A 111,466-nucleotide genomic window follows, 5' to 3' on the forward strand; every position below is an offset into this window, starting at 1 on the left:
CAGCACCAGGTGCACGATGTTCTCGGCCATGTCGTGCTCACCGTAGGTGATGAAGATCTTGGTGCCAAAGACCTTGTAGCTGCCGTCGGGCTGCGGCTCGGCGCGCGAGCGCACCAGCGCCAGGTCGGAGCCGGCCTGCGGCTCGGTCAGGTTCATGGTGCCGGTCCACTGGCCAGAGATGAGCTTTTCCAGGTAGGTGGCCTTGAGCGCATCGCTGCCGGCGGTCAGCAGCGCCTCGATGGCGCCATCGGTCAGCAGCGGGCACAGCGCGAAGCTGAGGTTGGCGCTGTTGAGGATTTCCTGGCAGGCCGCGCCAATGGTCTTGGGCAGGCCCTGGCCGCCGAATTCGGCATCGTGCTGCAGGCCCTGCCAGCCACCCTCGGCGTACTGCGCGAAGGCCTGCTTGAAGCCCGGCGAGGTGGTGACCTGACCATCCTTCCAGCTCGAAGGCTGGGTGTCGCCCACGACGTTCAGCGGGGCCACGACGTCCTCATTGAACTTGGCGCATTCCTGCAGCACGGCCTGGGCCGTGTCCAGGCCGGCTTCCTCGAAGCCGGGCAGCTGGGCCACGGCCTCGATGTTGGCCAGGTGCTCGATGTTGAACAGCAAATCTTTGACTGGGGCTTTGTAGCTCATGGAAATACCTCGACGGCAGGGCGCGGCACGCACTGCGGCCGCGCCTCACATGGAAAGAAAAGAAAAAATGGCATCGCCAGGGATGCCATTCATTGGGTTTGGGCGGCTGGCCTGCATCCTGGGGCCCGCCATGGCAAGGCCCTGCCAGAGCCGCCCGCACCCGGGAGGATTACAGCTTCTCGATCAGCTCGGGCACGGCGGTGAACAAATCGCCCACCAGGCCGTAATCGGCCACGGAGAAGATCGGCGCTTCCTCGTCCTTGTTCACGGCGACGATGACCTTGGAGTCCTTCATGCCAGCCAAGTGCTGGATGGCGCCGCTGATGCCCAGCGCGATGTACAGCTCGGGCGCGACGATCTTGCCGGTCTGGCCGACCTGCAGGTCGTTGGGCGCGTAGCCGGCATCGACTGCGGCGCGGCTGGCGCCGATGGCTGCGCCCAGCTTGTCGGCCAGCGGGGTGATGACTTCCTTGAACTTCTCCTCGCTGCCCAGCGCGCGGCCGCCGGAGACGATGATCTTGGCTGCCGTCAGATCGGGGCGGTCGCTCTTGCTCACTTCGCGGCTGACGAAGCGGCTCTTGCCCGAGTCGGCCACGGCGGCGACGCTGTCCACTGCGGCAGAGCCGCCGCTGGCGGCCGCGGCGTCAAAGCCGGTGGCGCGCACGGTGATGACCTTCTTGGCATCGCCGCTTTGCACGGTGGCGATGGCGTTGCCGGCGTAGATCGGGCGCTCGAAGGTGTCGGCGCTGACGACCTTGGTGATGTCGGAGATCTGCGCCACGTCCAGCTTGGCGGCCACGCGCGGCGCGGCGTTCTTGCCGCTGGAGGTGGCAGGAAACAGGATGTGGCTGTAGGCATCGGCCACGGCCAACACCTGCGCGGCCAGGTTTTCGGCCAGGCCATTTTCCAGCGCTGCGCCGTCGGCGTGCAGCACCTTGCTCACGCCGGCGATCTGCGCGGCGGCCTTGGCGGCCTCGCCCGCGTTGTGGCCAGCGACCAGCACATGCACCTCACCGCCGATGGCGGCGGCCGCAGCGACGGTGTTGAGCGTTGCCGCCTTCAGGCTGGCGTTGTCGTGTTCGGCAATTACGAGTGTCGTCATGGTGTCTTGTCTCCCGTCGATCAGATGACCTTGGCTTCGTTCTTGAGCTTGTCGACCAGCGTGGCCACGTCCGGCACTTTGATGCCGGCGCTGCGCTTGGGCGGCTCACTGACCTTGAGGGTCTTCAGGCGCGGCGCCACATCCACGCCCAGGTCGGCGGGCTTGATGGTCTCCAGCGGCTTTTTCTTGGCCTTCATGATGTTGGGCAGCGTCACGTAGCGCGGCTCGTTCAGGCGCAGGTCGGTGGTGACCACCGCCGGCAGGTTCACGGCAACGGTCTCCAGGCCGCTGTCGACCTCGCGGGTGACGGTGGCCTTGCCATCGGCCAGCTCGACCTTGGAGGCGAAGGTCGCCTGCGGCAGATCGGCCAGCGCGGCCAGCATTTGGCCAGTCTGGTTGGAGTCGTCATCGATGGCCTGCTTGCCCATGATGACCAGGCCCGGCTGCTCCTTGTCCACCAGCGCCTTGAGCAGCTTGGCCACGGCCAGCGGCTGCACCTCGTCGGCGGTCTCGACCAGAATGGCGCGATCAGCGCCAATGGCCAGGGCCGTGCGCAGGGTTTCCTGCGCCTGGGTCACGCCGATGGAAACGGCGACGACCTCGCTGACAGCGCCTTTTTCCTTCAGGCGCACGGCCTCTTCCACTGCGATTTCATCGAAGGGGTTCATGCTGTGCTTGACATTGGCAATGTCCACACCGCTGTTGTCGGACTTCACGCGCACCTTGATGTCTTTATCGACCACGCGCTTGACGGGTACCAGGACCTTGGTCATTTCGTTGTCTCTCCTAATGGGGAAGCCCTGCCTTGGCGAGAGGATTTCGGCTTCAGGTTTTGAAAAATCGCAACGCGAGGCATTCTAGGGCCTGTTCGCGGCTGCGCCGGCCAAACGCGCCGCTGGCTGCGGCGCGATCGTGAAAAGGCTTTTGAAGCCTCTGCCTTCACAAGTCCTGCCAGCGCGGCGGGCGCTTTTGCGCGAAAGCCTGCGCGCCCTCTTGCGCGGCCGCGTCCATCATGTTGATGGCCATGGTCTGGGCGGCAAGCTGGTAGGCCGCCTCCAGCCCCATTTCCTGCTGGGCGTAGAGCAGCTCCTTGCCGCGCGCGATGGAGATGCGCGGCTTGGCGACGATGGCATCGACCAGGGCCTGCACCGCTGCATCGAGCTGCTCGGCCGGCACGACGCGGTTGAGCAGCCCGGCCTGCAGAGCCTGCTGCGCCGAGAGGAATTCGCCCGTGAGCAGCATTTCCATGGCTTTCTTCAGCGGCACGTTGCGCACCAGCGGCACGCTGGGCGTGGAGCAAAACAGGCCGTACTGGATGCCGCTGACGGCAAAGCGCGCGCTGTCGCTGGCCACGGCCAGATCGCACTGCGCCACCAGCTGGCAGCCGGCGGCCGTGGCAATGCCATCGACCTTGGCGATGACCGGCACCGGCAGGCGGTGGATGGCCAGCATGAAGCGACTGCACTGCGCAAACAGCGCCTGGTACCAGGCCAGCTGCGGGTGGGCGGCCATGTCCTTGAGGTTGTGACCGGCGCAAAAGGCCTTGCCGTTGCCGGCGATGACCACGGCGCGCAGCTGCGCATCTGCGGCCAACGTCTGAAACTGTGCGATCAGCGCCTCCAGCATCTGGCCGCCCAGCGCGTTGAAACGGCCCGGGTCGTTGAGCGTGAGCTGCACCACGCCATGGGGCTGGCGCTCGACCAGCAGCAAGTCCTCTGAAGCCATGCGGTCCTCTCCTTCCATGCGCGCGCCGTCCTGACTACAGCCCGGCCAGCACGCGCACGTGCGCCTCGACGCAGCGCGCCAGCGCATCGGGCACGTAGCCGCCCTCCAGGCTGGAGACGATGCGCCCCTTGGCGTGGCGCTGGGCCACTTCGACGAGCTTTTGCGTGATCCAGCTGTAATCGCTCTCGTTGAGCATCAGCTGGCCCATGTCGTCCTCGTGGTGGGCGTCAAAGCCGGCGCTGATGAACACCATCTCGGGCTGGAAGGCCTCCAGCCGCGGCAGCCACAGCATGTCGATGATCTCGCGCACGTCCATGCCCTTGGTGTAGGCCGGCACGGGCACGTTGAGCATGTTCTCGCCCTTGGCCGTCTCGCCGCTGTGCGGGTAGAACGGGTGCTGAAAAAAGCCCACCATCAGGGCCTTGGGCTCCCTGGCCAGGATGTCCTCGGTGCCGTTGCCATGGTGCACGTCGAAATCCACCACCGCCACGCGCTTGAGCTGGCAGCGGTGCAGCGCGTACATCGCGCCCACGGCCACGTTGTTGAAAAAGCAAAAGCCCATGGCCTTGTCGTGCTCGGCATGGTGGCCGGGCGGGCGCACGGCGCAAAAGGCGTTGTTCAGCTTGCCCTCGACCACCAGCTCGGTGGCGGCCACCACCGCGCCGGCTGCGCGCAGCGCCGCATTCCAGGTGTGGGGGCAGAGCATGGTGTCCGTGTCGATCTGCGAGTAGCCGTCGCCGCCGGCCAGCAGCTCTTCCTGCATCAGCAGATCCAGCCCGCGCATGGCCGCCACGTGCATGCGGCTGTGCGCCAGCTCCAGGTCGTAGATGGATGCCTTGGGCGCATCGTGGCGCTGCAGCGCATCGAGCACGCCGCTCATCAGCAGCCGGTCCTCGATGGCGTCCAGCCGGGCCGCGCATTCCGGGTGCACCGGCCCCATGTCGTGCAACCAGCAATCGCGGTGGGTGAAATATCCTGTGGCCATTGCATTGTCTCCGCTGTTTCTTTTGTTTACCATCGTGCGCTTTGATGACAAATCGCCGCCGCACCGGGATGCGGCGGCGGCCCTGTCGCAAGCCCCCTGCCCCATCCGATGGCGCACTTACTTTAACGTCAAAAATGCCCTACCAAGACCAAGTCGCCGCCGTGCTGGAGCAGCTCAACACGCTCATCGTCGGCAAGCCTGCCCAGGTGCTCGATGGCGTGACCTGCCTGCTGGCCGGCGGGCACCTGCTGATCGAGGACGTGCCCGGCGTGGGCAAGACCACGCTGGCACACGGCCTGGCCGGCAGCTTCGGCCTGCAGTTCGCGCGCGTGCAGTTCACCGCCGACCTGATGCCCAGCGACCTGACCGGCGTCTCGGTCTATGACCGCGCGCAGGAGGGCTTTGTCTTCCACCCGGGGCCGATCTTTTCGCAAATCCTGCTGGCCGATGAAATCAACCGCGCCAGCCCAAAGTCGCAAAGCGCGCTGCTCGAAGCCATGGAGGAGCAGCAGGTCTCTGCCGAAGGCGCCACCCGGCCCCTGCCCCAGCCCTTCTTCGTCATCGCCACGCAAAACCCGCGCGAGCAGCTGGGCACCTACCCGCTGCCCGAGTCGCAGCTGGACCGCTTTCTGATGCGCATCTCGCTGGGCTACCCCGACCGCCAGGCCGAGCGCCAGCTGCTGCAGGCCAATGGCCACCGCCAGCAGGTGCGCCAGCTGCGCCCGCTGGTGGATGCGCAGGACCTGCTGGCCATGCAGCAGGCCGTGCTGCAGGTGCATGCCGCCCCGGCGCTGCTGGACTATGTGCTGGATCTGGTCGAGGCCAGCCGCTCGGGGCAATGGTTCGTGCAGGGGCTGAGCCCGCGCGCGGCCATTGCCCTGCTGCGCGTGGCCAAGGCCCGCGCCTGGATCCTGGGGCATGCGCACGTCTCGCCCGACGACGTGCAGGCCACGCTGGTGCAGACCATTGCGCACCGCCTGGTGCCCGTCTCGCAGGCCGGTCGCAGCGCCGCCGAGCAAGTGCAGGCCATGCTGCAGGCCGTGCCGTTGCGTTAAGGCCTGCGATGCCCGCGCCACGCCTGCTGCCCGGCTCGCTGCGCCAGCGCCTTAACGCCTGGATCGAGCGCCGCCTGCCGCGCACGATGCACTGGCAGCTCTCGCAGCGCAACCTGTACGTGCTGCCCAGCGGCGCCGGCTGGATGCTGGGCCTGACGGCCGCGCTGCTGCTGATTGCCGCCATCAACTACCAGATCAACCTGGGCTTTTTGTTCACCTTCATGCTCGCGGGCGTGGGCTTTGTCAGCGTGCTGGTGGCGCATGGCAATCTGCGCGGCCTGCAACTGCACTGCCAGGAGCCCCCGCCCTGGTTTGCGCACCAGCCCGCGCGCCTGCCGCTGGTGCTGCAGCACCCGGGCAAGGGCACGCGCTTTGCGATCGCGCTGCACGCGCAAGGCCAGCCCGAGGACCACGCCAGCGTGGTGGACGTGCCCGCCGGGCAGCCACTGGCCGTGCCGCTGAGCCTGCCGCCGCTGCCGCGCGGGCAGCACCCCTGCCCGGCGCTGAGCATCCAGACGCGCTACCCCATCGGCGCCTTCCGGGTCTGGTCGATCTGGCGCCCTGCCGCCAGCTTGCTGGTCTATCCCGCGCCCGAGCCCAACGCCCCGGCGCTGCCGGCGCAGCACAGCGCCGGGCAGGCAGGCCTGGCCTCGGCGCGCACGCCCTCGTTCGAGATGGAGGGCTTTCGCAGCTACCAGCGCGGCGACCCGATCAAATCCATCCTGTGGAAGAAAACCGCCACGGCCCTGGCCACCGGCAGCGGTGACTGGGTGCGCCGCGACCAGACCGAGCAGCAGGCCAGCCAGCTGTGGCTGGACCACGCCGCCACCGGCCTGCAGCAGCCCGAGGCCATCCTCAGCCGCCTGTGCGCCTGGGTGCTGGCCGCCCATGCGCAGCAGCTCGTCTACGGCCTGCGCCTGCCGCAGCAGCAAATCCCGCCGGGCCAGGGCCCGCAGCACATGCACCAGTGCCTCAAGGCGCTGGCGCTGAGTTGAACGCCGCCCGCGGGCGCCGCCGCGCCAGGCCCGCATCCGGAACGACACGATGAAGCACCGCCTCTCCCGCTGGCTCGACGCCCAGCCCCGCCAGACGCGCGACACCCTGTTCCTGCTGGCCGTGCTCAGCCTGCTGGCGCTGCAAATGGCGCGCGCGCTGCCCACCTGGGCCGGCGTGTTCGCGCTGGGCCTGCTGGCCTGGCGCTTTGCCCTGGCGCTGCGCCAGCGCCCCCTGCCCAAGCGCTGGCAGCTGGCGCTGCTGCTGGCCCTGGCGCTGCTGGGCGCGGGCTGGGAAGTGCTCACGCAGCAGTCAATCTCTGGCGCGGCGCTAACGCTGCTGCTCACGCTGCTGGCCCTGAAAACGCTGGAGATGCACACCCGGCGCGACGCCCTGGTGCTGTTCTTCCTGGGTTTTTTCTGCATCGTCACCACGTTCTTGTTCAACCAGACCCTGCCCGTGGCCCTGTTGATGGTGCTGGTGTTCTGGGGCCTGCTGACGGCGCTGGTCAACGCCCACAAGCCCGTGGGCCGGCCGCCGCTGCGCGATGCGGCGCGCAGCGCGGCGCTGCTGGTGCTCATCGGCCTGCCGCTGATTGGCACGCTGTATGTGCTGTTTCCGCGCTTTGCGCCGCTGTGGGGCATCCCCAATGCACCCGGCCAGGGCCGCACCGGGCTGTCCGAATCCATGCAGGTGGGCACCATCAGCCAGCTGGCGCAAAGCCGCGAAATCGCATTGCGGCTGCGCTTTGCGCCCGGCTCGCCCATCCCCAGCCAGGGGCAGATGTACTTTCGCGGCCCGGTGCTCTCGCACTTGCAGGGCCGCCACTGGACGGCGCGCGGCGACCTGCCCGTGCAACCCCAGGCCGAGCCGGGCACGGCCTACAACCCCTTCGAGCCCACCGGCCAGGCCGTGCGCTACGAGACCGTGCTGGAACCGCACGGCCAGCGCTGGCTGCTGCCGCTGGAATGGCTGCCCCAAGTCCAGCCACAGGCTGGCGGGCTGCGCAGCGCCCTGAGCCACGAGCTGGTCTGGAACAGCCATCGCCCGCTCAACAGCGCCACGCGCTACCAGGCCAGCAGCCATCTGGGCGGGCAGTTCGCGCGGCTGGCCAAGCCCAGCCAACTGCACCAGTACCTGCAACTGCCGCAGGATGGCAACCCGCGCACGCGCGCCTGGGCCGCGCAGCTGCGCCAGCAGCACCCGCGCCATGCGGGCCCCGCGCAGACGCTGGCGGTCGATCAGGCCCTCATCGCGCAGGTGCTGCAGCAGCTGCGGCAAGAGCAGTTCCACTACACCCTGCAGCCGCCGCTGTACGGCCAGGACACGGCCGACGAGTTCTGGTTCGTGCACCGCCGCGGCTTTTGCGAGCACATCGCCTCGGCCTTCGCCATCCTGATGCGCGCGGCCGACATCCCGGCGCGCATCGTTACCGGCTACCAGGGCGGCGAGCCCAACCCCATCGACGGCGTCTGGACCGTGCGCCAGTCCGACGCCCACGCCTGGGTCGAGGTCTGGCTGCCCGAGCAGGGCTGGACGCGCATCGACCCCACCGGCGCCATCGCGCCCGAGCGCATTGAGCTGTCGCAGTCGCAGGCCCTGGACAGCGCCGGCGCCGACGAGCGCGCGCGCGGCTTTGGCGCCGGCGCGCGCTGGCTGCTGCGCCTGCAGGCCCTGGGCGATGCCATCGACTACCGCTGGACGCAATGGGTGCTCAACTACGACCAAGGCCGCCAGCAATCGCTGCTGCAAACCCTGGGCCTGCAACGGCTGAATTGGTCGCAACTGGCCTTGCTCACCGTCGTCCTGGTGCTGGCCATCGGCCTGGGCTACCTGGGCCTGCCGCAACTGCTGCGCAGGCGGCAAGACCCCTGGCAGCGCCTGATGGCGCAAACCCGCCAACGCCTGGCCCAGGCCGGGCTGCACCTGCCCGAGCACCTGCCGCCGCGCCGCATGGCCCAGCAAATGCAGGAATTTTTTGGCGCCCAGGACACTGCCGATGCCGCACAATGGCTGCTGCTGATGGATGCGCAGCGCTATGCTGCCCAACCTCCGGCGTCCCTGGCCGAACTGGAACGCCGCTGGCGCCAGCTGCGCTGGCCCGCCCCGCCCCCACCGTGATTGCCCCCATCCCCGTGTCTGCTCCCTTGCCTGCCCGACTTCGCGCCCCCGCATTGCCTGCCCGCGCCCGCTGGCGCCATGCGCTGGCCTGCACCGCCCTGGCCTGCCTCACATGGCTGGGCGCAGCAGGCGCGCCAGCCCAGGCCCAGGGCGCAGCGCAAGACAGCGCCTGGGCCACGCAGCTGCACGACCTGGCCGGCAGCTTTGCCGCCGATCAGGACATCTCCGCCGAATGGGCCTGGAAGGTGCTCTCGCAGGCGCGGCACAACGGCCGCGTCAAGCGGCTCATGACGCCCTCCACCCCCAAAGCCCCCACAGTGCGCGATTGGCAGGCCTACCGCGAGCGCCTGCTCACCGCTGCGCGCATCGAGGCTGGCGTGGCCTTCTGGCGCCGCCACCAGCGGCAGCTGCAAGAGATCGAGGCTCGCAGCGGCGTGCCCGCCAGCGTCATCGTCGGCATCATCGGCATCGAAACCACCTACGGCCAGAACATGGGCAGCATCCGCGTGCTCGACGCCCTGGCCACACTGGCCTTCGACTACCCCAGCAGCCACCCGCGCGCGCTGGAGCGCGGCCAGTTCTTCCGCAAGGAGCTGGAGCAATTCCTGCGCCTGTGCCACGGCAACGACCTGGACCCGCTGACCCTGCAGGGCAGCTTCGCCGGCGCCATGGGCGTGCCGCAGTTCATGCCCTCGAGCTGGCTGCTCTACGGCCGCGACGGCAACGAGGACGGCGCGGTCGATCTGATCGGCAGCCCGCAGGACGCCATCGCCTCAGTCGCCAACTACCTGCTGGCCCACGGCTGGCGCGCGCATCAGCCAGCCTATCTGGGCGTGGCCCTGCAGGCCCGGCCCGAGCAGCTGCGCGCCCTGCTCGCGCCCGACATCCTGCCCACCTTCGACCAGGCCACGCTGCAGCAGCTGGGCGCGCTGCCGCTGCCCGCGGGCACGCAGTACGACGGCCTGATGGCGCTGGTCGAGCTGAAAAACGGCGCCCGCCCGCCCGAATACATCCTGGGCACGGAAAACTTCTACGCCATCACGCGCTACAACCAGTCCAGCTACTACGCCCTGGCCGTGCTGCAACTGGGCGAGGCCGTGCAGCAGCGCATGCAACAGCTGCAACCTCAGCGCCCGCCCGCCCCCAAGGCGAAGCCCTGAGTACCTGTTCGCGCCGCGCTCACCCCCAGGATCGGACCACTTGCTGCGCCCGTAGAACTTTCAACCTATCCCAGCCTGGGGCGCACGCCAGCCACAGCGAATGTGCATACAGGCCGTGACGCTTTGCGGCCGCCCGCATGGCTGCGGCACACACAGCGCCCGCCTTTACCAGATCAGGGGCGGTTTTCGGCCAAAATAGCGCATTTGCCCGTTTTTCGGGCGATTCTGGCTGTGCCCGGCCCGGGCCATGCCCGCTGCGCCCTTCATGGAGAGACCAGGTGATTGTTTTCAAAGCCCCTCAGGACAAGGTACTGTCGGTCCTGCAATCCATTGCCGGCATCGTCGAGCGCAGGCACACCCTGCCAATCCTGGCCAATGTGCTGCTGCGCAAGAATGGCAACACCCTGCAGCTGACCACCAGCGATCTGGAGGTGCAGATCCGCACCACGGCCGACCTGGGCGGTGATGCCGCAGCCGATTTCGCCACCACCATCGGCGCGCGCAAGCTCATCGAGATTCTGCGCACCTTCCAGCCCGATCAGGTCGTGACGCTGGAGGCCTCGCAGGATCGCTTCATTCTCAAGGGCGGCAAGAGCCGCTTCACGCTGCAATCGCTGCCGGCCAGCGACTTCCCGCTGGTGCAAGAGTCGCCCAACTTCGGCCCGGCGTTTTCCATCCCGCAGGCGGTGCTCAAGAACCTGCTGGGCCAGGTGTCCTTTGCCATGGCGGTGCAGGACATTCGCTACTACCTCAACGGCATTTTGTTCGTGGCCGAGGGCCGCACGCTCAGCCTGGTGGCCACCGACGGCCACCGCCTGGCTTTTGCCAGCGCCACGCTGGACACCGACGTGCCCAAGCAAGAAGTCATCCTGCCGCGCAAGACCGTGCTGGAGCTGCAACGCCTGCTGCGCGACGTCAAGGCCCCGGCCGCCCCGGCGGGCGAGGGCAAGGACGATGCCGGCCCGATGATCCAATTCCAGTTCGCCAACAACCAGGCCAAGCTCAGCTTCAACGGGCTGGAGTTCGTCACCAAGCTGGTCGAGGGCAAGTTCCCGGACTACAACCGCGTCATCCCCGTGGGCTACGGCAATGTCGTCACGCTGGGGCGCCAGGCCCTGCAGGCCAGCCTGCAGCGCATGACCATCATGACCAGCGACAAGTTCAAGGGCGTACGCCTGAACTTCGAGCCCGGCATGCTGCGCATCAGCTCGGCCAACGCCGAGCAGGAGGAGGCGCAGGACGAGCTGGAAATCGACTACGGCGGAGGCAAGGTCGAGTCCGGCTTCAACGTCAGCTACCTGCTGGACGTGCTCTCCAACATGCAGCAGGACATGGTCAGCATCGCCTTCGAGGACGGCAACAGCTCGGCGCTCATCAGTATCCCGGGCGATGCCAACTTCAAGTACGTGGTGATGCCGATGCGCATTTGAGGGCTTGTGCAAGCCACCGCCACATTGCTGCTGCACCACACCCATGGTGCAGCAGGCGTTTTGGGCCCACCGCCGCGTGCCTGCCGCCAGAGAAAGGAATTTTCATGACCGACGCCAAGCGCCCCGATCCCGCCGACACACTCGAAGGCGTGCTGCCCCCGGCCCCGCCCTCGGACTACGACGCCGGCGCGATCCAGATCCTCGAAGGGCTGGAGGCCGTGCGCAAGCGCCCGGGCATGTACATCGGCGACACCTCCGATGGCACCGGCCTGCACCACCTGGTGTTCGAGGTGGTGGACAACTCCATCGACGAGGCCCTGGCGGGCCACTGCGACGACATCCTCATCACCATCCACGGCGATGGCTCGCTGAGCGTGCAGGACAACGGCCGCGGCATCCCCACGGCCATCAAGATGGACGACAAGCACGAGCCCAAGCGCTCGGCCACCGAGATCGCGCTGACCGAGCTGCACGCCGGCGGCAAGTTCAACCAGAACAGCTACAAGGTCTCCGGCGGCCTGCACGGCGTGGGCGTGAGCTGCGTGAACGCGCTGTCCTCCTCGCTGACCGTCACCGTGTGCCGCGAGGGCCTGCAGCACGAGCTGACGTTCTCGCGCGGCAAGCTGCTCGATCGCCAGATCGAAGTCGTCGATGGCGTGCCCGTTTCGCCCATGCGCATCATCGGCCCGGCCGAGCAGCGCGGCACGCGCGTGCACTTTTTGCCCGACACCGACATCTTTCAGCAGAACAACGAATTCCAGTACGAAGTGCTGGCCAAGCGCCTGCGCGAGCTGAGCTTTCTGAACAACGGCGTGCGCATCCGCCTGCTGGACGAGCGCACCGGCCAGGAGGACGACTTCGCCGGCAGCGGCGGCGTGCAGGGCTTTGTGGAGTTCATCAGCAAAGGCAAGCAGGTGCTGCACCCCACCACCTTCTACGCCAGCGGCAGCCGCCCGGCCGACAGCTACGGCGGCATCCCCGGCACGGAAATCGGCGTGGAAGTGGCCATGCAGTGGAACAGCAGCTACAACGAAACCGTGCTGTGCTTCACCAACAACATCCCGCAGCGTGACGGCGGCACGCACCTGACGGGCCTGCGCGCGGCCATGACCCGCGTCATCAACAAATACATCGAGGAAAACGGCCTGGCCAAGAAGGACAAGGTCGAAGTCAGCGGCGAGGACATGCGCGAGGGCCTGTGCTGCGTGCTCTCGGTCAAGGTGCCTGAGCCCAAGTTCAGCAGCCAGACCAAGGACAAGCTCGTCTCCAGCGAAGTGCGCGCCCCGGTGGAAGACATCGTGGCCCGCGCGCTGACCGACTTCCTGCTGGAAAAACCGAACGACGCCAAGCTCATCTGCGGCAAGATCGTCGAGGCCGCCAAGGCCCGCGAAGCCGCGCGCAAGGCCCGCGAGATGACGCGCCGCAAGGGCGTGCTCGACGGCATGGGCCTGCCGGGCAAGCTGGCCGATTGCCAGGAGAAAGACCCCGCCCTGTGCGAGATCTACATCGTCGAGGGCGACAGCGCTGGCGGCAGCGCCAAGCAAGGGCGCGACCGCAAGTTCCAGGCCATCCTGCCGCTGCGCGGCAAGATCCTCAACGTCGAGAAAGCGCGCTACGAAAAGCTGCTCTCCAGCAACGAAATCCTCACCCTCATCACCGCCCTGGGCACCGGCATTGGCCGCACCGTGGGCGATGACGGCAAGAGCGGCGCCGACGACTTCGACGCCGCCAAGCTGCGCTACCACCGCATCATCATCATGACCGATGCCGACGTGGACGGCGCGCACATCCGCACCCTGCTGCTGACCTTCTTCTACCGCCAGATGCCCGAGCTGGTCGAGCGCGGCCACATCTACATCGCCCAGCCGCCGCTGTACAAAGTCAAGGCCGGCAAGGAGGAGCTCTACCTCAAGGACGCCCAGGCGCTGGACCAGTTCCTCACCCGCATCGCGCTGCGCGACGCGCGCATCCTGCCGCGCGAAGGCGCCCAGCCCATCGAGGGCGAAGCGCTGGAAAAACTGGCCGCCACCTACCAGAAAGCCCAGGGCGCCATCCTGCGCCTGTCCACCTACATGGACGGCCAGGCCCTGCAAGCCCTGGCCGACGGCGTGCCGCTGCGCGCCGACACCTTGGAGGACATGCAGCACACCGCCGCCGCGCTGCAACAGCATTTGAGCGATCGCACCCGCGTCACCGAGCAGGCGCAGGTCGAGGCCCTGATCGACCCGCGCACCGAAAAACCCGTGCTGCGCATCAGCCGCCGCCACCACGGCAACATCAAAAGCAGCCTCATCCCGCAGGACTTTGCCAAAAGCGCCGACTACCACACCCTGGCCCAGGCCGCCCAGGCCCTCAGCGGCATGCTGGGCGAAGGCGCCAAGGTGCAACGCGGCGAGGGCGAGCGCATGAAAGAGCAGGAGGTGACCAGCTTCCACCAGGCCATGCAATGGCTGCTGGCCGAGGCCGAGCGCACCACCAGCCGCCAGCGCTACAAGGGCCTGGGCGAAATGAACGCCGAGCAGCTCTGGGAAACCACCATGGACCCGGCCGTGCGCCGCCTGCTGCGCGTGCAAATCCAGGACGCCATCGAGGCCGACCGCATCTTCACCATGCTCATGGGCGACGAGGTGGAGCCGCGCCGCGACTTCATCGAAGCCAACGCCCTGCGCGCGGCCAATATCGACGTGTGATCGGCTCAAGCACCGCCAGCTGGCTCCTGACCGGTGCGGTGGATGCGGTATTGCGCCAGTGGCCTGCCGTGTTGCAGGTGCTCGTCGACGATGTGGGCGATGGCGTCCTCGTCCAGGCGGCCGTACCAGATGCCCTCCGGGTAGACGATCATCAGCGGGCCGTGGTTGCAGGGGTATTGGCAGCTGGTTTGCAGCGCCATGACGCCGCGCTGCAGCTTGCCGCAGGCGCGCAGTCGCTCGGTCAGCTGCGGCCACAGCGCCGCCGCGCCCAGTGCGGTGCAGCGTGGGCCCAGGCACAGCAGCGCGTGGCGTTGGTGCGGCGGGATGGTGGACCAGGCCGCCGGGTCGTGCTGCCAGCGCTCGGGCGTGGTCTGGGTCACGTCGGGCAGGGCCTGGGCCTGGGCGATCTGGCGCGCCAGCAGCTCAGGCAAGGCCGCTTGCTGCCAGATGCCGGGCGCAAAGACGATGGGCGGCAACGCCGCCAGGGCCTCTGACTCACTGGCCTGCTGGTGGCGCCAGCGCTGGGCGACTTTTTCCAGCCAGCGCAGCAAGGCGTTCTCGCCCGGCAGAAAGAGCGGCTGCACGATGATCTGGCGGCAGGGCAGGCATTGCCCCAGCGCTTCGGGCAGCGAGGGGCTGGCGCGGTCGGCAAAGGCGATGACGATGCGGGCCTCGGGCAGCAGCGCACGCAGTGGTTCGGCCAGGGCCTGGAGTTGCTCGCGCGCGGCCGCGCCGCTGCCGCCGCGGCCGAGCACGATGACGCCCAGCGGGCGCGGGTCATGGTCATGGCTGGCAGCGCAGGCAACGCGGGCATGGCTGGCGGCCTGCGGCTCAGCATCGATCGGGGGCATGGGCGGGCGGTTCTGTTCGGTCATCGGATGGGGCGCCAGGCAGGGCGCCTGGCAAGGCACCTGGCAAGTCATCGGGCAGGAATTCGATCAGCGGCTTGCCGGTGCGCGGGTTGGGCCGCACCTGGGCGGGCACGCCATAGACGCGGGCGATGGTGGCCGCGTCCAGCACCTCGGCCGGCCGGCCCTGGGCGGCGATGGCGCCGCCTTGCAGCAGGTAGATGCGGTCGCAGTAGTGCGCGGCCAGTTGCAGGTCGTGCAGCGCAGCCAGGGTGCTCAGCCGCAGGCTGCGCAGCAGGTTCATGAGCTCGAACTGGTGGCGCACGTCCAGGTGGTTGGTGGGCTCGTCCAGCACCAGCAGGCGCGGTTGCTGGGCCAGCGCGCGCGCCAGCAGCACGCGCTGCTGCTCGCCGCCGGAGAGGGTGTCAAAGCGCCGCTGCGCCAGTGCCTGGGCGCCCACGCGCGCCAGAGCCTGGGCCACGATGTGCAGGTCCTGGGCGCTGTCGCGCGCCAGCGGGCGCTGGTGCGGGATGCGGCCCATGAGCACCACTTCGTGCACGCTCAGCGCAAAGGGCGGGCTGCCCTGCTGGGCCAGCACGGCCATGGCCTGGGCGGCGCGGCGCGGCGTTTGCTGCCACAGGTCACTGCCGTCCAGCAGCACCTGGCCGCGGCTGGGCGGCAGGGTGCGGTAGATCATGCGCAGCAGCGTGGATTTGCCGCTGCCGTTGGGGCCGAGCAAGCCGACCATCTCGCCGCTATGCACCTGCAGGCTGACCTCGCGCACGATGTGGCGCGCGGCGGCCTGCCAGCTCAGGCGCTGCGCGCTCAGCTCCATGGCGCCCCCTGTGCGCGGCGGCCATCGCGCTGCAGCATCCAGACGAAGAAGGGCCCGCCCAGCAGCGCGGTGATGACGCCGGCGGGCACTTCGGTGGGCGCAAAGGCCAGCCGCGCAAAAGCATCGACCCAGATGAGAAACAACGCGCCCAGCAGCGCCGCCACGGGCAGCACGCGGCGGTGCTCGGCGCCCACGAGCATGCGCGTGATGTGCGGCACGACCAGGCCGACGAAGCCGATCGGGCCGCTGACGGCCACCATCACGCCGGTCAGCAGCGAGACGGCCACGAACAGCCGACGCCGCAGCGCCGTGGTGTCGATGCCCAGCGTGGCCGCGGTTTCGTCGCCGGTGAGCAAGGCGTTCAAGGCCTTGGCCTGCAGCGCCAGCCACAGCGTGCCCAGCAGCAGCACCAGGCTGGGCAGGCCCAGCTCGTGCCATTGCGTGCCCGCCAGGCTGCCCAGCGTCCAGGCCATGACGGCGCCGGCCAGGTCGCGCTGGTCGGAGGTGAGCACGATCAGGCTGCTCAGGCCGGCCAGGCAGTAGCCGATGGCCACGCCGCCGAGCACCAGCCGCGTGGCCGAGAGCCGCCCTTGGGCATGGGCCAGCGCGTACACAGCCACGCAGGCGGCCAGCGCGCCGCCAAAGGCGCCCAGCGGCAGCGCCAGGCCACCGGCTGCGCCCAGCAGGCCCAGCGCCAGCACGCCCACTGCGCCCAGCGAAGCGCCCGAGGACACGCCCAGCAGATAAGGGTCGGCCAGAGGGTTGCGCACCATGGCCTGCATGCTCACGCCGACCACGGCCAGCCCGGCGCCGACCACGCCGGCCAGCAGCACGCGCGGCATGCGCAGCTGCCAGACGATTTGCCGCTGCGCCTCGCTCCAGGCGCCGCGCGGCAGCTGCAGGCCCAGCGCGCGGCCTGTTTCGTGCGCGGCGATGGCCCAGGCATCGGGCGCGGCAATGGGCACCGGGCCGAGCGTGACGGCCAGCGTCAGCGAGACGGGCAGCAGCGCGGCCAGCAACAGCAACCAGCTGCTCCAGGCGCGGGGGCGCAGGCGGTGCAAAGCCATGGCCATCAAGGCCCAAACCGCTGGGGGTGCAGCGCCTGGGCCAGGGTGCGCACGCGCGCGACGTTGCGCGGCCCGGGCGTGGCCTCGGCGTAGTCGAGCACGATGAAGCGTTTGTGGCGGATGGCCGTGACGTGCTGCAGCTCGGGCTTGGCCAGCAGAAAGTCGATCTTGCCCTGGGCGTCGGGCTGGTCGTAGTCGATGACGACGATCCAGTCCGGGTTGCGCTGCACCACGTCCTCCCAGTTGGCCTTGGGCCAGTTGGCCGGGATGTCGGCAAACAGGTTGCGCCCGCCGGCGGCCTCGATCATGGCCTGGGGCATGCCGTAGCGGCCGGCGGTCTGCGGCACGTCCTGGCCGCTGTCGTAGACGAACACCAGCGGGCGCTGCGCCACGCCCTGCACGGCCGCGACGGTGGCGGCCAGCTCCTGGCGCTGGGCCTGCACCAGCGCCTGGGCCTGGGCCTCGATGCGGAAGATGCGCCCCAGGTTGAGCATGTCGGCAAAGGTGTCCTCCAGCGAGACGCGCTCGCGCGCGACCTTGCGGATGCACGATTCGGTGAGCACGTAGCTGGCAATGTCCAGCTCGGCCAGCAGCTGCGGCGTGACGCCGCCATCGCGAAAGCCGTAGCTCCAGCCGCCGAAGACGAAGTCGGCCTCGGAGGCGACGATGCGCTCCAGGTTCATGCCGCGCGGCGAGAGGTTGGGCACCTGCGCCAGCGCGGCCTGGAACTGGGGCGCCACGCGCTTGCTGTCGCGCAGGCCGCTGTAGCCCACCAGGCGGTCGCCCAGGCCGAGGAACAAAAACATCTCGGTGAGGTTGACGTCGTGCGTCACCGCGCGCTGCGGCACCTTGTCGTAGGTCACGCTCTGGCCGCAGACCGGCACGGTCACTGGCGCCACGGCCGTGGGCGGCTCGGCGCTGGCTTGCGCGCCAGCCGGCGCGCTGGCCTGCACCTTGCTCTGCTCTTTTGCCTGTGCTGGCCCCTGCGCTGGCCCCTGCGCCGCGCCGTCTGGCTGCTGGCCGCAAGCGGCCAGCGCCAGCGCGCCCAGCAGCGCCAGGGTGCGCGCGGCGCGCCGGGCGCACCCTGGCCTGGGTTTTGCAGCCGAAGGCGACATCAGAACATCCATTCGGCCGTCAGATCGAAGCGGCGCGCGCCGCCGAGGAGGGCCTGCGAGCCGGAGATGGCGCGGTTGGTGTACTGCTTGTCGGCCAGGTTGCGCGCCTGCAGGCGCACGGTTGCGCCGGGCCGCAGTTGCCAGGCCAGCGCGGCATCCCAGACGGTGTGGCCGGGCGTGCGCACGGTGTTGGTGTTGTTGGCAAAGCGCGCGCCCACGTAGCGCGCCCCCAGCGAGAGCTGCCACTGCCCATGCCACTGGCCCAGCCGCAGGTGGCTCCAGAGGTTGGCGTTCTGGCGCGGCACGTTGGCCGGTTGATTGCCGCTGAGGTCAGCGCCGTTGGAGGCCCGCAGCTCGTCAAAGCGCGCGTCCACCCAGGCCCAGTTGCCCTCGAGCTGCCAGCGCGGGTGCGGCCGCAGCACGGCCTGCAGCTCCAGGCCCTTGGCGCTTTGCCGCCCGCCCTGCACCGACAGGCGCGGGTTGTCGGCATCGCGCGTGATGATGTCCTTCTTCTGGATGCGGTAGGCCGCCGCCGTCCACTCGCCCAGGCCCTGGCCGAATTGCTGCTTCAGGCCCACCTCCAGTTGGCGCGCCGTGCTGAGCTTGAAGTCGCGACTGGCCAGGTTCAGCGTCAGCATGCTGGTGATGGGGTCGTGCCCCTGCGAGAACTGGCCGTACAGGCTGGCGCCGGCGCCAAGCTGGTGCGTCAGGCCCAGGCGCCAAGCCGTGCCGCCCAGGGTCTTGTCAAACGGCGTGCCGCGCACGCGCTCATAGCGCGAATAGCGCGAGACGTCGCGGCGCAGCCCGGCCAGCACCAGCCAGCGCGGCTGCACCTGCCAGGCGTCCTCCAGGTAGAAGGCATGGGCCGTGGTGCGGGTGTCGAACTTGGGCAGCGTGGGGTCGGGGCTGTGCCACAAGCCATGTTGCGGCCAGCGGGCCGGCACCGTGGAACTGCCGCCATAGGGCGCGTTGTTGGTGTGCGTGAAGTCGGTGCGCGAAACCTCCCAGCCGGCCACGGCGCGGTGCGCGCCCAGCTCCAGAACGGCCTCCAGGCGGTTGCCCAGCTGGCCCATGTCGTGGCCGATTTCCAGGTAACTGCTGCGCGCCACCGTGTCCGTCTGCGGCTCGTAGCGGTAGCTCTCGATGTTCTTCCAGTGGCGGTGCGCGCTGAAGCGGTACAGCTCGTTGCGCAGCGTCAGCCAGTCCTGGGCCTGCCACTGCGCACGGGCGCGCAGGCGGCGGTCCTCGTAGCGCACGATGCTGTCCTCGCTGTTGTAGTTGCGCTGCTCCAGGCCCGGAACGATGCGCCCATCGTGCACCGGGCTGCCGAAGTAGCGCTCGGGCTTGTCCATGCTCAGATCGGCCAGCAAATCGACCTGCCAACGCGCATCGGGCTGCCAGCGCAGCGCGCTCATCAGCTTGCCGCCGCTGCTGCGGCCCAGCTCGCGCTGGCCCGTGGCGCGGTGGCCGTACACATCCAGGCGGTAGCTGAACTGCTCGCCCACCGGGCCGGTGGCGCCCAGGCCGGCGCGCACCGCGCCATGCTGGCCCGCGCCCAGCAGCAGCTCCTGGCCGGGCGTGCGGCTGGGCTGCTTGCGCACCGCGTTGATCGTGCCGCCCACGGTGCCGCCGCCATAGACGGTGGCGGCCGGGCCGCGCAGCACCTCGATGCGCTCATAGCCCCAGCTGTCGCTGGGATAAGTCACCGTGCCCGCCGCCACGCCCAGGCGCAAGCCATCCTCGGCCAGGCCCACGCTGTTGACGCCGCTGAAGCCGCGCGTGGTGAAGGCCATGCCGCCATTGCCCGGCGCGCCCTGCGGCGTCATGCCCGGCGTGCGCGCCACGATGTCGGCCAGCGCATGGTCGCCGCGCTGGCGCCAGGTTTGCTCATCCTGCGAAGCCAGGCTGGCAGGCAGCTGCTGGGCGTTCAGGCCCGTGCGGCTGCCCGATTGCGACGGCTGGGCCAGGCCCAAAGCGCTGGCGGGCGGCTGGGCCTGCACCTCGACGGTGGGCAAGGCCTGCTGCGCCCAGGCCGCGCAACAGGCGCTGCCCAGCACGGCGGCTGCGGCCAGACGCGCGCGCGCAGGCGCAAAGCGCCCCCCAAGGGTTGGCCAGAGAAAGAGAAGGGAAAACGGTGTGTGAGTGCGATCGATCATGACAAAGCCAGAGCAGACCGCCTGCCTCGCATGCCGCACGCCGACAGGCGCTGCCGCGACCGCCACCGGGCCAAAGGGCGCATGCACGCGCGCCACTGGCCGCCGCCTGGCTGGCCGCCCTTGCACAGGGCCTGTCTGAGCGCCTCGGCTGCATCCCCGCAGACGGTGGTTGGGCGCAATGCCCTGCGCCATCCCAAGGGTGGGCTGCGCGGGGCGCTTGGGAGCCTGTTCAAAGCCTCTACACGGCGGCCAAGAGAGCGGATTTGGGCGGTCTGCGGCCGTGGCAAAGCCTCGCCATAGCAAGGGCTATGGCTGTGTTTTGCGCCTTGCAGCCCATTCCAAACCGCTTCTTGCACGCTCGCGCGAGACTTTGAACAGGTTCTCACAGGCCGGTATCCGGGCTTGCAAGCGTGCGCCCCCTGCATGCACGGCACACAGGGGGCGCATTGCCTGGGCCTGGCCTTCCCAACGCCTTCGCGCACCGCAGAATGCGGCCACGTGGGGCGCCAGTGGCTGGCCCGCCCATCCTTGTTGGCAAGGGCGGCGGGCCGCGGCAACCGTGGCGGGCCTTTCAGGCCAGCCACGGATTTTCAAAATCAGGCAATGGCAGGCAAGCCAGAGCGCTTGGCGCAGCCAAGGCAGAGGGCTTGCCCACGGTCACTTGCTGACCGTTGCGGGGGCAGCCAGGGATTCGCACCCTGTTCCCGTTTAACCGGCGCGCTCACGCGCGCCGGCACCTGCTGGATTTGCCCTGCCATGCAGGGCGGGCGCGAGTATAGCCGCAGCGCCTGCTTGGCCCAGCCGCGCGCGCCCTATGAAACGCGGCCAGGGCCTGCTCAAAATCTTGGCTCAAGCCGCGCAAAGGCTGTGAACAGACCCTCAGAACTGCGCCAGCAGGTCGGACCAATCGGCCCGGCGGCCGGCATTGAGAAAGCGCTGCGGGTCTTGCTGCTGGCCGTTGTGCAGCACCTCGAAATGCAGGTGCGCGCCGGTGGAGCGCCCGGTGCTGCCGACCTCGGCGATGGTCTCGCCACGGCGCACCACGTCGCCGCGCTGCGCCAGCAATTTGGAGGCGTGGGCATAGCGGGTCACCAGGCCGTTGCCGTGGTCGATCTCCAGCAGGTTGCCGTAGGCGTGGTGGTATTCGTGCGTGATGACGATGCCGCCTGCGGCGGCCAGGATCGGCGTGCCGGTCGGGGCCTGGAAATCCAGCCCCATGTGCTGGGCCTTGCGCCCGTTGAAGGGGTCGATGCGCAGGCCAAAGCCCGAGCCCACCACGCGCCCGGGCACCGGCGCCTGGGTGGGGATCATGCGCTGGGCCAGATAGCGGGAAAAGAGCTGCGCCTCCACCGCCGTGAGGAAATCGGCCTGCGCCGTCAGGCGGGTGTCGAGCAGCTGCAGCAGCTGGCGCAGCTCCTGGGCCTGCAGCGGCACATCGCCCACCAGCGGGCCGCCCGCGCCGCCATCGAAAGCGCCCAGCAGCGCCGCCGGCTCGGCCGGCCCAGGCGCGGGCAGGCCGGCCAAGTCGGCCACGCGCTCGGACAGCCCCTGCAACTGCAGCAGCCTGGCCTGCATCTGGCCCAGCTGGCGCGCCATGTCGTCGATGTTCTGGCGCATCAGCGCCCGCTCGGCGGCAAAGGCCTCGCTGGCCTGGCTGGCCACGCCGAGGAAGCGGTCGATGCTGCCGGCCTGCTCGCGCCAGCTGCCTTTGTGCAGCTGATGCTGCAGCAGCAACAGGCCCGCAGCCCCGGCCAGCAGCAACGCGGCCAGGCCCAGCGCCAGCGCGGTCAGCGAGAAATTCAGGCAGTAGCTGCGCCGCAAACGGGCGTCGGTAATAATCAATTGCATGGGTGCAAACCGCCAAAAAACAAGCCGAGCCAAGCCGCAGCGCCTGGCTGCGGCGCGCCTGCCCGGCAAGCAAGGAAATTACGAAAACGGGGGCGGCCATGCCTGAGCAGACCGCCCGCCCAGGGCCTCGCGCCCTGCCCCCCCGGCATGAAGCCCAGGCCGCAGGCCAGCGCGTGGCGGGCACGCACATTGGCGCCCTGGTGCAGCGCTCACCGCTGCTGGCGCAATTGACGCAGCAGGCCGAGCTGTCACGTCGCCTGCTGCAATGCATTGCGCCCCATCTGCCCGCGCCGCTGCGCGCCGCCGTGCAGGCGGGGCCGGTGCTGGGCCAGGAATGGTGCCTGATTGTGCCAAACCCGGCCGCCGCCGCCAAATTGCGCCACCTCAGCCCGCTGTTGCTCGACGCGCTGGCCCAGCCAGGGCCAGCCTTGCAGGAGGGCATGCCCCGCATCGAGAAAATCCGCGTGCGCGTCAGCAAATTGCCCGCACCCGATGCGGCCGCCGGGCCTGGGCAGCCGGTGTGAACAGGTTCTCAGGCAGAGCTTTCTGCGCCCTGCTCCTCTTGCGCCCAGTGCACTTGCACGTATTGCTCCAGCCAATCATGCAGCGGCTGCAGCCATTGCCTGGCCCAGCTTTCAAAGGCGCCGCTGGCCTGCAGCGCGGCAAAGTCGGGCCAGACGCGGGCCAGGGCCGGCTGGCGTTGGGCCGAGCCGGTGCGCTGGTGGCCGCCGTCGTAGGCCTGGCGGGCGGCGCTGCGCGCGGCGCGCTGGGCTTCGGGCTCGGGCGCTGACTGGCTTTGGGCCTTGTGCAGCGCATTCCACCAGGCCAGGGCGGTATCGAAATCCAGCGGCAGGGGCTGCGGCCCCGCCAGGGCTTGCGCGGCCATGGCCAGCACGTCGTTCAGCCAGGCCTGGGCCTGGCCGGCGGGGATGGGGGCGATGTCCAGCACGCCATCCAGCGCCAGCACCCGCATGGCCGGGCCGCGCCCGCCTGCCTTGGCATCGGTTGAATCGCCTGGGGCGCTCGCGCCGGGCGCATCGGGCGCACAGGCGGCCAACAGGCACGATTGCAGCCAGGGCCGCAGCAGGAGGTGCAGGAGCAGGTCGCCCGATGAGGTTTGCAGCTGGCCGGGCTGCACGTGCAGCACCAGCGCATCGCCAGCGGCATTGCGGCGCCAGGGCGGTGCCCAGTCCTCGATCCAGGGCTGCTGCTGCGGCTGTGCTGGCCCGGCTGGCTCGGGCGGCCAGCGCAGGCGCGGCGCCGGGGTCTGGGCCTGGGGCCAGTCGCGCACGCTGGCTTGCCAGGCCTGCAGCAGCCATTGCCATTGCGCCAGCCATTGCTGTTGCAGTTGCTCGGCCCAGGCGCCCAGCGGCATGTCGCCCTGGCGCTGGATGCGCTCCAACTCGTGCAGCAGCGCCTGCTGCAGTGCCTCGGGCTGGGGGGGCGGGGCCTGCTCGATCAGGGGCCGCAGCCGCTGCAGCAGGTGCTCGAAGATGTGCCAGCGCTGCAGGCCGTCGATGGCCAGCGGCTCGCAATCGTCGGCCCGTTCGTCCAGCGGCGCAAAGCGGGTTTGCAGCCGGATGGCAAACCACTGCGGCACGGGGTGTCGCCAGATGGCCGCCAGCTCGGCCACCGACCAGGGGCGCGCAGTGACTGCCGGCGTGGCGACCGGCGCTGTGATCGGCGCTGTAGTCGGCGCAGCAGGCGGGCCGCCCTGGGCTTGCAGCAGGCGCAGGCCCAGGTCCTCGGCCTGCGGCTGCGCTGCGGGCTGGGGGTGCCATTCCCAGGCCCAGCTGGGCAGCGGCTGATCGGCCTGGGCCTGGGACTGGGGCTGAGGCTGGTCTTGCGCCTGGCTGGGGGGTGGCTGCAGAAAGTAGCGCGGGTTGAAGGGCTGCAGCGGGTGTTCGGTGGTGCGCTCGGCCACGGCCTGGGCGCTCCAGCGGGCGCTGAGGTAGTCGCGCAGCTGCGCCACCAGCACCGAGGGCGGGCGCGGGGTGTTGTCGCGCACGCTTTTGCCGACCCAGCTGATGAGCAGTTGCTGGCGCGCCGAGAGCAGCGCCTCCAGCATGAGCTGGCGATCGTCCTGCGTGCGGCTGCGGTCGCCCGGGCGCTGCTGGCCGGGCAGGCGCATCAGGTCCATGGCGTTGGGCGTGGCGCGGCGCGGGTACACGCCTTCGTCCATGCCCAGCAGGCAGACGATGCGAAACGGGATGGCGCGCATGGGCAGCAGGGTGCAGAAGGTCACGCCGCCGGCGTGAAAGCGCTGCTGCGGCTCGGGCCCCTGCAGCCGCGCCAGCCAGGCGTGGCGCGCCACGGGCAGCGCCAGCGGCTGTTCGCAGCCGGCCTGCAGGCAGGCGTCCAGCCATTGCTGCAGCGCCTGCTCCAGCAGTTGCAGCGCGGCCTGGTCGGCTTCGCTGGCGGGCTGGAAGAAGTCGGCCAGCAGCGCGCGCCAGCGCTGGCCCCATTGCAGCGGCGTGGCGCTGTGGCCCAGTTCATGCTGCCAGTGCTGCAGGCGCTGCACCAGATGGGCCAGCGCGCCCACGTGGCCGGCGGCCAGGCCGCCGATTTCCTCATAGGGCGCAAGGCCCCCCCAGCCTTGCTGGCTGGCATAGCCCAGCAGCATGCGCTGCAGGCCAAACCAGGCGCTGTTTTGCACGCCCATGTGCGCCAGCCCGAGCTGCTGGCGGTGTGCCCCGTCCAGCCCCCAGCGGATGCCGCTGCCCTGCATCCAGGCCTGCAGCGTGGCCACGCCTTCATCGTCCAGGCCCAGACGCTGCGCCACGGCCGGCACGGCCAGCAGGTCGCTGAGCTGCGACAGGCTCGCGCGCTGCTGCGGCAGTTGCGACAGCCACTCTACGGCCTGCACCAGCGGGCTGACGGCCTGCGCGCCCAGGTCGGCAATGGCAAAGGGGATGTGGCGCGCATCCTGCGGGCCGTATTGGCCGAATACGGCGCGGATCAGGGGCGCGTACTGGGCGATGTCGGGCACCATGACGACGATCTCGCGCGGCGCCACGGGCGGTTGGCCCTGGCCGGCGGCATCCGGCACATCGCCCGGTGCCGCGCCGCCGGGCAGCATGAGTTCGAGCAAATGGGTGTGCAGGGCCTCCAGCTCGCGCACCGGGCTGTGCGCGATCTGAAAGCAGATGCTGCGGTCCTGCGGCGCCAGCGCCGCAGTGCGCAGCGGCTCGCTCAATGGCAGCAGGTCGCGGATGTGCTCTTGCACCTGGCGCAGCATGCTGGGGGCGGCTTCTGTGCCAACCTCTGCTCCAACCTCTGCGCCAGCTTCGGTATCGGCCTCGGTGTCGTAGAGGTCGATGCGCGGCAGGCCCTGGCCCTGCTGCTGCGCCAGGGCCTGCTGTTCGTAGTGTTCGAGCAGGCGCACGAAATCGCGCACCTGCCGGCCCCAGGTGGTCAGCAACGGGTTGGCATGGGCGTGCATGGCGCTGAGCTCAATGGCCGCCAGTTGCTGCTCTGGCCTGCGCTGGTCTGCCCTCTGGCGCAGCAGGCGGGCAAACAGCTCGCGCCCTGGCACGGCATCGCTCCAGTACATCTGGCAGGGGTTGGGCACGGCCAGCAGCACCTGGGCATGCCGGCCCAGGGCGGTGAGCAGCTCCAGCACTGGCACATGCAGGTGCGATGCGCCAAAGAGCATGATGCGGCGCGGCAGCGGCTGGGCCGGGCTGCCCTGCGCCAATTGCGCCAGCGCGCGCTGGTGCAGGCGCGGGCGGATGACCTGCTGCTGGGCCGCATCCAGGCTGTGCAGCAGCGCGTGCCACAGCGCTGCTTGCCAACGCTGCGCGGGCGGCAGCGGCTGCTGGGCCTGGCCGCCCAGGAAGGGGGCCAGCTGCTCGCGCCCCTGGGCCCAGTCCTGCAGCCAATCGGGCCGGTAGACCTGGTACTGGTCGAACAAATCGGCAATGCGCAAGGCCAGCTGGTACAGCGCGTGCTGGGCCAGCTCCGGCGCGGGCGGCGCGGCAAGGCCACCATCGTCGCCCTCCTGCGCCTGGCCGGCCAGCGCCCGCTGCGCGGCCTGCAGGCTTTGGCGCAGCGGCTGCCAGATCGGCTCGTCGGCGGGCTCGGCAAGGGGTTCGGCGGGGGGCTCGGCATGCGGCGCGCACGCCTGGCCCAGCAGCGCCGGCAGGATGCGCATCAGCCGCCAGAGCATGTCGGCCTTGTCCAGCGGCGTGTGCTGCGGCACCTGCTGCGGGCCCAGGATGCGCCGGTACATGCGCCAGGCAAAGCGGCTGGGCAGCTCCATCTGCACGGCGGCGCTGATGCCCAGCTCGCGCGCCAGCGCCATCTTCAGCCATTCGCCCATGCCCTGGCTTTGCACCAGCACCACCTCCTGCTCCAGCGCCTGCAGCGGATGCTGGCGCATCCAGGCCGCCAGGGCCTGGGCCAGCGCCTCGGTGCGGTTGCTGTGCAGGCTGACGATGCCGGGGGCGATGGGTGCGGTGGAGTCGGAGCTTTGGAGCACGGGCAGGCGGGGCAGGAAGAGGGCCGTCGGGGCAATGGGCGCGAATGATGGGCGCGAATATATCGGGGAACGGCCTGGCCGCGCGGCATGGCCTTCAGACCCAGCGCTGCCGCCCCCGTGGGCGGGCGGTGCGGGCCGCTATCATGGCGGCCCTTTGCGTGTGCCGCACCTGCGGCCACGCCTTTGTTGCCAAAACCTGCCCCATGTCTGCTGGACTCAATCTTGCCCAAACCCAGGCCGTGCACCACATCCACGGGCCTTCGCTGGTGCTGGCCGGCGCGGGCTCGGGCAAGACGCGCGTCATCACGCACAAGATCGCCCACCTGATCCAAAGCGGGCTGGCGCCCAGCCGCATTGCCGCCATCACCTTCACCAACAAGGCCGCCGCCGAGATGCGCGAGCGCGCCCGTGGCCTGATCGGCAAGGCCGCGCGCGAGGTGCTGATCTGCACCTTCCACGCGCTGGGCGTGCGCATGGTGCGCGAGGACGGCGCGCTGCTGGGGCTCAAGCCGCAGTTCAGCATCCTCGACAGCGACGACGTGCTGTCCATCCTCAAGGAATGCGGCGGCACCACCGACAGCGCGCTGGCGCGCCAGTGGCAATGGACCATCAGCCGCTGGAAGAACGAGGGCCTGAACGCCGAGCAGGCCCAGCAGGCCGCGCAGGACGAGGCCGAGAAAGTGGCCGCCGCCGTCATGGCGCGCTACCAGGAGCGCCTGAGCGCCTACCAGAGCGTGGACTTTGACGACCTGGTGGGCCTGCCGCTGGCGCTGCTGCGCCAGCACCCGCAAGTGCGCGAGAAATGGCAGACGCGCCTGGGCCACGTGCTGGTGGACGAATACCAGGACACCAACGCCACGCAGTACGAGCTGCTCAAGCTGCTGGTGGGCCAGCGCGGGCACTTCACCGCCGTGGGCGACGACGACCAGTCCATCTACGGCTGGCGCGGCGCCACGCTGGAGAATCTGAAGAAACTGCCGGTGGACTTTCCCGCGCTGTGCGTCATCAAGCTGGAGCAGAACTACCGCTCCACCAGCGCCATCCTGCGCGCGGCCAACCACGTCATCGGCCCCAACCCCAAGCTGTTTCCCAAGACGCTGTACTCCGAGCTGGGCGAGGGCGAACCCGTGCGCGTGATCGACTGCGACTCCGAGGAGCACGAGGCCGAGCGCATCGTCGCGCGGCTGCAAAGCCTGCGCGCGGCCAACCCCCTGCCCGAGTGGCGCGACTTCGCCATCCTCTACCGCGCCAACCACCAGGCCAAGCCGCTGGAGAAGGCGCTGCGCAAGGCCAGCATCCCCTACAAGGTCTCGGGCGGCACCAGCTTTTTCGACCGCGCCGAAATCAAGGACCTGTGCGCCTGGTTCCGGCTCTGGAGCAACGAGGACGACGACCCGGCCTTCGTGCGCGCCATCACCGCGCCGCGCCGCGGCATCGGCCACCAAAGCCTGGCGCAGCTGGGCGAGTTCGCCGGGCAGATCAAGACCAGCCTGCACGAGGCGCTGTTCAACCCCATGCTGCCCGCGCGCATCAGCGCGCGCGCGCTGGGCGGCCTGCAGGAGTTCGGCCGCCAGCTCGGCGAGCTGCAATACCGCGCGCGCCACGCCGTCGGGCGCGAGGCCGCGCGCCAGTTCCTGCGCGACTGGCTGGAGGAAATCCGCTTCGAGAACTACCTGCTGGACCAATCCGACACCCCCGCCGCCGCCGCCAGCCGCTGGGCCAATGTGCAGGAATTTTGCGACTGGATGGCCCAGCGCGCCGGCGGCGAGCTGGACGCGCCGGACATGGCCAGCGGCGCTGGCGGCCTGGCCAGCCCGGCCAAAAGCCTGCTCGAAGTGGCCCAGACCATCGCCCTGCTCTCGACCCTGACCGAGCAGGAAAAGGAGCAAAACGTCGTCACCCTCTCCACGCTGCACGCCGCCAAGGGCCTGGAGTGGCCGCACGTGGTCATGGCCGGCGTCAACGAAGGCGTGCTGCCCTTCCAGCAAGGCGAGGACAGCCCCGCCGACCCGCGCCGCCTGGAAGAAGAGCGCCGCCTGATGTACGTGGGCATCACCCGCGCGCAGCGCACCCTGGCCGTGAGCTGGGCGCGGCGGCGCAAGAAAGGGCGCGACTGGGTGCCCGCCCAGCCCAGCCGCTTCATCGCCGAGATGCAGCTCGAGCCCGGCACCGCCCGCGAAGACCCGCGCGCCAAGCTGCGCGCGCTGCGCGAGGAGTTCGCCCGCAAGGCTGCCGCCCCCAAGTAAGCGGCCGATCTGCCCTCGCGCAGAGACCGCAAACAGCTTCCTACAATCGCGCCCATGCCGCCCGCCGCCCCGCCATCGCCCGCCACCACAGCTACGCCAAGCACCAACGCCAGCCGCATCTGGGCCCTGGTGCCCAGCGCCGGCATCGGCCAGCGCGCCAGCGCCGGCGCCCCGGGCCAGACGCCACATGCCGCGCCGCAGGCCAAGCAATACCGCCGCCTGCTGGGCCAAAGCCTGCTGGCGCACACGCTGCAGGCCCTGCTGCAGGTGCCCGCCATCGAGCGCATTGCCGTGGTCATCGCGCCGGGCGATACGCAGTTTGAGCAACTGTCCGAGCACGCCCTGCCGCGCGTGCAGGCCCATGCCGTGGGCGGCGCCAGCCGCGCCGAATCGGTGCGCAACGGCCTGGCCGTGCTGCAACAGGCCTACGGCGCGCAGCCGCAGGACTGGGTGCTGGTGCACGATGCGGCGCGCTGCCTGCTCACGCCCGCGCTGGTGCAGCGCCTGCTCGATGCCTGCCTGGGCGATGCCGTCGGCGGCCTGCTGGCCCTGCCGCTGCCCGATACCCTCAAGCAACAGGCCCAGGCGCCAGCCGACATGGCCCAGGCCGGCGCAGCGCGCAGCGCGCAGACCGTGCCGCGCAGCGGCAAATGGCTGGCGCAGACGCCGCAGCTGTTTCGCCTGCAACTGCTCGGCCAGGCGCTGGCGCGCCCCGATCTGGACGCCATCACCGACGAGGCCAGCGCCATCGAGGCCCTGGGCCAGCAGCCGCTGCTGGTGCCCTCCAGCGCGCACAACATCAAGATCACCTACCCCGAGGACTTTGCCCTGGCCGAGGCCCTGCTGCGCGCGCGCCAGCAAGAGCAGGCCGGCCCCGCCGCGATCACAGCGACCACAACGATCGCCGCGCCCGCCGCACCCGCCGCCGTGCAGCCCTAGCCGCCCAAGCCGTCAGCCAGCCCCCCGCACCCTGCCCATGAACGCCCCATCCACGCCCACCGCCAGCCCCGCCAACAGCGCCGACAACACCAACGCCGCCAACGCCACGCCTGCGCCCTTGCCGCCGGCCCTGCCCGCCTTGCGCATCGGCCAGGGCTGGGACACCCACGCCCTGGTGCCGGGCCGCGCGCTGATCCTCGGCGGCGTGCCCATCGCCCACAGCAAGGGCCTGCTGGGCCACTCCGACGCGGACGTGCTGCTGCACGCGCTGACCGACGCGCTGCTGGGCGGCGCGGGCCTGGGCGACATCGGCCGGCACTTCCCGGACACCGACCCGGCCTTCCGCGGCGCGGACTCGACCGTGTTGCTGCAAGAGGCCTACCGCCGCGTGCAGCAGCAGGGCTGGCGCATCGTCAACATCGACAGCACCATCATCGCCCAGGCCCCCAAGCTGGCGCCGCACATCGAGGCCATGCGCCAGCACATCGCCGCCGCGCTGGGCCTGCAGGCGGCGCAGGTCAACATCAAGGCCAAGACGGCCGAGAAGCTCGGCCCCGTGGGCCAGGGCCAGGCCATGCAGGCCCAGGCGGTGGTGCTGCTGGCCGCGGCGGCGGCCTGAAGCGGGCAGCGGGCACCGAAGGCGCTGTCATCATGCTCGGCCACATTGCCCCGGTCTTTCTCATCCTGGCGCTGGGCGTGCTGCTGCGGCGGCTGCCGCAAACGCCGGCGGCGCTGTTTCCGGCGCTGGAGTGGTTCAGCTTTTACGTGGCCTTCCCGGCGCTGCTGCTATTGCGCACCGCACAGCTGGAGCTGCACTGGCAGGCCGTGCAACAGCTGGCGCTGCTGGTGCTGGGCCCCAGCGCGCTGGTGCTGCTGCTGTGCCTGCTGGGCCTGCGCCTGGCGCGGCAACTGCCCGATGCGGCGCGCTCCTCGGTGGTGCAGGGCGCCATCCGGCCCAGCACCTATTTCGGCCTGGCGGTGGCGGGCTTCGTCTTCCCGGCCGATGTGGCCGCGCTGGTGATGCTGGCGCTGGCCATCGCGCTGCCCGCCGTGAATGTGGTGGCCATCGTCGCGCTGACCTGGTGGAGCGGGCAGCGCACCACGGCCCGGCGCATTGCCGCCGGCCTGCTGCGCAACCCCATCATCCTGGCCACGCTGGCCGGCCTGCTCTACAACGCCGGCGGCTGGCCACTGCCACAGGCAGCGGCCCAGACCTTGCTGTTTCTGGGCAATGCCGCCATGGCGCTGGGGCTGGTGTGCGTGGGCGGCGGGCTGGACTTTCGCCTGCAGGGCGCACGGCCCTGGGCCGTGGCCAGCACCAACATGGCCAAGCTGCTGGCGCTGCCGGCCATCACCTGGCTGGCCTGCCAGGCCCTGCAGGCCAGCGCCGCCAGCACACTGGCGGCGTGCTTTTACGCGGCGCTGCCCACGGCCCCCAATGCCTACATCATGGCGCGGCAAATGGGCGGCGATGCGCGCCTGATGGCCACGCTCATCACCACGCAAACCCTGCTGGCCCTGATCAGCCTGCCGCTGTGGCTGGCCTGGCTGCAGGGCCCCGGCCAGTGATAAGCTGGCCCGCCCACGGCCCTGGCATTGCGCCCTGGCCGTCACTTGATGGATTGACGGAGAACCGCACCCATGTACCGTTTCATTGCCCGCTCCAGCGCCCCGCTGCAGTATCTGGACGCCGATGCCAAGCGCCTGCTGAAGATCATCGGCAAGGACGATGCCGCCACCGGCATCATCACGCTGGCGCAGATCCCCGCCGCCCAGCAGGCCATCGAGCGCGCCATCGCCCAGGAGGAAGCCGCCGGCAGCGACGCGCCCCAGGCCGAGCAGGCAGCGCCCGCGCCCGATGACGAGCAGCCGCAAGACCGCGTGGCGCTGCGCCACCGCGCCCTGCCGCTGCTGCAACTGCTGGCCGCCGCCGCCAGCGCGCAAGAGGATGTGATCTGGGAGCATTGAGCGTCTGCGCACGCCCCGCGCCTGTGCCCCCCACGCTTGTGCGGGGGATACGATCCACAAGCTCAGGCCGCCGCCGCTGCGGCCTGCAGGCTGACCACGTACAGCCTGCGCTTGGCCCGGGTGGCGGCGATGTAGAGGCGCCGCTGGCGGTCCTCCATGCCTTCCTGGTTGGCCGGCACCTCGCCCGAATCGACGATCACCACCAGCTCGAACTCCAGCCCGGCACAGGCCTGCAGGCTCATGAGCTTGACCGTATCGGCCGCTGGGTCGAACTCGCCCGTGCCGCGGCGCATCTGGTGCGGGATGTGCTGGTAGCGCAGCGCGCCGTGGCACACATCGAGCTGGAAGCGGTTGTCGCACAGCACCGCCATCTGCCCCCAGGCGATGCCCGCCTCGCGGCGCGCCTGCAGCAGCAGCTCGGCCGCCTTGCGCCCCTGGGCGCGCAGGCTGGGGGCCGGGAACAACAGCACCGAATCGCCCGAGCGCCCGCTGCTGCGCGGCTTCAGGCGCGGAATGCCCTGCGGCCCGGCCTCAATGGGCGCGGCCAGCGTGCCGGCCATGTGCAGCGCGGCATTGAAAATGGGCTCGGGGTTGCGCTGGTTCAGCGTCAGCTGCTGCACCTGGCGCGCCTCGATGCCATGCAGGTGCAGCTGCACCAGCCCGGTGCGCTTGCGCTTGAGGATGCTTTGCGTGTCGTCGAAATACAGCACCAGGTGATTGGTCGCCGGCGTGGGCAGATGCGTGAGCACGCTCAGCCAGCTGGCCGGAAAATCGTGCGCCTCATCGACCAGCACCGCCGCATACTGCCCAGCCGGAATGGCGCCATTGGAGAGCGCGCGCAGCACGCGCTCGACGATGTTCTTGATCTGCGCCGAGGCCGGCATGCTGCGCGGCGGCAGCTCCAGGTGATAGGCAATCAGCTGCTCGCGGCACCAGCGGTGGAAATGCCGCACCACCACCTGCTGCGGCGACAGGCCCTGGCGCATGAGCTCATACTGCAGCCAGACTGCCAGCGGCTCGTTGTAGCACAGCACCAGGATCGGCTCATGGATGCCACGCGCCGCGTACTGCTGCACCAGATAGCCCAGGTGGGCGCGCAACATGCTGGTCTTGCCCGAGCCGGCCACGCCATGCACGATGTGGTGGCCCGCATCCGGGCCGCTGGCATCGGGCATGTCCTGCAGCAGCGACGGGCTTTGCGATGCGAGCGAATCCAGCGCCGCGCCGGCATGCTGCCTGCGCGGCGCCTGCGCCTTGCGCAACCAGGCAGGCAGCAAGGCCAGCGGGCCGGGGCGCGGCAGCCTGGCCATCGCCCGCCCCAGCAAGGACACGGGCCCTTTGGACACGGGCCCTTGGCCGTCCTCATCATCGGGCGGAGAAACCGGTGTCATGGCCAGAGTCGAACAAAGTGCGTGGGGACAAACGAAAAGCGGCACAAGCGCCGCAATGTGAGTGGGGGAGTTCGCAAACGGTGCAAAGCCCAGGGCCTGCGTATTTTATGGAAGCGATGCCAGGCCAGGCATGGCCCGTGCGCGGCTGGCCCTACCCATGCCAGGGGCTGCCCCCTTGACGCGCAGCGCCGCAGCCGCATTCAGTGCACCCACACCGCCGCACAGGCAAAGAAAAAGCCCACATGCGTGGCATGTGGGCTTGTGGTTTGGTGCCGGTTGTCGGATTCGAACTGACGACCTACCGCTTACAAGGCGGGTGCTCTACCAGCTGAGCTAAACCGGCCAAGCGCGCATTGTAGCGTGCTTTTTTGCGCAGCTGGCCACGCCGCCGCCTGCCGCCGGATCAGCGCCGGCGGCGTTTGCTTTGCTGGCGTTGCTGCTCGGCCTGTTCCTTGCGCAGCTGGCGCTCGGCGTCCAGGCGCTCGCCCGTGGCCTGCCAGGCTTGGAATTCGGCGGGCGTCTCGATGGTCACGCGGCCGATGGCGCCGCTGCGAAAGTCCTGCAGGATGATTTCGGCCGTTTTCTGCGCGTTGACGCGCCCGCCGGGCAGCAAGGCGCCGCGCTGGCGGCCGATGGCCTCCAACAGCGCGTGGTCGGGCAGCTGGGCCAGCGCATCGGCGCTGGGCGCAACGGCGTAGCGCGCCAGCAGCAGCGCGGCGTAATGGCGTTGCAGGTAGGCCAGCAGCTCCAGCGCCACCAGCTCATCGTCAAAGGCGTTGCGCCCAATGGAGCCGGCCGCCGCCAGGTTGTAGCCGCTTTGCGCCACGATGATGCGCGGCCACAGCACGCCAGGGGTGTCGAACAGGTAAAAGCCGTCTTGCAGGGCAAAGCGCTGCTCGCGCCGCGTCACGCCCGGCTCGTTGGCGGCCTTGGCCGCGCGCTTGCCCACCATGGTGTTGATGAGCGTGGATTTGCCCACGTTGGGGATGCCGCAAATCAGCACGCGCATGGGCTTGTCCATGCTGCCGCGCCCAGGCGCCAGCGCCTGGCAGGCCTCAATCAGCGCGCGCGCCGGCGCGCTGTGGTGGCTGTCCATGGCCACGGCGCGGGTCTGCTGTTGCTGGCCATACCACTGCAGCCATTGCTGCGTGCGCTCAGGGTCGGCCAGGTCGGCCTTGTTGAGCACTTTGAGGTTGGGCTTGTGCTGCAGCAGCTCGCGCAGCATGGGGTTGGCGCTGGAGGCCGGCAGCCGCGCATCGACCATCTCGATGACCACGTCGATGGTCTTGACCCGCTCGCCAATGGCCTTACGGGTCAGGTGCATGTGGCCGGGAAACCATTGGATGCTCATGGGCGCTCGCTGCTGCAACAGGTGGTGTGGGGTGGACGGCGCGCGGGCTCAATGCCGCGCCGCGCGCGCCGCCAGGGCCTTCTGCACTTCCACCTCGCCTTGCTCATGGCCGCCGCTGGGCACGCGCTCGCCGGCGCGCTCGAGCACCTGCGCCAGGCGCTGGGCCAGCTGGCTATCCACGTCCTCGCCCAGGCCGAGGTGGATGCCCTGCGTGAGGGTGATGTGCGCCGCCTCGAAGCTGCCTGCGCCGGCGCACAGGATGGCGCGCGTGGGCGCATCCTCGTGCGCCAGCACCAGCATGGCCGGCACCACGGCCTCGGGGCTGAGCTGGGCCAGCACGTCCTCGGGCAGCAGGCCGGCCGTCATGCGCGTGGCTGCCGTGGGCGCCAGCGCATTGACCCGGATGCCGTGCTTGGCCCCTTCCAGCGCCAGGGTTTGCATCAGCCCGACTTGCGCCAGCTTGGCCGCGCCGTAGTTGGACTGGCCGAAGTTGCCATACAGCCCGGTGGAGGAGGTCGTCATCACGATGCGACCATATTGCTGCGCCACCATGTGCGGCCAGACGGCCTTGGCGCAGTGCACCGCGCCCATCAAATGCACGTCCAGCACCAGCCGGAAGTCGGCCAGGTCCATCTTGGCAAAGGTCTTGTCGCGCAAAATGCCGGCGTTGTTGACCAGCACATCGACACGGCCCCAGGCCTGCATGGCCTGCTCCACCATGGCCTGCACGGCCTCGAAATCCGTCACGGAGGCGCCATTGGCCAGCGCCTGCCCGCCTGCGGCGACGATCTCATCGACCACCTGCTGCGCGGCCGAGCCGCTGCCGCCCACGCCATGCACGTCACCGCCCAGGTCGTTGACCAGCACCTTGGCGCCACGCCGCGCCAGCGCCAGCGCATGCGCACGCCCCAGGCCGCCACCCGCGCCCGTCACAATCGCCACGCGCCCTGCAAAATCCAATGCCATTGCTGTTCCTTCGTCCGTATCATTCAGCGCCTGAGTGCCTGAAATTCAGTGCCTGAGCGCCAGAGAGGCCTGCTCAAAGGCCCTGAATCAAAACGGGCGCGATCATACCCACAACCACTGCCATTGCCATGTCCGACCACGCCGCTGCGCCCCCGCCCGAAGACGCCCCTGCCGCCATCCTGCCTGCGGCCAGCATGATCGTGCTGCGCCCCGGGCCTGGCGGCGGTTTCGAGGTGCTGCTGACCGAGCGCGCCGCCGGGGTGCGCAACTTTGCCGGCGCGCTGGTGTTCCCCGGCGGCAAGGTGGAGCCGGGCGACGAGGCCATTGCCGAGCACAGCGGCTTTGCCGCGCACTGGCCCGAACTGGCGCCGCGCCTGCCGGGCGGCGACCGCGATGCCACGCACATCGCCCGGCTGTACGGCGCGGCACTGCGCGAGACGCTGGAGGAAGTGGGCCTGCTGCACACCCCGGCGGCCCAGCCTGCCAGCGCCCAGGCCGTGGCCAGCGCCCGCCAGGCCCTGGCCCAGGGCATGGCCTGGCGCGAGGCGCTGGCGCAGCACGGCCTGCAGGCCTGCGTGCGGGATCTGCAGCCGCTCTCGCGTTGGATCACTCCCACCACGCCCAACATGAGCCTCAAGCGCTTTGACACCTGGTTTTTCATCGCCGAGCTGATGCCCGGCCAAAGCCCCGAAGCCGATGGCCACGAGGCCCAGAGCCTGCACTGGGCCACGCCGGGCGATTTTCTGCAGCGCCACCAGCGGCGTGAAATCCTGCTGGCCCCGCCGCAGATCATGACCCTGGCCCACCTGGGCCGCTTTGCCAGCGCGGCCGATCTGCTGGCCTATGCGCGGGCGCAAACGCCTTATTGCATCGCCCCCGTCAGCGTGGACGAGGCCGGCCAGCGCATGATCTGCCTGCCGGGCGACCCGCTGCACCCCCAGCGGCAGCGCCAAATGCCCGGCACCACCCGCCTGGTGCTGCGGGGCCGGCATTTTGAGCCGCTGAGCGAATTCGACGTGGCCTGAGCCGCACAGCCCTTGCGGCGCGCAGTGGTTCTTCGGCTTGGCCTGTGGCGTCAGGCTAGGGCAGGTCAGGGGCATCGGCCGCCGCCGCGCCGCCATCCTGCCGATCCAGCACGTCGATGGCCGCGCGCAGGCGCTGCCAGGCCAGGGTTTGCTGCTCATGCAAGGCATTCCACAGCGTGTCCTCGGCCATCACGCTGTGCTCGCCCGGCGTTTCCAGCCGCAAGCTGGCGCCGCCCTCCATGGCGTTGACGCCGCGCATGTAGTCGCCGTTGAAATAAAAATCCGCCAGCGCCCGCATGATCTGCTCGCCGCGTTGCCAATCGGCCTGCGCCGCCTGCAGCCGCGGCAGCAGCTGCGTCCATTCACGAAACAGGGCTTGCGCCTGGTCGATGCGCGCCTGCAGCGCGCTGAGCTCGGCAGCGTCAAGGCCGCCGGGCAAATGGGACAAGCGGGGCGAGGGGATGTCGGTCATGGCAGTTTCGGCAAAGGCTGTGGCCCCGGGCATTGCCCGAGTGCAGGGCGGCAGCGATCAGGCCGCACTTGGGCGCTGAATGTACACGGCGCAACGCGCCCCCGCGCGGCCCCCCCGGCCCGATCAGGCAAAAAAAAAGCCCACCGCAATGCATGCGGTGGGCTGCACCATGGCTGGCGCGGCTGGCGGGGATCGAACCCACGACCCTTGGCTTCGGAGGCCAATACTCTATCCACTGAGCTACAGCCGCACGGGCATTTTTGACAATGCCACGCTTGTGCTTCTCCTCCTGCGAGGGGGTGAGATGCTCTTTTGACAAAAGCATCCCGGGAGGTTGAAAGCGCTTCTCTGCAAAGCGGGCGATTATGGCACGACTGGCGCGCAGCGCCGCCTGTGCCAGCGCCCGCGCCAGGCAGGCCGAATATAATGATTGGTTGTTATTGATAACCTTCTGTTGCTGGCCAGGAGGCAGGCTGCATGCAGCCCCGCCCCTTCGCGGCCGCGCGCAGCGACACACTCTCAGCCTGGCCTGCTATGACATTGGGACAGATTTTGCTGGCCACGCTGTTGGCTGGCGTGGGCAGCGTATGGCTTGCGGCCCTGTTGATCCGGCTGGGCGTCATGGCCCAGGGCGCGCGCGTACAAGGCCACCATTTGCTGAGTTTTGCCGCCGGCTCGCTGCTGGCCACGGCCTTCGTGCATCTGCTGCCCGAGGCCATGGAAAGCCCATCGGCCGATTTGCACACCTTGTTCACGGTACTGCTGCTCGGGCTGGTGGCATTCTTCCTGCTGGACAAGGCCGAGCTCTGGCACCACGGGCACGAGCACCACGCCCACGCCGGGCACCACACCGGGCACCACGCCGGGCATGAGGCCCACCCCCCCCATTCTTCGCATTCGCATCCACACCCGCCGCCCGGGGCCGCACGCCAGCGCCAGCCCGGCGGCTGGTCGATCCTGGCTGGCGACAGCGTGCATTGCTTTGGCGATGGGGTGCTGATCGCCTCGGCCTTTCTGGTCGATTGGCGCGTGGGCCTGCTGGCGGCCTTTTCGGTGCTGGCGCACGAGGTGCCGCACCACATTGGCGATCTGATCGTGCTGGCCGAGCACAGCGAAGGCCCGGCGGCGCAGCGCCAGCAGGCCGCGCGCACCAAGGTCTCCGTCGCCGGCGCCATGACGGCCCTGGGCGGCCTGCTGGGCTATTGGCTGCTGGGGCAGCTCGATGCGCAATGGCTGCCCTATCTGCTGGTGGTGGCGGCCAGCAGCTTCATTTACGTGGCCCTGGCCGATCTGGTGCCGCAATTGCAGCTGCAGCTGACGGCGCGGCAGACGACGCTGCAGGTCAGCTGGCTGCTGGCGGGCATGCTGCTGGTGGCCGTGGTCAGCCACGTGCTGCATGCCGGGCATGAGCATGGCGCACATGGCCGACACGATCACGCCGGCCACCGCCACGCGCACGAAGAGCCGCCCGCCGAGCTGGGCAGCTTTCGCCAGCACCCGCTGCACCTCGATCGCCTGCGCCCGCCGCCGGGCTCGAAGTAGGCCAAGCGGGTAGACTTCGCACTTTTGTTTTGTGCGCCGCAGGCGCCCTTCGCACACGCTGCGCCGTGCGCCCTGGGCGCGCTGCGCGGGCCCCGTATTGCACTCAGGTCTTGCCATGTCCATCCCCTCGCTGAACGAACCCACCTTGCTGCCCAACCTCGTGCAGGCCATCAACTGGAACCGCGTGCAGGACGAGAAGGATCTGGAGGTCTGGAATCGCCTGACCTCCAACTTCTGGCTGCCCGAGAAGGTGCCACTGTCCAACGACATTCCATCCTGGGCCACGCTGTCGCCGCAGGAGCAGCAGCTGACCATCCGCGTGTTCACCGGGCTGACGCTGCTCGATACGGTGCAGAACACGGTCGGGGCGCTGAGCCTGATTCCTGACGCCGTCACGCCGCACGAGGAGGCGGTCTACACCAACATCAGCTTCATGGAGGCCGTGCACGCCAAGTCCTACAGCTCGATCTTCTCGACGCTGTGCTCGATGAGCGACGTGGACGAGGCCTTCCGCTGGAGCCTGGAGAACGAATACCTGCAAAAAAAGGCCAAGATCGTCATCGGCCACTACCGTGGCGACGACCCGCTGATGCGCAAGGTCGCCAGCGTGTTCCTGGAGTCCTTTTTGTTCTACAGCGGCTTTTACCTGCCGATGTACTGGAGCAGCCGCGCCAAGCTCACCAACACGGCCGACCTGATCCGCCTGATCATCCGCGACGAGGCCGTGCACGGCTACTACATCGGCTACAAATTCCAGCAAGGCTATGCCCAGGCTGGCGCGGCGCGCCAGCAGGAGGTCAAGGACTATGCCTATGAGCTGCTGCACGACCTGTACGACAACGAGGTCAAGTACACCGAGGACCTGTACGACGGCGTGGGCTGGACCGAGGACGTGAAGAAATTCCTGCACTACAACGCCAACAAGGCGCTGATGAACCTGGGCTTTGAGGCGCTGTTTCCCAGCAGCATGACCGACGTGAACCCGGCCATCATGGCCAGCCTGAACCCCGGCTCGGACGAAAACCACGACTTCTTCAGCGGCAGCGGCTCCAGCTACGTGATGGGCAAGGCCGAGGCCACCGAGGACGACGACTGGGCCTTTTGACTGGGCCTTCTGAACGACTGCGCTTTTTGATCCACCCCGCCAGCGCCCCGCCATGAACGACCACAGCACGCACGAACTCATGCAGACCATCGGCGCCCAGGCGCGCCGCGCCAGCGCCCGCATGGCCACCGCCAGCGCCCGCGACAAGGCCCTGGCCCTGCAGACCCTGGCCGACCTGCTGCGCCAGCAGGCGCCGGCCCTGCTGGCGGCCAACGAGCAGGACGTGCAGCGCGCGCGCGGCAACGGCCTGGCCGGGCCGCTGCTCGATCGCCTGACGCTCAGCGACAGCATCATCGCCACGGCCGCGCAGGGCTGCGAGCAACTGGCGGCCATGCCCGAGCTGATCGGCGAGATCACCGGCCTGCGCCAACAGCCCAGCGGCATCCGCGTGGGTCAGATGCGCGTGCCCCTGGGCGTGTTCGGCATGATTTATGAAAGCCGCCCCAACGTCACCATCGAGGCCGCCAGCCTGGCCATCAAAAGCGGCAATGCCTGCATTCTGCGCGGCGGCTCCGAGGCCATCGACTCCAACAAGGCCCTGGCCGCGCTGGTGCGCCAGGCCCTGGCTGCCGCCGGCCTGCCCGAGGACGGCGTGCAGCTGGTGCCCACCACGGACCGCGCCGCCGTGGGCGCGCTCATCACCATGGCGCAGTTCGTCGACGTCATCATCCCGCGCGGCGGTCGGGGTCTGATCGAGCGCATCAGCGCCGAGGCGCGCGTGCCGGTCATCAAGCACCTGGACGGCATCTGCCACACCTACGTCGATGACCCCTGCGACATCGAGCAGGCCGTGCGCGTGGCCGACAACGCCAAGACGCAGAAATACAGCCCCTGCAACGCCACCGAAACCCTGCTGGTGGCGCGCGGCGTGGCGCAGGAGTTTCTGCCGCGCATCGCCGCCGTCTATGCCGCCAAGGGCGTGCAAATGCGCGTCACGCCCGAGGCCGAGCCCCTGGTGCGGCAGGCCGCGCCGGCGGCCCAGGTGGCGCCGGCCAGCGAGGCCGACTGGCGCACCGAGCACCTGGCGCCCATCATCGGCATCAAGATCGTCGCCGGGCTGGACGAGGCCATCGCCCACATCAACGAATACGGCAGCCACCACACCGACGCCATCCTCACGCGCGACCATGTGCACGCGCAGCGCTTTCTGCGCGAGGTCGATTCGGCCAGCGTCATCGTCAACGCCAGCACGCGCTTTGCCGATGGCTTCGAGTTCGGCCTGGGCGCCGAAATCGGCATCAGCACCGACAAATTCCACGCCCGCGGCCCGGTCGGCGTCGAGGGGCTGACCTCGCTCAAATACGTGGTGCTGGGCGCTGGCGAAATCCGCCAGTAGCCGCCCGCCAACCCGCCAACCGACCTGTGCCAGGGGTCGCCACGCCAGCCGCGGCGGCCCCGGCGAGGCGCCTCACAGGTTCTAAAATTCGCCCATGCTGAAAATCAAACAAGAACTGCTGGCCGGCCTGGCCCAGGCACTGGCCGAGCTGGCGCCGGACGCGGCCGTCCAACCCAGCTTCGAACAACCCCGCCAGCCCGAGCACGGCGACCTGGCCATCACCGCGGCCATGCAACTGGCCAAACCCCTGAAGCAAAACCCGCGCGCCCTGGGCGAGCAGCTCAAGGCCGCGCTGCAGGCCCAGCCGGCCTACCAGCAATGGGTCGAGAGCCTGGAGCTGGCCGGGCCGGGCTTTCTGAACCTGCGCCTGAAGCCTGCGGCCAAGCAAGCCATCGTGCGCGAAGTGCTGGAAGCTGGCGATGCCTTTGGCCTGCAGCCTGCAGCGGCCGGCCAGGCCGAGAAAGTCGTGGTCGAATTCGTCAGCGCCAACCCCACCGGCCCGCTGCATGTGGGCCACGGCCGCCAGGCAGCGCTGGGCGATGCCATTTGCAACCTGCTGGCCAGCCAGGGTTGGGACGTCACGCGCGAGTTCTATTACAACGACGCCGGCGTGCAGATCGACACCCTGACCCAGAGCGTGCAACTGCGCGCCCAGGGCATCAAGCCGGGCGACGCCGCCTGGCCCGAAGCCGCCTACAACGGCGACTACATCCAGGACATCGCCGACGACTTTCTGGCCCAAAAAACCGTCCGCGCCGACGACCGCGAATTCACCGCCAACGGCAACCCGCAGGACGCGGGCAACGTGCGCCAGTTCGCCGTGGCCTATCTGCGCAACGAGCAGGACAAGGACTTGCAGGCCTTCCGCCTGAAGTTCGACCACTACTACCTGGAAAGCAGCCTGTACGCCGACGGCCGCGTGGCGCGCACCGTGCAGCGCCTGATCGACCAAGGCCACACCTATGAAGAAGGCGGCGCGCTGTGGCTGCGCACCACCGATTTCGGTGACGACAAAGACCGCGTCATGCGCAAGCAGGACGGCGGCTACACCTACTTCGTGCCCGACGTGGCCTACCACCAGGCCAAGTGGGAGCGCGGTTTCAGCAAAGCCATCAACATCCAGGGCACCGACCACCACGGCACCATCGCCCGCGTGCGCGCCGGCCTGCAAGGGCTAGAGGCCGGTATCCCCAAAGGCTACCCCGACTACGTGCTGCACACCATGGTGCGCGTGGTGCGCGGTGGCGAGGAGGTCAAGATCAGCAAGCGCGCCGGCAGCTACGTCACGCTGCGCGACCTGATCGAGTGGACCAGCGCCGATGCCGTGCGCTTCTTCCTGCTCAGCCGCAAGCCCGACACCGAATACACCTTCGACGTCGACCTGGCCGTGCAGCAAAACAACGACAACCCGGTGTACTACGTGCAGTACGCGCACGCGCGCATCTGCTCCGTGCTGCAGGCCTGGGGCGGCGACGCGGCCACGCTGGCCCAGGCCGATCTGGCCCCGCTGGACACCCCAGCTGCCCAGGCGCTGATGCTGCAGCTGGCCAAATACCCCGACATGCTCACCTCCGCCGCGCGCGGCTTTGCGCCGCACGACGTCAGCTTCTACCTGCGCGAGCTGGCCGCCAGCTACCACAGCTACTACGACGCCGAGCGCATCCTGGTCGATGACCAAGCAGTTAAACTGGCCCGCCTGGCGCTGATCGCCGCCACCGCCCAAGTGCTGCGCAACGGCCTGGGCATGCTGGGCGTAAGCGCCCCGCAGCGCATGTGATTCAGCCCATGTGATTTAGGGCCCACCTGACACACAACGGCGTCAACTCCACTTGCACAGCTATGGCTATGGCAAACACCCCCCTGCGGCACGGCGGCCGCACCCCACAGCGCGGCGGCACCATCGCCGGGATCCTCATCGGCCTGCTCATCGGCTTTGCCATCGCCATTGCCGTGGCGCTGATGGTCTCGAAAATGCCGGTGCCCTTCATCAACACCCAGGCCAACACCCGCCCCTCCTCGCTGGACGCGACCGAGCAGGAACGCAACCGCAGCTGGAACCCCAACGCCTCGCTGGCCGGCAGCCGCCCCAGCGGCGGCAGCTCGCCGCCAACGCAGGCCCCATCGCGCACCCTGCCCCCGCCACCGCGCGAGGAAATCAAACCCCCGGTGGAGCCAGAGCCGCCCTCTGAAGTCGTGGCCGTCGCCCCCGTGGCCCAGCCCGGCGCCGACCCCCTGGGCGAACTGGCCGCCCGCGTCGGCAGCCGCCCAGCCCCGGCCACAGCACAGCCCGCGCCAGCGCCTGCCACGGCTGCCCCTGCGGCAGACAGCTACCAATACTTCGTACAGGCTGGCGCATTCCGCGCCCAGGCCGACGCCGACGCCCAACGCGCCCGCCTGGCCATGAACGGCTGGGACGCGCGCATCACCAGCCGCGAAAGCCAGGGCCAGACCATCTACCGCGTGCGCGTAGGCCCCTTCGGCAAAAGCCAGGACGCCGCCAACATCAAGCGCCAATTCGACCAACAAGGCATCGACGCCGCCGTAGTGCGCCAGCCGCGTTGAAGGCCCTGATTCAACGTCTCGGCACAAGCTATAACGCGAGCGGGCTCTGCTGTGCTTGGTATCGGCTTACCTGCGCGCCAGCGGCCCGCGCTTCAGCCATGCGCCGCATCCGGCTGGCCTGCGCCTTGCACGATGCGCGCAAACCACTCCTCCAGCGTGAACACGCGCTGCACGTCCACCAGCTCGCCCCCGGCCTGCGCAATGCCATCGAGCAACTGCGGCACCTGGCTCTTGCCCACTTGCGCCTGCCAGATGCCGGGGCCGCTGGCAACAAAGCCCTCCAGCGGGCGCTCGCCGCTGTAGCGCACCACCATGTCGCCGTGGGTCAGCAACTCCGTCATGGGGGTGTCCGCCCGCAGGCGGCCCTGGTGAATCAGCAAAATGCGGCTGGCCAGCCGCTCCACGTCGTTGAGGATGTGCGAGCAAAAGAACAGCGTGCCGCCGCGCTGGCGGTAGGCGTTCACCTCATCGGCCACCAGCTTGCGGCCCACCGGGTCCAGGCCCGACATGGGCTCGTCCAGCACCAGCAGGCGCGGCTCCAGCGCCAGCGCGTGCGCCAGCGCGGTGCGCTGCGTCATGCCTTTGGAGAGGTTGCGCACCCGCTTGTGCGCCGCGTAGCCAATGCCCATGCGCTCGAGCCACTGCATGGCGCGCGCCTGGGCGGCCGCGCCGCGCAGGCCCAGGTGAATGCCCAGGCCCATGCTCACCACCTCCAGCGGGGTCAGGTAGTCGTACAGATACGGGTTTTCCGGCACGTAGCCCACGCCCCGGCGCGCGCGCTCGTCGGCGGCCGGGCGGCCCATGAGCGTGATGCGGCCCTGGTCGGGGCGCAGCATGCCCATCAGCATCTTCATGCTGGTGCTCTTGCCCGCTCCGTTGGGGCCGACGAAGCCAATGGCCTCGCCAGGCTGCACGGCAAAGCCGATGTCCTGCACCGCCTGCACGGGCCGACCCTTGAGCCGGAAGCTCTTGCTCACGCCATCGAACTCAACCAGTGCGCTCACTTCTTGTCCTCCCCGCCGTTCTTCATGCCGGCTGCCCCATGCGCGGCGCCTGCCAGTTGCGGCACGCCTTGCGCATCCAGTTCATAGCCCATGCCCAGCGGATCGCGCGGCAGGGCCGTCAGCAAGCCCCCGCCTAGCAGCTGTTCCAGCTGCGCAGGCGGCATGCCATGCCGCTGGCGGTAGGCGCTGACCGCCTGCCGCAAGGCCTGCAGGCCACGCAGGCGCTCAATGCGTGCGTCCATCAGGCGCAGGCTGCGCTCGTCGCTGGTGATGGTTTTGAGCCGCTCAATCATCTCAATGCCCTGCGCCGGGTCGTCCCCGCGCTCCAGCCACTTGGCCGCCATGGCACGCAGGGCCGAGGCGTTGGGTTCGCCTGTACGAAGGGCCGCGCGCTCGGCCCACTGCGCGGCCTGGGCGTAGTCACGCTCGAAATAGCTGGTGTTGAAGGCATAGAAAAACGCCGGCCACATGTCCCAGGGCCGGGCATCGGCCGCGCGGCGCAGCACCACTTGCGCTTGTTCCGTGTAACCCTGCCAGGGCAGCAGCGCGGCGGCCATGTAGTAGTTGTCTTCATGGCGCGGGTTCATCAACGAAGCATCTTCGGCCAGCGCGGCCTGCACGCGCAGTGTTTCGTGGTCGGTCACTTCAGTGCCCACAGTGATGCTGCGTATCACGGCCAAGTCGGCCGCCAGGTGGCGGTCGCCCCCGGCTTGCAGCACTTGCAGCAGCACGGGCATGCGCACGCGCAGGCCTTCGGCCATTTGCGCGCGGGGCCGAGCCTCCAGCTGGCGCAGGGCCAACGCGTACACCGCCACGGCCAGCGCGGCCACGGCCAGCGTCATCCAGCGGCGTCGGCTCATAGCAGCTCGCGCCGCGCCAGCTTTCGGCCGGCCAAGGCCAGCAGGGCAGCGCCATAGGCGGCGGCCATCAGCACGGCCCAGCCAATCATCGGCCAGTCGGGCGGCAGGCCGTACAGGGCCAGGTCTCGCCAGTCCAGGCGCGACAAATCGGGCAGCACCCACTTGCCAGCTTGAATCACCGGCAGCAGCCAGCGTACTTGGTCAGGGTCGGCGTTTTGTGAGTGCAGCAGAAAATCCAGCGTGATGCCCAGCGAGCGCGCCGCCAGCGCGAACAGGCAGCCCATGATGAGCGGCAGAAAAGGCGTGGTCGATAGGCTGCACAGCCACAGCGCGAACGCAGTGATGACCAGCAAATCCAGCCACAGCCCCGCCAACGTCAGCACGTAGGGCCAGCCCAGGGCCACAGGCGTGGGTTGCGCATAGGTGCTCGGCAGCACGTGCATCACCACACCCAACGCACCGCCTAGAATCAGCACGCCCAGCGCCAGCAGCGCGGCCACGGCAGCAAAGCGGCTGAGCAGGTAGGCCTCGCGCGAGATGGGGTAGGCCAGCACGAAGTACAGCGACTTGCGCTCCATGTCCTTGCCCAGCAGCTCCTGCACCCAGAACAAGGCCATCAGCATCAGCACCAGGCGCGTGCCGGACAGGCCCACGTCCAGCGCCACCGTGGCGGGTTGGCGGGCCGAGAAATTGGCCGCCAGCCATGCAGCCAGCAGCACCAGCGCGGCCATCACCAGCAGCCAGCGCACACTGTGTGCACGCATGCCCGACAGCCAAGCAGAGTAAACAAGTTTCCACATAGAGTTAAATTATGCGTGGGAAACACGTTCACGACACGCCGCACAAACTACAGCACCGCGTCTACACGGCAGGCGTTTGAAGCACACGCCTGACAAGGTTGCAGGCTATTCGGCACAGTTTCCGCTGCGAGCCTTATTTGACTGCATTGGCTGAGGCCAACGTCAGAAAGGCGCGGGCATCGGATGTTGCCACACGATCGGCTGCCTTGCGCTGGTACTCGCTGTACTGCGGAATGGCAATGGCCGCCAAAATACCAATGATGGCCACCACGACCATCAGCTCGATCAGGGTAAAGCCGCTTTGTTGCACTCGCATGGCGAAAACTTTCGTATCGGTGGTCGTAGAGATAACAAACAAGGAAGGCGCAAACTACTAGCGTTTCGCACTCAGAAGCAGCGCACCCACCCTCTGCCTAGCCCGCACACAGCCTAAGAGAATAGCAATCTGTAGACTCCGCGCAGTCGGGCTACAGCAACCAAATCAGCGAACGACTAGTCAGAAGCCGCTGTGGCTGACACCCAATAAGAACACAACAATCTGCTCAGGCATTTGCAAAAAAACGCACCCCTTACGGGGTGCGCTAGCCTTAAAAACACCCCCGGCTTGAAGCCCGGGACGCAAGCGGCGTGATCAACGACCGCAGGCGTTAGGTTTTGTCATGTCAGGGTCAGCCGTGGTGGGCGCGGTGGTGCCTGTGGTAGGGTCACCACACTGAGCCACACGACCGCCTTCGCTAAAACCGGTGTAGTTGTTGCGCCCCTTCTTGTTGGAAGTAGCCACTGCCACGGCCGTGTCGGTCTGAATCCACTTCAAGTGGACGTTGGCAGACACCGGCGATTCGAAGCCACTTTGCATGTAGCAAGTGCTATCAGCAGCAGGCTTAGCGTAAACATGCTTGTCACCGTTTGCGCCAGCCTCAGTTGCGCCGCTTCCCACTGCGCAATCAGCAAAAGCACCCATGGAGAAAGCGGAAGCCACAGCAGCCAAGGCGAGTTTAGTAGTGAGTTTCATGGTAAAGATTCCTTTTCAATGATCAACGAGAAGAGTGGCAGACCGATTACTTATTAGAGTTGGCCATAGCCGAGGTCAGGAAGTTCTTAGCGTCAGCTTGCGCTGCGCGATCATGACCCTTCTTCTGATACTCGCTGTATTGGGGAATGGCGATAGCAGCCAGAATACCAATGATGGCAACCACGACCATCAGTTCGATCAGAGTAAAACCCTTTTGCAGAGATGCTTTCATATATCTTGCTCCTATGGAAAACTGAATATTGAACCCCTCGTTCAACGCCGATGATGGATGCAAGCGGCGTGCCAGGGTGTGGCACCCCAGGGAAAGCCCTGATTTGTCAGTTTTCTGTCAGAGCATTGACACATGTGGCAAGGGTTGCTTGCAATTTGTGTCGCTCGCTGACGATTTGAGCTGGCGAGACAAATTTTGTCGGTTTGTAGATGAGAAAAAGCGGCATGCCTGATCTGACATGCCGCTTTCTGATAGGTGGGATATATATGGATATGGCGAGTAGGGGGCTGTAGATGTCAATCTCGCTGCCTCGGCCTGGCAGAGCGTTGTGGGTTCAGGGTGAGTTCAAGATGCCGGAGGCAGCAAACGGAACACCATCTCAATGGCAGCCATGCGGATGCGGTCGCCGTCCTTGAGCTGGATGGGCTTGTTGGCGCCAATGGGCTGGTCGTTGACGAAGGCTTCTTGCGCGCCTTCGAGCTTGGTCAGGGTGTAGTGGTTGGGCCGGTGCGTGAAGGACAGCACGCCCACGGCGGGCGAACCGATGGTGGTGACGATTTTGTTGAGCATCAGGCGGCGGCCGGCGTTGACGCCAGTGGCGATGTCGATGGCCGCTGGCAGGCTGCGCGCTATGAGGGCCGATGCGGGCTGGGTTTCCTCGAAGTGGTTGGCCGTCAGCGTGGGGGTGATGCTCTGGCCCGTGCCCCAGCTGTCTTCCATCTGCAGTTGCACGCTGATGCGGTAGGGGCCGATGACGATGCGGTCACCCAACTGCAGATCCTGGCGCACCTTGGCAGTGATGGGGTCGCCATTGACGTAGGTGCCGTTGGTGCTGCCCACGTCCTCGATGTCCAGTTGCGCGCCATTGATGCGCACGATGGCGTGCTTGCCACTGACGGTGGAGTCTTCCAGCACCAGGTCGTTGTGCTGGCGGCGGCCGATGTGTGTCAGCGGGGCGACCAGGGCGTGCTCTCGCATCACCTGGTCTTCCTTGGTGACGATGAGCTTGTAGGCCATGGGGGAGAGCGCAGAGGTAAGCCGTTTCACACGTGGGCCTCGTAATCAAAGAGAGAGGATTGCAACCGCATGCCACCGGATAAAGCGGGTGCCGCTGCAGCGGGCCTGCACCTTGGGTGTCGGTACCAGCCATGTAGCTGCATCATAGCGGAAGTTGCTCGCTTGCTGTTTTCTGCATAAGCCAAAAAGCCTTGCTGGATAAGGGCTTGCGCGCATTTTGCGGGTGCACATGTTGCTTTCGTGCCGAAGGTTCTGGGTGCTGCAGCGACAATTCAAGAAACATTTGATTGATATTTACCCGATTCAAATCTGGGGGCATTGATGCCGCGTCTGGGCATATAGACATGCAAACTGACCAAAAAATTAGCTCATTTTCAGGATCGCTCCTCTACACTGGCGAGCCATTGGCACACACCCATTTTTGTTTCGTCCGTTTACGCAAAGGAATCACACCATGAACGCAAGTACCGCCAATTCAGAGAAGGCCAAGGCGCTGCAGGCGGCGCTGGCGCAGATCGAAAAGCAGTTCGGCAAGGGCACCATCATGCGCCTGGGCGAGGAAGAAGCCGCGCAGGACATTCAGGTTGTCTCCACCGGCTCGCTGGGCCTGGATGTGGCGCTAGGCGTGGGCGGGCTGCCGCGCGGGCGCGTGATCGAGATTTACGGGCCCGAGTCCTCGGGCAAGACCACGCTGACGCTGCAGGTCATTGCGGAGATGCAAAAGCTCGGCGGCACCTGCGCCTTCGTCGATGCCGAGCACGCGCTGGATGTGCAGTACGCGGGCAAGCTGGGCGTGCAGGTCAAGGATTTGCTCATTTCCCAGCCGGACACGGGCGAGCAGGCGCTGGAGGTGGTGGACAGCCTGGTGCGCTCGGGCGCGGTCGATCTGGTGGTGGTCGATTCGGTGGCCGCGCTGACGCCCAGGGCCGAGATTGAGGGCGACATGGGCGATGCGCTGCCGGGCCTGCAGGCGCGGCTGATGAGCCAGGCGCTGCGCAAGCTCACGGCCACCATCAAGAAGACCAATTGCATGGTGATTTTCATCAACCAGATCCGCATGAAGATCGGCGTGATGTTCGGCAGCCCCGAGACCACCACCGGCGGCAATGCGCTGAAGTTCTACGCCAGCGTGCGCCTGGACATCCGCCGCACCGGCGCCATCAAGAAGGGCGATGAGGTCATCGGCAACGAAACCAAGGTCAAGGTGGTGAAGAACAAGGTCTCGCCGCCGTTCAAGACGGCGCAGTTCGACATCATGTTCGGCAGCGGCATCTCGCGCGAGGGCGAGATCATCGACATGGGCGTGCTGGGCCGCATCGTGGACAAATCCGGCGCCTGGTATTCCTACAACGGCGAGAAGATCGGCCAGGGGCGCGACAACGCCAAAGCCTTCCTGAAAGAGAACCCGGAGCTGGCGCGCGAGATCGAGAACAAGATCCGAGGCAATCTGGGCGTCGTGGCGGCCAACATGGGCACGGCCGAGCTGCCCGATGGCGTGGACGAAGACGGCGTGCTGCAGGACGAGTGATGCCCAAGCCCACGACGCGGCGCGCCACGCAAGGCCCAGCGGCCCAGCCCAGGCCCGTGGCCGACTGGCTGCACCAGGCCGAGCCCGACGCGCGTGCGCCGCAGTCGCCTGAGGCCGCAGCGCCGCAGCGCACCGCACGCAACGCAAGCGCAGCCAACGCCGAAGCCAGGCCTGCCATGGCCCAGGCCGCGCCCGCCGAAGCCAGCCCCACAGACGGCCGAGCCAAACGGCGCACTGCGCCGTCGCTGGGCGCACGCGCCTTGCGCGCCCTGGCGCGGCGCGAATACGGCACGCAAGAGCTGCGCCGCAAGCTGGCCCCCCATGCCGAGCACGCCGCAGAGCTCGATGCGCTGCTGCAATCGCTGCAGGCCAAGGGTTTGCTCAGCGATGCGCGCGCGGCGGCCTCCATGGCGCGGCAAAAGGCATCGCGCTATGGCAGCGCCCGCATTCAGCGCGATCTGCTGGCCAAGGGCCTGGAGCGGGAGCTGGTGCAAAGCACGCTGGCGGATTTGCAACAGGATGAATGGCAGCGCGCGCAGGCCATCTGGCAGGCCAGATTCGGCGCACAGGACATGAGCGCGCTGGATGCGCCGCAGCGCCAGAAGCTGCGCGCCAAGCAGGCCCGCTTCATGCTGGCGCGGGGTTTTCCCATGGACATGGTGCGCAAGCTGCTGGATCGGCACGATTCAGGCCAGTTCCAATAGCCACTGCCGTACACTGCGCAGCAGCCGCTGCGAGAAGGTCTGCACGAATCGCAGCGGCCGACTTCAACACAACTTGCACCGAGGGGACTTTCCATGCGCACTCGCCTTTTTCCCATCGCCCTGGCATTGGCCGCGGCCGCTGCTGCCACTGCCTGCGGCGAAAAAAATGCCATGCCCGCAGAATGCCAGGCCTATCTGGACAAAACCCAGGCCTGCATGGGCAAGCTCGGCAATGACCCGCAACTGGCCGCGATGCAAAAGCAACTGCAGCAGCAAATGGAAGAGCAGAAAAAACAGCTCAATGAAGAGCTCAAGAAGATGAGCAAGAAGGAGCTGGAGAACATGCGCCAGTCCTGCCAACAGCTCAACAGCCAGCTCAGCACCATGTTCAACCAGCTCGGTTGCTGAGAACCTGCCCTGAGCACCTGCCCTGAAAACCCGTTCTGGGCACGTCAGACCCACACAAACCCAAGCCCGGCATGAACGCGATGCCGGGCTTTTTTTCAGGGCCAGCGCCTGCTCACGCCCTCGGCGCGGTAAAGCGCTGCACGATGACTTCGTTGAAGAAGCGTCGATCCAGCCACAGCCAGACCAGAATCGGCACCAGGGTGGGCACGATCAGGGTGCCCAGCTGGAAGCCGTACACAATGGCCTCGACCTGCCAGGGGCTCACGCGCAGCAGTGCGTAGTCGATCTGCGCGGCCACGATGATCTCCTTGAGGATGTAGAACACCACCGTGAAGGCCTGGAACGGCAACAGCAGGCAATAGCCCGCCAGGGCCTTGCGCCACAGCCCGGGCTGGCGCGCGGCCAGCAGCAAAGCCAGAAAAATGGCCAGGCCATAGGCATAGCGCGAGGGGTCGGCCTCCAGCAAAACCTGCGCGTGGCGGCCCTGCGATTCGGGCACAGGCACGGCAATGCCGGTCTCCACCAGCACATGCCCTGCCCCGCCATCGCCTTGCTCGGCCTGGGCATGGCCGATGACCTGCGCCTTGCTCACCCAGACCGGCGCGCCCAGCTCCAGGGCCGTGGCGGCCATGAGGCTGACGGGGTAGGACGTCCAGGGTTTGACGAACATCCACACGGCGATGAGCACGGCCATCCAGGCAAATGCCTTGGCCGCAAACACGGGCATGCGCACCGGCTTGCTGCGCACCGCTGGCTGGGCCGCAGGCGGCGCAATTGCAGGCGCCGGCGCGACTGCCGCAGCGGGCGCTGGCGGCCGGGCCGGGCGCGCCGAGCGCTCGGGCAAGGTGGCTGCCGAGGAGGTGGAAATCTGCGTGGCCGCTGGCGCTGACGCAGCGGCCGCTGGCGGGGGCGGGGGTGTGGTGGTCTCAGGCATGGACGAGCTCACCGGGGTTGCCGCCGCCGCCCGGCGGCGGGGTGGTGCTGCCCACGTCATCGCCGGCATCATCCGCCGGGCGCTGCAGGCTGCGCACCCACAGCAGCCAGACGATGAGCACGTCGATCATGATCAGCGCCTGCCACAGGTACTCGTGCGCGAACTTGAACACCGCCTCATCCCACTGCCCCAGGTAGAACAGGCTGATGACGCGCACCACATTGACCGCCTGAACGGCCACAAAGCCCAGCACGATGCCCACCAGCTTGGCGCGCCAGCTCGAAGGGTAGGCCATGATGGCGGAGAACAGCACGATGCAGGCCTCAACGCCGTTGCAGCCAGGCTCGATGGAAACGCCAAAGCCTGTGCTGGGGTTCCACAGCACCTTGCCGGAGGCCATGGCGGTGGCGTCGAAGGTCGTGACCAGGTAGGCGCACATCTGCGCCAGCAGCGAAGTCCAGGGCAAAACCACGGTCTGCTGCACGCTGTTGAGCATGTTCAGGCCGAACAGCAACAGCTGCAACAGGACGAAGATCAAAAAGAAACGCTTCATGGTGTGAGGGCTGCGCCACTGGCTGCCTGCCAGCGGGCGGAGATTGCGGCAAAAAGAGCGCCGCCATCCTAGCGCAAGATGCCGGGCCAGGCCATCAGGCCCGGCCCCATGCCTGCCAATGAAAAACCGGCCCAGGGGCCGGTTGGTTCAGCGGGGCCGAGGCGATCAATCCATGACCTTCTCGACTACCCCTTAACTACTTCGATTCAATAGCCGCCGTCCTGGCTGCCGCCACGCGGGCCGTTGCCGTAGGGGCTGCGCAGGCCGCCTTCGCGGCGATTGCCGCCAAAGCCATTGCGCGGCGGGCGCGGCTCCAGCGGGCGGGCCTCATTGACAACCACGCTGCGCCCGCCCATGGATTGGCCATTCATGGCGTTGATGGCGGCCTGGGCTTCGGCGTCGCTGCCCATTTCCACAAAGCCAAAGCCTTTGGAGCGGCCTGTGTCGCGCTCCATCATCACCTTGGCGCTGACGACTGTGCCGTATGGGCTGAAAGTCTGCTCGAGCTCCTCATCGCGAACAGAATACGGCAGATTGCCAACGTAAAGCTTGTTGCCCATTACGGACTCCTTCAAAAGATTTTCTCAAGCGATGGGGCCCCGGAGCCGCATGAGCGAACATCTCTTGAACTGCGCACGAAACCATCAAACACCGCATACCGATTCAGGCTTTGCAGCCCGCAGCCATTATCACTGACAAACACTTGAAAGCCCCTGGCCGCGGCACTGCACCAATCAGGAAAAACACTGCTTTTTCGCGCTTGCAGCGGGTTTTTTGGTAACCATGCGTATCCACGGCGGCCAGTTAAAAATTGATTGCCAATTGCCGCTGCGATCGGCGCAGTCAATGCGCCTGCGATTTCACCGCGCGCCGCAGCCTGGCGGGCAGGTGCAAAGCTGCTATAGTCGCCCTTCGATGCGCTGATTTGCAACGCTTGCGGGCGCTTTACAAATACTGCTAAAGACATGGCCCGTGCAATGTGAGCGCATCCCAACGACAGCCGGCTTGTTTTTAGCAAGCCGGCTTTTTGTTTTCTTGCACCATGACCTTCATCGCCCAGCCGCAGTCCATGGCGTTTGCCCGGCCGCTGCCGCTCCAGAGCGGGCAGCGCCTGGAGCGCTACACCCTGGCTTATGAGACCTACGGCCAGCTCAACGCCCAGCGCAGCAATGCGGTGCTGATCTGCCATGCGCTCAATGCCTCGCACCATGTGGCGGGCATGTATGAGGGCCAGCCCAAGAGCGCGGGCTGGTGGGACAACATGATCGGCCCGGGCAAGCCCGTCGATACCAACCGCTTTTTCGTCATCGGCATCAACAACCTGGGCTCGTGCTTTGGCTCAACCGGGCCGATGCACACCAACCCGGCCACGGGCAAGGCCTGGGGCGCGGATTTTCCCGTCGTCACGGTGGAGGACTGGGTCGATGCACAGGCGCGCCTGCTCGACGCGCTGGGCATCGAGCAGCTGGCCGCCGTCATGGGCGGCAGCCTGGGGGGCATGCAGGCGCTGTCGTGGACGCTGCAATACCCGCAGCGCATGCGCCACGCGGTGGTGATTGCCAGCGCGCCGAACCTGACGGCCGAGAACATCGCCTTCAACGAGGTGGCGCGCCGCGCCATCGTCACCGACCCGGACTTCCACGGCGGGCATTTCTACGAGCACGGCGTCGTGCCGCGGCGCGGGCTGCGCATTGCGCGCATGGTCGGGCACATCACCTATCTGTCCGACGACGTGATGAACCAGAAATTCGGCCGCCAGCTGCGCGATGGGCTGGACGTGCGCTACAGCACGCAGGACATCGAGTTCCAGATCGAGAGCTACCTGCGCCACCAGGCCGACAAGTTCAGCGAATACTTTGACGCCAACACCTATTTGCTCATCACCCGCGCGCTGGACTATTTCGATCCGGCGCGCGCCTTCGATGGCCAGCTCAGCGCCGCGCTGGCGCGCGCGCAGGCCAAGTTTCTGGTCATCAGCTTCACCACCGACTGGCGCTTTTCGCCAGCGCGCAGCCGCGAGATCGTGCAGGCCCTGCTGGACAACCAGCGCGACGTGAGCTACGCCAAGATCAACGCGCCGCACGGCCACGACGCCTTTTTGCTCGACGATGCGCGCTACCACAGCCTGGTGGCGGCCTATTTCAACCGCATCGCCGGCGAGCTCGCGCAGGAGGGGCAGCCATGAGCGACAACCACACCATGGCCGCCATTGCCGCGCTGGTGCCGGCCGGCTCGCGCGTGCTGGACCTGGGCTGCGGCGACGGCGCGCTGCTCGAATACCTGCAGAAAGAGCGCGGCTGCAGCGGCTACGGCGTCGAACTCGACGACGCCAAGCTGCTGGCCTGCGCGCGCCGCGGCGTGAATGTGCTGCAGATGAACCTGGATCGCGGCCTGTCCATCTTCGCCGACGACAGCTTCGACGTGGTGCTGCAGATCGACACCTTCCAGCACCTGCACAATGCCGAGACCATGCTGCAGGAGACCGTGCGCGTGGGCCGCGCCGGCATCATCGCCTTCCCCAACTTCGCGCACTGGGCCAACCGCCTCTCGGTGCTGCGCGGGCGCATGCCGGTGACGCGGCGCATGCCCTACCAGTGGTACGACACGCCCAACATCCGCGTGGGCACGTTCAAGGATTTCGAGATCCTGGCGCGCAAGCACCAGCTGCGCATCCGCGACGCCTTCGGCCTGCGCGCCGGCCAGCCGGTGCGCACGCTGGTCAACCTGCGCGCCACCACCGCCGTGTTCCACCTGGAACGCTGAATGCGCCCGCACCGGGCCGCACAAGACCCAGCCAACGCCCATGCCCCGCCTGGCCGCCAATCTGAGCTTTCTGTACCAGGAACTGCCCTTCGAGGCGCGCCTGGCCGCTGCCGCGCAGGATGGCTTTGGCGGGGTGGAGTTTTTGTCCCCCTACGAATGGGAGCCCGGCTGGCTGGCCGAGCAACTGCGCGCGCATGGGCTGCAGCAGGTGCTGTTCAACGCCCCGGCCGGCGGCGGCACACTGGCGGCGGTGCGCAGCGCCTGGGCCGAAGGCTGGCGCGGCACGGCCAGCCTGCCGGGCGCGCAGCGCCAGTTCGAATACGGCATCGAGCTGGCGCTGGACTACGCCCAGGCGCTGGGCTGCAGCCGCATCCACGTCATGTCCGGCGCGCACCCGGCCCAGCTCGCGCATGGCGGCAGCCTGCGCCAGCAATGGCTGCGCCGGCTGGGCTGGGCCGCCGAGCGCGCCGCCAGGCGGCACAGCCCCGGCGCGGCGCCCATCGTGCTGCTGATCGAGGCCATCAACCAGCAGGACATGCCCGGCTACTGGCTGCACACCCAGCAGCAGGCGCTGGCGGCGCTGCAAGAGATCGGCCACCCCCACCTGGGCCTGCAGCTGGACCTCTACCACTGCCAGATGACCGAGGGCGATGCCCAGGCCCAGCTGCTGCGCGGCCTGGGCAGCGGCCTGCTGCGCCATGTGCAAATCGCCGCCGTGCCCGGCCGCTGCGAGCCCGATGCCGGCGCCGTCGACGGGCCGGCGCTGCTGCGCCAGCTCGACGCCGCGGGCTACGGCGGCTGGGTCGGGCTGGAATACCGCCCGCGCAGCAGCACGCGCGCCGGGCTGGGCTGGGCCGCGCCGTGGCTGCGGCCCGGCGGCAGCGGCGCAGCGGGGCCGCAGCCATGACGGCAGGGCGCGCCAGGCCCGCACCGCCGGGGCCACCAACGCCCGCCGCGCCGCGCATGCCTGCGGCGCCTGCGGCCTCGCACGCCATGCAGGTCGAGCTGGTGGCAGTGCTGGTGGCCGTGGCCGACGGCCAGCCGCGCATCATGACCACCGGGCACGGCCAGTCGCTGCCCTGCGGGCCATTCACCGTCACGCACCGCTCGCTGCAACAGGGCATGCGCGCCTGGATCGAATCCGAAACCCTGCACCCCATCGGCTACATCGAGCAGCTCTACACCTTTGCCGACCTGGGCCGACTGCAGGCCCAGGCCGACGCGGCCAGCGGCATGGCCGCCGCCGCGCCCGATGCCCGGCACGTGGCCATCAGCTACCTGGGGCTGACGCGCGAGCTGGCCACGCAGGCCGGCTCGCTCAACGCCGCGGCCGAGCACGCCGCCTGGCGCAACTGGTACGACTACTTCCCCTGGGAGGACTGCCGCAGCGAGTGGGCGCTGGCGCTGCAGCAGCGCATCGCCGCCGCGCTGCATGCCTGGTGCGCCAGCGCGCCCGATGGCCCCGCGCGGCAGGCGCGCCAGCAGCGCGTGGACAGCGCCTTTGGCCTGGGGCCCATGCCGTGGAACGAGGATTTCGTGCTGCAACGCTACGAGTTGCTCTACGAGGCCGGCCTGGTGGCCGAGGCGCAGCGCAGCAGCCTGGTGCAGGCCGACTCCGCGCCGCTGCCGGGCCTGGCGATGCGCTTTGACCACCGGCGCATTCTGGCCACCGGCATGGCGCGGCTGCGCGCCAAGCTCAAGTACCGGCCCGTGGTGTTCGAGCTCATGCCCGAGCACTTCACGCTGCTGCAACTGCAGCAGGCGGCCGAGGCCATCACCGGCCGCTGGCTGCACAAGCAGAACTTCCGCCGCCTGGTCGAGCAGCAGCAACTGATTGAGGAAACCGGCGCCATGGCGCTGGGCCATGCCGGGCGGCCGGCCAAGCTGTTTCGCTTCCGCAGCGGCGTCACGCTCGAGCGCGCCATTGCGGGCACCAAGCTGCCCGTGGCCTCCGGCCTGCCCTGAGCGCCTGCCAGGCCCGTCAGTCCATCAGGCCGGCAGCGGGCTGGCCGCGTCGAGTTGGTGCGGCTTTTCCTTGGTGTCGGCGATGAACTGCGGCATCAGCGAGCCCACGACCATCGCCACGGCCGCGCCGACCACGCCCGCCAGCTGCTGGGGCACCAGCTCGCCAAAGGCCGCCAGGGCGGCGATCAGGGCATTGGCGCCCCAGGTCTCGGGGTAGCTGGCCGCCAGCAGGCCCGACAGCGCAATCGCCCCCCAGACCAGGATGCCGAATACCACCGACAGCACCGCCCCCTGCGTGGTGGCGCGCTGCCAGTACAGGCCAAAGACCAGCGGCACGAAAGCGCCCACCAGCGGCAGCTGGTAGGCCTCGGCCACCAGCTCGTAAATGGACTTGCCCTCCATGGTCAGCGCATAGACCAGCACCATGACGGTGAACACCGGCACGCTCAGGCGCATGGCCTTGAGGGTTTGCGCATCGCTCATGCCCGGCTTGATGTTGCGCAGGATGTTTTCCACGAAAGTGGTCGAAGGCGCCAGCAGCGTGGAGGCCGTGGTCGAGGTAATGGCCGAGAGCAGCGCGCCAAAGAACGCCACCTGCAGCAGCATCGGCATGTGCTCAAGCACCAGCGTGGGCAGCACGTACTGCACGTCCTTGTCGATGATGGCCTGCACATTGGGAAGAATCAGCACCGCCGCCGTGGCGATGAACATGGGCACGAAGCCGAAGACGATGTAGAAAGTGCCGCCGATGATGGGCCCGCGCACGGCCGCATCGGCATTGTTGGCGGCCATGACGCGCTGGAACACGTCCTGCTGCGGAATGGAGCCCAGCATCATGGTGATGAGCGAGGCAATGAAGAACAGCCAGCCGCGCCCGTCGCCCCAATCGGGGAACATCTTGAACTTGCCCTCGCTGGCGGCGTAGTCGATCACGCGCGCTGCGCCGCCGGCCAGATCGGCGGCGTACCAGGCCACGGCCAGCAGGCCCAGCACGATGACGATCATCTGGATGGTGTCGGTCAGCGCCACCGACCACATGCCGCCGTACATGGTGTAGACCAGCACCACGGCTGTGCCAATCACCATGCCCCAGAAGAAGCTGATCGCGCCCGCCGAGAGCATGTTGAACACCAGCCCCAGCGCCGTGATCTGCGCCGCCACCCAGCCCAGATAGCTGAAGATGATGATCAGCGAGCACACCACCTCGATGCCCTTGCCGAAACGCTGGCGGTAGTAATCGGCCAGCGTCAGCAGGGTTTTCTGGTAGAGCTTGCGGGCGAAGAACATGCCCACCAGCACCAGGCACAGGCCGGCGCCGAACGGGTCTTTCACCACGGCGGCCAGGCCGCCATCGACGAACTCGGCCGACACGCCCAGCACCAGCTCCGAGCCGAACCAGGTGGCAAAGGTCACGATGGCCACCATGCTCAGGGGCAGGTGGCGCCCGGCCAGGGCGTAATCCGTGGTGTTGTTCACGCGCCGCGCCGCCCACAGGCCGATGCCGACCGAGACCAGCAGATACAGGACGATGAAGGTGATCAGCATGGCGCAGCACTCCCAGGCGATTCACGAACCTGCGCGGCAGCGCCACCCAACGGCGACCGCGCAAGACAGCAAAAAGGCCGGCTGCGCCCTCTGACCCGCCCCTTATGGCGCCGGCCCAGCCGCCCCGACCATCCCCACCCATCCCTGCCCGGCCCTGCGCCTGGCAGGGATGGAATACTGCGCACGGGCCGCTCGGCCCGTGCGCAGAGGGCGGCATTATCGAGCAATTTGTTTATTTGGCGCAGACAAAAATTCACCTTGGGCAGGCCGGGCCGCACGGCCCAAGGCCCAACCAAGCCAAAGACAGGTTCGGTTCTAATGACAAGCCATCACTGAACCACCGGAAAACCGCCATGCACATCTTCACCGCCGAAGCCACCGCCGCCGCCCTGCCCTTTGAACAGCTGGTGCCCGCGCTGCGCGCGGCCTTTTGTGGGCCGATCACCGTGCCGCAGCGCCACATCCACCCCATCGGCGAGCCGGCCCAGGGCACGACGCTGATCATGCCCGCCTGGGATCTGCAGGCCGGCTTCATGGGCATCAAGATCGTCAACGTCTTCCCCGCCAACGCCCAGCGCGGCCTGCCCGGGCTGCACGCCAATTACCTGCTCTACGACGCCCACACCGGCGTGCCGCTGGCGCTGATGGATGGCGATGTCATCACCGCGCGGCGCACGGCAGCGGCAGCGGCGCTGGGCGCGGCCTTTCTGGCGCGCGAGGACGCCGCGCACCTGCTGGTGCTGGGCGCGGGCCGCGTGGCCAGCATGCTGCCGGCAGCCTTTGCCGCCGTGCGCCCGATTGCCCGCGTCAGCGTCTGGAACCACCGCCCCGAGGGCGCGCAGCGCCTGGCCGCGCAGTGGCGCGAGCAGGGCTGGGACGCCCAGGCCGTGACTGAGCTGGCCCAAGCCGTGCCTGCGGCCGACATCGTCAGCTGCGCCACGCTGTCGCAGGCGGCGCTGGTTCAGCCGCAATGGCTGGCGCCGGGCGCACACCTGGACTTGATCGGCAGCTTCACGCCCGCCATGCAAGAGGCCGCACCGGGCTGCCTGGCGCAGGCGCGGGTGTTCGTCGATACCGACGAGGCGCTGCAAAAAGCCGGCGACCTGCTGCGCGCCATCGAGGCTGGCGTCTGGCGGCGCGAGGCCCTGCAGGGCGATTTGTTCCAGCTCTGCCGCGGCAGCTGCACGGGCCGCGCCAGCGCCAGCGAGCGCACCGTCTTCAAGGCCGTGGGCAATGCGCTCGAAGACCTGGCCGCCGCGCAGCTGGTCTGGGCGGCGCGACCAGCGGCAACCGGCGCGTGAGCGCCTCGACCGTGGCGGGGCGTCGGCTGCGCCTCATCGCCGCCCCTTGCCGCCGCCCAGCAGGCCGCCGAGCACGCCGCGCAGCAGCTCACGGCCCATGCGGTTGGCCTGCGAGCGCACCGAGGACTTGATGACCGATTGCACCAGGCCATCCTTTTTGCCGCCGCGCGGGCCGGTGCTGCCGAACAGGAATTCATTGACCATGCCGGCCACGCCGCCGCCTTGCTGGGCCGCGGCCTCGGCGGCCTGCTGGGCCTGCTCGGCGCGCTGCTTGAGCACTTCGTAGGCCGATTCGCGGTCCACGGCCTGCTCATAGACGCCGGCGACCAGCGATTGCGCCATGAGCTGCTGGCGCTGCGCCGCCGTGATGGGGCCCAGCAGGCTGCCCGGCGGCACAACGAAGGCGCGCTCGGTGATGCCTGGGCTGCCCTTGGCGTCGAGCAGGCTCACCAGCGCCTCGCCCACGGCCAGCTCGGTGATGGCTTTCTCGATGTCCAGCCCCGGCTTGGCGCGCATGGTCTGGGCCGTGGCGCGCACGGCCTTTTGATCGCGCGGCGTGAAGGCGCGCAGCGCGTGCTGCACGCGGTTGCCCAGCTGCGCCAGCACGCTGTCGGGGATGTCGGCCGGGTTTTGCGTCACGAAGTACACGCCCACGCCCTTGGAGCGAATCAGCCGCACCACCAGCTCGATGCGCTCGAGCAGCACCTTGGGCGCGTCGTTGAACAGCAGATGCGCCTCGTCGAAGAAGAACACCAGCTTGGGCTTGTCGGCATCGCCCACCTCGGGCAGGTGCTCGAACAGCTCCGAGAGCATCCACAGCAAAAAGGTCGCATACAGGCGCGGCGCGTTCATCAGCTGCTCGGCCGCCAGAACGTTCACGTAGCCATGGCCGTTGGCATCGGTCTGCATGAAGTCGGCAATGTCCAGCATGGGCTCGCCGAAGAACTGGTCGGCGCCCTGCTCCTCGATCTGCAGCAGCGCGCGCTGGATGGCACCCACGCTGGCGGCGCTGATATTGCCGTAAGTGGTGCGGTACTGCGCGGCGTTGTCGCTGACGTGCTGCAGCATGGCGCGCAGGTCCTTCAAATCCAGCAGCAGCAAGCCGGCCTCGTCGGCCACGCGAAAGGCAATGCTCAAAATGCCGCTTTGCGTCTCGTTCAGGCCCAACATGCGCGCCAGCAACAGCGGCCCCATGTCCGAGATCGTCGCCCGCACCGGGTGGCCGCTGCGGCCGAACACGTCCCAGAACATCACGGGCGCGGCCTGGGGCTGGGGCGGCGCAATGCCGCGCTGCGCCAGGATGGCGGCCATTTTCTCGCCCACCTGGCCCGGCTGGCTGATGCCCGACAGATCGCCTTTGACATCGGCCATGAACACCGGCACGCCGATTTGCGAGAACTGCTCGGCCAGCGCCTGCAGCGTGACGGTCTTGCCCGTGCCCGTGGCGCCGGTGATCAGGCCATGGCGGTTGGCCAGTGCAGGCAGCAGCAGGCAGTCGGTCTGGGCATTCTTGGCAATCAAGAGCGGCTCGCTCATGCGGTACTCCAACAGTGGATGGAAAGGGCCGGCCAATTGTATGTATGCAGGCCTGGCGCAAGGTGCAACAGAAAAAAACCAGCCTGCGCAACCCTTTGCAGCGCGCTTGAACGTATAAAGCCGGATCGAGCAGGTCTTGGCAGGCCCAGAGCGTCTGGAATGCCTGCCGACGATGCCTTTTGACCAACAACCCCTAAGGAGTGAGACACCATGCCTACCCCCACCACATCGCACCTCACACGGCTGGGCCTGCCGGCCTGCATGCTGGGCCTGGCCGTCAGCGCCGCCGCTGCGCCAGCCGATGAAATCCAGAGCACGGCGCAAGAGCGCGAGTCGCTGGCCGTGACGATTTACAACGATGCGCTGGCGCTGGTGCGCGACACGCGGCGCGTCACGCTCGCCCAGGGCAGCAACCGCGTGGCGCTGCGCGAGGTCTCAGCCAAGATCATGCCGGAGACGGCCAGCCTGCGCGCCAGCGATGGCAGCGCGCTGGCGCTGCTGGAGCAGAACTTCGACTACGACCTGCTCAGCGACCAATCGCTGCTGAACAAGTACATCGGGCGCAGCGTGCAGGTCATCCGCACCCATCCGGCCACGGGGCAGGAGCAGCGCGAGAGCGCCACCGTGCTGTCCAACAACGGCATGCCCGTGCTGCAGTACGCCGACCGGGTCGAGACCGGCCTGCCGGCCAACGCCCGCCTGGCCTTCGACGGCGTGCCCGCGCAGCTGCGTGACCAGCCCACGCTGGTGCTGACGCTGCAGGCGCCGCAGGCCGGCGCGCAGCTGCTGGATCTGTCCTACCTCACGCAGGGCATTGGCTGGCGGGCCGACTACGTGGCCACGCTGTCGCACGATGAGAACAGCCTGGGCCTATCGGGCTGGGTGACGCTGGACAACCAAAGTGGCGTGGCCTACGAGAACGCGCAGCTGCAACTGGTGGCCGGCGACGTGGGCCGCGCGCCGCCCGAGCGGTACCGCGCCAAGAACCTGGAGATGATGGCAGCGCCAGTCATGGCCGCCCCCGCGCCGATGCAGCAGGAGGCCCTGTTCGAATACCACCTCTACACCCTGCCGCGCCCGACGACGATTGCCAGCCAGCAGACCAAGCAGGTCGCGCTGCTTTCGGCCAACGGCGTACCGCTGCGCAAGGAATACCGCCTGCAGGGCGAGCCGCACTGGTACTCGGTGCATGGCAGCGACACCCACTACAGCCCCGAGCTGGGCGAGCCGCGCAAGGTGGATGTGTTCGTCGAGTTCGACAACAAGGGCGGCGAGCTGGGCGTGCCCCTGCCCAAGGGCGTGGTGCGCGTGTACAAGGCCGACAGCAAGGGCCGCGCGCTGTTCATCGGCGAGGACCGCATCGACCACAAGGCCAAGGACGAGCAGGTGCGCCTGAAGCTGGGCAGCGCCTTCGACCTGAACGGCACCTGGAAGCGCCTGTCGGTGGACAAGCTCAGCGACAAGCTCTACGAAATCCGCGTGCAGATCGAGCTGCGCAACGCCAAGGAAGTGCCAGCCACCATCAAGGTGGTCGAGCCCATCGGCGGCCACTGGACCATGCAAAAGGAAAGCCACCCGCACAGCAAGGCCGCAAGCGGCCTGGCGCAATGGAACGTGGAGGTGCCCGCCGGCGGCAAGACGGTGCTGGACTACACCGTGCGCATGCAGTACTGATGCGCCTGGATGGGCGCGCCCCGCGCCGGCCACTGCGGCCGGGGTCGTTAGGGCGGCGTGTTCTGCTCGAACGTCGACAAATCCAAAACCTGGCCGCTGACTGGCATCGCCATCTCGCAGGTCGCTCTCGTCATGCCCGCGAAGGCGGGCATCCAGCGCCACCCTTGCGCATGAGAAGGGAATTGGCAAACGGCAGGGCCGCCCCTGTCGGCGTCGCAACTGGACACCCGCCTTCGCGGGTGTGGCGAGAGAAGGCGGCGCTTGCAGGAAATGTCTGCATGAGAATCAAAACCGCCCTAGCAGGCTCTTACAGAATGTCCAGCAGCGCCTCCACCGGCCTGGCCAGGCGCGTGCCCTTGGCGGTGACGACGAAGGGGCGGTTGAGCAGCACCGGGTGCGCGGCCATGGCGTCGAGCAGCGCCGCGTCATCGGCCTGGGCCAGTTGCAGCTCTTCATACAGCGCCTCCTTGGTGCGCACGGCTTCGCGCACCGTCAGGCCGCTGGCGGCAATCAGCTGCGCCAGTTGCGGGCGCGTCAGCGGGGTCTTGAGGTATTCCACCACCTGCGGCTGCAGGCCATGCGCCTGCAGCATCTCCAGCGCCTTGCGCGAGGTGCTGCAGCGGCTGTTGTGGTAGATGGTGGCCGCAGCGGCGGCGCTGGCGTTGGTGTCGGGAGTTGGGGTCGTCGTCATGGGCAAGCTCAATACAGGGAATCCACCGCACTGGGCGGCCTGCCGGGCGCTGCGGGCTGCGCAATCGGCCCCAGCGGGGTGACGCCGGTGCGGATGGCGTCGCTCAGCAGGCTGCCTGCGCCATCCCAGAAGATCTGCACCCCCAGGCACAGCAGGATGAAGGCCGAGAGGCGCAAGAACACCACGGTGCCCGTCTCGCCCAGCAGGCGCAGCAAATACTCCGCGTAGCGGTAGCTCAGGAAGATCAGCATGGCGATGCCCGCCAGGCCCAGCACCGCGCCGGCCGTGCGCACGGCCGCCAGCGCGATGGACGGCGAGGCCAGGCTGACCCCGACGGTGATCGCCGCAGAGATGGTGCCCGGCCCGCAGGTGATGGGAAACGAGAGCGGGAAAAACGCCTGCGAGCGCACCATCTCGGGCGTGTAGTTCTCGGCGATCTTGGCCGCGCGGGGCGACTCGGCGCTGTTGGTGGTCAACAGCCGCCAGCCGATGTTGGTCACGATCAGGCCGCCGGCCGTGCGCACGATGTCCAGCGAGATGCCGAACACGTCCAGCACCAGCGAGCCCAGCAGCGTGGCGCCCACCATCAGCAAGAAGACGTTGCGGGCAATGCGGCGCGCCAGCTCCTGGCGCATCTTGTCGGAGGCGCCTTCGGTCAGCGACAGAAAGATCGGCGCCGTGCTGGTCGGGTTGGCAATGGGCAGCAGCGTGGCCAGCGCCAGCAAGGCGCTGGTGCCAAAGGCAACGAGATAGCTGGCAATGTCCATGGCGAAAACGTGCGGGGGCGTTCGGCTGCGGCGGCGGCAAGAGGCCGGCGGATCAGGCCAGCCCCAGCATCAGCTTGAGGTTTTGCACCGCCGCGCCGCTGGCGCCCTTGCCCAGGTTGTCCAGCCGCGCCACGCACACGGCCTGGCGGTGCTGCGGGTTGCCGAACACGCGGATTTCCAGCCGGTTCGTGTCCTTCAGCGCCAGGGCGTCGAGCTTGCCGCTGTCGGTGGCCGGCTCGGCCGTGACCCATTCGCTGCCCGCGTAGTGCGCGGCGTAGATTTCGGCCAGGCGCTCGGGCGTGGGCTGGCCGGGCAGCATGTCCAGGTGCAGCGGCAACTCCACCAGCATGCCTTGCGGGAAGTTGGCCACGGCGGGCATGAAGATGGGCCGGCGCGTGAGGCGGCCGTATTGCATGATTTCCGGGATGTGCTTGTGCGCCAGGCCCAGCGCGTACAGCTCATAGGCGGGGGCCTGGCCGGCCTCGTAGGCTTCGATCATCTGGCGGCCGCCGCCGCTGTAGCCGCTGACGGCGGGCAGGGCCACGGGGTGGCCGGGCGGCAGCACGCCGGCCTCCACCAGCGGGCGCAGCAGCGCGATGGCGCCGGTGGCGTAGCAGCCGGGGTTGGCCACGCGCTGGGCCTGCTGCACGGCGGCGCGCTGCGCCGGCGACAGTTCCGGGAAGCCGTAGGTCCAGCCCTCGGCCACGCGGTGCGCGGTGCTGGCGTCGATGATGCGCGGCTTGTGGCCGGGCAGCGCGTCGATCATGGCCACGGATTCGCGCGCCGCGTCGTCGTGCAGGCACAGGATGACCAGATCCACCCCGGCCATGATGGCGCGCTTGGCCTCGGGGTCCTTGCGCAGCGCCGGGTCGATGCTGACCAGCTCCACGCCCGCCATGCCCTGCAGGCGCTCGCGGATTTGCAGGCCGGTGGTGCCGGCCTCGCCATCGATGAAGATCTTGGCCATGGGCTTTTCCTCTCTTTTTGAACAGGCCCTGGGGGAAGGGCCGCCGGGGTGAACAAGGGCGGCATGGCGCCATGCCATGGCCCGCCACAATGCCCCAGGTACACAAAAACACAGCGCCGCCCAATTGGCGGGCGCAGGCCCGGCCAATGGCCCCGGCTCTGCGTTGCGCGCCCGCCAGCGGGCGGCGTACAATGCGCGCGCCCGGCGCTCATGCCCGGCCGGCACAGCCTCTGGCTGCTGCGCATCGGGCGGGCATGATACATGAGCATGTTGCACATTGGCGCTCTGCTGCGCACATGCTTTTTCGCCACTCCCATCCCCGGCACTTGCTGGTCGGCCTGGCTGGGCCGCGGCGGGGTGCAGCATGGCTGCTGCGCACTGGCCGCATTCTTTCCACCTCCCCTCCCTAAGAGATCTCTCATGAAGATTCACGAGTACCAAGGCAAGGAAATCTTGCGCAAGTTCGGGGTGCCTGTGCCCCGTGGCATTCCCGCATTCACCGTGCAAGAGGCCGTCGAGGCCGCGCAAAAGCTCGGCGGCCCGGTGTGGGTGGTCAAGGCGCAAATCCACGCTGGCGGTCGCGGCAAGGGCGGCGGCGTGAAGGTGGCCAAGACCTTGGACGACGTGAAAACCCTGGCTGGCCAGATCCTGGGCATGCAACTGGTCACGCACCAGACCGGCGCCGAAGGCCAGAAGGTGCGCCGCCTCTATATTGAGGAAGGCGCAGACATCCAGCAGGAGTACTACCTCTCGGTCGTGACCGACCGCGCCAGCCAGAAGGTGGCCTTCATCGCCTCCAGCGAAGGCGGCATGGACATCGAGGAAGTGGCGCACAAGACGCCCGAGAAGATCGTCAAGGTCTTCGTCGATCCGCTCGCTGGCATGAGCGATGCGCAGGCCCAGGAGCTGGCCAAGGGCGTGGGCATGCCCGAGGACTCCGTGCCCCAGTTCGTGGACGTGTGCAAAAAGCTCTACCAGTGCTACATGGACACCGACGCCAGCCTGGTCGAGATCAACCCGCTCAACCGCGACAGCAAGGGCCACATCATCGCGCTGGACGCCAAGTTCAACTTCGACTCCAACGCCCTGTTCCGCCATGAGGAAATCGTCGCCCTGCGCGACCTGGACGAGGAAGACCCGGCCGAGGTCGAGGCTTCCAAGTTCGACCTGGCCTACATCAGCCTGGACGGCAACATCGGCTGCCTGGTCAACGGCGCGGGCCTGGCCATGGCCACCATGGACACCATCAAGCTCTTCGGCGGCGAGCCGGCCAACTTCCTGGACGTGGGCGGCGGCGCCACCCCCGAGAAGGTGACTGAGGCCTTCAAGATCATGCTGCAAAACCCCAAGGTCAAGGCCATCCTGGTCAACATCTTCGGCGGCATCATGAAGTGCGACACCATCGCCACCGGCGTCATCACCGCCAGCAAGGCCGTGAACCTGCAAGTGCCGCTGGTCGTGCGCATGAAGGGCACCAACGAAGAGCTGGGCAAGAAGATGCTGGCCGACAGCGGCCTGCCCATCATCAGCGCCGACACCATGGCCGAAGCGGCCGAAAAAGTCGTGGCCGCCGTCAAGAAGTAAGGAATTGCCATGTCGATCTACATCAACAAAGACACCAAAGTCATCACCCAGGGCATCACCGGCAAGACCGGCCAGTTCCACACCGAAAAGTGCATCGAGTACGCCAACGGCAAGAACTGCTTCGTCGCCGGCGTGAACCCCAAGAAGGCCGGCGAGAAGATTTTTGACGTGCCCATCTACGCCTCCGTCAAGGAAGCGGCCAAGGAAACCGGCGCCACCGTGAGCGTGATCTACGTGCCGCCCGCCGGCGCGGCCGCCGCCATTTGGGAAGCCGTGGAAGCCGACCTGGACCTGGCCATCTGCATCACCGAAGGCATCCCCGTCAAGGACATGCTGGAAGTGCGCAACCGCATGAAGGCCAAGGAGGCCGCTGGCGGCAAGAAAACCCTGCTGCTGGGCCCCAACTGCCCCGGCCTGATCACGCCCGACGAGATCAAGATCGGCATCATGCCCGGCCACATCCACAAGAAAGGCCGCGTGGGCGTGGTCTCGCGCTCGGGCACGCTGACCTATGAAGCCGTGGCGCAGCTCACCGAGCTGGGCATCGGCCAGTCCAGCGCCGTGGGCATTGGCGGCGACCCGATCAACGGCCTGAAGCACATCGACGTGATGAAAGCCTTCAACGACGATCCGGATACCGACGCCGTGATCATGATTGGCGAGATCGGCGGCCCCGACGAAGCCGAAGCCGCCCGCTGGTGCAAGGAGCACATGAAAAAGCCCGTGGTCGGCTTCATCGCTGGCGTGACCGCCCCTCCGGGCAAGCGCATGGGCCACGCCGGCGCGCTGATCTCCGGCGGCGAGGACACGGCCGAGGCCAAGCTGGCCGTGATGGAAGAGTGCGGCTTCAAGGTCACGCGCAACCCATCGGAAATGGGCAAGCTGCTCAAGAGCCTGCTCTAACACCCGCTCAAGCCATGCCGCCTGCCGACACGCTGGCGGCATGGCACGCACAAAAAAAACCTGCACAGACCCAGGCCTGCGCAGGTTTTTTTGTGGGCTCGCATGAAATTTGGCCATCGCGCCCGGCAAGCACAAAAAAAGATGGTATAGTGCGCGCTTGCCTTGAGGGGCACAGGATTTCAAATGCTTTGGGCGGTTAGCTCAGCGGTAGAGCACTGCCTTCACACGGCAGGGGTCACTGGTTCGAACCCAGTATCGCCCACCAAAGCCCAAAGGGGTTGGACGAAAGTCCAACCCCTTTTTTATTGCCTTTGCCGCGAGCAGGACAGACTTGCCCCTTCAAAAACCGTGCGGTGCAAAGCAGCGCCCGTTGGGCTGCCCTGCCCTCGGGCGCATGACGGCGGGATTGGGCGGGCATTCAAGCCCGCCGCGCCGGCTACTTATTACGTGCGCTTCCCAGCCGTGCGGGCCTTGCTGCGCGGCGCTGCGGGTTTCTTGCCGGCCTTGCTGGTCTGGTCGCCCGGCGATGCGGGCTTGCGCTGCGGCGCGGCCTGGGTCGTCTGGGGCGTGGTGGCCAGGCCCAGCAGATAGTGCATCAGCAGGCCCACGGGGCGGCCTGTGGCGCCCTTGGCGTTGCCGCTTTTCCAGGCCGTGCCGGCAATGTCCAGGTGCGCCCAGGGCCAGTCGCCGGCGAACTTTTGCAGGAACTTGGCCGCCGTCACGGCCCCGGCTTCGCGCCCGGCGACGTTGGCCATGTCGGCAAAGGGGCTCTTGAGGCCCTGGCCGTAGTCGTCGTCCAGCGGCATGCGCCAGCCCAGGTCCTGGGCGGCCTCGCCGGCCTGCAGCAGGGCCTGGGCCAGCGCGTCGTCGCTGGCGAACACGCCGCTGCGCACGCCGCCCAGCGCGATCACGCAGGCGCCGGTAAGGGTGGCGATGTCGATCACCGCGCTGGGCTTGAAGCGCGCCGCATAGCTCAGCGCATCGCACAGGATCAGCCGGCCTTCGGCGTCGGTGTTGAGCACCTCGATGGTCTGCCCGCTCATGCTGGTGACCACGTCGCCGGGCTTGATGGCCTTACCGCCTGGCATGTTCTCGGTGGCCGGCACCAGGCCGACGACGTTGATGCGCGGCTGCAGCCGCGCCAGGGCCTGGAAGACGCCCAGCACGCTGGCGGCGCCGCACATGTCGAATTTCATTTCGTCCATGCCGGCGGCGGGCTTGATGGAGATGCCGCCGGTGTCGAAGGTCACGCCCTTGCCCACCAGCACCACCGGCGGCTGCGTCTTGGGCGCGCCCTGGTAGTGCAGCTCGATGAATTGCGGCGGCTGGGCCGAGCCCTGCGCCACGGCCAGGAAGGCGCCCATCTTCAGGCGTTCGAGCTCGCGCTGCGCATGCACCCTGACGCTGATGCCCTTGGCCTTGGCCAGCTCGCGCGCGGTCTGCGCCAGGCGCGCGGGCGTGGCGTGGTTGGCCGGCAGATTGCCCAGCTCGCGCGCCAGCGCGATGCCTGCGGCCACGCCCAGCGCCTGCTCGAACGCGGCCTGGGCGCGCGCCTTGCTGGGCACGCCGAGCACGATTTTCTGCAGCGGCACTTCAGGCTCGCTGGGCTTGGTCTGGCGGTAGCAGTAGGCCGCCGCGCTCAGGGCCCGCGCCAGGGCCTGCACGGCGGCATCGTCCTGCGCGGCATCGCCCAGCGCCAGCACCACGGCTTTTTTCACGCCTTTTTGGCGCAGCTGCGCCGCCGCGCCTTCAATGGCCTTGCACAGCTGCGCGGGCGCGGCCTGGGCCGCGCCCAGCAGCAGGACTTTGCGCGCAGCGACTTGTGCGACACTGTAGAGCGCCAGTTGGCTGCCCACCTTGGCCGGGTCGAAGTCGCCGCTTTGCTGCGCCTGCTGCAGCAATTGCTCCAGCGCCGCCGCGCCTTCGCCCTCCGCAGTGGCCTGGGTCTTTGGCTTTTGCGGCTGCCCAGCCTCGGCCTGGGGCACCAGCACCAGCAGCAGGTCGGCCTTTTCCTGGGCTGCGCTTTGCAGGTTCAGGCTCTTCAATTCCAGCGTCATCGCCATGGCGTGTCTTTCTCCAATCGTTGCCTTGTTCGAGAGTTTTCTCATTCCGTCCTGAGCCATGCTGTTCGATGCCGCCTTGCGCAAGGATTTGTCGCGCACTTTCCTGGGGACGCTGACGGTGCTGTTGACCGTGGTCGTCACGCTGATGCTGATCCGCACGCTGGGCCAGGCCAGCAAGGGCTCGGTCAGTCCGTCCGACATTATGCTGGTGATGGGCTACACCGTTTTGGGCTACATGCCCATCGTGCTCAGCCTGAGCCTGTTCGTGGCCATCATCGGCACGCTGGCGCGCATGTACCAGGACAGCGAGATGGTGATCTGGTTCGCCAGCGGCCAGGGGCTGGCCGGTTTTCTCGCGCCGCTGCTGCGCTTTGCCTGGCCGCTGCTGCTGGCCATTGCCGTGCTGGCGCTGCTGGGCTGGCCCTGGTCGCAGGCGCGCATCCTGGATTTGCGCCACCAGTTCCAGCAGCGCAGCGATCTGGACCGCATCGCGCCCGGTGAGTTTCAGATTTCCTCCAGCGGCGAGAGCGTGTTCTTCGTCGATCGCGACAGCAGCTCGCTGGAGCAGGCGCGGCAGATTTTCTTCGCCCAACAGAGCGAGGAGCACAGCGCCGTGACCACGGCGCGCCACGCCAGCCTGGTGCAAGGCCAGGGCCAGAGCCGCATCGTGCTGGAGACCGGCCAGCGCGCCGAGCAGCTGCGCGGCCAGCGCCCGGCGCTGCGCGTGGCCGAGTTCGCGCAGTACGAGGCGCTGCTGCAGCGCGACCCGATCGGCACGGCGCAGGCCACGATCCGCTCCACCCCCACGCTGGAGCTGCTGGCGCGCATCCGCGGCGCGGCCCCGCCCGTCTCGCTGGCCGGGCCCGACGCCCCGCCGCCCAGCGCGCGCGAGGCCCAGCAGCTGCGCCGCGCCTACACGGCCGAGCTGGTCTGGCGCGCCGGCCTGGTGCTGGCAGCCGTCAACTACGTGCTGCTGGCGCTGGCGCTGACCAGCAGCAACCCGCGCTCGGGCCGCATGGGCCACATCGTCACGGCGCTGCTGGTGTTCGTGGTCTATTTCAACCTGCTCACGCTGGGGCAGAACTGGGTGGCGCGCGGCAGCGTGCCCGGCGGCGTCTGGCTGCTGGGGCTGCACGGCGGCGTGCTGCTGATCGGCGCTTTCTGGCTCTGGGCACGCAATGCGCAGTGGTCGGTGCAGCAACTGTGGCGCCGCCGGGAGGCCCTGGCATGAAGATCGTCACCCGCATGCTGCAAAAGGAAGTCATCGCCACCGTGGCGATGACCACCGCCGCCTTTCTGGCGCTGCTGCTGTTCTTTGACCTGATCAGCGAAAGCCGCTTCGTCAGCCGCAGCGGCGTGCAAAGCAGCTACGGCATGCTGCAGGCGCTCACGCACATGGCGTTCTCCGCGCCGATGCACGTCTATGAGCTGCTGCCCATCTGCGTGCTGATCGGCACCGTGTTCGTGATGGCGCGCTACGCCAAGACCTCGCAGTTCACCATCCTGCGCACCGGCGGCCTGGGGCCGGGCCAGGCGCTGCGCATCCTGCTGGGCGTGGGCCTGCTGTTCACCGTCGTGACCTTCGTCATGGGCGACTACATCGCCCCCTGGGCCGAGCGCTCGGCGCAGCTGCTGCGCGCGCAGCACCTGGGCGGGCGCATCGTCGCCGGCGGCGGCGCGGGCGCCTGGCTGCGCGAGCGCCATGGCGAGGGCTCGCGCATCGTCAGCGTCACCGCGCTGCAGGCCGATGGCCAACAGATGCAGGGCATCCGCATCTTCGAGTTCGCCGCCGATGGCCGCCTCAGCCGCCAGATCCACGCCGATAGCGCCCAGGTGCGCCCCGGCCTCTGGCAACTGCAGCAGGCGCAGGAGGAAACCCTGCCCGCGCAAACCGGCACGCCGGCACTGCAGGCCGATGGCAGCCTGGACGCCACGCTCACCCCCATACAGGTGCAACGGCACGACGAGCTGGCCTGGCCCACCGGCATCACCGGCGCCATGGTCAACGCCGCCATCCTCAAGTCCGACGGCATGTCCACCATGCAGCTGCTGGACTACGTGCGCCACCTGCGCGCCAACGACCAATCCACCCAGCGCTTTGAGCTGGAGCTGTGGCGCAAGGTGTTCTACCCGCTGGGCTGCCTGGTGATGGTGGTGCTGGCCCTGCCCTTTGCCTACCTGCACTTTCGCTCCGGCGGCATCGTCGGCTACATGTTCATCGGCATCCTGGTGGGCATCAGCTACCTGATGCTCAACGTGGTGCTGGGCTACATGGGCAATCTGCGCGGCTGGCCGCCGCTGCCCACGGCCGCCGCCCCGGCCGTGGCCTACACCCTGCTGGCGCTGGGGGTGTTCACATGGATGGTGCGCCAGCGCTGAGCTCCCCGCCGGGCGCAGCGGCCGTGCGCGGCTGGTGCCCGGGCGCCTGGCAGCCCATGGCCAGCGGCGACGGGCTGGTGCTGCGCGTGCGCCCGCCGCTGGGCCGGCTGAGCGCGCGCCAAAGCCTGCGCCTGGCGCGCCTGGCCCAGGCGCACGGCACGGGCGTGATCGAGCTCTCGCGCCGCGCCAACCTGCAGCTGCGCGGCCTGCAGGCCGCGCGCCACCCCGCCGTGCTGCGCGCGCTGGCCGCCTCCGGCCTGCTCGATGCCGATGCGCGCCAGGAGCGCCTGCGCAACCTCGTCATCGACCCGCTGTGGCAGCCCGGCGATGGCCTGCTGGCCATGGCCCAGGCCCTGCAGCAGGCGCTGGCGCACAGCCCCGGCCTGGATGGGCTGCCGGCCAAGTTCGGCTTTGCCATCGGCCATGCCACAGTTGGTGACAAGGCCGGCTCGGCCCCGCTGCCGGGCGACCTGCAACTGCTGCGCCTGCCGCCCACGCCCGGCCAACGCGAGGCCACCTGGCAGCTGCAAATCGACGGCCAGCCCTGGGCGCTGGCCGCGCCCGATGCCGCTGCCGCACTGGCCAGCGCCCTGGCGCTGGCGCAATGGTGCGCAGCCCAGGCCCAGCAGCGCCGCGCCCAGGGCCAGCACCCCGGCCGCATGGCCGGCCTGCTGGCGCACTGGCAGGCCCGCCACGGCCAGCGCCTGCCGCCCTGGCCGCTGCCGCCGGCAGTGCAGTTGCCGCCGCCCTCGGCACTGAATACCGCACCAGGCAAGGCACAGGCCAGCGCCCCTTCTGCCCCGCCCGAGGCGGGCTGGCTGCCCGGCCACGGCCTTTTGCTGGCCGCGCCGCTGGGGCGCATTGACGCGCCGGCGCTGGCGCGCCTGGCCCAGGCCCTGCCCCGGCTGGCGGCCACCGGCGCGAGTGCGCCCATGCTGCGCATCACCCCCTGGCGCATGCTGCTGATCGAGGCCGCGCAGCCGCCCAGCGCGCACTGGCTGCACCTGGCCGGGCTGGATGACGCCCGCCACTGGATCGGCCATGCCGACGATGCCCGCCTGCGCGTCTCGGCCTGCGCCGGCGCGCCGGGCTGCCGGCAGGCCCTGGCCCCCACCCAGCCACTGGCGCTGGCGCTGGCGCCGCAGGTGCCGCCGGGCCGGCACCTGCACGTCAGCGGCTGCGCCAAGGACTGCGCCCGCCCCGGGCAGGCCACGCTCACGCTGCGCGCCGTGCCCGGCGCAGGCCAGAGCCGCTTTGCCCTGCTGCCCCAGGGGGCCACACAAGCGCCCGGCCAGCCGATGGATGCCGCGGCGCTGCGCGACAATAGCGCCCTGTTTTTCCAGCAAGATTTCGAGCCAGGGCCCCCATGCCGCACATCTACGAAACCGACGGCGCCGCCATCTACCGGCAGTCCTTTGCCATCATCCGCAGCGAGGCGCAGCTGAGCCGCTTCGACGCCGACGAAGAGCCCGTGGTGGTGCGCATGGTGCACGCCGCCGGCCTGGTCGAGCTGGCCGAGCACGTGCAGTTCTCCCCCGGCATGGCGCGCGCCGCGCGGCAGGCGCTGCAGGCCGGCGCGCCCATCCTGTGCGATGCGCGCATGGTCAGCGAGGGCATCACGCGCGCGCGCCTGCCGGCGGTCAACCGCATCGTCTGCACGCTGCACGAGCCCGGCGTGGCCGAGCTGGCCCAGCGCCTGGGCACCACGCGCAGCGCCGCGGCGCTGGAGCTGTGGCGGCCGCAGCTGGCCGGCGCGGTGGTGGCCATCGGCAATGCGCCCACGGCCTTGTTCCATCTGCTGAACATGCTGCAGCAGCCCGACTGCCCGCGCCCGGCGGCCATCATCGGCTGCCCGGTGGGCTTCGTCGGTGCGGCCGAATCCAAGCAGGCGCTGCTGCAAGAGCTGCCCGCGCCCGCGCTGGTGGTGCGCGGCCGGCTGGGCGGCTCGGCCGTCACCGTGGCCGCCATCAACGCCCTGGCCAGCCATGCAGAGTAAGCCACTGCCTGCCGCCGCGCCGGGCGTGGTCTGCGTCGGCCTGGGCCCGGGCGACCCGGAGCTGATGAGCGTCAAGGCCCAGCGCCTGGTGTGCCAGGCCCGGCACGTGGCCTACTTCCGCAAAAAGGGCCGCCCCGGCCAGGCGCGCCAGATCGTGCAGGGCCTGCTGGCGCCCGGCGTGCAGGAGTACCCGATGGAGTACCCCGTCACCACCGAAATCGCGCTGCACAGCCCGGCCTACACGCAGGCACTGGCCAGCTTTTACGACCACTGGTGCCAGCGCCTGGCGCAGCTGGCGCGCGATGCGCAGGTGGTGGTGCTGTGCGAGGGCGACCCGTTCTTCTACGGCTCCTTCATGCACCTGTACACGCGGCTGCGCGCGCGCGGCGACGTGGCGCTGCAAGTCGTGCCCGGCATCCCCGGCATGGTGGGCTGCTGGCACGCCACGGGCCAGCCCATGACCTGGGGCGATGACGCCCTGGCCGTGCTGGCCGGCACCCTGCCCGAGGACGAGCTGGCGCGGCGCATGCACAGCGCCGAGGCGCTGGTGGTGATGAAGGTCGGCCGCAACCTGCCGCGCATCCGCCGCGCGCTGGCGCGCGCCGGCCGCCTGAACGACGCCTGGCTGGTGCAGCACGGCACCATGGCCAATCAGCAGGTGGCGCGGCTGAGCGAGGTGCCCGGCGACGCCTGCCCCTACTTCGCCATCGTGCTGGTGCACGGCCAGGGCCGCCGGCCGGAGGCCGCGCCATGCTGAACAACGCCAACGCCAACGCCAACGCCAACACCGGCAACGGCGCGGCAGCCGCTGCGGCGGGCCGCCTGTACATCGTCGGCCTGGGCCCGGGCGATGCCGCCCACGCCACGGGCGCGGCGCTGCAGGCGCTGCAGGCCGCCAGCGACGTGCTGGGCTACCAGCCCTATGTAGCGCGGGCGCGCCAGCTGCTGCAGGCCAGGCCCGGCGCGCAGGAGCCGGCCTGGCACGCCAGCGACAACCGCGAAGAGTTGGCCCGCGCGCGCCACGCGCTGGCGCTGGCCGCGCAGGGGCGGCAGGTGGCCGTGGTGTCCTCGGGCGATCCGGGCGTGTTCGCCATGGCCGCGGCGGTGTTCGAGGCCATCGAATGCGCCGCCGCGCCCGAGCGCGCGCAGTGGCTGGCGCTGCACATCGAGGTGCTGCCCGGCATCACCGCCATGCTGGCCGCCGCCGCGCGCGCCGGCGCGCCGCTGGGCCACGATTTTTGCTGCATCAACCTGTCGGACAACCTCAAGCCCTGGGCCGTGATCGAGCAGCGCGTGCGCCTGGCATTGCAGGCGGACTTCGCGCTGGCGCTGTACAACCCGCGCTCGCGCAGCCGCCCCGAAGGCTTTGTGCGGCTGCTGCAGCTGCTGCGCGCGCACTGCGAGCCCGAGCGCCTGCTGATCTTCGCGCGCGCTGTGTGCACGCCCGATGAGCAATTGCTGTGCTGCCCATTGCAGCAGGCCGAGCCGGAGATGGCCGACATGCGCACCGTGGTGCTGGTGGGCAATAGCCTCACGCGCCGCATCGGCACAGCGCAGCGGCACTGGATCTACACGCCGCGCCACTACCCAGGCGCGCCCGACTCGACCGCCGATCAGCCCCCCGCCCCAGTCGCAGGCAGCGCGCCATGAGCCAGCCAGTGCAGCACCGCCTCCACCCGCTCGGTGCGCGCGCGCTCGGGCAGTGCCGGGCGCTGCACCATCACCACCGGCAGGCCCAGCGCGCGCGCCGCATCGAGCTTGCCGCGCGTGGCATCGCCGCCGGCGTTCTTGGCCACCACCCAGCCGATGCCGTGCGCGCGCAGCAGCTGCACATCCTGCTCGGCGCTGAACGGCCCGCGCCCCAGCACCACCTGGGTGTGCGGCAGCGGCAGACTGCCCGGCTGCGGGGCATCGACCAGGCGCAGCAAATAAAAATGCTGCGGCTTGGCCGCAAAGGCCGCCAGCTGCTTGCGGCCAATGGCCAGGAAGACACGCGCGGCCGCGGCGGGCAGGGCCTGCGCGGCGGCGGCCATGTCCGGCACCTCGATCCAGGCATCGCCCGGCTGCGGCCGCCAGGGCGCGCGCTCCAGCGCCAGCAGCGGCGTGCCCGTGGCGGCGCAGGCCGCGCAGGCATTGCGGCTCATCTGCGCGGCGAATGGGTGCGTGGCATCGACCACATGGCTGATGCCCTGGGCGCGGATGAATTGCGCCAGCCCCTCTGGCCCGCCAAAGCCGCCGCAGCGCGTGGGCAGCGGCTGGGCCAGCGGCGCGCGCGTGGCGCCCGCGTAAGAAAACAGCGCCGCAATGCCGCTGGCGTGCAGCCGCTGCGCCAGCGCACTGGCGCCGCTGGTGCCGCCCAGCAGGAGCACATGCATCATGGCCGATTCCATTGACTCTCCTTGGTTGACTTTGGTGGGCCTGCACGAGGACGGCCTGCCAGGCCTGTGCCCGGCCGCGCAACAGGCGCTGGCCCAGGCCCAGACCGTCTTTGGCGCGCCGCGCCACCTCGCACTGGCCCAGGTGGCGCTGCAGCCGGCCGGGCGCGGCCGGCCCTGGCCCGTGCCCTTCGCCCTCGACGAGCTGCTGGCGCTGCGCGGCCGGCAACAAGTCGTGGCGCTGGTCTCGGGCGACCCATTCTGGTTCGGCGCCGGCGGCAGCCTGGCCGAGCACCTGGCGCCGCACGAATGGCGCAGCCTGGGCCAAAGCCCGACATTTTCGCTGGTGGCCGCGCAGCTGGGCTGGCGACTGGAGCACACCGATTGCCTGGGCCTGCACGCCAGCGCGCACCAGCAACTGCTGCCGCTGCTGGCGCCGGGCCGCCAATGCATTGCGCTGCTGCGCGACGGCGCGGCGGCGCTGGCGCTGGCGCAATGGCTGCAGGCCGAGGGCTGGGGCGCCAGCCCCTACTGGGTGCTGCAAGCCCTGGGCGGGCCCCAGGCGCGCTGCCGCCACTGGCCTGCGGCGCAGCAGGCCATCGCCGCCCTGCAGGCCGAGCCGGCCCAGGCCCCGGTGGCCGTGGCGCTACGCGCCACCGGCGGCCGCGCCCTGCCCGCCGCGCCCGGCCGCAGTGAGGACTGGTTCGCCCACGACGGCCAGATCAGCAAGGCCCCGGTGCGCGCGCTGACGCTGGCCGCGCTGGCGCCGGTGCGCGGCGCGCACCTGTGGGACATCGGCGGCGGCTCGGGCGCGGTGGCGGTGGAGTGGTGCCTGGCCGGCGGCAGCGCCACCAGCATCGAGGCCCTGCCCGCGCGTGCGGCCAACATCCGCGCCAATGCCCAGCGCTTTGGCCTGCAGCAGCGCCTGCAGGTGCTGCAGGGCAAGGCGCCCGATGCCCTGCAGCCGCAGGACGGCGCGCCGCCCTTGCCCACGCCGCAGGCGGTGTTCGTTGGCGGGGGCTTCGATGCCGCGCTGTTCGCCTGGCTGCAGGCGCAGCTGCCGCCCAGCTGCCGCCTGGTGGTCAACGCCGTGACGCTGCAGACCCAGGCCCTGCTGACGCAGCTGCACGGCCAGCACGGCGGGCAATTGCTGAAAATCGACATCGCCAGCGCCGCCCCGCTGGGGCGCATGCACGGCTGGCAGGCCGCGCGCACGCTGCTGCAATGGTGCTGGCAGCGCGGCGGCTGAACCTCTCGATCAAGGCGCCATCACAGCAGCGCGCTGGGCTTTTCGCCGCGCTCGTAGACCACGTGGGCGCGGCCGACGATCAGCGGGTCGAGCTTGCCGATTTGCTCCAGGCTCTTGCCGGTGTAGGGCAGCTTGTGCAGCACGTAGCGCATGGCGTTCAGGCGCGCGCGCTTTTTGCAGTCGCTCTTGACCACTGTCCAGGGGCTGTCGGCGGTGTCGGTCTCGAAGAACATGGCTTCCTTGGCGCGGGTGTAGTCGTTCCACTTGTCCAGGCTGGCCTTGTCGATGGGGCTGAGCTTCCACTGCTTGAGCGGGTGGCCCTCGCGCTCCTTGAAGCGGCGGCGCTGCTCGGCCTGGCTGACGCTGAACCAGAACTTGATCAGGTGCACGCCGCTGCTGACCAGATGGCGCTCGAACTCGGGCGCCTGGCGCATGAAGTCCTGGTATTCCTTCTCGCTGCAAAAGCCCATGACGCGCTCGACGCCGGCGCGGTTGTACCAGCTGCGGTCAAACAGCACGATCTCGCCAGCGGTGGGCAGGTGCTGCACGTAGCGCTGGAAGTACCACTGGCCGCGCTCGGTGTCGGTGGGCTTTTCCAGCGCCACCACGCGCGCGCCGCGCGGGTTGAGGTGCTCCATGAAGCGCTTGATGGTGCCGCCCTTGCCGGCGGCGTCGCGGCCTTCGAACAGGATGACCACGCGCTGGCCGGTTTCCTTGACCCAGGCCTGCAGCTTGAGCAGCTCGACCTGCAGCTTGAACTTTTCCTTCTCGTAGACGCTGCGGCGCAGCAGGTTCTTGTAGGGGTAGGCGCCATCGCGCCAGCCTGCGGAGAGCTCCTCATCCGGGTTGGGCCTGTCGCTCGCGCCCTTGCCGCTCTTGGCCAGCAGGGCCTTGCGCAGGGCCTCGCGGTCGTCCTGCGAGGCGCCGTCAATCAGTGCGCGCAGCGCATGGGCGCGCTGCTCGTTGGGGGCGCTGCCGCCGATGATGGTGGCAGCGGCCTCGGCCAGCTCGACATGGCGCGCCTGCGCGGCCTTGCCGGCCACGTGCTCTGCCGTGGCCTTGCGGCTGCTGGTGGGGGCCACGTCGCCCAGGCTGGCCTTGCGGGCGGCGGGTTTCTTGTTGGGGCGGGTCGCGGTGCGCTGGGCCGCAGCGGCTTTGGAGGTCTCGGCCATGGAAACTGCTCTCGGAGTAGGTAATGAAATGGATGGAAACGGCGTGGTGAAGGCGGCGGCACACGCAGGCACGCGGGCAGCGCCAACGCGCATTATCCCGCCGCCCAGGGCTTGGCAAGGCCTGCCCTGGCTGTGGCGGATCAAACGAAGTGCTGGGTGCCCAGGGCCTGCGGCCCTGGCTGCGGCGCGGGCAGCGCATCCAGATGCGCCACGTCGCCCCAGGCCAGCAGGCGCAGGCCCTGGGGCGTGCACAGCAGGCGGTGGATGGAGGTGTTTTCGATGCTCCAGCTGCGCGCGGCCTGCAGATCCAGCCCGGTGGCCTGGCGGTACAGCACATCGAGCACCCCGCCATGCGTGACCAGCGCGATGTGCTGGCCGGCATGGGCGGCGGCCAGGCGGGCGACGCAGGCCCAGGCGCGCTGTGCGAACTGGCGCAGCGATTCGCCCTGCGGTGGCTGGTAGTCGGGCTCGCGGCTCTGGAAGGCGCGGGCGCGCTGCGGGTCTTGCGCGCAGATTTGCGCCACGCTCAGGCCTTGCAGCTGGCCAAAGCAGCGCTCGCGCAGGCCGGCCTCGGCCTGCAGCGGTTTGCCCAGCCGCGCCTGCAGGGCCTGGGCCGTCTGCCAGGCGCGCGCCAGATCGCTGCTGTAGATGCAGGCGATGTCGGTCTCATCGGCCAGCGCCTGCGCCATGGCCTGTGCCTGGCGCAGGCCATGGGCGTTGAGTGCGATGTCGATGTGGCCCTGGATGCGCCCGTCCTGGTTCCAGGCCGTCTGGCCGTGGCGGATCAAGGTCAGGCGGGTGCCGCGCTGCCCGCCGGGCAAGTCAAAATCATCGGCGGCAGCGCTGGCCTGCTCGGGCGCGGTCACGGCGCCAGCTCGCGGCGGATGCGGCGCGGCCCTTGGGGCGGCGTGGGAAAGCCATCGAGCGCGGCATCGAACAGCGAGCGGAAGATGGCCTCGTCGTCGCGCCAGATGTCGTCGTAGCGCGCGCTGCTTTCATAGACCACGCGGCCCTGGGCATCACGCAGCAGCAGGCGCACTTCGCGCAGGTAGAGCGTGGGCGGGCGCTCGCGCCAGCTGCCGTAGTAGCCATGGCCGCCCCACAGCGGGCCGGGCCACCAGCCCCAGGGGTCGGGCCAGGCCGGGCCGTAGTGGGGCCAGTCGGGCAGGTAGCGCTGCGATTGCGCGCCCAGCTCCAGGCGCAGCGCACCGTGTGCGTCGTCGCGCTGCAGGCCCACACGCGCCAGCGCCTCTGTGGCCTGGCGCTCGATCATGCGGCGGTAGGGGGTGTCCTGCTGCTGCGAGGGCAGGCGCTCGATGCGGTAGCTGGCCGGCTGGGGCATGGCCGCCAGCGTGGAATAGGCGCGCACTTGCTGATCGATCACGCGCGTGCTGGCGCAGCCGCCCAGCGCCAGGGCGGCCGCTGCCAGCACGGCCGCAGCCAGTGCTGCGCCGGCGCGCCGGGGGGCCGCCGGGGCGGGGCGGCGCAAGGGGTGTTCCGTACGAAGATTCAAGAAGAACATGCCGTCCAGGCCTCCGCATGGGGCGCCGCTGGGGCTGCAGGGGCGACGCTGACGCGGATGCCCAGCGTGTCGCCCGCGGCCGCAGGGGCAAAGGATTCGGTGAAGGTGTCGGGGTCAAAAGCGATGTCGCCCTCGGGGCTGGCCACGCCGGTGGCCCTGGCATGGCGGAAGTCGTGCAGCTTGGGGTCCATCATGTGCGTGGTCACGACGTGCTGCATGGCGCGGAACATGCTCTCCAGGCGGCCGGGGTATTGCCGATCCCAGTCGCGCAGCATGTCGCCCACGATCTGGCGCTGCAGGTTGTCCTGGCTGCCGCAGAGGTTGCAGGGGATGATGGGGAACTGCTGGTACTCGGCCCACTGGCGCGTGTCTTTTTCCGGGATGTAGGCCAGCGGGCGGATCACCACGTGCTTGCCATCGTCGCTGACCAGCTTGGGCGGCATGCCCTTCATGCGCCCGCCGAAGAACATGTTCAGCATCAGCGTCTGCAGGATGTCGTCGCGGTGGTGGCCCAGCGCGATCTTGGTGCAGCCCAGGCGCTCGGCCACGCTGTAGAGGATGGCGCGGCGCAGACGGCTGCACAGGCCGCAGGTGGTCTTGCCCTCGGGGATGACGCGCTTGACCACGCTGTAGGTGTCCTGCGTCTCGATGTGGAAATCCACCCCCTGGGCGCGCAGGTACTCGGGCAGCACGTGGTCGGGAAAGCCCGGCTGCTTCTGGTCCAGGTTCACGGCCACCAGCGAAAAGCGCACCGGCGCGCGCTTTTGCAGGCGGCGCAGGATGTCCAGCAGGGTGTAGCTGTCCTTGCCGCCGGACATGCAGACCATGACCTTGTCGCCCTCCTCGATCATGTTGAAGTCCAGGATGGCGCGGCCCACCTCGCGGCACAGGCGCTTTTCCAGCTTGATGGCTTCGCGCCGCGCCTTGTCGGCGGCCTTGGCGCTGCTCACGGGTTGTTCGGCAATCGTGTTCATGGGGGCGGTGCGCAAATGAAAGCGCCACCTGGGCGGCGGCAATGCGCCGATTCTACCCAGAGCGCACTGAAAGGCCTGCCCCTTGGGTCTGCCCAGCGGCTGGGCAGACGGTTTCAGAGCCTGTTCAGAAGTTCACCGACATGGCCGGAATGTCCACCTTGATGGCCGGCTTGCCCAGCGCCGCGATGGTGGCGGCGGCAAAGCGCTCGCTCCAGGTCTTGTCGCGCAGCAAGGAGGCGCCGGCCGTGGCGGCAATGGCCAGCACCTTGTCGGCAATCAGCACCTTGCCGCTGGCGCGCATGGGCTCACAGTCGAGCTCGACGAACTGCGCGTCCAGCCACTGCCGCGCCTCCTGGGGCGAAAGCTCCTGATGCGCCGGCAGGCGGAACTCCTGGCCAGCGGCCAAAACGACGTTGACTTCTCTTTGCACAGTCTGTCTCCTTTCATGGGTGGCAGCGCGCCGCAGCGGCGGCGCTGAACAAACTGCCAAGTGTAGGCGAGCTTGGCTGCCGTGCAGCACTGGCGCAGACCGGGGAAAACCCATAGCGCCCCATGCCCCGCGCGCCACCGCAGGCAACGCCCCGCGATGGTCCCGCGCTGGCCGCAGCGCGCCGCCACAGGGCCTACACTGCGCGCTCTGCCGCACCGCCCGCTGCCCCCATTCGCGATGACGCCCGCCCCCTGCCCCCCCGATGCCGCCCCGACCCGCCTGGCGCTGGGCATTGGCCTGCGCGCCGGCGCCCAGGCCGCGGCCCTGCATGCGCTGTGGCAGCAGGCGCAGGCGCTGCTGCCCGCGCTCACGCCCGCTGCCGTGCAGGCCGTGGCGGCGCTGCCGCACCGGGTGGCGCACCCGGCGCTGGCGCAATGGCTGGCCGAGTGCGGCCTGGGCCGGGCGCACACCGTGGCCGTGCCGCCCCAGATGCTGGCGGCCCAGCCCACGCACACGGCCTCGCCGCAATCGCTGGCGCGCTATGGCTGCGGCAGCGTGGCCGAGGCCTGCGCGCTGTGGGCCGCCGCCAGCGCAGGAGGCCACGCCAGCCTGCTGCTGCCGCGCCTGGTGGCCGCCTGCGGCAGCGCCACCCTGGCCGTGGCCACCCCATCGAGCTTGCAAGGACTTTGCCCATGACCGTGCATTTCATCGGCGCCGGCCCCGGCGCTGCCGACCTGATCACCGTGCGCGGGCGCGAGCTGCTGGCGCGCTGCCCGGTGTGCCTGTATGCCGGCTCGCTGGTGCCCGGCGCGCTGCTGGCGCACTGCCCGCCGGGCGCGCGCATCGTCAACACCGCGCCGCTGAGCCTGGATGAGATCGTCGCCGAGATGGCCGCCGCCCACGCCCGCGGGCAGGACGTGGCGCGCCTGCACTCGGGCGATCTGTCCGTCTGGTCGGCCATGGGCGAGCAGCTGCGCCGCCTGCGCGCGCTGGGCATCGACTACAGCCTCACCCCCGGCGTGCCGGCCTTTGCCGCCGCCGCCGCCGCACTGCAGGCCGAGCTGACCCTGCCCGGCCTGTGCCAGTCGGTGGTGCTCACGCGCACCCCTGGCCGCGCCAGCGCCATGCCCGAGGGCGAGCGCCTGGCCGCCTTTGCCGCCACGGGCGCGGTGCTGGCCATCCACCTGTCCATCCACGTGGCGCAGCAGGTGCAGGACGAACTGCTGCCGCACTACGGCGCCGACTGCCCGGCGGCCATCGTCTGGCGCGCCAGCTGGCCGGACGAGACCATCGTGCGCAGCACCGTCGGCCAGCTGGCGCAGGCCGTGGCCAGCCACATGGAGCGCACTGCGCTGATCCTGGTCGGGCGCAGCCTGCAGGCCGAGCACTTTGCCGAAAGCCGCCTGTACGCCGCCGACTACGACCGCCGCTACCGCCCGGTGGGCGATGCGCCGCGCTTTGCGCACGACGCGCAGGCGCTGGACACGGCCACCGACCGCCCCCGCCGCTGAACTGCCGCACGGAGCAACGTCCATGACCGCCCAAACCGCCCCACCCCAGCCCATGGACCTGCCCGCGCTGGAGCTGACGCTCATCGGCATCGGCACCGGCAACCCCGGGCACCTGACGCGCCAGGCCGAGGCGGCCATGCGCGCGGCCGATCTGATCCTGTTGCCGCACAAGGGCCAGGACAAGGCCGAGCTGGCCGCCGTGCGCCAGGCGCTGTGCGATGCCGTGCTCGGCGCCGATGCCGCCCGGGCCTGCATCGCCGGCTTCGACATGCCGCTGCGCCGCAGCGAGGGCGGCGATTACCTGAACCAGGTCGATGAGTGGCATGCCGCCATCACCCAACGCTGGCAGGCGGCCATTGCCCAGGCGCTGGCGCGGCAGCCGGCGCTGCGCCAGGCCAAGGCCGCGCTGCAGGTGGCGCTGCTGGTCTGGGGCGATCCGGCGCTGTACGACAGCACTCTGCGCATTGCCGCGCGGCTGCGCCCTGCGCCGCAGCGCGTGCAGGTCGTGGCCGGCATCACCGCCATGCAGGCGCTGACGGCCGCGCACGCGCTGGCGCTCAACGACATCGGCCAGCCTTTTCTGGTCACCACCGGGCGGCAATTGCGCGAGCACGGCTGGCCCCAGGGCGTGGACACGCTGGTGGTGATGCTCGATGGCCAGTGCAGTTTCGAGGCCTTGCCCGCCGAGCTGGCGCAGCAGCTGCACATCTGGTGGGGCGCCTACCTGGGCATGCCCCAGCAATTGCTCGACAGCGGCCCGCTGCCCCAGGCCGGGCCGCGCATCGTGCAAACCCGCGCCGCCGCACGGGCGCAGCACGGCTGGATCATGGACACCTATCTGCTGCGCCGCCAGCCGCAGGGCTGAGCGCCCGTCCGGCTGCAAAGGCCCGCCCCAACGCAACAGCGGCCCATGGCTTTGCGCCATGGGCCGCTGGTTTTTCATGCCGGGCGGCGGGCCTTTTGCTCAGGCCTTTGCACAGGCCCTTGACAAGCCCTTATTTGGATTGGAGCTTGGCTTTCTCTGGCGCCGCCGCCGCAGCCTGCTGCCCGGGCGCGGCCTCGTCCGCATCGCGCTGGGCCACCTTGACCGGCAGGCCCTTGAGCTGGTTGATGGCCTGCTGCAGCTGGAAGTCCTCGGGCGAGCCGAACTGCGGCAGGCGGCGCAGGGGCTTGCCGTCGTTGTCCTGCGTTTCCTTCTCCAGGCGCTTGAGGGCCTGCTCGCGCTCCTTTTCCTTGCGCGCGGCTTCTTCCGGGTCGTCCTCGTTGCCCAGGTGCTTGTGCAGATCGGCCTCGCGCACGCGCAGCGAGGCATAGGGGCTGCCCTCGGCGGTTTCGTCCAGCTCGATGTCCGGCGCAATGCCCTTGGCCTGGATGGAGCGGCCCAGCGGCGTGTAGTACAGCGCCGTGGTGAGCTTGATGCCCGAGTCCGGGCCGAGCTGGCGCACGGTCTGCACCGAGCCTTTGCCAAAGGTCTGGCTGCCCATGATGGTGGCGCGCTTGTGGTCCTGCAGCGCGCCGGCGACGATTTCGCTGGCCGAGGCCGAGCCTTCGTTGACCAGCACCACCAGCGGCACTTTCTTCACGCCCGAGGGCAGGCGCTTGAGCGGGTCGTTGCCGCCGATGGGAAAGCGCCTGGGCATGTAGTCGGCCGGGCTGGTGGTGAAGGTGGCCTTGCTCTCGGCCAGCTGGCCGTTGGTGGTGACCACGGTCACATCCGGCGGCAGGAAGGCGGCCGAGACGGCGATGGCCGCATCAAGCAGGCCGCCCGGGTCGTTGCGCAGATCCAGCACCAGGCCCTTGAGCTGGGGCTCCTTGGCGTAGAGCTCGGCGAGCTTGTTGACGAAGTCGTCCACGGTGCGATCCTGGAACTGCGACAGGCGCAGCCAGGCGTAGCCCGGCTCGATGATCTCGCCCTTGACCGAGCGCGTCTTGATCTCCTCACGGGTGATGGTGACGGTGAAGGTGCGGCTCTCGTCCTTGCGGAAAATGGTCAGCACCACCTGGGTGTTGGGCTCGCCGCGCATGCGCTTGACGGCCTCGGTCAGGCTCAGGCCCTTGACGGCCGTGTCGTCGATCTTGGTGATCAGGTCGTTGGTCATCAGGCCGGCGCGGTCGGCTGGCGAGCCCTCGATGGGCGAGACGACGCGGATCAGCCCGTCCTCCTGCGAGATTTCGATGCCCACGCCCACGAAGCGGCCGGTCGTGCCTTCGCGAAATTCCTTGAAGCTGGACTTGTCGAAATACTGCGAGTGCGGATCCAGGCTGGCCACCATGCCGGAGATGGCGTCCGTGATGAGCTTCTTGTCATCGACCGGCTCGACGTAATCCGTCTTGATCAGGCCATACACGGCCGCCAGTTGCTGGATTTCCTCCAGCGGCAGCGGCGCCACAGCATTGCGCGCCAGCGGCTGCAGCGAGAAGGTGGCCAGCGCGCCGGTGAGTATCCCGACGCCCACCCACGCTGCGGTTTGCATTTTTTGTCTCATAACACCGATTTCCAGAATTTGCTCATCTCAGTCCCACGGCCTGCGGCGTTCACTGCAGGGGCTTCTCGCCCGAGGGCTCCAGGTAATAGCGGCGCAGTGGCTTGAGCTGCTCATCGAGCTCATAGACCAGCGGCGTGCCATTGGGGATGTTGAGCGAGACGATGTCCTGATCGGAGATGCCGTCCAGGTACTTGACCAGCGCGCGCAGCGAGTTGCCATGCGCGGCAATCACCAGGCGCTTTCCGGCGCGGATGTCCGGCGCGATGTGCGACTCCCAGTATGGCAGCACGCGCGCCACCGTGTCCTTGAGGCACTCGGTCAGCGGAATCTGCTCGGGCGCCAGCGCGCTGTAGCGGCGGTCGCCGCGCTCGCTGCGCGCATCGCCCGCTTCCAGCGGCGGCGGCGGCGTGTCGTAGCTGCGGCGCCAGATCAACACCTGCTCATCGCCGTATTGCCGGGCCATGTCGGCCTTGTTCAGCCCCTGCAGGCCGCCATAGTGGCGCTCGTTCAGGCGCCAGGATTTTTCTACCGGCAGCCAGGTCGCATCCATCGCATCCAGGCAATGCCACAGCGTGTGGATGGCGCGCTTGAGCACGCTGGTGTAGGCCTTGTCGAACTCCAGGCCCGCCGCCTGCAGGCGCCGCCCGGCCTCCTGGGCCTGGGCGATGCCCGTGGCCGTCAAGTCCACGTCGGTCCAGCCGGTGAAGCGGTTTTCGAGGTTCCAGGTGGATTCGCCGTGGCGGATCAGTACGAGCTTGTGCATGGGGCAGGGCTATGGAGATGCGGTAGAGAAAACGCTGCGATGCCAGCGCGCCAGGCGAGCGGCCATCGGCCATGGGCCATCGCCGCGCGCCAGCAAAACAAAAAGCCCGCCATTTTAAAACCTGTTGCCCCATCGCGCTTGCCCTGCTGCGGCAGGGCCAGAACGGCACACCGCAGGGCAGCGCGGTGCGGGCCGCCCATGCCGCACGGCGGCGAAATACTAGAATGCGCGCTTTTGCGTTTTCTTGTTCCCTGATCGCCCGGCCGGCAACGGCGCGGCGAGCTGTTTTCTTGACGAGTTGCTGCCGTGAGTTTCTTTCTGGATAACTGGTATTTGTTCGTGCTGGCCATTGGCTCCGGCGCCATGCTGTTTTTGCCTGCGCTGGCCCGCCAGGGCACGGCCAGCATCACACCGGCGCAGGCGGTACAGAAAATGAATGCCGAAAAGGCCGTGGTGATCGACGTGCGCAGCAGCGACGAATACGCCAGCGGCCACGTCAAGGGCGCCAGGCACATCACCGCTGACGCGCTGGAGCAGCAGCTGCCGCAGGCCGTGAAGAACAAGGCCGCGCCCGTGCTGTTCATCTGCGCCAGCGGCCCGCGCGCCCAGCGCGCACTGCTGCAGGCCAAAAAGCTCGGCTACGAGAACGGCTTCGTCATCGCCGGCGGCACCAAGGCCTGGCGCGATGCCGGGCTGCCACTGGCCACCGGCGCCAAGGCCGGTTAAGCCCTGCTTGCCGCCGCGCCCCTTTGCCTGAACCGATTCGCTCCACACGCCATTCATCGCCCTATGCAAACCGTCACCATGTACACCACGGCCGTCTGCCCCTACTGCCTGCGCGCCAAGCAGCTGCTCAAGGCACGCGGCGTGCAGGCCATCGAGGAAATCCGCGTCGATCTGGACCCCGGCCTGCGCACGCAAATGATGGAGCGCACCGGCCGCCGCACCGTGCCGCAGATCTACATCGGCAGCACCCACGTGGGCGGCTACGACGATCTGGCCGCGCTGGACGCGCAGGGCCAGCTGCTGCCGCTGCTGGGCTGAGCCGCGCGCCAATTGCCTGCATAATGCGCGGGCCTTGGCGCCCAGGCGGGGCCGCAGCGCCTTGCCTGTTCCGATTGCACCGATCCACATTGAAAGAGCCCAGCATGGCTGAAGAAACCAACAACCAACCCGTGTTCCAGATCCAGCGCGTCTACCTCAAGGACTTGTCGCTGGAGCAGCCCAATTCGCCCGCCATCCTGCTGGAGCAGGCCCAACCCAGCGTGGACATCCAGCTGGCCGTGGCCGCCAACAACATCGACGAAGGCATCTTCGAGATCGTCGTCACCGGCACGGTGCACACCAAGGTCAACGACAAGACCCTGTTCCTGGTCGAGGCCAAGCAAGCGGGCATCTTCGAGATCCGCAACATCCCGCAGGAGCAAATGGGCGCCGTGGTTGGCGTGGCCTGCCCGCAAATCGTCTACCCCTATCTGCGCGGCAACATTGCCGATCTGATCAACCGCGCCGGCTTCCCGCCCGTGCACCTGGCCGAGATCAACTTCCAGGCCATGTACGAGCAGCAGCAGGCACAGCAGGCCGGCGCCACCAACGGCGGCGACCCGGCCCCCGTGCAGTAAGGCTCGGCGCAGGCGCGCCAGCACACACCGGCACGCCTGCGGCTTGCCACCACAAGCAGGGGCCTTTGCAGGCCCCTTTTTTTGCGGCCATCAGCAGGCTGCCAACGCACAGGGGAAGGAGAGACAGCATGCTGGAACCACAGGCCTTGCGCATTCTGATCATCGGCGGTGGCGCCTGGGGCACGGCCGTGGCCCTGGCCGCAGCCCGGCACCCGGCGGGCCATGCCGTCTGCCTTTGGCTGCGCGATGCGGCCCAGGCCGCGCAGCTGCGCGCGCAAGGCTGCAACGCCCGCTACCTGCCAGGCATCGCACTGCCGCCGGCGCTGCGCATCGCCAGCGGCGAGCAGGCGCTGCAGACCGAGATCGCCCAGGCGCAGCTGGTCGTGCTGGGCACGCCGGTGGCCGCGCTGCAGGCCATGCTGGGCCAGCTCGCGCCCGCGCTGCGGCCTGACACGCCGCTGGTCTGGCTGTGCAAGGGCTTTGCCCCCACGCCGCAGCAGGCCTGGCACGGCCAGCTGCCCCATGAGCTGCAACAGCGCATCCTGCCGCAGGCGCTGTGCGGCGCGCTCAGCGGCCCCAGCTTCGCGCAGGAGGTGGCGCGCGGCCAGCCCACGGCCCTGGTCGCGGCCTCGGCCCATCAGGCCGTGCGCCAGGCGCTGATGCAGGCCTTCCACGCCCATGCGCTGCGCCTGTACAGCAACGACGATCTGGTGGGCGTGGAAGTCGGCGGCGCGGTCAAGAACGTGCTGGCCATCGCCACGGGCATTTGCGACGGCCTGGAGCTGGGCCTGAACGCGCGCGCGGCCCTGATCACGCGCGGCCTGGCCGAGATGACGCGCCTGGGCGTGGCCATGGGCGCGCGCGCGGCCACCTTCACCGGCCTGTCGGGCATGGGCGATCTGGTGCTCACCGCCACCGGCAACCTGTCGCGCAACCGCAAGGTCGGGCTGCTGCTGGCGCAGGGCCAGCGCCTGCCCGACATCCTCACCACGCTGGGCCATGTGGCCGAAGGCGTGCACTGCGCCCAGGCGGTCGTGGCGCGCGCTGCGCAGCTGGGGGTGCACATGCCCATCAGCGAGGCTGTGGTGCGCCTGCTCGAGGGCCGGCAGCAGGCCGCGCACGCCGTGCAAAGCCTGCTGCAGCGCGACCCGGCCGCCGAGGCCGGCCACGAGGACGCCGCCCCTTGAGGGCCGGCAACACCCCCCAGCGCCCATGCCCAGCCCCGACACCCTGCTGCAATTCTTCGGCCTGGCCGTGCTGCTGGCCCTCAGCCCCGGCCCGGACAACCTGTTCGTGCTGATGCAGTCCATCCAGCACGGCTGGCGCACCGGCCTGCTGGTGGTGCTGGGGCTGTGCCTGGGCGTGTGCGGCCATACCCTGGCCGTGGCCATGGGCCTGGCGGCGCTGCTGGCCGCCTCGCCGCAGCTGCTGACGCTGCTCAAGCTGCTGGGCGCGGCTTATCTGCTTTGGCTGGCCTGGGGCGCCTGGCATGCGCCCGTGGCAGCGCGAGCGCCCGATGCGATGCTGCCCCACCAAACGCAGCCTGCCGCAGCGCACGCCCCTGATGCCAAGCCCCATTCACGCCAGGCGCTGCGCTGCATTGGCCGAGGCCTGGTGATGAACCTGAGCAACCCCAAGGTGCTGTTGTTCTTCCTGGCCTTTTTGCCGCAGTTCACCCAGCCGGCGCGCGGGCCCATGGGCACGCAAATCATGGCGCTGGGCGCGGTGTTTGCCTTGAGCACGCTGCTGGTGTTTGGCGCCATCGCCTTTTTCTCCGGCAGCTTTGGCCAGGCGCTGCAGCGCTCGGCGCGCATGCAGCGCGTGCTCAACCGCAGCGCCAGCATCGTCTTCGCCGCCCTGGCGCTGCGCCTGCTGATTGCACAGGTGCAGTAAGAATCTGTTCGCCTGCCATCGCGCCACGCGCCATTGCACAAAACACAACACGCCGCCCTGGCGGAAACCAGGCCGGCGTGTGTGCGTCGCCCTTCAAGGCAGGCGCTCAGAGCCTTCTCACCGAAACTCGAACACCCCCGGCGCCTTGATCGGATCGACGCTGACCTCGATCGTGCTCTTGGGCGGGAACTGCCCTTGCAGCAGCGCCTTGGACAGCGGGTTTTCGATGCGCTGCTGGATCGCGCGCTTGAGCGGCCGCGCGCCGAACACCGGGTCGAACCCCACCTTGGCCAGCTCGGCCAGGGCCGCGTCCGAGACTTGCAGCTGCAGCTCCATCTTCTCCAGCCGCTTTTGCAGCGTGGCCAGTTGGATCTTGGCGATCTCGCCAATGTGCTTGGCATCCAGGCCGTGGAAGACCACCGTCTCGTCGATGCGGTTGAGGAACTCGGGGCGGAAGTGGTTTTTCAGCTCCTCCCACACTGCGTCCTTGACCTCTTCATACGGCTTGCCCGCCATCTCCTGGATGCGGTGCGAGCCAATGTTGCTGGTCATGATGATGACGGTGTTCTTGAAGTCCACGGTGCGGCCCTGGCCGTCGGTCAGGCGGCCGTCGTCCAGCACTTGCAGCAGCACGTTGAACACGTCCGGGTGGGCTTTTTCCACCTCGTCGAGCAGCACCACGCTGTAGGGCTTGCGGCGCACGGCCTCGGTGAGATACCCGCCCTCGTCATAGCCCACGTAGCCGGGCGGCGCGCCGATGAGCCGGGCCACGGAGTGTTTCTCCATGAACTCGCTCATGTCGATGCGGATGAGGTGCTCTTCGCTGTCGAACAAAAAGCCCGCCAGCGCCTTGCTCAGCTCGGTCTTGCCTACGCCGGTGGGGCCAAGGAACAAAAAGCTGCCCAGCGGCCGGTTCGGGTCACTCAGGCCCGAGCGCGAGCGGCGGATGGCGTCGGCCACGGCGTCCACGGCCTCGCTCTGGCCCACCACGCGCTGGTGCAGGGCGTCTTCCATGTGCAGCAGCTTCTCGCGCTCGCCCTGCATCATCTTGCTGACGGGGATGCCGGTGGCGCGGCTGACGACTTCGGCGATTTCCTCCGCGCCCACTTGGGTGCGCAGCAACTGCGGCGCGGCTTTTTCGCGCGCGCCTTCGCTGGCCTGGGCGTCCTTCAACTGCTTTTCCAGCGCGGGCAGCTTGCCGTATTGCAGCTCGGCCACTTTGTTGAAGTCGCCCTTGCGGGTGAATTCCTCGATCTGGAACTTGAGCTGGTCGATCTCCTTGCGCAGTTGCTCGCCGCCCTGGGCGCTGGCTTTCTCGCTTTTCCAGATCTTTTCCAGGTCGGCGTACTCTTTTTCCAGCTTGGCCAGGTCGTCCTCGATGAGTTGCAGGCGCTTTTTGGAAGCCTCGTCGGTTTCCTTCTTCATGGCCTCGCGCTCGATCTTCAGTTGAATGATGCGGCGGTCGAGCTTGTCCATGGCCTCGGGCTTGGAGTCGATCTCGATCTTGATCTTGGCCGCGGCCTCGTCGATCAGGTCAATGGCCTTGTCGGGCAGGAAGCGGTCAGTGATGTAGCGCGCGCTCAGCTCGGCCGCGGCCACGATGGCCGGGTCGGTGATGTCCACGCCGTGGTGCACCTCGTACTTCTCTTGCAGGCCGCGCAGGATGGCGATGGTGGCTTCCACCGTCGGCTCTTCCACCAGCACTTTCTGGAAGCGCCGCTCCAGCGCCGCGTCTTTTTCGATGTACTTGCGGTACTCGTCCAGCGTGGTCGCGCCAATGCAGTGCAGCTCGCCACGCGAGAGCGCGGGCTTGAGCATGTTGCCCGCGTCCATCGCGCCCTCGGCCTTGCCCGCGCCCACCATGGTGTGGATTTCGTCGATGAACAGGATGATGCGGCCCTCGTCCTGCGCCACTTCTTTCAGCACGGACTTGAGGCGCTCTTCAAATTCGCCCCGGTACTTGGCCCCGGCCAAAAGGCCGGCCATGTCCAGCACCAGCACGCGCTTGTCCTTGAGCGTGTCGGGCACTTCACCGGCCACGATGCGCTGCGCCAGCCCTTCGACGATGGCGGTCTTGCCCACGCCCGGCTCGCCAATCAGCACCGGATTGTTCTTGCTGCGCCGTTGCAGCACCTGGATGGCGCGGCGGATTTCGTCGTCGCGGCCAATCACCGGGTCGAGCTTGCCCTGGCGCGCGCGCTCGGTCAGATCCAGCGTGTATTTCTTCAGCGCCTCGCGCTGGCTTTCGCCCTCGGCGCTGTCCATGGTCTGGCCGCCGCGCACGGCGTCGATGGCGGCTTCCAGGCTCTTGCGGCTCAGGCCGCTTTCCTTGGCGATGCGCGCGGCCTCGCCTTTGCCGGATTTCTCATCGGCCAGCGCCAGCAGGAACATCTCGCTGGGGATGAACTGGTCGCCGCGCTTGATGGCCTCCTTCTCCGTGGCCTGCAACAGCTTCATCAGATCAGGGCTGGGCTGCACCTGCTCCTGGCCCTGCACCTGCGGCAGGCGCTTGATGGCCGCTTCCGCCTCTTGCGCCAGCCGCGCCGTGTTCACGCCCGCGCGCTGCAACAGCGACTTGGGGCCGTCCTCCTGGCGCAGCATGGCCGCCAGCAAATGCTCGGGCTGGATGTAGGCATGGTCGTTGCCCAAAGCCAGCGACTGCGCATCGCCCAGCGCTTCCTGGAATTTGGTGGTGAGTTTGTCGAATCGCATGTCGAAAATCCCTCTGCAATGGTGTTGACTGCATCGCACATAAGGCTGGCCCGCCAAGCATTCAAGAGGTCCGGCGGGCTTTTTGCCATGCTTGCGCACAGCTTCAGACACTTGCAGGGGTTTCTACTGCGCCGCAGCAGCGGGCTGTGTCTTGCGGCACAAGAACTCGATCAGCGTCTGCTGAGTCTTGGTCTGATAGCGCGATGGCAGGTGCAGCAAATACAGGTTCGAGCGCAGAAAAGCCAAGTCCCGCCGGGGTATGGGCAATTGGCGCAACTGGCCAGACGCGATTTCATCGGCCACCATGTATGCGGGCACCAAGCCAGCACCCAAGCCTTGCAGGATGGCATCGCGCAGAAAGAAAAAGTTGGCCGACGTCAAGCGCGTGCGGATGCTCGCGCTCTGGCCTGCCAGCTTGAGTTTTTCGCCTGTCAGCTCCGAAGTAATCAGCGGCAGGCACCGCAGCTGCGACAGCGTGCGCACGGCGCCATAGCCCTTTAGCAGGCTGGGGGCAGCACACGCCACATACTCCACAGCGCCCAGGTTATGCGCCACCAGGTTGCTGGGGGCATCGCCCATGACGCGGATCGAAAAATCCACCGCGCCTTTGATGAGGTCCTCAATGGCATTGTCAAAAATCACCTCCAGGGTCACCTGCGGGTATAGGTGCATGAACTCCATCAGCCACGCCGCCATGGTGTGCTGACCGTAGCCACTGGGCACGCTCAGGCGTACCGTGCCACCCAGGTTGTTGCCCAGGTTCTGCAGTGACTCTTCGGCCGCCATCAGCTCATGGCGAATCTTCTTGCCATGGGCATACAGCTGCCGCCCCAGCGCCGTGGCCTCCAGTTGGCGCGTGCTGCGCTTGAGCAGCTCAACCCCCAAGCTTTTCTCGAAATGGTTCAGCCGCTTGCTGATGTTGGCACGGCTCATGCCCAGCTTGCGCGCCGCGCGGCTGAGGTTGCCACTGTCAATGATGTCCACCAGCAAGTTCAGGCCATTCGCATCCATTGTCAACCTTTAGTTGATAAATATGTTGAATATTAATTGCAATTGTCAAGATTGAGTGTCTAGTCAACAATGGCCTCCATCACAAGAAGGCCCCATGGATCGAAGGGCCGCTGCCGATGGAGACAAGAGCACATGCCTGCAAGCCTTCCCCCAGCTGCGTTGCCCCTGGCAGGGGTTCAGGTACTTGACCTGTCCCGCGTACTGGCTGGGCCCATGTGCGCCATGGCCCTGGCCGATCTGGGGGCAGACGTGATCAAGGTCGAGCATCCGGCGCGAGGCGACGACACCCGCGATTGGGGCGTGCGCATCGGCACGCACAACACCTCTTACTTCAACAGCTTCAACCGCAACAAACGCTCCATCACCCTGAATCTGCAAAGCCCGCAAGGTTCGCAGATCGCCAGGGATCTGGCTGCGCGTTGTGACGTCGTGATCCAGAACTTCAAGGTCGGTGGCGCCGAAAAGCTGGGCCTGGGCTACGAGCAGCTCAAGGCCCTGAATCCACGGCTGGTGTACTGCTCCATCTCGGGCTATGCGCGCTTCACGCCCGATGCCCAGCGACCCGGCTACGACCTGGTGGTCCAGGGTGAGGCTGGGGTCATGGCCACCAATGGTGAACATGGCCAGGGCCCGTTGAAATTCGGTGTGGCGGCCGTGGACATGTTCACGGGCATGTATTGCGCGCAAACCATTTTGGCGGCCTTGTACGCCCGCCAATCCAGCGGTCAGGGGCGTCACGTGCAAATGGCGCTGTACGACTGCGGCCTGATGATCACCTCCTACTACGGCATGGAGGCCTTGCTCAAGGGCGGTGACCCGCCAAAGTTCGGCAACTCCCATCCTTCCATCGTGCCCTACGGAGTGTTCGAAGCCGCCGATGGCCCATTGGTCATCACCGTGGGCAACAACGGGCAATTCCAACGCTTTTGCCAGGATGTGATCCAGCGCCCCGAATGGGCCAGCGATGCCCGCTTTGCCACCAATACGGGCCGCTCAGCCCATCGCGAACTACTGCTGCCACAAATCTGCCAGACATTGCGCAGCTTCACGCGCGCCGAATTGCTGCAGCGGCTGACACGGGCCGAGATCCCGTGTGGCGAGGTGCTGGGCATGCTGCAAGCGCTGCAGTCCGAACGCACGGCCCAAGCCGGTCTTCTGCACCACTACGAAGACCCCGAAGCCGGCATGCAGGCCGTGCTGGCGCCGCCCTATGCCATGGACGGTCAGCGCGCACCTGTGCGCCACCCACCCCCGCACCTTGGCGAGCACACCGACAGCGTGCTGCAGGAGTTGCTCAAGCTGGACGCATCGGCCATGGCCGCACTGCGGGAAAACGGTGTCGTTTGACACCCATATTGACCAACAAGGAGACATCGCATGCACCCCTCATCCATTCGTCGCCGCCAATTGCTGGCCTGGGGCGCCATCGCCCCAATGTTCGGCTGGGCCCATGGCAGCCTGGCGCAAACGGCCTGGCCTAGCAAGATCATCAAGATCATCGTGGCCTTCCCTGCCGGCGGCCCAACCGACACGGTGGCCCGCATCATGGCGCACAAGCTGGGCGAGCGCCTGGGCCAACAGATCATCATCGAAAACAAGCCCGGCGCGTCGGGCTCGATCGGCACCACCGCACTCATCAAAAGCCCGGCCGATGGCCACCACCTGTCCATGTTCGGCATGCCTGCATTGCTGGCCCCGCTGATGTACAAGAACGACGCATACGATGTGGCGCGGGACTGTGCTGCCGTGGCCGCCATCTACGACCTGCCCATGGCCATCATCATCAACCCGGCAGTCATTGAGGGCGTGGACGATCTGCCCGGGCTGATCCGCTTCATCAAGGCCAGCAAGCAGCCGCTGAGCTTCACCAGCGCAGGCACAGGCAGCTTTGGGCACCTGGCCATGGAGCAGCTCAAAGGCATGGGCCAATTCGAGCTGATGCACGTGCCCTACCGCGGCAGCGCTCCGGCCGTGGCCGACTTGCTGGGCGGCCAGGTCGGGATCATGTTTGCAGATGTGGTTGCCGCCCTGCAATACATCCGCAACGGCAAGCTCAAGGCCATCGCCCTGAGCTCTCCCAATGCCAAGGCGCTGCTGCCAGGCACGAGCACCATCTCCGAGCAGGGCTTCCCTGGATTCGACTTCGACTCCTGGGGCGGCCTGATTGCCCCCTTGGGCACCCCCCAGGCCATCATCGACCGGATTGCCAACGAAACCAGTCAGATCGTGCGCCAGGACGAAGAGCTGCGGCAAAAGCTGCTGTCCGTGGGCGCCATCGCCTCCTTTCAAGACGGCAAACAGATGCACGAGCGCCTGAAAAAAGACTTCGCCCGCTGGAGCGCCATCGTCAAGCAAAAAGGCATCAGCGCTGCTTGAGTGTGAACAGGCTCCGAGAGCTTCATCCGCCCTCTTGCAACCCAGTCAAGACTGGACTGGGGCCGCCGCCCAGGCTGACGAACACAGTGGCGCGCGCTTGCCGCAAGAAAGGATTCGCCCATGGGCGATTGCGCCCAGTGGCTGGACGTCGCCACCCAGGCCAGCGGCCGGGCAAGGGCTGACGACGCCCCACGCCTGGCACCGCCTGTGCGCTCACTGCTTGAGCAATGGGCACTGCGAGTCGGCCAGCGGCAAAAAGGCCTTGTCGCCGGGGATGGTGGCCAGCAGCTTGTAGTAGTCCCACGGCGCCTTGGATTCGTTGGGCTTCTTGACCTCGAACAAATACATATCGTGCACCATGCGGCCATCGGCGCGGATCTGACCGTTGCTGGCGAAGAAGTCGTTGATGGGCGTGGCTTTCATGCGCTGCATCACGGCCTGGGCCTGGTCCGTGCCCGTGGCCTCAACGGCCTTGAGGTAGTGCATCAGCGATGAGTACACGCCGGCCTGGCTCATGTTGGGCATGCGCTTGACGCGCTCGAAAAAGCGCTGTGACCAGGCCCGCGTGGCATCGTTCATGTCCCAATAAAAGCCTTCGGTGAGCACCAGGCCCTGGGCCTGCTCAAGGCCCAGGGCATGCACATCGTTGATGAACAGCAGCAGGCTGGCCATGGTGATGCGGCCGTCTTGCGTCAGGCCAAATTCGGCTGCCGATTTGATGGCATTGACGGTGTCGGCCCCGGCGTTGGCCAGGCCCACGACATTGGCGCCGCTGGCCTGCGCCTGCAGCAGGTAGGAGGCAAAGTCGCTGGTGGCCAGCGGGTGCCGCGCCGCGCCCAGCACCTGCCCGCCATGGGCCTTGACCACTTTGGCGGCGGAGGCCTCCAGGCTGTGGCCGAAGGTGTAATCGGAAGAGAGGAAAAACCAGCGGCTGTCGCCGCGCCGCGTCAGCGCCTGGGCCGTGGCATTGGCCACGGCATAGGTGTCGTAGGCGTAGTGCACCGAGGTGGGCGCGCACAGGTCGTTGCTCAGGCGCTCGGAGCCCGGGCCGGAGAACAGCGTGATGCGGTTTTTCTGCCGCGCCACCTCCAGCACGGCAATGGCCGGGGCCGAGCCGGTCACGTCGGCCATCATGTCGAGCTGGTGCTGATCGAACCATTCGCGCGCCTTGTTGGCGGCGATGTCGGCCTTGTTCTGGTGATCGGCAAAGAGCAGCTCGATCTTCTTGCCGCGCACCTGGCCGCCAAAGTCCTCAATGGCCATTTGCGCGGCCACGACGCTGCCGCGCCCGGTGATGTCGGAGAACAGACCGCTCATGTCCGTCAACAGACCGATGCGCACCACGTCATCGGAAATTTGCGCGGCCGCGCCGTGCGCCACCAGGGCCAGCGCAGCAGCCAGGCCGGCGGCGGCCCGGCGGGCCCTGGGGATGAGAAAACAGTTGTTGGGCAATGGCATGGCGCTCTCCTGTGTTGTGCGTGACGATCAACCCACAAAACCCTCTGCGGCGGCATGCCTGCATGCCCGGGCCGCAAGGGCCTTTTGGAGCATGCCAGAGCAGCGCCTTGCGCGCTGCCCCCATGCGACACGGCCTGGTCTGCGCGCAAGGCAGCGGGCCAGGCCGTGTGCTCTCTTTGTGCGCTCTTACTGCACGATGCGTAGCGCGCGCACGTCGATTTCCGGCGCCTGCAGGGTGTCTTTCTCGACCTCGCCGATGATTTCCACGACGGTGCCGGCATCGAAGGGCGTGGCCGGCAGCAGGTGCTGGTCGATCTCCACCCGGATTTCGGCCTTGCCGTCGGAGAAGATGTATTCGTCGCCTTTGACCTGGCGCACGATCTTGCCGCGCAGCGTGACGTGCTGATCGTCCACGGGCTTGTCCAGGATGGCCTGCACGCTGGTGGCGGCGGGCTGCGCGCCGGGGCCGGCGTATTGGGCCAGGGCCGGGGCGGCCAGCACGGCGGCGGTGAGCATCAGGGCGGCGGTGATTTTTTTCATGAGAGGGTTCCCTTTCATTCAAGCTGGGGTGGCTGCAAGTTCAGCCCAAGGGCATGGCTTTGCCATGGGCTTGGCTGCAGATTAGCCAGCGCGGCTTAAATGCGGGATGAATCAGCGGGCCGCCAGCCGCGCCAATCGCCAACCACCAGCCGCTTCAAGGCTGGCGCGGCCTGACTTGTGCGGCGGCCTGTTTGGCGCGCTGGCGGGCCGTGTCCAGATCGTCGTGCCAGGCCAGGGCCACGCCCATGCGGCGCTTGGCAAAGCCCTCGGGCTTGCCGAACAGGCGCAGGCTGGTTTGCGGCACGGCCAGGGCCTGGGCCACGCCGTCGAAGACCAGGCCGGCGGCGTCCACGCCGCCGTAGATCACGGCGCTGGCGCCGGGCGATTGCAGCGCCGTGTCCACCGGCAGGCCGAGGATGGCCCTCGCGTGCAGCTCGAACTCGCTTTGGCGCTGCGTGGCCATGGTGACCATGCCGGTGTCGTGCGGCCTGGGGCTGACTTCGCTGAACCAGACCTGCTCGCCCTTGACGAACAGCTCAACGCCAAACAGGCCCAGCCCGCCCAGCTCGTCGGTGATGGTCTTGGCGATGTGCCGCGCCTGCTCGCGCGCGGCGGCCTGCATGGGCTGCGGTTGCCAGCTTTCGACGTAGTCGCCGTTGCGCTGGATGTGGCCTATGGGTTCGCAAAAGTGCGTTTGCACCTGGCCGTCGCGGCCTTGTGCGCGCACGGTCAGCTGGGTGATTTCGTAGTCGAAGTCGATGAAGCCTTCGACGATGACGCGGCCGTGGCCCACGCGCGCGCCGGTCATGGCGCAGTCCCAGGCGGCGGCCACATCCTGCGGGCCGTCGATTTTGCTCTGGCCCTTGCCGGAGCTACTCATGACGGGCTTGACGATGCAGGGGTAGCCGATGGGCGGCTGGCCGTCTGCGCCGTCGATGGCGGCCTGCAGCGCCGGCAGCGAATCGCAGAAGCGGTAGGCGCTGGTGGGCAGGCCCAGGGTTTCGGCGGCCAGGCGGCGGATGCCCTCGCGGTCCATGGTCAGGCGCGCGGCGCGCGCCGTGGGGATGACGCGCACCAGGCCTTGGGCCTCCAGGCGTTCGAGCTCGGCGGTGGCGATGGCTTCGATCTCGGGCACGACCAGCTGGGGCTTTTGCGCCTCGATCAGCGCGCGCAGCGCGGCCGCGTCGCTCATGGCGATGGTGTGCGCGTGGTGCGCCACCTGCTGCGCGGGCGCGCCGTCGTAGCGGTCCACGGCGATGGTTTCGACGCCCAGGCGCTGCAGCTCGATGACGACTTCCTTGCCCAGCTCGCCGCTGCCCAGCAGCATGACGCGGGTGGCATGCGGGGTGTTGGGGGTGCCCAGTGTGTCCATGGCGGGTGTCCTTGTCGTGAGGCGGCGCGCGCGCAGCCCGTGTGCCGTGGCTGCGCGCGCGGGGTGTGATGGGTGGTTCTTAGCCGCGCGGCGCAGTGGATGCGGCAGGCGGGGCGGCGGGCGCAGCAGCGGCTGCCTCGGCAGCGTCCAGCTTCAGGCCCTTGGGCAGCGGAAAGCGCATGGTCTCCTGCACGCCGTCCATCTTGCGCACGGCGATGATGCCCAGCTGGCGCAGGCGCTCGATCACGCCCTGCACCAGCAGCTCGGGCGCGGAGGCGCCGGCCGTCAGGCCCACGGTGTGCTTGCCCTGCAGCCATTCGGGGCGGATTTCGCTGGCGTCATCGACCATGTAGCCGGGCGTGCCGAGCTTTTCGGCCAGATCGCGCAGGCGGTTGCTGTTGGAGCTGGTGGGGCTGCCCACGACGATGAGCACGTCCACCTGGCGGCTGAGCTGCTTGACCGCGTCCTGGCGGTTCTGCGTGGCATAGCAGATGTCCTGCTGCTTGGGCTGGCGGATCTGCGGAAAGCGCGCCTTGACGGCGGCGGTGATCTCGGCGGCGTCGTCCACCGACAGCGTGGTCTGCGTCACCACGGCCAGGCGCTCGGTCTGCGCTGGCTGCACGCGCGCCACGTCGGCCACGTCCTCGACCAGGTGGATGCCCTCGCTGAGCTGGCCCATGGTGCCCTCGACCTCGGGGTGGCCCTTGTGGCCGATCATGATGAATTCGTAGCCCTCCTTGGCCAGCTTGGCAACCTCAACGTGCACCTTGGTCACCAGCGGGCAGGTGGCGTCGAAGACCTGAAAGCCCCTCTCGCGCGCCTCGTTCTGCACGGCCTTGCTCACGCCATGGGCGCTGAACACCAGCGTCGCGCCCGGCGGCACCTCGGCCAGGTCCTCAATGAAGATCGCGCCCTTCTGGCGCAGCGTGTTGACCACGTGCGTGTTGTGCACGATCTCGTGGCGCACGTAGATGGGCGCGCCAAACTTCTGCAGGGCCCGCTCGACGATGTCGATGGCGCGGTCCACGCCGGCGCAAAAGCCGCGCGGCTCGGCCAGCACGATGCTGCGCTGCTCGCCCATGTCACAGCACCCCGATCAAGAGCACCTCGAAGGTCACGGGCTGGCCGGCCAGGGGGTGGTTGAAGTCAAACAGCACGGCGCCGTCCTCGCGCACCTGCAGCACCGTGCCGGCGTAGCTGCCCAGGCCGCTGGGGGTGGGGAACTGCACCACATCGCCCAGGCGGTAGTCCTCGTCTGGGTCGCCCAACTCTTCGAGCAGCTTGCGCGCCACCCATTGCTGCATCTGCGGGTTCTTCTCGCCAAAGGCCTCGCCGGCGGGCAGCTCGTAGGTGGCGCGCTCGCCCTCGTGCATGCCCAGCAGGCGCGTCTCCAGCGCCGGCGACAGCTCGCCAGAGCCCAGGGTCAGCGTCGAGGGCTGGCCGTCAAAGGTGTTGATGATGTCGCCCTGCGGCCCGGCCAGGCGGTAGTGCAGGGTCAGAAAGGCGCCGGGCCGCACCTGGGGCGCGGCCGCATTGGAAGAAGGGGTAGAGGCCGGCATGGCTGGCAGTCGTCGATGGGCTTTGAATACACTCGGGGCGATTCTAGAGCGTGTGATGCACTTTTCGCCCCCCGCGAGAGCACCCCGGCGTGTGCAGTGCAAGGCGCCGTTGCCGCCGCAGCGCGGGGGGCGAAAAGTGCATAACACGCTCTATTACCCGAGCCATGCCCATGTCCTTCAAAGATGTACCGCCCGAGGCCCGCCCGCGCGAGAAACTGCTGGCGCGGGGCGCGGCCGCGCTGTCGGACACCGAGCTGCTGGCCATCGTGCTGCGCACCGGCACGGCCGGGCGCGGCGTGCTGGCGCTGGCCGGCGACCTGCTGCAACTGCCGCAGGCCACAGGCATCGGCGGCCTGGCCGGCCTGCTGCAGGCGCGGCGCGAAGACCTGCAGCGCATCAAAGGCCTGGGCCCGGCCAAGCAGGCCGAGTTGCTGGCCATCATGGAGCTGGCGCGGCGCGCGCTGGCGCAGCAGCTGGCGCTGGGCGATGCGCTGCAAGCGCCCGCCGCCGTGCGCCAGTACCTGCAAGCGCAGCTGGCGCACCGGCCCCAGGAAGTCTTTGCCGTGCTGTTTCTCGACAGCCAGTTGCGGCTGATCGCTTTTGAGGAGCTGTTCCAAGGCACGCTGACCGCCGCCAGCGTCTTCCCGCGCGAGATCGCACGGCGCGCGCTGCTGTGCAATGCGCACAGCCTGATCCTGGCGCACAACCACCCCAGCGGCACGCCCACGCCCTCGGCCGCCGACATCGAGAGCACGCGGCGCGTGCGCGAGGCGCTGGCGCTGTTGGACTTGCAGCTGCTGGACCACATCATCGTCGCGCAGGGCCAGAGCCTGTCGCTGGCCGAACAGGGGCTGCTGTGAGCGCCCAAGGCAAAAAGCCCGGCGCGGCATCGGCAACGCAAGCAGCCCAGCAAGCGCCGCAGGCCGCGCCCAAGCCTGCGCGGGGCGCGGCGTTGAGCGTGCATGCGCTTTCCGATCTGCGCCAGATCTCGGCCCTGCTGCGCCTGCAGCGCGAGGCCGCGCAACAGCAGGCGCTGCGCGAGCAGCAGCGCCGCGAAGCCGCCGAGCGCGAGCGCGACCTGTTTCGCCACAGCGTGGGCGCGGTGCAGCCGCTCAAGCACGCGCCGCGCGTGCACCAGGCGCCGCCGCCTGCGCCGCCGCTGCCGTTGCAGCTGCAGCGCGACGAACAGCGCGCGCTGCTCGAATCGCTCAGCGATGAGTTCGACGTTGCCTCACTGCTGGACACCGACGAGGCGCTGAGCTATCGCCAGCCCGGCGTGGCCCCCGAGGTGGCGCGCAAGCTGCGCCTGGGGCACTGGAGCATCCAGGCCACGCTGGATTTGCACGGCCTGCGCCTGGACGAGGCGCGCGAGGCGCTGGGCCAGTTCATCCGCCAGGCGCACCGCCAAGGCCTGCGCTGCGTGCGCGTGGTGCATGGCAAGGGCCACGGCTCGCCCGGGCGCATCCCCGTGCTCAAGAGCCGCGTGCAGCGCTGGCTGGTGCAGAAAAGCGAGGTCATGGCCTTCGTGCAGGCCCGCGCCAGCGAAGGCGGCGCCGGCGCCGTGGTGGTGGTGCTCGACCGCGCGCGGCGCAGCCCCTGCTGATGCACTGACAGCGCCTTCCCCAGGGAAGGGCTGCACGCACCCAGCCGCCGGGGCTGGCGCTGCGATGGGCGCAGGCTTTTCAAGGGATTTCCCCAGGTCACAAAGCCTGGGCAGCGCCTGCTGATCGGGCACCATTCGCGCCTGTCCACACCATTGACCACACCACTGACGCAAGGAGATTGTCATGCGCCGCTTCGCACCGATTCGCCTGGCCACGGCCGCCGTGCTGGCCAGCGCCGCCCTGGGCCTGGGCGCCCAGGCCGGCACCGTCACCGTCATCACGCCCTTTCCCAAGGAGCTGACCGGGGCCTACAAGGCCGCTTTCGAGAAGGCCCACCCGGACATCAAGCTGGAAATCCTCAACAAAAACACCGTGGCCGGCATTGCCTACGTGCGCGAATCGGCCGCAGGCAAGCGCCCCGATGTGTTCTGGGCCAGCGCGCCCGATGCCTTCGAGGTGCTGGCGCAGGGCGAGCTGCTGGAGCAGATCGAGGGCATCGCCAATGCAGACGTGCCGGCCACTATCGGCAGCTTCCCGGTCAACGACCCCAAGGGCCTGTTTCTCGGCCAGGCGCTGGCCGGCTACGGCATCATGTACAACCAGCGCGTGCTCAAGGCCAGAAAGCTCGATGCGCCCAAGACCTGGGCCGACCTGCTGGGGCCGCAGTGGTTCGGCCTGGTGGGGCTGACCTCGCCCTCGCGCTCGGGTACCACGCACCTGACGGTGGAGACCATCTTGCAGGGCCAGGGCTGGCAGCAGGGCTGGAACACCATGCTGCGCATGAGCGGCAATGCCGCGGCGCTGACCGACCGCTCCTTCGGCGTGCCCGATGGCATCAACAACGGCCAGTTCGGCGCCGGGCCGGTGATCGACTTCTTTGGTCTGTCGAGCAAGTATTCCAAGTTCCCGGTGGAGTTCGTCTACCCCGAGGAAACAGCCATCGTGCCGGCCAACATCGGCCTGATCGCCGGCGCGGCCAATGCCGAGGAAGGCAAGAAGTTCATCGCCTACGCGCTGAGCCAGCAAGGCCAGCAGCTGCTGCTCAAGCCGGAGATCTCGCGCCTGCCGGTGCTGCCGTATGACAAGCTCACCGGCGTGCCCGAGGGCTACCCCAACCCGCAGCAGATTGCCGCGCGCAGCAAGGTGCAGTTCGACGTCAATCTCTCCAAGAGCCGCTACTTCATCGTGCAGTCGCTGTTCGACCAGACCATCACCTTCCGCCTGGACGACTTGCGCAGCGCCACCAAGGCCATCCACGAGGCCGAGGCCAGGCTACAGAAAGCGCCCAGCGAGCAGGGCCAGAAACTGCTCGACGAGGCCAAGCAGCTGGCCTTCTCGCCCGTCATCAGCGCCGAGCAGGCCGCAGACAAGGAGCTGCAGGCGCTGTTTGCCGCCGACAAGAAGGACGCGCAGGTCAACCAGCAGCTGTCCAAACTGCAGGGCGAGTGGAACAGCCAGGCCAAGGCCAATTACGAAAAAGCCACGGAGCTGGCCAAGCAGGCAGGCCGCTGAGAGCCTGTTCAAAATCTCGGCGCGAGTGGGCAAGAAGCGGTTTGGGGTGGGCTGCAAGGCGCAAAACGCAGCCATAGCTGGGCTATGGCGAGGCTTTGCAACGCGGCAGAGCGCCCAAATCCGCTCTCTTGACCGCCGTGCAAAGATTTTGAACAGGCTCTGAGAGGCCCAGAGCGGCTTGAGCCATGCCTGGGGCGCTGGCTGCCTGCGCCCCAGGCATGGCCGCATGAACCCACTGTGCGCAGGCCTTGCCCGCCGCGCACCTTTTTCACTTCCTTCTGCCTATGTCTTCTACCGCATCGGCCCCTTGGCCCAAGGGGGTAGCGCTGGCGGCCTTGCTGGTGCTGGCCTTTCTGGGCCTGTTTCTGGTGGTGCCCGTGGGCACGGTGTTCTACACCGCGTTCGTCGATGGCAATGGCGTGCCCACGCTGGGGCATTTCAGCGCCTTCATGCAGCAGCCGCTGCTCAAGGAATCTTTTTTCAACAGCCTGTACGTGGCGCTGGCGGCCACGCTGGTGGCCTCGCTGATTGCCGTGCCGCTGGCCTATCTGACGGTGCGCTTTCGCTTCCGCGGCGCGCTGGCCATTCAAACGCTGGGCGTGCTGCCGCTGATCATGCCGCCCTTCGTCGGCGCGGTGGCCATGCAGCTGATCTTCGGGCGCGCGGGCTCGCTGAACCTGTTGCTCGATGAACACCTTGGCTTGACCATCCCCGTGATGGAGGGGCTCACGGGCATCGTCTTCGTGGAGTCGCTGCACTACTTTCCCTTCATCCTGATGAACCTGACCATGGCGCTGCGCAACATCGACGGCGCGATGGAGGAGGCGGCCGTGAACCTGGGCGCCAAGGGCTGGCGCCTGTTCTGGCGCGTGATCTTCCCGCTGGGGCTGCCGGGCTACATCGCCGGGGCCTCGCTGGTGTTCGTGAAGGTGTTCGACGACCTGGGCACGCCGCTGGTCATGGGCGTGACCAACATGCTGGCGCCGCAGGCCTATCTGCGCATCACCCAAGTGGGGCTGGACGACCCGCTGGGCTACGTCATCAGCGTCATCATGATTGCCTTTTCCATCCTGGCGCTGTGGCTCTCGGCGCGGGTCATGAAGGGGCGCGACTACTCCACGCTGCAAAAGGGCGGCAGCGCCATCGAGCAGCGCCGGCTCACGCGCTGGCAAAGCGCGCTGGCCTATGCCTGGATCGCGCTGGTGCTGCTGCTGGTGCTCTCGCCGCACCTGGGCGTGCTGCTGCTGTCGCTGGCCACGGTGTGGAGCTATGCGCCGCTGCCCGATGGCTACACGCTGGCGCACTACGCGGCGGTGTTCAGCGAATCCAAGGGCATGATCGGCAACACCTTGCTGTACTGCGGCCTGGCCGCCGGGCTGGACGTGGTGCTGGGCACGGCCATCGCCTACATCATGTTGCGCAGCAAGCTGCCGGCGCGCCAGTGGCTCGATTGGATCGCCTCGGCCGCGCTGGCCGTGCCCGGCATCGTGCTGGCCATTGGCTACATGCGCACCTTCCGCAACGTGGAGATCCCCTTCACCGACGTTGGCCTGACCAGCACCTGGCTGCTGATCATGATCGCCTACGCCGTGCGCCGCCTGCCGTATGCGCTGCGCTCGTGCGTGGCGGCGCTGCAGCAGGTGCACATCTCGCTGGAGGAGGCCGCCGCCAGCGTGGGCGCCAGCCGCATGCGCACCGTGCAGCGCGTGGTCGTGCCGCTGATGGCCGGGGGCATTCTGGCCGGCTTCGTCACCAGCTTCATCACCGCCGCCGTGGAGCTCTCGGCCACCATCATGCTGGTCACCAAGGACAGCGACGCGCCCATGAGCTACGGCATTTACCTGTACATGCAAAGCGCCTCGGGCCGCGGCCCTGGCGCCGCCCTGGGCGTGCTGGCCGTGCTGGCCGTGGCCGTGGGCACGTATGCATCGCACCTCATCGTCGAGCGGGCCTCCTCGCGCTTTCGGCCCGCGCAAAACCAAGAGAGCTGAGCCATGAAAAAAGTCAGCGTCGAGTGCCGCAACATCCGCCTTGCCTATGGCAAGACCGAAGTGCTCAAGGACATCAACCTGCACATCGAGGCCGGGGAGTTCTTCGCCCTGCTCGGGCCCTCGGGCTCGGGCAAATCCACGCTGCTGCGGCTGATTGCCGGCTTCAACCAGCACCAAAGCGGCCAGCTGCTGGTCGATGGCCAGGACATCAGCCGCGTGCCGCCGCACAAGCGCAACATCGGCATGGTGTTCCAGAGCTACGCGCTGTGGCCGCACATGACGGTGTGGGACAACGTGGCCTTTGGCCTGGTCGAGCGCCGCGCCAGCCGCGACGAAATCCGCCGCAAGGTCGCCGCCGCGCTGGAGACCGTGGGCCTGCAGCACCTGGCCAAGCGCCGCCCCAATGAGCTCTCGGGCGGGCAGCAGCAGCGCGTGGCGCTGGCGCGCACCATCGTCATCGAGCCGCAGGTGCTGCTGCTGGACGAACCCTTGTCCAATCTGGACAAAAACCTGCGCGTGCAAATGCGCCAGGAGCTGCTGTCGCTGCAGCGGCGCCTGGGCATCACCACCATCTTCGTCACCCACGATCAGGAGGAGGCCATGACCACCGCCGACCGCATGGCCGTGATGGACCAGGGCGTGGTGCAGCAAGTGGGCAGCCCGGCGGCGCTGTACGACTACCCGGTCAACCGCTTCGTGGCCGATTTCGTCGGCACCATGAACGTGCTGCCCGGCCAGGTGCGCCAGCGCAGCGCCGGGCGCATCGTGCTGGGCATCGACGGCCTGGGCGAGCTGGCCCTGCCCGCCAGCGCCGAGACCAGCAGCGGCCAGGACGCGCTGGTGCTGAGCTTTCGCCCGCACACCGTGCGCATCCAGGCCGAGGGCAGCGATGGCGATGCCGACTGCATCTGGATTGCCGGCGTGGTCGAGCGCAGCGAGTTCCTGGGCGAATTCACCCGCTACGAAGTGCGCGTGGGCGAGCAGCTCACCGTCACGGCCGACCAATCGCACCGCGCCGGCGCCAGCCCCTTCGCCCCCGGAGAGGCCGTGCGCATGGGGCTGGAGCCCTCGCAAATCCGGCTGCTGCCGGTGTAAGCGTCTGTTCAAGCAACATCCGCTTCACGGCCCTGCAGCGCGGGGCCGCGGCCGTCACAGCAGCACCAGGTTGTCGCGGTGCACCATCTCGGGCTCGGCCACGTAGCCCAGCAGGGCCTCGATGGCTTCGGAGGGCTGGCGGCAGAGCTTGCGCGCCTCCTGGTCGCTGTAGTTGGCCAGGCCGCGCGCCACGTGCTGGCCTTGCTCGTCCTCGATGGCGATGACCTCGCCGCGCGTGAAGCGGCCCTTGACCTGCACCATGCCCACTGGCAGCAGGCTTTTGCCCTCGTGGCGCAGCTTGCGCGCCGCGCCCGCGTCGATGACCACGCTGCCATGCCATTGCAGGTGGTCGGCAATCCACTGCTTGCGCGCCTGCAGCTTGTGCATGGGCGCGTACAGCAGCGAGCCGATGCCATGCTCGCCAGCCATCAGGCGCGGCAGGATGTCCGGCTCGCGGCCCCAGGCGATGATGGTCGAGGCGCCCGAGCGCGCCGCGCGCTTGGCCGCCAGGATTTTGGTGAGCATGCCGCCGGTGCCAATGGCGCTGCCGGCGCCGCCGGCCATGGCCTCCAGCGCCGGATCGCCGGCCTGGGCCAGCTGCACCTTGGTGGCCTCGGGGTGCTTGCGCGGATCGGCGGTGTAAAAGCCGTTCTGGTCGGTGAGGATGATGAGCAGGTCGGCCACCACCAAATTGGCCACCAGCGCGCCCAGCGTGTCGTTGTCGCCAAAGCGGATTTCGTCGTTGACGACCGTGTCGTTCTCGTTGATGACCGGCACGATGCCGCGCTTGAGCAGCGTCAGCAGCGTCACGCGCGCGTTCAGGTAGCGCTCGCGGTCGGCCATGTCCGCGTGCGTGAGCAGCACCTGGGCGCTGCCCAGCTGGTATTGGCGCAGCATGGTCTCGTACATCTGCACCAGGCCCATCTGGCCCACGGCGGCGGCGGCCTGCAGCTCGTGCAGCTCGCGCGGGCGCTTGCTCATGCCCATGCGCTTCATGCCCTCGGCAATGGCGCCGCTGGAGACCATGATGACCTCGCGCCGCTCCTGCCCGGGCGCGCCGTGCACGATGTGGCTGAGCTGGCGCGCCCATTCGCTGATGGCCTCGGCATCCAGGCCCTGGCCCTGGTTGGTCACCAGGCTGGAGCCGACCTTGACGACGATGCGCCGGGCGCGGCGCACGCTGTCCCACGGGGAAGAGGAGGTCTCGGCAGAAGAGGCCATGGCGAGAGAGGGCAGAAGAAGCAAAAGCCGGAAATTGTGGCACAAAGCCCGCTGCCGAATGGTCGCCGATTGACCGCCGATTGGCCGGTGATTGGCCGGTGATCGACCGCCGATCTGCCGACCCCATGCACCTCAACCCACCAGGCGTTGCCGGCGCCGCAGACCGCGCCCCACACGCTGGCACAGCCACTTGGGTGGAACGCGCTACGCCTCGCTGGCCAGAATGGCCGCGCCCGCCGCCGCCAGCGCAGCGGGCGTGCGCTGGGGCAGCGCCACCGCCTGCGCGCTGTCAAAACGCGTGAAGTTGCGCCGGGTGGAGCGCTCGTAGCCCGGGTCGTAGTGCTGCGCCAGCAGCGCGCGCACCACGGCCTCAATCTGGCCTGCGCGCACCTGGGCCTGCCAGGCCTCGACGGTGGCGCGCCCGCGCAGCGCGGTGAGCGTCTGCAGGCGGCTGCAGAAGAATTCCGGGTCCTGCACGAAGAAGGGGTAGTCCTCCAGCAACAGGGCCACGCGCTCGTCCTCTGCCAGCTGCACGTGCAGGCAATCGCTGGCGCGCATGGCCTGCACCAGCGCATCAGGCAGGGTGCAGTTGCCCACTTTCTTGCTTTCGGCCTCCACGTACACGGGCCGCGCGGCGTCAAAGCCGCGCAGCGCCTGCCAGATGCGCATCTCGAACTGCTTTTGCGAAGGCTGGGGCTGGCCCGGGATCAGCCCCAGCACCGAGGCGCGGTGGCTGGCCAGCGCCTCCAGATCCAGCACCTGCGCGCCCTGCGCGGCCAGGGCCTGCAGCAGCCGCGTCTTGCCCGAGCCGGTGGGGCCGCACAGCACGCGGTAGCGCAGGCGCGCCGCGTGCTGCGGCAAATCGGCCAGCATGGCCTGGCGAAAGGCCTTGTAGCCGCCCTCGATGCGCTGCACGTGAAAGCCGATCTGCCCCAGCACCAGCGCCAGCGCGCCGCTGCGCTGGCCGCCGCGCCAGCAGTACACCAGCGGCCGCCAGTGCTTGGGCAGCGCCTGCACATGCTGCTCGATGTGGCGCGCGATGTTGGCCGCCGCCAGGCCCGCGCCCAGCTTGCGCGCCTCGAACGCGCCGACCTGCTTGAACACCGTGCCCACGCGGGCGCGCTGCTCGTCGTCCAGCGAGGGCCAGTTCACCGCGCCGGGCAGGCGATCGTGGGCAAACTCGCTGGGGCTGCGCGCATCGATGATGGCGCTGAACTCGCCCAGGCGGGCCAGCGCCTGGGCGGCGGAAATTTCTTGAACACTCATGGATGGGGCAGAACAGACCAGGCCGGGGCGGGCCACAGCGGCGCAGCCGTTGCGGCCAATGCGGCCAGGGGTTGTTGGGATACGGTTTGCGAAGCGGTTTTTCGCAGTCAAAGCCGCAGATGCGAGGCGAAAATGCACGCAGGCTTGTGTACCGTGCTGGCGTTCTCAACGCAGCAAATGCGCAAGTTTGACCGAAACCAGCGCCGCCATACTGCATTTCGACCGCCGCCCAGTGGCGCCAGCCTGCTGCGCCACGGCCCTGATCCCCAACCGGCAAACAACAAACATGAAGCATACGACGAGCGACCCGCGCCACCGACGGGCCGCAGCCTTCGACCCGGCACGCCGGCGCACGCTGCGCTGGGCCACCGCCGCAGCGGCCGCCCCTGCGCTGCTGGCCGCGCTGGCCGCCTGCGGGCGGCGGCGCGCCAAGGCGCAGCCCGTGCCCGCCGGCGCCGCCGTGCTGGCGCTGGGCGATTCGCTCACCCAGGGCGTGGGCGCCAGCGCCGAGCAGGCCTTCCCTGCCCTGCTGGCGCAGGCCACGGGCTGGCAGGTCGTCAACGCTGGCGTCTCGGGCGACACCAGCGCCCAGGCACTGGCCCGCCTGCCCGTGCTGCTGCAGCAGCACCGCCCGCAGCTGGTCATCGTCGGCATTGGCGGCAATGATTTTCTGCGCCGCCAGTCCACCAGCCAGACCAAGCAGAACATCACGCGCATCGTCCAGGCCTGCCTGGATGCTGGCGCGCAGGTGCTGCTGGTGGCCATCCCCGGCCTGGGGCTGCTGGCCACGGCCGGCCTGCTCAGCGACCACGCCATGTACGAGGAAATCGCCGACGAACTGGGCGTGCCGCTGCTGGCCGATGCCTGGGCGCAGGTGCTCTCCGAGCCGCAGCTGCGCTCGGACCAGATCCACGCCAATGCCCAGGGCTACGCCGTGTTCGCCGACAAATTGCTCGCCGGCCTGCGCGCCCAGGGGCTGCTGCGTTGAACAGGCTCTGAAACCACCGGCCATGCACACCACCATCACCCTAGGTCCCCTGGTCTTCCCAGCGCAATTGCTGCTGCTGGCCCTGTGCGTTGCCACCGGCCTGGCATGGGCGCGCTGGCGCAGTCGCGCCCGCCCGCGCCAGGAGCAGCAGGCCCTCTCGCGCACGCTGCACCAGGCCCTGTGGATGGGCCTGCTGGCGGCGCGGCTGGGCTTTGTGCTGCAGTACCACCAGGCCTACCTGGCACACCCCTGGAGCGTGATCGACATCCGCGATGGCGGCTGGTCGCCCTGGGCGGGGCTGATGGCCGCCTGGTTCTACGCCATGCTGGCCACCGCCCAGACGCGCCAACGCCAGCGCCAGCTCATCGCGCCCATGGCGGCGGCCAGCCTGCTGTGGGTCGGCGGCCAGGCCGCGCTGCTGTGGCAGGC

Annotated in this window: 101 protein-coding genes, 3 tRNA genes, 2 pseudogenes and 1 riboswitch (2 of these 107 running past the window's edge); of the genes and pseudogenes, 54 read left to right on the forward strand and 52 right to left on the reverse strand. The window is 68.6% G+C overall.

The window, feature by feature from the left end; translation table 11 throughout:
• From CK625_RS05430 to CK625_RS05450, 5 genes are all read right to left on the reverse strand, one after another.
• Window positions 1–636, reverse strand: the 5' end (the start) of a protein-coding gene (locus CK625_RS05430; protein ID WP_095539280.1) for an acyl-CoA dehydrogenase. Its footprint begins 1,155 nt before the window's first position; only the first 636 of its 1,791 coding nucleotides appear in the window; the start codon lies at window positions 634–636; its stop codon lies beyond the left edge, outside the window.
• A 169-nt stretch (window positions 637–805) separates the two neighbouring features.
• Window positions 806–1,738 (reverse strand): electron transfer flavoprotein subunit alpha/FixB family protein, encoded by a 933-nt coding sequence (locus tag CK625_RS05435; RefSeq protein WP_095539281.1) that lies wholly within the window; start codon window positions 1,736–1,738, stop codon window positions 806–808.
• A 20-nt stretch (window positions 1,739–1,758) separates the two neighbouring features.
• Window positions 1,759–2,511, reverse strand: a complete 753-nt coding sequence (locus CK625_RS05440) for an electron transfer flavoprotein subunit beta/FixA family protein (RefSeq protein WP_095539282.1) — start codon at window positions 2,509–2,511, stop codon at window positions 1,759–1,761.
• A 166-nt stretch (window positions 2,512–2,677) separates the two neighbouring features.
• Window positions 2,678–3,463 (reverse strand): enoyl-CoA hydratase, encoded by a 786-nt coding sequence (locus CK625_RS05445; protein ID WP_172425095.1) that lies wholly within the window; start codon window positions 3,461–3,463, stop codon window positions 2,678–2,680.
• Between the two features lie 34 nt (window positions 3,464–3,497).
• Complete coding sequence (locus CK625_RS05450) at window positions 3,498–4,448, reverse strand: histone deacetylase family protein (RefSeq protein ID WP_238945535.1); 951 nt, start codon at window positions 4,446–4,448, stop codon at window positions 3,498–3,500.
• A gap of 134 nt (window positions 4,449–4,582) precedes the next feature.
• Here CK625_RS05450 and CK625_RS05455 point away from each other — a divergent pair, with 134 nt between their 5' ends.
• The 6 genes from CK625_RS05455 to gyrB all read left to right on the forward strand — a co-directional run bounded on the left by CK625_RS05455 (window position 4,583) and on the right by gyrB (window position 13,897).
• Window positions 4,583–5,503 carry an AAA family ATPase gene (locus CK625_RS05455; protein WP_095539284.1) on the forward strand — a complete coding sequence of 307 codons (921 nt, stop codon included), beginning with the start codon at window positions 4,583–4,585 and terminating at the stop codon, window positions 5,501–5,503.
• Window positions 5,504–5,511: 8 nt separating this feature from the next.
• A complete protein-coding gene (locus CK625_RS05460) occupies window positions 5,512–6,498 on the forward strand; it encodes a DUF58 domain-containing protein (RefSeq protein ID WP_095539285.1) in 987 nt (328 codons plus the stop codon).
• Window positions 6,499–6,547: 49 nt separating this feature from the next.
• Window positions 6,548–8,617 carry a transglutaminaseTgpA domain-containing protein gene (locus CK625_RS05465; protein ID WP_095539286.1) on the forward strand — a complete coding sequence of 690 codons (2,070 nt, stop codon included), beginning with the start codon at window positions 6,548–6,550 and terminating at the stop codon, window positions 8,615–8,617.
• Window positions 8,618–8,643: 26 nt separating this feature from the next.
• On the forward strand, window positions 8,644–9,777 hold the full coding sequence (gene mltB, locus CK625_RS05470; protein WP_238945536.1) for a lytic murein transglycosylase B: 1,134 nt from the start codon (window positions 8,644–8,646) through the stop codon (window positions 9,775–9,777).
• Window positions 9,778–10,055: 278 nt separating this feature from the next.
• Complete coding sequence (gene dnaN / locus CK625_RS05475; RefSeq protein WP_095539288.1) at window positions 10,056–11,207, forward strand: DNA polymerase III subunit beta; 1,152 nt, start codon at window positions 10,056–10,058, stop codon at window positions 11,205–11,207.
• Between the two features lie 104 nt (window positions 11,208–11,311).
• Complete coding sequence (gyrB, locus tag CK625_RS05480) at window positions 11,312–13,897, forward strand: DNA topoisomerase (ATP-hydrolyzing) subunit B (protein WP_095539289.1); 2,586 nt, start codon at window positions 11,312–11,314, stop codon at window positions 13,895–13,897.
• A gap of 5 nt (window positions 13,898–13,902) precedes the next feature.
• On the opposite strand, the gene CK625_RS05485 is transcribed toward gyrB, so the two are convergent.
• From CK625_RS05485 to CK625_RS05510, 6 genes are all read right to left on the reverse strand, one after another.
• Window positions 13,903–14,748: a (2Fe-2S) ferredoxin domain-containing protein gene (locus tag CK625_RS05485; RefSeq protein ID WP_143326187.1), complete on the reverse strand. Its 846-nt coding sequence runs from the start codon at window positions 14,746–14,748 to the stop codon at window positions 13,903–13,905.
• Window positions 14,729–15,580, reverse strand: coding sequence for a heme ABC transporter ATP-binding protein (locus CK625_RS05490; protein WP_095539290.1), 852 nt, complete (start codon window positions 15,578–15,580; stop codon window positions 14,729–14,731). Before CK625_RS05490 ends, CK625_RS05485 begins: the two co-directional genes overlap by 20 nt.
• Window positions 15,571–16,647, reverse strand: coding sequence for a FecCD family ABC transporter permease (locus tag CK625_RS05495; RefSeq protein WP_238945537.1), 1,077 nt, complete (start codon window positions 16,645–16,647; stop codon window positions 15,571–15,573). Before CK625_RS05495 ends, CK625_RS05490 begins: the two co-directional genes overlap by 10 nt.
• A 5-nt stretch (window positions 16,648–16,652) precedes the next feature.
• A complete protein-coding gene (locus tag CK625_RS05500) occupies window positions 16,653–17,762 on the reverse strand; it encodes an ABC transporter substrate-binding protein (RefSeq protein ID WP_095539292.1) in 1,110 nt (369 codons plus the stop codon).
• Window positions 17,762–19,918, reverse strand: coding sequence for a TonB-dependent receptor (locus tag CK625_RS05505; protein WP_095539293.1), 2,157 nt, complete (start codon window positions 19,916–19,918; stop codon window positions 17,762–17,764). Before CK625_RS05505 ends, CK625_RS05500 begins: the two co-directional genes overlap by 1 nt.
• 627 nt (window positions 19,919–20,545) lie before the next feature.
• Window positions 20,546–20,674: riboswitch (cobalamin riboswitch) on the reverse strand.
• Between the two features lie 123 nt (window positions 20,675–20,797).
• The gene (locus CK625_RS05510) at window positions 20,798–21,766 is read right to left on the reverse strand and encodes a M23 family metallopeptidase (RefSeq protein ID WP_095539294.1); all 969 of its coding nucleotides are present in this window, start codon (window positions 21,764–21,766) and stop codon (window positions 20,798–20,800) included.
• A gap of 98 nt (window positions 21,767–21,864) precedes the next feature.
• Between CK625_RS05510 and CK625_RS05515 the strand changes: the two genes are divergently transcribed.
• Window positions 21,865–22,290: a DciA family protein gene (locus tag CK625_RS05515; RefSeq protein ID WP_143326188.1), complete on the forward strand. Its 426-nt coding sequence runs from the start codon at window positions 21,865–21,867 to the stop codon at window positions 22,288–22,290.
• A gap of 8 nt (window positions 22,291–22,298) precedes the next feature.
• Here CK625_RS05515 and recC read toward each other — a convergent pair whose 3' ends face one another.
• Window positions 22,299–26,246 (reverse strand): exodeoxyribonuclease V subunit gamma, encoded by a 3,948-nt coding sequence (gene recC / locus CK625_RS05520; RefSeq protein ID WP_172425096.1) that lies wholly within the window; start codon window positions 26,244–26,246, stop codon window positions 22,299–22,301.
• Window positions 26,247–26,449: 203 nt separating this feature from the next.
• Here recC and CK625_RS05525 point away from each other — a divergent pair, with 203 nt between their 5' ends.
• The 5 genes from CK625_RS05525 (at window position 26,450) to CK625_RS05545 (ending at window position 31,399) form a co-directional block, all read left to right on the forward strand.
• On the forward strand, window positions 26,450–28,492 hold the full coding sequence (locus tag CK625_RS05525; RefSeq protein ID WP_095539421.1) for an ATP-dependent helicase: 2,043 nt from the start codon (window positions 26,450–26,452) through the stop codon (window positions 28,490–28,492).
• A 54-nt stretch (window positions 28,493–28,546) separates the two neighbouring features.
• The gene (gene ispD / locus CK625_RS05530) at window positions 28,547–29,431 is read left to right on the forward strand and encodes a 2-C-methyl-D-erythritol 4-phosphate cytidylyltransferase (RefSeq protein WP_095539297.1); all 885 of its coding nucleotides are present in this window, start codon (window positions 28,547–28,549) and stop codon (window positions 29,429–29,431) included.
• A gap of 37 nt (window positions 29,432–29,468) precedes the next feature.
• Window positions 29,469–30,050 (forward strand): 2-C-methyl-D-erythritol 2,4-cyclodiphosphate synthase, encoded by a 582-nt coding sequence (ispF, locus tag CK625_RS05535; RefSeq protein ID WP_095539298.1) that lies wholly within the window; start codon window positions 29,469–29,471, stop codon window positions 30,048–30,050.
• Between the two features lie 32 nt (window positions 30,051–30,082).
• On the forward strand, window positions 30,083–31,000 hold the full coding sequence (locus CK625_RS13890; RefSeq protein ID WP_095539299.1) for an AEC family transporter: 918 nt from the start codon (window positions 30,083–30,085) through the stop codon (window positions 30,998–31,000).
• 72 nt (window positions 31,001–31,072) lie between these two features.
• Window positions 31,073–31,399 (forward strand): DUF1840 family protein, encoded by a 327-nt coding sequence (locus CK625_RS05545; protein ID WP_095539300.1) that lies wholly within the window; start codon window positions 31,073–31,075, stop codon window positions 31,397–31,399.
• 62 nt (window positions 31,400–31,461) lie between these two features.
• Here the strand turns inward: CK625_RS05545 and CK625_RS05550 are convergent, their stop codons facing one another.
• The 4 genes from CK625_RS05550 to CK625_RS05565 all read right to left on the reverse strand — a co-directional run bounded on the left by CK625_RS05550 (window position 31,462) and on the right by CK625_RS05565 (window position 35,107).
• Window positions 31,462–32,790 (reverse strand): 3'-5' exonuclease, encoded by a 1,329-nt coding sequence (locus CK625_RS05550; protein WP_143326189.1) that lies wholly within the window; start codon window positions 32,788–32,790, stop codon window positions 31,462–31,464.
• 267 nt (window positions 32,791–33,057) lie between these two features.
• Window positions 33,058–33,133, reverse strand: a tRNA-Thr gene (locus CK625_RS05555).
• A 60-nt stretch (window positions 33,134–33,193) separates the two neighbouring features.
• Window positions 33,194–34,141: a ribosome biogenesis GTPase YlqF gene (gene ylqF / locus CK625_RS05560; RefSeq protein WP_095539422.1), complete on the reverse strand. Its 948-nt coding sequence runs from the start codon at window positions 34,139–34,141 to the stop codon at window positions 33,194–33,196.
• Window positions 34,142–34,189: 48 nt separating this feature from the next.
• Window positions 34,190–35,107: an SDR family NAD(P)-dependent oxidoreductase gene (locus tag CK625_RS05565; RefSeq protein WP_095539302.1), complete on the reverse strand. Its 918-nt coding sequence runs from the start codon at window positions 35,105–35,107 to the stop codon at window positions 34,190–34,192.
• A gap of 128 nt (window positions 35,108–35,235) precedes the next feature.
• On the opposite strand from CK625_RS05565, the gene CK625_RS05570 reads away from it, so the two are divergent.
• A complete protein-coding gene (locus CK625_RS05570; protein WP_095539303.1) occupies window positions 35,236–36,132 on the forward strand; it encodes an NUDIX hydrolase in 897 nt (298 codons plus the stop codon).
• 55 nt (window positions 36,133–36,187) lie between these two features.
• On the opposite strand, the gene CK625_RS05575 is transcribed toward CK625_RS05570, so the two are convergent.
• Complete coding sequence (locus tag CK625_RS05575; RefSeq protein ID WP_095539304.1) at window positions 36,188–36,604, reverse strand: DUF4298 domain-containing protein; 417 nt, start codon at window positions 36,602–36,604, stop codon at window positions 36,188–36,190.
• A 174-nt stretch (window positions 36,605–36,778) separates the two neighbouring features.
• Window positions 36,779–36,854: transfer RNA gene (locus CK625_RS05580), tRNA-Arg, on the reverse strand.
• A 284-nt stretch (window positions 36,855–37,138) separates the two neighbouring features.
• On the opposite strand from CK625_RS05580, the gene CK625_RS05585 reads away from it, so the two are divergent.
• From CK625_RS05585 to CK625_RS05605, 5 genes are all read left to right on the forward strand, one after another.
• Entirely contained in the window at window positions 37,139–38,146 is a 1,008-nt protein-coding gene (locus tag CK625_RS05585) for a ZIP family metal transporter (protein WP_095539305.1), read from the forward strand.
• Window positions 38,147–38,261: 115 nt separating this feature from the next.
• Window positions 38,262–39,251: a class 1b ribonucleoside-diphosphate reductase subunit beta gene (nrdF, locus tag CK625_RS05590; protein ID WP_238945016.1), complete on the forward strand. Its 990-nt coding sequence runs from the start codon at window positions 38,262–38,264 to the stop codon at window positions 39,249–39,251.
• Between the two features lie 52 nt (window positions 39,252–39,303).
• The gene (locus CK625_RS05595) at window positions 39,304–40,587 is read left to right on the forward strand and encodes a glutamate-5-semialdehyde dehydrogenase (RefSeq protein WP_095539306.1); all 1,284 of its coding nucleotides are present in this window, start codon (window positions 39,304–39,306) and stop codon (window positions 40,585–40,587) included.
• A 94-nt stretch (window positions 40,588–40,681) separates the two neighbouring features.
• The gene (argS, locus tag CK625_RS05600) at window positions 40,682–42,364 is read left to right on the forward strand and encodes an arginine--tRNA ligase (RefSeq protein WP_095539307.1); all 1,683 of its coding nucleotides are present in this window, start codon (window positions 40,682–40,684) and stop codon (window positions 42,362–42,364) included.
• 68 nt (window positions 42,365–42,432) lie between these two features.
• Entirely contained in the window at window positions 42,433–43,149 is a 717-nt protein-coding gene (locus CK625_RS05605; protein ID WP_095539308.1) for an SPOR domain-containing protein, read from the forward strand.
• Window positions 43,150–43,241: 92 nt separating this feature from the next.
• On the opposite strand, the gene CK625_RS05610 is transcribed toward CK625_RS05605, so the two are convergent.
• The 7 genes and pseudogenes from CK625_RS05610 to CK625_RS05635 all read right to left on the reverse strand — a co-directional run bounded on the left by CK625_RS05610 (window position 43,242) and on the right by CK625_RS05635 (window position 48,104).
• Window positions 43,242–44,153, reverse strand: coding sequence for an ABC transporter ATP-binding protein (locus CK625_RS05610; RefSeq protein ID WP_095539309.1), 912 nt, complete (start codon window positions 44,151–44,153; stop codon window positions 43,242–43,244).
• Window positions 44,150–45,013, reverse strand: a complete 864-nt coding sequence (locus CK625_RS05615) for a hypothetical protein (RefSeq protein WP_143326190.1) — start codon at window positions 45,011–45,013, stop codon at window positions 44,150–44,152. Before CK625_RS05615 ends, CK625_RS05610 begins: the two co-directional genes overlap by 4 nt.
• Window positions 45,010–45,777, reverse strand: a complete 768-nt coding sequence (locus tag CK625_RS05620; protein ID WP_172425097.1) for an ABC-2 transporter permease — start codon at window positions 45,775–45,777, stop codon at window positions 45,010–45,012. Before CK625_RS05620 ends, CK625_RS05615 begins: the two co-directional genes overlap by 4 nt.
• A gap of 196 nt (window positions 45,778–45,973) precedes the next feature.
• Window positions 45,974–46,129 (reverse strand): annotated as a pseudogene (locus CK625_RS14270) (prepilin-type N-terminal cleavage/methylation domain-containing protein); the annotation flags it as partial.
• A gap of 315 nt (window positions 46,130–46,444) precedes the next feature.
• Window positions 46,445–46,825 (reverse strand): hypothetical protein, encoded by a 381-nt coding sequence (locus tag CK625_RS13630; RefSeq protein WP_143326192.1) that lies wholly within the window; start codon window positions 46,823–46,825, stop codon window positions 46,445–46,447.
• Between the two features lie 118 nt (window positions 46,826–46,943).
• Window positions 46,944–47,057 (reverse strand): annotated as a pseudogene (locus CK625_RS14085) (prepilin-type N-terminal cleavage/methylation domain-containing protein); the annotation flags it as partial.
• A 345-nt stretch (window positions 47,058–47,402) separates the two neighbouring features.
• Window positions 47,403–48,104, reverse strand: coding sequence for an FHA domain-containing protein (locus CK625_RS05635; RefSeq protein WP_143326193.1), 702 nt, complete (start codon window positions 48,102–48,104; stop codon window positions 47,403–47,405).
• 424 nt (window positions 48,105–48,528) lie between these two features.
• Here CK625_RS05635 and recA point away from each other — a divergent pair, with 424 nt between their 5' ends.
• The 3 genes from recA to CK625_RS05650 all read left to right on the forward strand — a co-directional run bounded on the left by recA (window position 48,529) and on the right by CK625_RS05650 (window position 50,714).
• A complete protein-coding gene (gene recA, locus CK625_RS05640; protein WP_095539315.1) occupies window positions 48,529–49,602 on the forward strand; it encodes a recombinase RecA in 1,074 nt (357 codons plus the stop codon).
• Complete coding sequence (gene recX / locus CK625_RS05645) at window positions 49,602–50,306, forward strand: recombination regulator RecX (RefSeq protein WP_095539316.1); 705 nt, start codon at window positions 49,602–49,604, stop codon at window positions 50,304–50,306. The genes recA and recX overlap by 1 nt, the downstream gene beginning before the upstream one ends.
• A 93-nt stretch (window positions 50,307–50,399) precedes the next feature.
• On the forward strand, window positions 50,400–50,714 hold the full coding sequence (locus CK625_RS05650) for a hypothetical protein (RefSeq protein WP_095539317.1): 315 nt from the start codon (window positions 50,400–50,402) through the stop codon (window positions 50,712–50,714).
• A gap of 112 nt (window positions 50,715–50,826) precedes the next feature.
• Here CK625_RS05650 and CK625_RS05655 read toward each other — a convergent pair whose 3' ends face one another.
• The 4 genes from CK625_RS05655 to CK625_RS13635 form a co-directional block, all read right to left on the reverse strand.
• Complete coding sequence (locus CK625_RS05655) at window positions 50,827–51,648, reverse strand: exosortase H-associated membrane protein (RefSeq protein ID WP_238945538.1); 822 nt, start codon at window positions 51,646–51,648, stop codon at window positions 50,827–50,829.
• On the reverse strand, window positions 51,641–52,201 hold the full coding sequence (gene xrtH, locus CK625_RS05660; protein ID WP_095539318.1) for an exosortase H: 561 nt from the start codon (window positions 52,199–52,201) through the stop codon (window positions 51,641–51,643). Before xrtH ends, CK625_RS05655 begins: the two co-directional genes overlap by 8 nt.
• A gap of 206 nt (window positions 52,202–52,407) precedes the next feature.
• Window positions 52,408–52,761: an RNA recognition motif domain-containing protein gene (locus CK625_RS05665; RefSeq protein WP_095539319.1), complete on the reverse strand. Its 354-nt coding sequence runs from the start codon at window positions 52,759–52,761 to the stop codon at window positions 52,408–52,410.
• A gap of 11 nt (window positions 52,762–52,772) precedes the next feature.
• Entirely contained in the window at window positions 52,773–53,168 is a 396-nt protein-coding gene (locus tag CK625_RS13635; RefSeq protein ID WP_143326194.1) for a hypothetical protein, read from the reverse strand.
• Between the two features lie 75 nt (window positions 53,169–53,243).
• On the opposite strand from CK625_RS13635, the gene metX reads away from it, so the two are divergent.
• From metX to CK625_RS05685, 4 genes are read left to right on the forward strand one after another with little or no spacing between them, the layout of a single operon-like run.
• Window positions 53,244–54,386, forward strand: coding sequence for a homoserine O-succinyltransferase MetX (gene metX, locus CK625_RS05670; protein WP_095539320.1), 1,143 nt, complete (start codon window positions 53,244–53,246; stop codon window positions 54,384–54,386).
• A complete protein-coding gene (gene metW / locus CK625_RS05675) occupies window positions 54,383–54,964 on the forward strand; it encodes a methionine biosynthesis protein MetW (RefSeq protein ID WP_095539321.1) in 582 nt (193 codons plus the stop codon). The genes metX and metW overlap by 4 nt, the downstream gene beginning before the upstream one ends.
• A 40-nt stretch (window positions 54,965–55,004) precedes the next feature.
• Window positions 55,005–55,871 carry a hydroxypyruvate isomerase family protein gene (locus tag CK625_RS05680; protein WP_095539322.1) on the forward strand — a complete coding sequence of 289 codons (867 nt, stop codon included), beginning with the start codon at window positions 55,005–55,007 and terminating at the stop codon, window positions 55,869–55,871.
• Between the two features lie 56 nt (window positions 55,872–55,927).
• Window positions 55,928–56,929, forward strand: a complete 1,002-nt coding sequence (locus tag CK625_RS05685) for an NUDIX hydrolase (protein ID WP_095539323.1) — start codon at window positions 55,928–55,930, stop codon at window positions 56,927–56,929.
• Between the two features lie 24 nt (window positions 56,930–56,953).
• On the opposite strand, the gene CK625_RS05690 is transcribed toward CK625_RS05685, so the two are convergent.
• Entirely contained in the window at window positions 56,954–58,474 is a 1,521-nt protein-coding gene (locus CK625_RS05690; protein WP_095539324.1) for a sodium:solute symporter family protein, read from the reverse strand.
• Window positions 58,475–58,827: 353 nt separating this feature from the next.
• On the opposite strand from CK625_RS05690, the gene CK625_RS05695 reads away from it, so the two are divergent.
• Entirely contained in the window at window positions 58,828–59,775 is a 948-nt protein-coding gene (locus CK625_RS05695; protein WP_095539325.1) for an ornithine cyclodeaminase family protein, read from the forward strand.
• Between the two features lie 33 nt (window positions 59,776–59,808).
• On the opposite strand, the gene CK625_RS05700 is transcribed toward CK625_RS05695, so the two are convergent.
• Complete coding sequence (locus tag CK625_RS05700; RefSeq protein WP_095539326.1) at window positions 59,809–61,311, reverse strand: helicase HerA-like domain-containing protein; 1,503 nt, start codon at window positions 61,309–61,311, stop codon at window positions 59,809–59,811.
• A gap of 210 nt (window positions 61,312–61,521) precedes the next feature.
• Between CK625_RS05700 and CK625_RS05705 the strand changes: the two genes are divergently transcribed.
• Complete coding sequence (locus CK625_RS05705) at window positions 61,522–62,985, forward strand: DUF4139 domain-containing protein (RefSeq protein ID WP_095539327.1); 1,464 nt, start codon at window positions 61,522–61,524, stop codon at window positions 62,983–62,985.
• Window positions 62,986–63,292: 307 nt separating this feature from the next.
• On the opposite strand, the gene arsC is transcribed toward CK625_RS05705, so the two are convergent.
• The 3 genes from arsC to argC are packed head-to-tail and all read right to left on the reverse strand — an operon-like array spanning window position 63,293 to window position 65,410.
• Entirely contained in the window at window positions 63,293–63,676 is a 384-nt protein-coding gene (arsC, locus tag CK625_RS05710; protein ID WP_095539425.1) for an arsenate reductase (glutaredoxin), read from the reverse strand.
• 8 nt (window positions 63,677–63,684) lie between these two features.
• Window positions 63,685–64,443 carry a MarC family protein gene (locus tag CK625_RS05715; RefSeq protein ID WP_095539328.1) on the reverse strand — a complete coding sequence of 253 codons (759 nt, stop codon included), beginning with the start codon at window positions 64,441–64,443 and terminating at the stop codon, window positions 63,685–63,687.
• A 52-nt stretch (window positions 64,444–64,495) separates the two neighbouring features.
• The gene (argC, locus tag CK625_RS05720; protein WP_095539329.1) at window positions 64,496–65,410 is read right to left on the reverse strand and encodes an N-acetyl-gamma-glutamyl-phosphate reductase; all 915 of its coding nucleotides are present in this window, start codon (window positions 65,408–65,410) and stop codon (window positions 64,496–64,498) included.
• 420 nt (window positions 65,411–65,830) lie between these two features.
• Here argC and sucC point away from each other — a divergent pair, with 420 nt between their 5' ends.
• From sucC to CK625_RS05735, 3 genes are all read left to right on the forward strand, one after another.
• The gene (gene sucC / locus CK625_RS05725; RefSeq protein ID WP_095539330.1) at window positions 65,831–66,994 is read left to right on the forward strand and encodes an ADP-forming succinate--CoA ligase subunit beta; all 1,164 of its coding nucleotides are present in this window, start codon (window positions 65,831–65,833) and stop codon (window positions 66,992–66,994) included.
• A 9-nt stretch (window positions 66,995–67,003) separates the two neighbouring features.
• A complete protein-coding gene (gene sucD, locus CK625_RS05730; protein WP_095539331.1) occupies window positions 67,004–67,897 on the forward strand; it encodes a succinate--CoA ligase subunit alpha in 894 nt (297 codons plus the stop codon).
• Window positions 67,898–68,087: 190 nt separating this feature from the next.
• Window positions 68,088–68,162 (forward strand) — tRNA-Val (locus CK625_RS05735).
• A 178-nt stretch (window positions 68,163–68,340) separates the two neighbouring features.
• Here the strand turns inward: CK625_RS05735 and CK625_RS05740 are convergent.
• Window positions 68,341–69,954: a leucyl aminopeptidase gene (locus CK625_RS05740; protein ID WP_095539332.1), complete on the reverse strand. Its 1,614-nt coding sequence runs from the start codon at window positions 69,952–69,954 to the stop codon at window positions 68,341–68,343.
• A 64-nt stretch (window positions 69,955–70,018) separates the two neighbouring features.
• On the opposite strand from CK625_RS05740, the gene lptF reads away from it, so the two are divergent.
• From lptF to cobJ, 6 genes are read left to right on the forward strand one after another with little or no spacing between them, the layout of a single operon-like run.
• Window positions 70,019–71,191: an LPS export ABC transporter permease LptF gene (gene lptF, locus CK625_RS05745; protein WP_095539333.1), complete on the forward strand. Its 1,173-nt coding sequence runs from the start codon at window positions 70,019–70,021 to the stop codon at window positions 71,189–71,191.
• A complete protein-coding gene (lptG, locus tag CK625_RS05750) occupies window positions 71,188–72,339 on the forward strand; it encodes an LPS export ABC transporter permease LptG (protein ID WP_095539334.1) in 1,152 nt (383 codons plus the stop codon). The genes lptF and lptG overlap by 4 nt, the downstream gene beginning before the upstream one ends.
• Entirely contained in the window at window positions 72,318–73,784 is a 1,467-nt protein-coding gene (locus tag CK625_RS05755) for a precorrin-3B synthase (RefSeq protein ID WP_095539335.1), read from the forward strand. The genes lptG and CK625_RS05755 overlap by 22 nt, the downstream gene beginning before the upstream one ends.
• On the forward strand, window positions 73,706–74,335 hold the full coding sequence (locus CK625_RS05760) for a precorrin-8X methylmutase (protein WP_095539336.1): 630 nt from the start codon (window positions 73,706–73,708) through the stop codon (window positions 74,333–74,335). Before CK625_RS05755 ends, CK625_RS05760 begins: the two co-directional genes overlap by 79 nt.
• Window positions 74,325–75,092, forward strand: coding sequence for a precorrin-2 C(20)-methyltransferase (locus tag CK625_RS05765; RefSeq protein WP_095539337.1), 768 nt, complete (start codon window positions 74,325–74,327; stop codon window positions 75,090–75,092). The genes CK625_RS05760 and CK625_RS05765 overlap by 11 nt, the downstream gene beginning before the upstream one ends.
• Window positions 75,086–75,985 (forward strand): precorrin-3B C(17)-methyltransferase, encoded by a 900-nt coding sequence (gene cobJ, locus CK625_RS05770; RefSeq protein WP_095539338.1) that lies wholly within the window; start codon window positions 75,086–75,088, stop codon window positions 75,983–75,985. The genes CK625_RS05765 and cobJ overlap by 7 nt, the downstream gene beginning before the upstream one ends.
• On the opposite strand, the gene CK625_RS05775 is transcribed toward cobJ, so the two are convergent.
• Window positions 75,949–76,713 (reverse strand): cobalt-precorrin-6A reductase, encoded by a 765-nt coding sequence (locus CK625_RS05775; protein ID WP_095539339.1) that lies wholly within the window; start codon window positions 76,711–76,713, stop codon window positions 75,949–75,951. The genes cobJ and CK625_RS05775 overlap by 37 nt on opposite strands.
• Here CK625_RS05775 and cbiT point away from each other — a divergent pair.
• Window positions 76,712–77,959 (forward strand): precorrin-6Y C5,15-methyltransferase (decarboxylating) subunit CbiT, encoded by a 1,248-nt coding sequence (gene cbiT / locus CK625_RS05780; RefSeq protein ID WP_095539340.1) that lies wholly within the window; start codon window positions 76,712–76,714, stop codon window positions 77,957–77,959. The genes CK625_RS05775 and cbiT overlap by 2 nt on opposite strands.
• 20 nt (window positions 77,960–77,979) lie before the next feature.
• Here the strand turns inward: cbiT and ppk2 are convergent, their stop codons facing one another.
• The 5 genes from ppk2 to CK625_RS05805 all read right to left on the reverse strand — a co-directional run bounded on the left by ppk2 (window position 77,980) and on the right by CK625_RS05805 (window position 82,057).
• Entirely contained in the window at window positions 77,980–79,131 is a 1,152-nt protein-coding gene (ppk2, locus tag CK625_RS05785; RefSeq protein WP_095539341.1) for a polyphosphate kinase 2, read from the reverse strand.
• 140 nt (window positions 79,132–79,271) lie between these two features.
• Window positions 79,272–79,997, reverse strand: a complete 726-nt coding sequence (locus tag CK625_RS05790) for a histidine phosphatase family protein (protein ID WP_429001297.1) — start codon at window positions 79,995–79,997, stop codon at window positions 79,272–79,274.
• Window positions 79,994–80,620 carry a DUF4136 domain-containing protein gene (locus CK625_RS05795; RefSeq protein ID WP_238945539.1) on the reverse strand — a complete coding sequence of 209 codons (627 nt, stop codon included), beginning with the start codon at window positions 80,618–80,620 and terminating at the stop codon, window positions 79,994–79,996. The genes CK625_RS05790 and CK625_RS05795 overlap by 4 nt, the downstream gene beginning before the upstream one ends.
• 20 nt (window positions 80,621–80,640) lie before the next feature.
• Window positions 80,641–81,627, reverse strand: coding sequence for a tRNA 2-thiocytidine(32) synthetase TtcA (gene ttcA / locus CK625_RS05800; RefSeq protein WP_095539342.1), 987 nt, complete (start codon window positions 81,625–81,627; stop codon window positions 80,641–80,643).
• A gap of 124 nt (window positions 81,628–81,751) precedes the next feature.
• A complete protein-coding gene (locus tag CK625_RS05805; RefSeq protein WP_095539343.1) occupies window positions 81,752–82,057 on the reverse strand; it encodes a hypothetical protein in 306 nt (101 codons plus the stop codon).
• A 237-nt stretch (window positions 82,058–82,294) separates the two neighbouring features.
• Between CK625_RS05805 and CK625_RS05810 the strand changes: the two genes are divergently transcribed.
• From CK625_RS05810 to cobF, 3 genes are read left to right on the forward strand one after another with little or no spacing between them, the layout of a single operon-like run.
• Window positions 82,295–82,753 carry a cobalamin biosynthesis protein gene (locus CK625_RS05810; RefSeq protein WP_095539428.1) on the forward strand — a complete coding sequence of 153 codons (459 nt, stop codon included), beginning with the start codon at window positions 82,295–82,297 and terminating at the stop codon, window positions 82,751–82,753.
• Window positions 82,750–83,568 (forward strand): precorrin-4 C(11)-methyltransferase, encoded by an 819-nt coding sequence (cobM, locus tag CK625_RS05815; protein ID WP_095539344.1) that lies wholly within the window; start codon window positions 82,750–82,752, stop codon window positions 83,566–83,568. Before CK625_RS05810 ends, cobM begins: the two co-directional genes overlap by 4 nt.
• Window positions 83,569–83,590: 22 nt before the next feature.
• The gene (gene cobF / locus CK625_RS05820) at window positions 83,591–84,433 is read left to right on the forward strand and encodes a precorrin-6A synthase (deacetylating) (RefSeq protein ID WP_238945540.1); all 843 of its coding nucleotides are present in this window, start codon (window positions 83,591–83,593) and stop codon (window positions 84,431–84,433) included.
• Window positions 84,434–84,563: 130 nt separating this feature from the next.
• Here the strand turns inward: cobF and CK625_RS05825 are convergent, their stop codons facing one another.
• Complete coding sequence (locus CK625_RS05825) at window positions 84,564–86,054, reverse strand: S41 family peptidase (RefSeq protein ID WP_095539346.1); 1,491 nt, start codon at window positions 86,052–86,054, stop codon at window positions 84,564–84,566.
• A 49-nt stretch (window positions 86,055–86,103) separates the two neighbouring features.
• Window positions 86,104–86,817, reverse strand: a complete 714-nt coding sequence (gene gpmA / locus CK625_RS05830; RefSeq protein ID WP_095539347.1) for a 2,3-diphosphoglycerate-dependent phosphoglycerate mutase — start codon at window positions 86,815–86,817, stop codon at window positions 86,104–86,106.
• A 306-nt stretch (window positions 86,818–87,123) separates the two neighbouring features.
• On the opposite strand from gpmA, the gene CK625_RS05835 reads away from it, so the two are divergent.
• The 5 genes from CK625_RS05835 to CK625_RS05855 all read left to right on the forward strand — a co-directional run bounded on the left by CK625_RS05835 (window position 87,124) and on the right by CK625_RS05855 (window position 90,332).
• On the forward strand, window positions 87,124–87,543 hold the full coding sequence (locus CK625_RS05835) for a rhodanese-like domain-containing protein (protein ID WP_095539348.1): 420 nt from the start codon (window positions 87,124–87,126) through the stop codon (window positions 87,541–87,543).
• Window positions 87,544–87,606: 63 nt separating this feature from the next.
• On the forward strand, window positions 87,607–87,861 hold the full coding sequence (gene grxC / locus CK625_RS05840; RefSeq protein ID WP_095539349.1) for a glutaredoxin 3: 255 nt from the start codon (window positions 87,607–87,609) through the stop codon (window positions 87,859–87,861).
• A gap of 104 nt (window positions 87,862–87,965) precedes the next feature.
• The gene (gene secB / locus CK625_RS05845) at window positions 87,966–88,439 is read left to right on the forward strand and encodes a protein-export chaperone SecB (RefSeq protein ID WP_095539429.1); all 474 of its coding nucleotides are present in this window, start codon (window positions 87,966–87,968) and stop codon (window positions 88,437–88,439) included.
• A gap of 146 nt (window positions 88,440–88,585) precedes the next feature.
• Window positions 88,586–89,626 carry an NAD(P)H-dependent glycerol-3-phosphate dehydrogenase gene (locus CK625_RS05850; protein ID WP_095539430.1) on the forward strand — a complete coding sequence of 347 codons (1,041 nt, stop codon included), beginning with the start codon at window positions 88,586–88,588 and terminating at the stop codon, window positions 89,624–89,626.
• Between the two features lie 25 nt (window positions 89,627–89,651).
• Window positions 89,652–90,332, forward strand: a complete 681-nt coding sequence (locus CK625_RS05855; protein ID WP_095539350.1) for a LysE family translocator — start codon at window positions 89,652–89,654, stop codon at window positions 90,330–90,332.
• Window positions 90,333–90,449: 117 nt separating this feature from the next.
• Here the strand turns inward: CK625_RS05855 and clpB are convergent, their stop codons facing one another.
• Window positions 90,450–93,044, reverse strand: coding sequence for an ATP-dependent chaperone ClpB (gene clpB, locus CK625_RS05860; RefSeq protein WP_095539351.1), 2,595 nt, complete (start codon window positions 93,042–93,044; stop codon window positions 90,450–90,452).
• A 123-nt stretch (window positions 93,045–93,167) separates the two neighbouring features.
• Entirely contained in the window at window positions 93,168–94,055 is an 888-nt protein-coding gene (locus tag CK625_RS05865; protein ID WP_095539352.1) for a LysR family transcriptional regulator, read from the reverse strand.
• A 132-nt stretch (window positions 94,056–94,187) separates the two neighbouring features.
• On the opposite strand from CK625_RS05865, the gene CK625_RS05870 reads away from it, so the two are divergent.
• Both CK625_RS05870 and CK625_RS05875 read left to right on the forward strand, forming a co-directional pair.
• Window positions 94,188–95,402 carry a CaiB/BaiF CoA transferase family protein gene (locus tag CK625_RS05870; RefSeq protein WP_095539353.1) on the forward strand — a complete coding sequence of 405 codons (1,215 nt, stop codon included), beginning with the start codon at window positions 94,188–94,190 and terminating at the stop codon, window positions 95,400–95,402.
• A gap of 30 nt (window positions 95,403–95,432) precedes the next feature.
• Window positions 95,433–96,431, forward strand: coding sequence for a Bug family tripartite tricarboxylate transporter substrate binding protein (locus CK625_RS05875; protein WP_095539354.1), 999 nt, complete (start codon window positions 95,433–95,435; stop codon window positions 96,429–96,431).
• A 213-nt stretch (window positions 96,432–96,644) separates the two neighbouring features.
• Here the strand turns inward: CK625_RS05875 and CK625_RS05880 are convergent, their stop codons facing one another.
• The 5 genes from CK625_RS05880 to CK625_RS05900 all read right to left on the reverse strand — a co-directional run bounded on the left by CK625_RS05880 (window position 96,645) and on the right by CK625_RS05900 (window position 101,360).
• Window positions 96,645–97,889: an ABC transporter substrate-binding protein gene (locus CK625_RS05880; RefSeq protein WP_095539355.1), complete on the reverse strand. Its 1,245-nt coding sequence runs from the start codon at window positions 97,887–97,889 to the stop codon at window positions 96,645–96,647.
• A gap of 186 nt (window positions 97,890–98,075) precedes the next feature.
• Window positions 98,076–98,429 (reverse strand): YgiW/YdeI family stress tolerance OB fold protein, encoded by a 354-nt coding sequence (locus CK625_RS05885; protein WP_095539356.1) that lies wholly within the window; start codon window positions 98,427–98,429, stop codon window positions 98,076–98,078.
• Window positions 98,430–98,583: 154 nt separating this feature from the next.
• Window positions 98,584–99,801, reverse strand: a complete 1,218-nt coding sequence (gene purT / locus CK625_RS05890) for a formate-dependent phosphoribosylglycinamide formyltransferase (RefSeq protein WP_095539357.1) — start codon at window positions 99,799–99,801, stop codon at window positions 98,584–98,586.
• 79 nt (window positions 99,802–99,880) lie between these two features.
• Window positions 99,881–100,882 carry a 4-hydroxy-3-methylbut-2-enyl diphosphate reductase gene (ispH, locus tag CK625_RS05895; protein ID WP_095539358.1) on the reverse strand — a complete coding sequence of 334 codons (1,002 nt, stop codon included), beginning with the start codon at window positions 100,880–100,882 and terminating at the stop codon, window positions 99,881–99,883.
• Between the two features lies 1 nt (window position 100,883).
• A complete protein-coding gene (locus CK625_RS05900) occupies window positions 100,884–101,360 on the reverse strand; it encodes an FKBP-type peptidyl-prolyl cis-trans isomerase (RefSeq protein WP_095539359.1) in 477 nt (158 codons plus the stop codon).
• A gap of 170 nt (window positions 101,361–101,530) precedes the next feature.
• Between CK625_RS05900 and radC the strand changes: the two genes are divergently transcribed.
• From radC to CK625_RS05925, 5 genes are all read left to right on the forward strand, one after another.
• Window positions 101,531–102,220: a RadC family protein gene (gene radC, locus CK625_RS05905; protein ID WP_095539431.1), complete on the forward strand. Its 690-nt coding sequence runs from the start codon at window positions 101,531–101,533 to the stop codon at window positions 102,218–102,220.
• 92 nt (window positions 102,221–102,312) lie between these two features.
• Window positions 102,313–102,963 (forward strand): Smr/MutS family protein, encoded by a 651-nt coding sequence (locus CK625_RS05910; protein ID WP_095539432.1) that lies wholly within the window; start codon window positions 102,313–102,315, stop codon window positions 102,961–102,963.
• A 184-nt stretch (window positions 102,964–103,147) separates the two neighbouring features.
• The gene (locus CK625_RS05915; RefSeq protein ID WP_095539360.1) at window positions 103,148–104,476 is read left to right on the forward strand and encodes an ABC transporter substrate-binding protein; all 1,329 of its coding nucleotides are present in this window, start codon (window positions 103,148–103,150) and stop codon (window positions 104,474–104,476) included.
• Between the two features lie 284 nt (window positions 104,477–104,760).
• On the forward strand, window positions 104,761–106,467 hold the full coding sequence (locus tag CK625_RS05920) for an ABC transporter permease (protein ID WP_095539361.1): 1,707 nt from the start codon (window positions 104,761–104,763) through the stop codon (window positions 106,465–106,467).
• Between the two features lie 3 nt (window positions 106,468–106,470).
• Window positions 106,471–107,562: an ABC transporter ATP-binding protein gene (locus tag CK625_RS05925; protein ID WP_095539362.1), complete on the forward strand. Its 1,092-nt coding sequence runs from the start codon at window positions 106,471–106,473 to the stop codon at window positions 107,560–107,562.
• 54 nt (window positions 107,563–107,616) lie between these two features.
• Here CK625_RS05925 and proB read toward each other — a convergent pair whose 3' ends face one another.
• On the reverse strand, window positions 107,617–108,783 hold the full coding sequence (proB, locus tag CK625_RS05930; RefSeq protein ID WP_095539363.1) for a glutamate 5-kinase: 1,167 nt from the start codon (window positions 108,781–108,783) through the stop codon (window positions 107,617–107,619).
• Between the two features lie 204 nt (window positions 108,784–108,987).
• Entirely contained in the window at window positions 108,988–110,049 is a 1,062-nt protein-coding gene (gene mnmH / locus CK625_RS05935; protein WP_095539364.1) for a tRNA 2-selenouridine(34) synthase MnmH, read from the reverse strand.
• Between the two features lie 286 nt (window positions 110,050–110,335).
• Here mnmH and CK625_RS05940 point away from each other — a divergent pair, with 286 nt between their 5' ends.
• The gene (locus CK625_RS05940; RefSeq protein WP_095539433.1) at window positions 110,336–111,037 is read left to right on the forward strand and encodes an arylesterase; all 702 of its coding nucleotides are present in this window, start codon (window positions 110,336–110,338) and stop codon (window positions 111,035–111,037) included.
• 22 nt (window positions 111,038–111,059) lie between these two features.
• Window positions 111,060–111,466, forward strand: the start of a protein-coding gene (locus CK625_RS05945; RefSeq protein WP_172425098.1) for a TlpA disulfide reductase family protein. Its footprint extends 460 nt past the window's final position; the window shows 407 of its 867 coding nt (coding positions 1–407); the start codon lies at window positions 111,060–111,062; its stop codon lies beyond the right edge, outside the window.

It is taken from the genome of Vandammella animalimorsus, from assembly GCF_002285265.1.
Classification (GTDB): Bacteria; Pseudomonadota; Gammaproteobacteria; order Burkholderiales; family Burkholderiaceae_C; genus Lampropedia.

What these genes read in the sequence shown, in the direction of transcription:
- CK625_RS05435 (WP_095539281.1), bottom strand. Translation starts at nt 1,738, where the DNA reads ATGACGACACTCGTAATTGCCGAACACGACAACGCCAGCCTGAAGGCG.
- CK625_RS05440 (WP_095539282.1), bottom strand. Translation starts at nt 2,511, where the DNA reads ATGACCAAGGTCCTGGTACCCGTCAAGCGCGTGGTCGATAAAGACATC.
- CK625_RS05445 (WP_172425095.1), bottom strand. Translation starts at nt 3,463, where the DNA reads ATGGCTTCAGAGGACTTGCTGCTGGTCGAGCGCCAGCCCCATGGCGTG.
- CK625_RS05450 (WP_238945535.1), bottom strand. Translation starts at nt 4,448, where the DNA reads ATGGCCACAGGATATTTCACCCACCGCGATTGCTGGTTGCACGACATG.
- CK625_RS05455 (WP_095539284.1), top strand. Translation starts at nt 4,583, where the DNA reads ATGCCCTACCAAGACCAAGTCGCCGCCGTGCTGGAGCAGCTCAACACG.
- CK625_RS05460 (WP_095539285.1), top strand. Translation starts at nt 5,512, where the DNA reads ATGCCCGCGCCACGCCTGCTGCCCGGCTCGCTGCGCCAGCGCCTTAAC.
- CK625_RS05465 (WP_095539286.1), top strand. Translation starts at nt 6,548, where the DNA reads ATGAAGCACCGCCTCTCCCGCTGGCTCGACGCCCAGCCCCGCCAGACG.
- gyrB (WP_095539289.1), top strand. Translation starts at nt 11,312, where the DNA reads ATGACCGACGCCAAGCGCCCCGATCCCGCCGACACACTCGAAGGCGTG.
- CK625_RS05485 (WP_143326187.1), bottom strand. Translation starts at nt 14,748, where the DNA reads ATGCCCCCGATCGATGCTGAGCCGCAGGCCGCCAGCCATGCCCGCGTT.
- CK625_RS05490 (WP_095539290.1), bottom strand. Translation starts at nt 15,580, where the DNA reads ATGGAGCTGAGCGCGCAGCGCCTGAGCTGGCAGGCCGCCGCGCGCCAC.
- CK625_RS05495 (WP_238945537.1), bottom strand. Translation starts at nt 16,647, where the DNA reads ATGGCTTTGCACCGCCTGCGCCCCCGCGCCTGGAGCAGCTGGTTGCTG.
- CK625_RS05500 (WP_095539292.1), bottom strand. Translation starts at nt 17,762, where the DNA reads ATGTCGCCTTCGGCTGCAAAACCCAGGCCAGGGTGCGCCCGGCGCGCC.
- CK625_RS05505 (WP_095539293.1), bottom strand. Translation starts at nt 19,918, where the DNA reads ATGATCGATCGCACTCACACACCGTTTTCCCTTCTCTTTCTCTGGCCA.
- CK625_RS05510 (WP_095539294.1), bottom strand. Translation starts at nt 21,766, where the DNA reads ATGCAATTGATTATTACCGACGCCCGTTTGCGGCGCAGCTACTGCCTG.
- CK625_RS05515 (WP_143326188.1), top strand. Translation starts at nt 21,865, where the DNA reads ATGCCTGAGCAGACCGCCCGCCCAGGGCCTCGCGCCCTGCCCCCCCGG.
- CK625_RS05525 (WP_095539421.1), top strand. Translation starts at nt 26,450, where the DNA reads ATGTCTGCTGGACTCAATCTTGCCCAAACCCAGGCCGTGCACCACATC.
- ispD (WP_095539297.1), top strand. Translation starts at nt 28,547, where the DNA reads ATGCCGCCCGCCGCCCCGCCATCGCCCGCCACCACAGCTACGCCAAGC.
- ispF (WP_095539298.1), top strand. Translation starts at nt 29,469, where the DNA reads ATGAACGCCCCATCCACGCCCACCGCCAGCCCCGCCAACAGCGCCGAC.
- CK625_RS13890 (WP_095539299.1), top strand. Translation starts at nt 30,083, where the DNA reads ATGCTCGGCCACATTGCCCCGGTCTTTCTCATCCTGGCGCTGGGCGTG.
- CK625_RS05545 (WP_095539300.1), top strand. Translation starts at nt 31,073, where the DNA reads ATGTACCGTTTCATTGCCCGCTCCAGCGCCCCGCTGCAGTATCTGGAC.
- CK625_RS05550 (WP_143326189.1), bottom strand. Translation starts at nt 32,790, where the DNA reads ATGACACCGGTTTCTCCGCCCGATGATGAGGACGGCCAAGGGCCCGTG.
- ylqF (WP_095539422.1), bottom strand. Translation starts at nt 34,141, where the DNA reads ATGAGCATCCAATGGTTTCCCGGCCACATGCACCTGACCCGTAAGGCC.
- CK625_RS05565 (WP_095539302.1), bottom strand. Translation starts at nt 35,107, where the DNA reads ATGGCATTGGATTTTGCAGGGCGCGTGGCGATTGTGACGGGCGCGGGT.
- CK625_RS05570 (WP_095539303.1), top strand. Translation starts at nt 35,236, where the DNA reads ATGTCCGACCACGCCGCTGCGCCCCCGCCCGAAGACGCCCCTGCCGCC.
- CK625_RS05575 (WP_095539304.1), bottom strand. Translation starts at nt 36,604, where the DNA reads ATGACCGACATCCCCTCGCCCCGCTTGTCCCATTTGCCCGGCGGCCTT.
- CK625_RS05585 (WP_095539305.1), top strand. Translation starts at nt 37,139, where the DNA reads ATGACATTGGGACAGATTTTGCTGGCCACGCTGTTGGCTGGCGTGGGC.
- nrdF (WP_238945016.1), top strand. Translation starts at nt 38,262, where the DNA reads ATGTCCATCCCCTCGCTGAACGAACCCACCTTGCTGCCCAACCTCGTG.
- CK625_RS05595 (WP_095539306.1), top strand. Translation starts at nt 39,304, where the DNA reads ATGAACGACCACAGCACGCACGAACTCATGCAGACCATCGGCGCCCAG.
- argS (WP_095539307.1), top strand. Translation starts at nt 40,682, where the DNA reads ATGCTGAAAATCAAACAAGAACTGCTGGCCGGCCTGGCCCAGGCACTG.
- CK625_RS05605 (WP_095539308.1), top strand. Translation starts at nt 42,433, where the DNA reads ATGGCAAACACCCCCCTGCGGCACGGCGGCCGCACCCCACAGCGCGGC.
- CK625_RS05615 (WP_143326190.1), bottom strand. Translation starts at nt 45,013, where the DNA reads ATGAGCCGACGCCGCTGGATGACGCTGGCCGTGGCCGCGCTGGCCGTG.
- CK625_RS05620 (WP_172425097.1), bottom strand. Translation starts at nt 45,777, where the DNA reads ATGCGTGCACACAGTGTGCGCTGGCTGCTGGTGATGGCCGCGCTGGTG.
- CK625_RS13630 (WP_143326192.1), bottom strand. Translation starts at nt 46,825, where the DNA reads ATGAAACTCACTACTAAACTCGCCTTGGCTGCTGTGGCTTCCGCTTTC.
- recA (WP_095539315.1), top strand. Translation starts at nt 48,529, where the DNA reads ATGAACGCAAGTACCGCCAATTCAGAGAAGGCCAAGGCGCTGCAGGCG.
- recX (WP_095539316.1), top strand. Translation starts at nt 49,602, where the DNA reads ATGCCCAAGCCCACGACGCGGCGCGCCACGCAAGGCCCAGCGGCCCAG.
- CK625_RS05650 (WP_095539317.1), top strand. Translation starts at nt 50,400, where the DNA reads ATGCGCACTCGCCTTTTTCCCATCGCCCTGGCATTGGCCGCGGCCGCT.
- CK625_RS05655 (WP_238945538.1), bottom strand. Translation starts at nt 51,648, where the DNA reads ATGCCTGAGACCACCACACCCCCGCCCCCGCCAGCGGCCGCTGCGTCA.
- xrtH (WP_095539318.1), bottom strand. Translation starts at nt 52,201, where the DNA reads ATGAAGCGTTTCTTTTTGATCTTCGTCCTGTTGCAGCTGTTGCTGTTC.
- CK625_RS05665 (WP_095539319.1), bottom strand. Translation starts at nt 52,761, where the DNA reads ATGGGCAACAAGCTTTACGTTGGCAATCTGCCGTATTCTGTTCGCGAT.
- CK625_RS13635 (WP_143326194.1), bottom strand. Translation starts at nt 53,168, where the DNA reads ATGTCTTTAGCAGTATTTGTAAAGCGCCCGCAAGCGTTGCAAATCAGC.
- metX (WP_095539320.1), top strand. Translation starts at nt 53,244, where the DNA reads ATGACCTTCATCGCCCAGCCGCAGTCCATGGCGTTTGCCCGGCCGCTG.
- metW (WP_095539321.1), top strand. Translation starts at nt 54,383, where the DNA reads ATGAGCGACAACCACACCATGGCCGCCATTGCCGCGCTGGTGCCGGCC.
- CK625_RS05680 (WP_095539322.1), top strand. Translation starts at nt 55,005, where the DNA reads ATGCCCCGCCTGGCCGCCAATCTGAGCTTTCTGTACCAGGAACTGCCC.
- CK625_RS05685 (WP_095539323.1), top strand. Translation starts at nt 55,928, where the DNA reads ATGCCTGCGGCGCCTGCGGCCTCGCACGCCATGCAGGTCGAGCTGGTG.
- CK625_RS05690 (WP_095539324.1), bottom strand. Translation starts at nt 58,474, where the DNA reads ATGCTGATCACCTTCATCGTCCTGTATCTGCTGGTCTCGGTCGGCATC.
- CK625_RS05695 (WP_095539325.1), top strand. Translation starts at nt 58,828, where the DNA reads ATGCACATCTTCACCGCCGAAGCCACCGCCGCCGCCCTGCCCTTTGAA.
- CK625_RS05700 (WP_095539326.1), bottom strand. Translation starts at nt 61,311, where the DNA reads ATGAGCGAGCCGCTCTTGATTGCCAAGAATGCCCAGACCGACTGCCTG.
- CK625_RS05705 (WP_095539327.1), top strand. Translation starts at nt 61,522, where the DNA reads ATGCCTACCCCCACCACATCGCACCTCACACGGCTGGGCCTGCCGGCC.
- arsC (WP_095539425.1), bottom strand. Translation starts at nt 63,676, where the DNA reads ATGACGACGACCCCAACTCCCGACACCAACGCCAGCGCCGCCGCTGCG.
- CK625_RS05715 (WP_095539328.1), bottom strand. Translation starts at nt 64,443, where the DNA reads ATGGACATTGCCAGCTATCTCGTTGCCTTTGGCACCAGCGCCTTGCTG.
- argC (WP_095539329.1), bottom strand. Translation starts at nt 65,410, where the DNA reads ATGGCCAAGATCTTCATCGATGGCGAGGCCGGCACCACCGGCCTGCAA.
- sucC (WP_095539330.1), top strand. Translation starts at nt 65,831, where the DNA reads ATGAAGATTCACGAGTACCAAGGCAAGGAAATCTTGCGCAAGTTCGGG.
- sucD (WP_095539331.1), top strand. Translation starts at nt 67,004, where the DNA reads ATGTCGATCTACATCAACAAAGACACCAAAGTCATCACCCAGGGCATC.
- CK625_RS05740 (WP_095539332.1), bottom strand. Translation starts at nt 69,954, where the DNA reads ATGACGCTGGAATTGAAGAGCCTGAACCTGCAAAGCGCAGCCCAGGAA.
- lptF (WP_095539333.1), top strand. Translation starts at nt 70,019, where the DNA reads ATGCTGTTCGATGCCGCCTTGCGCAAGGATTTGTCGCGCACTTTCCTG.
- lptG (WP_095539334.1), top strand. Translation starts at nt 71,188, where the DNA reads ATGAAGATCGTCACCCGCATGCTGCAAAAGGAAGTCATCGCCACCGTG.
- CK625_RS05755 (WP_095539335.1), top strand. Translation starts at nt 72,318, where the DNA reads ATGGATGGTGCGCCAGCGCTGAGCTCCCCGCCGGGCGCAGCGGCCGTG.
- CK625_RS05760 (WP_095539336.1), top strand. Translation starts at nt 73,706, where the DNA reads ATGCCGCACATCTACGAAACCGACGGCGCCGCCATCTACCGGCAGTCC.
- CK625_RS05765 (WP_095539337.1), top strand. Translation starts at nt 74,325, where the DNA reads ATGCAGAGTAAGCCACTGCCTGCCGCCGCGCCGGGCGTGGTCTGCGTC.
- cobJ (WP_095539338.1), top strand. Translation starts at nt 75,086, where the DNA reads ATGCTGAACAACGCCAACGCCAACGCCAACGCCAACACCGGCAACGGC.
- cbiT (WP_095539340.1), top strand. Translation starts at nt 76,712, where the DNA reads ATGGCCGATTCCATTGACTCTCCTTGGTTGACTTTGGTGGGCCTGCAC.
- CK625_RS05775 (WP_095539339.1), bottom strand. Translation starts at nt 76,713, where the DNA reads ATGATGCATGTGCTCCTGCTGGGCGGCACCAGCGGCGCCAGTGCGCTG.
- ppk2 (WP_095539341.1), bottom strand. Translation starts at nt 79,131, where the DNA reads ATGGCCGAGACCTCCAAAGCCGCTGCGGCCCAGCGCACCGCGACCCGC.
- ttcA (WP_095539342.1), bottom strand. Translation starts at nt 81,627, where the DNA reads ATGAACACGATTGCCGAACAACCCGTGAGCAGCGCCAAGGCCGCCGAC.
- CK625_RS05810 (WP_095539428.1), top strand. Translation starts at nt 82,295, where the DNA reads ATGACGCCCGCCCCCTGCCCCCCCGATGCCGCCCCGACCCGCCTGGCG.
- cobM (WP_095539344.1), top strand. Translation starts at nt 82,750, where the DNA reads ATGACCGTGCATTTCATCGGCGCCGGCCCCGGCGCTGCCGACCTGATC.
- cobF (WP_238945540.1), top strand. Translation starts at nt 83,591, where the DNA reads ATGACCGCCCAAACCGCCCCACCCCAGCCCATGGACCTGCCCGCGCTG.
- CK625_RS05825 (WP_095539346.1), bottom strand. Translation starts at nt 86,054, where the DNA reads ATGAGACAAAAAATGCAAACCGCAGCGTGGGTGGGCGTCGGGATACTC.
- gpmA (WP_095539347.1), bottom strand. Translation starts at nt 86,817, where the DNA reads ATGCACAAGCTCGTACTGATCCGCCACGGCGAATCCACCTGGAACCTC.
- grxC (WP_095539349.1), top strand. Translation starts at nt 87,607, where the DNA reads ATGCAAACCGTCACCATGTACACCACGGCCGTCTGCCCCTACTGCCTG.
- secB (WP_095539429.1), top strand. Translation starts at nt 87,966, where the DNA reads ATGGCTGAAGAAACCAACAACCAACCCGTGTTCCAGATCCAGCGCGTC.
- CK625_RS05855 (WP_095539350.1), top strand. Translation starts at nt 89,652, where the DNA reads ATGCCCAGCCCCGACACCCTGCTGCAATTCTTCGGCCTGGCCGTGCTG.
- clpB (WP_095539351.1), bottom strand. Translation starts at nt 93,044, where the DNA reads ATGCGATTCGACAAACTCACCACCAAATTCCAGGAAGCGCTGGGCGAT.
- CK625_RS05865 (WP_095539352.1), bottom strand. Translation starts at nt 94,055, where the DNA reads ATGGATGCGAATGGCCTGAACTTGCTGGTGGACATCATTGACAGTGGC.
- CK625_RS05870 (WP_095539353.1), top strand. Translation starts at nt 94,188, where the DNA reads ATGCCTGCAAGCCTTCCCCCAGCTGCGTTGCCCCTGGCAGGGGTTCAG.
- CK625_RS05875 (WP_095539354.1), top strand. Translation starts at nt 95,433, where the DNA reads ATGCACCCCTCATCCATTCGTCGCCGCCAATTGCTGGCCTGGGGCGCC.
- CK625_RS05880 (WP_095539355.1), bottom strand. Translation starts at nt 97,889, where the DNA reads ATGCCATTGCCCAACAACTGTTTTCTCATCCCCAGGGCCCGCCGGGCC.
- CK625_RS05885 (WP_095539356.1), bottom strand. Translation starts at nt 98,429, where the DNA reads ATGAAAAAAATCACCGCCGCCCTGATGCTCACCGCCGCCGTGCTGGCC.
- purT (WP_095539357.1), bottom strand. Translation starts at nt 99,801, where the DNA reads ATGGACACACTGGGCACCCCCAACACCCCGCATGCCACCCGCGTCATG.
- ispH (WP_095539358.1), bottom strand. Translation starts at nt 100,882, where the DNA reads ATGGGCGAGCAGCGCAGCATCGTGCTGGCCGAGCCGCGCGGCTTTTGC.
- CK625_RS05900 (WP_095539359.1), bottom strand. Translation starts at nt 101,360, where the DNA reads ATGCCGGCCTCTACCCCTTCTTCCAATGCGGCCGCGCCCCAGGTGCGG.
- radC (WP_095539431.1), top strand. Translation starts at nt 101,531, where the DNA reads ATGTCCTTCAAAGATGTACCGCCCGAGGCCCGCCCGCGCGAGAAACTG.
- CK625_RS05915 (WP_095539360.1), top strand. Translation starts at nt 103,148, where the DNA reads ATGCGCCGCTTCGCACCGATTCGCCTGGCCACGGCCGCCGTGCTGGCC.
- CK625_RS05920 (WP_095539361.1), top strand. Translation starts at nt 104,761, where the DNA reads ATGTCTTCTACCGCATCGGCCCCTTGGCCCAAGGGGGTAGCGCTGGCG.
- CK625_RS05925 (WP_095539362.1), top strand. Translation starts at nt 106,471, where the DNA reads ATGAAAAAAGTCAGCGTCGAGTGCCGCAACATCCGCCTTGCCTATGGC.
- proB (WP_095539363.1), bottom strand. Translation starts at nt 108,783, where the DNA reads ATGGCCTCTTCTGCCGAGACCTCCTCTTCCCCGTGGGACAGCGTGCGC.
- mnmH (WP_095539364.1), bottom strand. Translation starts at nt 110,049, where the DNA reads ATGAGTGTTCAAGAAATTTCCGCCGCCCAGGCGCTGGCCCGCCTGGGC.
- CK625_RS05940 (WP_095539433.1), top strand. Translation starts at nt 110,336, where the DNA reads ATGAAGCATACGACGAGCGACCCGCGCCACCGACGGGCCGCAGCCTTC.